Annotated in this window: 111 protein-coding genes, 3 tRNA genes and 9 pseudogenes (2 of these 123 cut by a window edge); 64 read left to right on the plus strand and 59 right to left on the minus strand. The window is 57.0% G+C overall.

Annotated features, from left to right (window positions below; genetic code table 11):
* Together fabD and guaB are read right to left on the minus strand one after the other, a co-directional pair.
* A protein-coding gene (fabD, locus tag A7P97_RS06150) for an ACP S-malonyltransferase (protein ID WP_067530805.1) crosses the window boundary here: on the minus strand, positions 1-819 show its 5' portion. Its footprint begins 108 nt before the window's first position; only the first 819 of its 927 coding nucleotides appear in the window; it begins with the start codon at positions 817-819; its stop codon lies beyond the left edge, outside the window.
* Between the two features lie 99 nt (positions 820-918).
* Entirely contained in the window at positions 919-2,385 is a 1,467-nt protein-coding gene (guaB, locus tag A7P97_RS06155; protein ID WP_067530806.1) for an IMP dehydrogenase, read from the minus strand.
* A gap of 169 nt (positions 2,386-2,554) precedes the next feature.
* Here guaB and A7P97_RS06160 point away from each other — a divergent pair, with 169 nt between their 5' ends.
* From A7P97_RS06160 to pepN, 7 genes are all read left to right on the plus strand, one after another.
* Positions 2,555-3,022: a hypothetical protein gene (locus A7P97_RS06160; RefSeq protein ID WP_067447099.1), complete on the plus strand. Its 468-nt coding sequence runs from the start codon at positions 2,555-2,557 to the stop codon at positions 3,020-3,022.
* A gap of 71 nt (positions 3,023-3,093) precedes the next feature.
* Positions 3,094-4,920, plus strand: a complete 1,827-nt coding sequence (uvrC, locus tag A7P97_RS06165; RefSeq protein WP_067530807.1) for an excinuclease ABC subunit UvrC — start codon at positions 3,094-3,096, stop codon at positions 4,918-4,920.
* An 11-nt stretch (positions 4,921-4,931) separates the two neighbouring features.
* Complete coding sequence (gene pgsA / locus A7P97_RS06170) at positions 4,932-5,522, plus strand: CDP-diacylglycerol--glycerol-3-phosphate 3-phosphatidyltransferase (protein ID WP_067530808.1); 591 nt, start codon at positions 4,932-4,934, stop codon at positions 5,520-5,522.
* A 309-nt stretch (positions 5,523-5,831) separates the two neighbouring features.
* Complete coding sequence (locus A7P97_RS10430) at positions 5,832-6,005, plus strand: hypothetical protein (RefSeq protein ID WP_185737514.1); 174 nt, start codon at positions 5,832-5,834, stop codon at positions 6,003-6,005.
* An 82-nt stretch (positions 6,006-6,087) separates the two neighbouring features.
* On the plus strand, positions 6,088-7,341 hold the full coding sequence (locus tag A7P97_RS06180) for a uroporphyrinogen-III C-methyltransferase (RefSeq protein ID WP_067530810.1): 1,254 nt from the start codon (positions 6,088-6,090) through the stop codon (positions 7,339-7,341).
* Positions 7,338-8,558: a heme biosynthesis HemY N-terminal domain-containing protein gene (locus A7P97_RS06185; protein ID WP_067530811.1), complete on the plus strand. Its 1,221-nt coding sequence runs from the start codon at positions 7,338-7,340 to the stop codon at positions 8,556-8,558. The genes A7P97_RS06180 and A7P97_RS06185 overlap by 4 nt, the downstream gene beginning before the upstream one ends.
* Before the next feature lie 219 nt (positions 8,559-8,777).
* Entirely contained in the window at positions 8,778-11,447 is a 2,670-nt protein-coding gene (gene pepN / locus A7P97_RS06190; protein ID WP_067530812.1) for an aminopeptidase N, read from the plus strand.
* A gap of 302 nt (positions 11,448-11,749) precedes the next feature.
* Here the strand turns inward: pepN and A7P97_RS06195 are convergent, their stop codons facing one another.
* On the minus strand, positions 11,750-12,880 hold the full coding sequence (locus A7P97_RS06195; protein WP_067530813.1) for an anhydro-N-acetylmuramic acid kinase: 1,131 nt from the start codon (positions 12,878-12,880) through the stop codon (positions 11,750-11,752).
* 163 nt (positions 12,881-13,043) lie between these two features.
* Between A7P97_RS06195 and argH the strand changes: the two genes are divergently transcribed.
* The 6 genes from argH (at position 13,044) to A7P97_RS06225 (ending at position 18,845) form a co-directional block, all read left to right on the plus strand.
* The gene (argH, locus tag A7P97_RS06200; protein ID WP_067530814.1) at positions 13,044-14,432 is read left to right on the plus strand and encodes an argininosuccinate lyase; all 1,389 of its coding nucleotides are present in this window, start codon (positions 13,044-13,046) and stop codon (positions 14,430-14,432) included.
* 148 nt (positions 14,433-14,580) lie between these two features.
* Positions 14,581-14,742, plus strand: a complete 162-nt coding sequence (locus A7P97_RS06205) for a DUF2788 domain-containing protein (RefSeq protein ID WP_369799520.1) — start codon at positions 14,581-14,583, stop codon at positions 14,740-14,742.
* Positions 14,743-15,015: 273 nt separating this feature from the next.
* Complete coding sequence (gene trxA / locus A7P97_RS06210; protein WP_003823052.1) at positions 15,016-15,342, plus strand: thioredoxin TrxA; 327 nt, start codon at positions 15,016-15,018, stop codon at positions 15,340-15,342.
* A 253-nt stretch (positions 15,343-15,595) separates the two neighbouring features.
* Entirely contained in the window at positions 15,596-16,855 is a 1,260-nt protein-coding gene (rho, locus tag A7P97_RS06215; protein WP_067447115.1) for a transcription termination factor Rho, read from the plus strand.
* A gap of 174 nt (positions 16,856-17,029) precedes the next feature.
* The gene (cysE, locus tag A7P97_RS06220; protein WP_067530816.1) at positions 17,030-17,824 is read left to right on the plus strand and encodes a serine O-acetyltransferase; all 795 of its coding nucleotides are present in this window, start codon (positions 17,030-17,032) and stop codon (positions 17,822-17,824) included.
* A gap of 133 nt (positions 17,825-17,957) precedes the next feature.
* Positions 17,958-18,845 (plus strand): lipid A biosynthesis lauroyl acyltransferase, encoded by an 888-nt coding sequence (locus A7P97_RS06225; protein WP_067530817.1) that lies wholly within the window; start codon positions 17,958-17,960, stop codon positions 18,843-18,845.
* Between the two features lie 111 nt (positions 18,846-18,956).
* On the opposite strand, the gene A7P97_RS06230 is transcribed toward A7P97_RS06225, so the two are convergent.
* The 4 genes from A7P97_RS06230 to A7P97_RS06250 all read right to left on the minus strand — a co-directional run bounded on the left by A7P97_RS06230 (position 18,957) and on the right by A7P97_RS06250 (position 22,442).
* Entirely contained in the window at positions 18,957-19,604 is a 648-nt protein-coding gene (locus A7P97_RS06230) for a DUF4189 domain-containing protein (protein ID WP_067530818.1), read from the minus strand.
* Between the two features lie 167 nt (positions 19,605-19,771).
* Positions 19,772-20,392 carry a phosphoribosylglycinamide formyltransferase gene (gene purN / locus A7P97_RS06235; protein WP_067530819.1) on the minus strand — a complete coding sequence of 207 codons (621 nt, stop codon included), beginning with the start codon at positions 20,390-20,392 and terminating at the stop codon, positions 19,772-19,774.
* 639 nt (positions 20,393-21,031) lie between these two features.
* Positions 21,032-21,847: a glutamate racemase gene (murI, locus tag A7P97_RS06245; RefSeq protein ID WP_003821951.1), complete on the minus strand. Its 816-nt coding sequence runs from the start codon at positions 21,845-21,847 to the stop codon at positions 21,032-21,034.
* Positions 21,848-21,962: 115 nt separating this feature from the next.
* Positions 21,963-22,442 (minus strand): FxsA family protein, encoded by a 480-nt coding sequence (locus A7P97_RS06250; protein WP_067530821.1) that lies wholly within the window; start codon positions 22,440-22,442, stop codon positions 21,963-21,965.
* A 190-nt stretch (positions 22,443-22,632) separates the two neighbouring features.
* Here A7P97_RS06250 and A7P97_RS06255 point away from each other — a divergent pair, with 190 nt between their 5' ends.
* On the plus strand, positions 22,633-23,040 hold the full coding sequence (locus A7P97_RS06255) for a nuclear transport factor 2 family protein (RefSeq protein WP_067531016.1): 408 nt from the start codon (positions 22,633-22,635) through the stop codon (positions 23,038-23,040).
* A gap of 301 nt (positions 23,041-23,341) precedes the next feature.
* Complete coding sequence (locus A7P97_RS06260) at positions 23,342-24,004, plus strand: M23 family metallopeptidase (protein WP_067530822.1); 663 nt, start codon at positions 23,342-23,344, stop codon at positions 24,002-24,004.
* 66 nt (positions 24,005-24,070) lie between these two features.
* Here A7P97_RS06260 and A7P97_RS06265 read toward each other — a convergent pair whose 3' ends face one another.
* Together A7P97_RS06265 and A7P97_RS06270 are read right to left on the minus strand one after the other, a co-directional pair.
* Positions 24,071-24,664, minus strand: coding sequence for a glutathione S-transferase family protein (locus A7P97_RS06265; RefSeq protein WP_067530823.1), 594 nt, complete (start codon positions 24,662-24,664; stop codon positions 24,071-24,073).
* A 119-nt stretch (positions 24,665-24,783) separates the two neighbouring features.
* Complete coding sequence (locus A7P97_RS06270; RefSeq protein WP_067530824.1) at positions 24,784-25,494, minus strand: YafY family protein; 711 nt, start codon at positions 25,492-25,494, stop codon at positions 24,784-24,786.
* 209 nt (positions 25,495-25,703) lie between these two features.
* Here A7P97_RS06270 and gloA point away from each other — a divergent pair, with 209 nt between their 5' ends.
* Positions 25,704-26,099 (plus strand): lactoylglutathione lyase, encoded by a 396-nt coding sequence (gloA, locus tag A7P97_RS06275; RefSeq protein ID WP_067531017.1) that lies wholly within the window; start codon positions 25,704-25,706, stop codon positions 26,097-26,099.
* A gap of 244 nt (positions 26,100-26,343) precedes the next feature.
* On the opposite strand, the gene radA is transcribed toward gloA, so the two are convergent.
* The gene (radA, locus tag A7P97_RS06280; RefSeq protein WP_067530825.1) at positions 26,344-27,723 is read right to left on the minus strand and encodes a DNA repair protein RadA; all 1,380 of its coding nucleotides are present in this window, start codon (positions 27,721-27,723) and stop codon (positions 26,344-26,346) included.
* Between the two features lie 69 nt (positions 27,724-27,792).
* Positions 27,793-28,404: a class I SAM-dependent methyltransferase gene (locus tag A7P97_RS06285; protein ID WP_067530826.1), complete on the minus strand. Its 612-nt coding sequence runs from the start codon at positions 28,402-28,404 to the stop codon at positions 27,793-27,795.
* A 341-nt stretch (positions 28,405-28,745) separates the two neighbouring features.
* Here A7P97_RS06285 and A7P97_RS06290 point away from each other — a divergent pair, with 341 nt between their 5' ends.
* Together A7P97_RS06290 and A7P97_RS06295 are read left to right on the plus strand one after the other, a co-directional pair.
* A complete protein-coding gene (locus tag A7P97_RS06290; protein WP_067530827.1) occupies positions 28,746-29,972 on the plus strand; it encodes an aspartate kinase in 1,227 nt (408 codons plus the stop codon).
* A gap of 539 nt (positions 29,973-30,511) precedes the next feature.
* The gene (locus tag A7P97_RS06295) at positions 30,512-30,991 is read left to right on the plus strand and encodes a peptidylprolyl isomerase (protein ID WP_067530828.1); all 480 of its coding nucleotides are present in this window, start codon (positions 30,512-30,514) and stop codon (positions 30,989-30,991) included.
* A 285-nt stretch (positions 30,992-31,276) separates the two neighbouring features.
* Here the strand turns inward: A7P97_RS06295 and gap are convergent, their stop codons facing one another.
* A complete protein-coding gene (gene gap / locus A7P97_RS06300) occupies positions 31,277-32,305 on the minus strand; it encodes a type I glyceraldehyde-3-phosphate dehydrogenase (protein ID WP_067447143.1) in 1,029 nt (342 codons plus the stop codon).
* A 196-nt stretch (positions 32,306-32,501) separates the two neighbouring features.
* Here gap and asd point away from each other — a divergent pair, with 196 nt between their 5' ends.
* A complete protein-coding gene (gene asd, locus A7P97_RS06305; RefSeq protein ID WP_067530829.1) occupies positions 32,502-33,620 on the plus strand; it encodes an aspartate-semialdehyde dehydrogenase in 1,119 nt (372 codons plus the stop codon).
* Between the two features lie 436 nt (positions 33,621-34,056).
* On the opposite strand, the gene glmS is transcribed toward asd, so the two are convergent.
* Both glmS and A7P97_RS06315 read right to left on the minus strand, forming a co-directional pair.
* Entirely contained in the window at positions 34,057-35,898 is a 1,842-nt protein-coding gene (glmS, locus tag A7P97_RS06310) for a glutamine--fructose-6-phosphate transaminase (isomerizing) (protein ID WP_067530830.1), read from the minus strand.
* A gap of 112 nt (positions 35,899-36,010) precedes the next feature.
* Complete coding sequence (locus tag A7P97_RS06315; RefSeq protein WP_082887619.1) at positions 36,011-36,490, minus strand: NemA protein; 480 nt, start codon at positions 36,488-36,490, stop codon at positions 36,011-36,013.
* A gap of 97 nt (positions 36,491-36,587) precedes the next feature.
* Between A7P97_RS06315 and ruvA the strand changes: the two genes are divergently transcribed.
* From ruvA to A7P97_RS06330, 3 genes are all read left to right on the plus strand, one after another.
* Positions 36,588-37,169: a Holliday junction branch migration protein RuvA gene (gene ruvA / locus A7P97_RS06320; RefSeq protein ID WP_067530831.1), complete on the plus strand. Its 582-nt coding sequence runs from the start codon at positions 36,588-36,590 to the stop codon at positions 37,167-37,169.
* Positions 37,170-37,334: 165 nt separating this feature from the next.
* Entirely contained in the window at positions 37,335-37,949 is a 615-nt protein-coding gene (gene nadD / locus A7P97_RS06325; RefSeq protein WP_067530832.1) for a nicotinate (nicotinamide) nucleotide adenylyltransferase, read from the plus strand.
* A 131-nt stretch (positions 37,950-38,080) separates the two neighbouring features.
* The gene (locus A7P97_RS06330; RefSeq protein ID WP_067530833.1) at positions 38,081-39,490 is read left to right on the plus strand and encodes a leucyl aminopeptidase; all 1,410 of its coding nucleotides are present in this window, start codon (positions 38,081-38,083) and stop codon (positions 39,488-39,490) included.
* Positions 39,491-39,681: 191 nt separating this feature from the next.
* Here A7P97_RS06330 and A7P97_RS06335 read toward each other — a convergent pair whose 3' ends face one another.
* A complete protein-coding gene (locus A7P97_RS06335) occupies positions 39,682-40,056 on the minus strand; it encodes a hypothetical protein (RefSeq protein ID WP_067530834.1) in 375 nt (124 codons plus the stop codon).
* A 150-nt stretch (positions 40,057-40,206) separates the two neighbouring features.
* Between A7P97_RS06335 and A7P97_RS06340 the strand changes: the two genes are divergently transcribed.
* The gene (locus A7P97_RS06340; RefSeq protein ID WP_067530835.1) at positions 40,207-40,572 is read left to right on the plus strand and encodes a hypothetical protein; all 366 of its coding nucleotides are present in this window, start codon (positions 40,207-40,209) and stop codon (positions 40,570-40,572) included.
* Between the two features lie 386 nt (positions 40,573-40,958).
* On the opposite strand, the gene A7P97_RS06345 is transcribed toward A7P97_RS06340, so the two are convergent.
* The 7 genes and pseudogenes from A7P97_RS06345 to A7P97_RS06365 form a co-directional block, all read right to left on the minus strand.
* On the minus strand, positions 40,959-42,296 hold the full coding sequence (locus tag A7P97_RS06345) for an NCS2 family permease (protein ID WP_067530836.1): 1,338 nt from the start codon (positions 42,294-42,296) through the stop codon (positions 40,959-40,961).
* Between the two features lie 168 nt (positions 42,297-42,464).
* Positions 42,465-43,955 (minus strand): subtype B tannase, encoded by a 1,491-nt coding sequence (locus tag A7P97_RS06350; RefSeq protein ID WP_067530837.1) that lies wholly within the window; start codon positions 43,953-43,955, stop codon positions 42,465-42,467.
* Between the two features lie 138 nt (positions 43,956-44,093).
* On the minus strand, positions 44,094-45,419 hold the full coding sequence (gene miaB, locus A7P97_RS06355) for a tRNA (N6-isopentenyl adenosine(37)-C2)-methylthiotransferase MiaB (protein WP_067530838.1): 1,326 nt from the start codon (positions 45,417-45,419) through the stop codon (positions 44,094-44,096).
* 92 nt (positions 45,420-45,511) lie between these two features.
* Entirely contained in the window at positions 45,512-45,670 is a 159-nt protein-coding gene (locus A7P97_RS10735; RefSeq protein WP_231865664.1) for a DUF2818 family protein, read from the minus strand.
* A 57-nt stretch (positions 45,671-45,727) separates the two neighbouring features.
* Positions 45,728-45,847: pseudogene (locus A7P97_RS09725) on the minus strand (NADH-quinone oxidoreductase subunit C); the annotation flags it as partial.
* Positions 45,841-46,055, minus strand: a pseudogene (locus tag A7P97_RS11055) (NADH-quinone oxidoreductase subunit B); the annotation flags it as partial. The pseudogenes A7P97_RS11055 and A7P97_RS09725, both read right to left, overlap by 7 nt.
* A complete protein-coding gene (locus tag A7P97_RS06365) occupies positions 45,962-46,354 on the minus strand; it encodes an NADH-quinone oxidoreductase subunit A (protein ID WP_067530840.1) in 393 nt (130 codons plus the stop codon). The gene A7P97_RS06365 and the pseudogene A7P97_RS11055, both read right to left, overlap by 94 nt.
* Before the next feature lie 414 nt (positions 46,355-46,768).
* Here A7P97_RS06365 and mgtE point away from each other — a divergent pair, with 414 nt between their 5' ends.
* A complete protein-coding gene (gene mgtE / locus A7P97_RS06370) occupies positions 46,769-48,190 on the plus strand; it encodes a magnesium transporter (RefSeq protein WP_067530841.1) in 1,422 nt (473 codons plus the stop codon).
* Positions 48,191-48,475: 285 nt separating this feature from the next.
* Here the strand turns inward: mgtE and A7P97_RS09730 are convergent.
* From A7P97_RS09730 to A7P97_RS06400, 6 genes and pseudogenes are all read right to left on the minus strand, one after another.
* Positions 48,476-48,877, minus strand: a pseudogene (locus tag A7P97_RS09730) (DUF1841 family protein).
* Positions 48,878-48,896: 19 nt separating this feature from the next.
* A complete protein-coding gene (locus tag A7P97_RS06380) occupies positions 48,897-49,469 on the minus strand; it encodes an RDD family protein (protein WP_067530842.1) in 573 nt (190 codons plus the stop codon).
* An 88-nt stretch (positions 49,470-49,557) separates the two neighbouring features.
* Positions 49,558-50,082, minus strand: a complete 525-nt coding sequence (locus A7P97_RS06385; RefSeq protein WP_067530843.1) for a DUF3465 domain-containing protein — start codon at positions 50,080-50,082, stop codon at positions 49,558-49,560.
* A gap of 117 nt (positions 50,083-50,199) precedes the next feature.
* Positions 50,200-51,417, minus strand: coding sequence for a uracil-xanthine permease family protein (locus A7P97_RS06390; RefSeq protein ID WP_067530844.1), 1,218 nt, complete (start codon positions 51,415-51,417; stop codon positions 50,200-50,202).
* Positions 51,418-51,749: 332 nt separating this feature from the next.
* Positions 51,750-52,247 (minus strand): YbhB/YbcL family Raf kinase inhibitor-like protein, encoded by a 498-nt coding sequence (locus A7P97_RS06395; RefSeq protein WP_067530845.1) that lies wholly within the window; start codon positions 52,245-52,247, stop codon positions 51,750-51,752.
* 280 nt (positions 52,248-52,527) lie between these two features.
* Positions 52,528-53,487: a beta-ketoacyl-ACP synthase III gene (locus A7P97_RS06400; protein ID WP_067530846.1), complete on the minus strand. Its 960-nt coding sequence runs from the start codon at positions 53,485-53,487 to the stop codon at positions 52,528-52,530.
* A 215-nt stretch (positions 53,488-53,702) separates the two neighbouring features.
* On the opposite strand from A7P97_RS06400, the gene cysK reads away from it, so the two are divergent.
* The 4 genes from cysK to aspA all read left to right on the plus strand — a co-directional run bounded on the left by cysK (position 53,703) and on the right by aspA (position 58,317).
* Positions 53,703-54,641 carry a cysteine synthase A gene (cysK, locus tag A7P97_RS06405; protein WP_067530847.1) on the plus strand — a complete coding sequence of 313 codons (939 nt, stop codon included), beginning with the start codon at positions 53,703-53,705 and terminating at the stop codon, positions 54,639-54,641.
* 161 nt (positions 54,642-54,802) lie between these two features.
* The gene (locus tag A7P97_RS06410; protein WP_067524867.1) at positions 54,803-55,264 is read left to right on the plus strand and encodes a prokaryotic membrane lipolipid attachment site family protein; all 462 of its coding nucleotides are present in this window, start codon (positions 54,803-54,805) and stop codon (positions 55,262-55,264) included.
* A gap of 482 nt (positions 55,265-55,746) precedes the next feature.
* Positions 55,747-56,685, plus strand: a complete 939-nt coding sequence (gene pip, locus A7P97_RS06415) for a prolyl aminopeptidase (protein ID WP_067530848.1) — start codon at positions 55,747-55,749, stop codon at positions 56,683-56,685.
* Positions 56,686-56,919: 234 nt separating this feature from the next.
* Positions 56,920-58,317 (plus strand): aspartate ammonia-lyase, encoded by a 1,398-nt coding sequence (gene aspA / locus A7P97_RS06420; protein ID WP_067530849.1) that lies wholly within the window; start codon positions 56,920-56,922, stop codon positions 58,315-58,317.
* 254 nt (positions 58,318-58,571) lie between these two features.
* On the opposite strand, the gene A7P97_RS06425 is transcribed toward aspA, so the two are convergent.
* The 3 genes from A7P97_RS06425 to A7P97_RS06435 all read right to left on the minus strand — a co-directional run bounded on the left by A7P97_RS06425 (position 58,572) and on the right by A7P97_RS06435 (position 60,150).
* Entirely contained in the window at positions 58,572-58,892 is a 321-nt protein-coding gene (locus tag A7P97_RS06425) for an endonuclease/exonuclease/phosphatase family protein (RefSeq protein WP_231865665.1), read from the minus strand.
* A gap of 312 nt (positions 58,893-59,204) precedes the next feature.
* Positions 59,205-59,420 carry a 50S ribosomal protein L31 gene (rpmE, locus tag A7P97_RS06430; protein WP_067530850.1) on the minus strand — a complete coding sequence of 72 codons (216 nt, stop codon included), beginning with the start codon at positions 59,418-59,420 and terminating at the stop codon, positions 59,205-59,207.
* Positions 59,421-59,550: 130 nt separating this feature from the next.
* Positions 59,551-60,150, minus strand: coding sequence for a dual specificity protein phosphatase family protein (locus A7P97_RS06435; RefSeq protein ID WP_231865666.1), 600 nt, complete (start codon positions 60,148-60,150; stop codon positions 59,551-59,553).
* Positions 60,151-60,359: 209 nt separating this feature from the next.
* Here A7P97_RS06435 and dusB point away from each other — a divergent pair, with 209 nt between their 5' ends.
* The 5 genes from dusB to A7P97_RS06460 all read left to right on the plus strand — a co-directional run bounded on the left by dusB (position 60,360) and on the right by A7P97_RS06460 (position 63,345).
* Entirely contained in the window at positions 60,360-61,364 is a 1,005-nt protein-coding gene (gene dusB, locus A7P97_RS06440) for a tRNA dihydrouridine synthase DusB (RefSeq protein WP_067530851.1), read from the plus strand.
* Positions 61,365-61,466: 102 nt separating this feature from the next.
* Positions 61,467-61,706, plus strand: coding sequence for a Fis family transcriptional regulator (locus A7P97_RS06445; RefSeq protein ID WP_067530852.1), 240 nt, complete (start codon positions 61,467-61,469; stop codon positions 61,704-61,706).
* A gap of 64 nt (positions 61,707-61,770) precedes the next feature.
* Positions 61,771-62,259, plus strand: a complete 489-nt coding sequence (gene purE / locus A7P97_RS06450) for a 5-(carboxyamino)imidazole ribonucleotide mutase (protein ID WP_067530853.1) — start codon at positions 61,771-61,773, stop codon at positions 62,257-62,259.
* 256 nt (positions 62,260-62,515) lie between these two features.
* Positions 62,516-62,998 carry a ProQ/FINO family protein gene (locus A7P97_RS06455; protein WP_067530854.1) on the plus strand — a complete coding sequence of 161 codons (483 nt, stop codon included), beginning with the start codon at positions 62,516-62,518 and terminating at the stop codon, positions 62,996-62,998.
* Positions 62,999-63,156: 158 nt separating this feature from the next.
* Positions 63,157-63,345, plus strand: a complete 189-nt coding sequence (locus tag A7P97_RS06460; RefSeq protein WP_067530855.1) for a hypothetical protein — start codon at positions 63,157-63,159, stop codon at positions 63,343-63,345.
* 146 nt (positions 63,346-63,491) lie between these two features.
* Here the strand turns inward: A7P97_RS06460 and A7P97_RS10740 are convergent, their stop codons facing one another.
* From A7P97_RS10740 to A7P97_RS06545, 18 genes and pseudogenes are all read right to left on the minus strand, one after another.
* The gene (locus A7P97_RS10740; RefSeq protein WP_231865667.1) at positions 63,492-64,286 is read right to left on the minus strand and encodes a hypothetical protein; all 795 of its coding nucleotides are present in this window, start codon (positions 64,284-64,286) and stop codon (positions 63,492-63,494) included.
* 123 nt (positions 64,287-64,409) lie between these two features.
* Positions 64,410-64,802, minus strand: coding sequence for a hypothetical protein (locus A7P97_RS10745; RefSeq protein WP_231865668.1), 393 nt, complete (start codon positions 64,800-64,802; stop codon positions 64,410-64,412).
* Positions 64,803-64,948: 146 nt separating this feature from the next.
* Positions 64,949-65,812 (minus strand): acetyl-CoA carboxylase, carboxyltransferase subunit beta, encoded by an 864-nt coding sequence (gene accD, locus A7P97_RS06470; RefSeq protein WP_067530856.1) that lies wholly within the window; start codon positions 65,810-65,812, stop codon positions 64,949-64,951.
* Between the two features lie 136 nt (positions 65,813-65,948).
* Positions 65,949-66,089 (minus strand): hypothetical protein, encoded by a 141-nt coding sequence (locus tag A7P97_RS10440; RefSeq protein WP_197474178.1) that lies wholly within the window; start codon positions 66,087-66,089, stop codon positions 65,949-65,951.
* A gap of 96 nt (positions 66,090-66,185) precedes the next feature.
* Complete coding sequence (locus A7P97_RS06480) at positions 66,186-66,392, minus strand: hypothetical protein (RefSeq protein ID WP_067530857.1); 207 nt, start codon at positions 66,390-66,392, stop codon at positions 66,186-66,188.
* 123 nt (positions 66,393-66,515) lie between these two features.
* Positions 66,516-66,719, minus strand: coding sequence for a hypothetical protein (locus A7P97_RS06485; protein ID WP_067530858.1), 204 nt, complete (start codon positions 66,717-66,719; stop codon positions 66,516-66,518).
* A gap of 33 nt (positions 66,720-66,752) precedes the next feature.
* Positions 66,753-67,531 (minus strand): annotated as a pseudogene (trpA, locus tag A7P97_RS06490) (tryptophan synthase subunit alpha).
* A 57-nt stretch (positions 67,532-67,588) separates the two neighbouring features.
* Complete coding sequence (locus A7P97_RS06495) at positions 67,589-68,944, minus strand: PFL family protein (protein WP_067530859.1); 1,356 nt, start codon at positions 68,942-68,944, stop codon at positions 67,589-67,591.
* A 190-nt stretch (positions 68,945-69,134) separates the two neighbouring features.
* A complete protein-coding gene (locus A7P97_RS06500) occupies positions 69,135-69,425 on the minus strand; it encodes an ACT domain-containing protein (protein WP_185737512.1) in 291 nt (96 codons plus the stop codon).
* 97 nt (positions 69,426-69,522) lie between these two features.
* A complete protein-coding gene (locus A7P97_RS06505) occupies positions 69,523-70,293 on the minus strand; it encodes a PhnD/SsuA/transferrin family substrate-binding protein (protein ID WP_067530860.1) in 771 nt (256 codons plus the stop codon).
* Between the two features lie 400 nt (positions 70,294-70,693).
* Positions 70,694-70,769 (minus strand) — tRNA-Ala (locus tag A7P97_RS06510).
* A 4-nt stretch (positions 70,770-70,773) separates the two neighbouring features.
* A tRNA-Met gene (locus A7P97_RS06515) sits at positions 70,774-70,850 on the minus strand.
* Positions 70,851-71,011: 161 nt separating this feature from the next.
* The gene (gene dksA / locus A7P97_RS06520) at positions 71,012-71,428 is read right to left on the minus strand and encodes an RNA polymerase-binding protein DksA (RefSeq protein ID WP_067442509.1); all 417 of its coding nucleotides are present in this window, start codon (positions 71,426-71,428) and stop codon (positions 71,012-71,014) included.
* A 91-nt stretch (positions 71,429-71,519) separates the two neighbouring features.
* Positions 71,520-72,080 carry a YggT family protein gene (locus A7P97_RS06525; RefSeq protein WP_067530861.1) on the minus strand — a complete coding sequence of 187 codons (561 nt, stop codon included), beginning with the start codon at positions 72,078-72,080 and terminating at the stop codon, positions 71,520-71,522.
* 6 nt (positions 72,081-72,086) lie between these two features.
* Entirely contained in the window at positions 72,087-72,881 is a 795-nt protein-coding gene (proC, locus tag A7P97_RS06530; RefSeq protein WP_067530862.1) for a pyrroline-5-carboxylate reductase, read from the minus strand.
* A gap of 72 nt (positions 72,882-72,953) precedes the next feature.
* A complete protein-coding gene (locus tag A7P97_RS06535; RefSeq protein ID WP_067531024.1) occupies positions 72,954-73,652 on the minus strand; it encodes a YggS family pyridoxal phosphate-dependent enzyme in 699 nt (232 codons plus the stop codon).
* A gap of 2 nt (positions 73,653-73,654) precedes the next feature.
* The gene (gene nadE, locus A7P97_RS06540) at positions 73,655-74,455 is read right to left on the minus strand and encodes an NAD(+) synthase (RefSeq protein ID WP_067530863.1); all 801 of its coding nucleotides are present in this window, start codon (positions 74,453-74,455) and stop codon (positions 73,655-73,657) included.
* Positions 74,456-74,464: 9 nt separating this feature from the next.
* On the minus strand, positions 74,465-74,845 hold the full coding sequence (locus tag A7P97_RS06545; RefSeq protein ID WP_156497489.1) for a hypothetical protein: 381 nt from the start codon (positions 74,843-74,845) through the stop codon (positions 74,465-74,467).
* A gap of 158 nt (positions 74,846-75,003) precedes the next feature.
* Here A7P97_RS06545 and A7P97_RS06550 point away from each other — a divergent pair.
* The 5 genes and pseudogenes from A7P97_RS06550 to ubiE all read left to right on the plus strand — a co-directional run.
* Positions 75,004-75,450 (plus strand): annotated as a pseudogene (locus A7P97_RS06550) (GNAT family N-acetyltransferase); the annotation flags it as partial.
* Positions 75,451-75,564: 114 nt separating this feature from the next.
* The gene (locus A7P97_RS06555; RefSeq protein WP_067531026.1) at positions 75,565-75,960 is read left to right on the plus strand and encodes a gamma-butyrobetaine hydroxylase-like domain-containing protein; all 396 of its coding nucleotides are present in this window, start codon (positions 75,565-75,567) and stop codon (positions 75,958-75,960) included.
* Complete coding sequence (locus tag A7P97_RS06560) at positions 75,948-76,322, plus strand: hypothetical protein (protein ID WP_067530865.1); 375 nt, start codon at positions 75,948-75,950, stop codon at positions 76,320-76,322. The genes A7P97_RS06555 and A7P97_RS06560 overlap by 13 nt, the downstream gene beginning before the upstream one ends.
* 29 nt (positions 76,323-76,351) lie before the next feature.
* On the plus strand, positions 76,352-76,708 hold the full coding sequence (locus A7P97_RS06565; RefSeq protein ID WP_067527888.1) for a hypothetical protein: 357 nt from the start codon (positions 76,352-76,354) through the stop codon (positions 76,706-76,708).
* Positions 76,709-76,738: 30 nt separating this feature from the next.
* Entirely contained in the window at positions 76,739-77,476 is a 738-nt protein-coding gene (gene ubiE, locus A7P97_RS06570; RefSeq protein ID WP_064086886.1) for a bifunctional demethylmenaquinone methyltransferase/2-methoxy-6-polyprenyl-1,4-benzoquinol methylase UbiE, read from the plus strand.
* Between the two features lie 145 nt (positions 77,477-77,621).
* Here ubiE and A7P97_RS06575 read toward each other — a convergent pair.
* Positions 77,622-77,708: transfer RNA gene (locus A7P97_RS06575), tRNA-Leu, on the minus strand.
* Between the two features lie 92 nt (positions 77,709-77,800).
* Here A7P97_RS06575 and rnr point away from each other — a divergent pair.
* Positions 77,801-80,113 carry a ribonuclease R gene (gene rnr / locus A7P97_RS06580; RefSeq protein ID WP_067530866.1) on the plus strand — a complete coding sequence of 771 codons (2,313 nt, stop codon included), beginning with the start codon at positions 77,801-77,803 and terminating at the stop codon, positions 80,111-80,113.
* Between the two features lie 388 nt (positions 80,114-80,501).
* Here the strand turns inward: rnr and efeB are convergent, their stop codons facing one another.
* The 4 genes from efeB to A7P97_RS06600 form a co-directional block, all read right to left on the minus strand.
* The gene (gene efeB, locus A7P97_RS06585) at positions 80,502-81,797 is read right to left on the minus strand and encodes an iron uptake transporter deferrochelatase/peroxidase subunit (protein WP_067530867.1); all 1,296 of its coding nucleotides are present in this window, start codon (positions 81,795-81,797) and stop codon (positions 80,502-80,504) included.
* A gap of 145 nt (positions 81,798-81,942) precedes the next feature.
* On the minus strand, positions 81,943-83,127 hold the full coding sequence (gene efeO / locus A7P97_RS06590) for an iron uptake system protein EfeO (protein WP_067530868.1): 1,185 nt from the start codon (positions 83,125-83,127) through the stop codon (positions 81,943-81,945).
* A 24-nt stretch (positions 83,128-83,151) separates the two neighbouring features.
* Positions 83,152-84,006: an iron uptake transporter permease EfeU gene (gene efeU / locus A7P97_RS06595; RefSeq protein WP_067530869.1), complete on the minus strand. Its 855-nt coding sequence runs from the start codon at positions 84,004-84,006 to the stop codon at positions 83,152-83,154.
* Positions 84,007-84,191: 185 nt separating this feature from the next.
* On the minus strand, positions 84,192-84,620 hold the full coding sequence (locus tag A7P97_RS06600; RefSeq protein ID WP_082887621.1) for a hypothetical protein: 429 nt from the start codon (positions 84,618-84,620) through the stop codon (positions 84,192-84,194).
* Positions 84,621-84,728: 108 nt separating this feature from the next.
* On the opposite strand from A7P97_RS06600, the gene prmB reads away from it, so the two are divergent.
* Entirely contained in the window at positions 84,729-85,628 is a 900-nt protein-coding gene (prmB, locus tag A7P97_RS06605) for a 50S ribosomal protein L3 N(5)-glutamine methyltransferase (RefSeq protein ID WP_067530870.1), read from the plus strand.
* Positions 85,629-85,717: 89 nt separating this feature from the next.
* Here the strand turns inward: prmB and recD are convergent, their stop codons facing one another.
* Positions 85,718-87,484 carry an exodeoxyribonuclease V subunit alpha gene (recD, locus tag A7P97_RS06610; protein ID WP_156497490.1) on the minus strand — a complete coding sequence of 589 codons (1,767 nt, stop codon included), beginning with the start codon at positions 87,482-87,484 and terminating at the stop codon, positions 85,718-85,720.
* 347 nt (positions 87,485-87,831) lie between these two features.
* On the opposite strand from recD, the pseudogene A7P97_RS06615 reads away from it, so the two are divergent.
* The 11 genes and pseudogenes from A7P97_RS06615 (at position 87,832) to mutL (ending at position 95,873) form a co-directional block, all read left to right on the plus strand.
* A pseudogene (locus tag A7P97_RS06615) lies at positions 87,832-88,747 on the plus strand (aconitase family protein).
* A 166-nt stretch (positions 88,748-88,913) separates the two neighbouring features.
* Positions 88,914-89,321: a hypothetical protein gene (locus A7P97_RS06620; protein WP_067530872.1), complete on the plus strand. Its 408-nt coding sequence runs from the start codon at positions 88,914-88,916 to the stop codon at positions 89,319-89,321.
* Between the two features lie 213 nt (positions 89,322-89,534).
* Positions 89,535-89,723 carry a hypothetical protein gene (locus tag A7P97_RS06625; protein WP_067530873.1) on the plus strand — a complete coding sequence of 63 codons (189 nt, stop codon included), beginning with the start codon at positions 89,535-89,537 and terminating at the stop codon, positions 89,721-89,723.
* A gap of 172 nt (positions 89,724-89,895) precedes the next feature.
* Positions 89,896-90,126, plus strand: coding sequence for a hypothetical protein (locus tag A7P97_RS06630; protein WP_067530874.1), 231 nt, complete (start codon positions 89,896-89,898; stop codon positions 90,124-90,126).
* 96 nt (positions 90,127-90,222) lie between these two features.
* Positions 90,223-90,552 (plus strand): hypothetical protein, encoded by a 330-nt coding sequence (locus tag A7P97_RS06635; protein WP_067444503.1) that lies wholly within the window; start codon positions 90,223-90,225, stop codon positions 90,550-90,552.
* A gap of 52 nt (positions 90,553-90,604) precedes the next feature.
* A pseudogene (locus A7P97_RS11060) lies at positions 90,605-90,975 on the plus strand (TIGR02328 family protein).
* Positions 90,976-91,070: 95 nt separating this feature from the next.
* Positions 91,071-91,475: pseudogene (locus A7P97_RS10880) on the plus strand (DUF2625 family protein); the annotation flags it as partial.
* A complete protein-coding gene (locus A7P97_RS10885) occupies positions 91,453-91,749 on the plus strand; it encodes a DUF2625 family protein (RefSeq protein WP_255361614.1) in 297 nt (98 codons plus the stop codon). The pseudogene A7P97_RS10880 and the gene A7P97_RS10885, both read left to right, overlap by 23 nt.
* 184 nt (positions 91,750-91,933) lie before the next feature.
* Positions 91,934-92,275, plus strand: a complete 342-nt coding sequence (locus A7P97_RS06650; protein WP_067530875.1) for a zinc ribbon domain-containing protein YjdM — start codon at positions 91,934-91,936, stop codon at positions 92,273-92,275.
* A gap of 557 nt (positions 92,276-92,832) precedes the next feature.
* Positions 92,833-93,936 carry a chorismate synthase gene (aroC, locus tag A7P97_RS06655; RefSeq protein ID WP_067530876.1) on the plus strand — a complete coding sequence of 368 codons (1,104 nt, stop codon included), beginning with the start codon at positions 92,833-92,835 and terminating at the stop codon, positions 93,934-93,936.
* 56 nt (positions 93,937-93,992) lie between these two features.
* Positions 93,993-95,873, plus strand: coding sequence for a DNA mismatch repair endonuclease MutL (mutL, locus tag A7P97_RS06660; protein ID WP_067530877.1), 1,881 nt, complete (start codon positions 93,993-93,995; stop codon positions 95,871-95,873).
* 72 nt (positions 95,874-95,945) lie between these two features.
* Here mutL and sucD read toward each other — a convergent pair whose 3' ends face one another.
* Together sucD and sucC are read right to left on the minus strand one after the other, a co-directional pair.
* The gene (gene sucD, locus A7P97_RS06665) at positions 95,946-96,836 is read right to left on the minus strand and encodes a succinate--CoA ligase subunit alpha (RefSeq protein WP_067530878.1); all 891 of its coding nucleotides are present in this window, start codon (positions 96,834-96,836) and stop codon (positions 95,946-95,948) included.
* Between the two features lie 10 nt (positions 96,837-96,846).
* On the minus strand, positions 96,847-98,013 hold the full coding sequence (gene sucC / locus A7P97_RS06670; RefSeq protein WP_067530879.1) for an ADP-forming succinate--CoA ligase subunit beta: 1,167 nt from the start codon (positions 98,011-98,013) through the stop codon (positions 96,847-96,849).
* Between the two features lie 365 nt (positions 98,014-98,378).
* On the opposite strand from sucC, the gene A7P97_RS06675 reads away from it, so the two are divergent.
* From A7P97_RS06675 to A7P97_RS06695, 5 genes are all read left to right on the plus strand, one after another.
* Positions 98,379-99,104 (plus strand): SPOR domain-containing protein, encoded by a 726-nt coding sequence (locus A7P97_RS06675; protein WP_067530880.1) that lies wholly within the window; start codon positions 98,379-98,381, stop codon positions 99,102-99,104.
* A 38-nt stretch (positions 99,105-99,142) separates the two neighbouring features.
* Entirely contained in the window at positions 99,143-99,811 is a 669-nt protein-coding gene (locus A7P97_RS06680) for a thioredoxin domain-containing protein (protein WP_067530881.1), read from the plus strand.
* Between the two features lie 85 nt (positions 99,812-99,896).
* Positions 99,897-100,718 (plus strand): undecaprenyl-diphosphate phosphatase, encoded by an 822-nt coding sequence (locus A7P97_RS06685; RefSeq protein ID WP_067527906.1) that lies wholly within the window; start codon positions 99,897-99,899, stop codon positions 100,716-100,718.
* Between the two features lie 94 nt (positions 100,719-100,812).
* Positions 100,813-101,724, plus strand: a complete 912-nt coding sequence (locus tag A7P97_RS06690) for an alpha/beta hydrolase (RefSeq protein WP_231865670.1) — start codon at positions 100,813-100,815, stop codon at positions 101,722-101,724.
* Between the two features lie 522 nt (positions 101,725-102,246).
* Positions 102,247-103,440, plus strand: a complete 1,194-nt coding sequence (locus A7P97_RS06695; RefSeq protein WP_067530883.1) for an amino acid aminotransferase — start codon at positions 102,247-102,249, stop codon at positions 103,438-103,440.
* A gap of 244 nt (positions 103,441-103,684) precedes the next feature.
* On the opposite strand, the gene A7P97_RS10155 is transcribed toward A7P97_RS06695, so the two are convergent.
* Positions 103,685-103,825: a hypothetical protein gene (locus A7P97_RS10155; protein WP_156497491.1), complete on the minus strand. Its 141-nt coding sequence runs from the start codon at positions 103,823-103,825 to the stop codon at positions 103,685-103,687.
* Positions 103,826-104,112: 287 nt separating this feature from the next.
* Between A7P97_RS10155 and A7P97_RS06700 the strand changes: the two genes are divergently transcribed.
* From A7P97_RS06700 to dapC, 6 genes are all read left to right on the plus strand, one after another.
* Positions 104,113-104,517, plus strand: a complete 405-nt coding sequence (locus A7P97_RS06700; RefSeq protein ID WP_231865671.1) for a DUF488 domain-containing protein — start codon at positions 104,113-104,115, stop codon at positions 104,515-104,517.
* Positions 104,518-104,674: 157 nt separating this feature from the next.
* The gene (gene rfbC, locus A7P97_RS06705) at positions 104,675-105,229 is read left to right on the plus strand and encodes a dTDP-4-dehydrorhamnose 3,5-epimerase (protein ID WP_067530884.1); all 555 of its coding nucleotides are present in this window, start codon (positions 104,675-104,677) and stop codon (positions 105,227-105,229) included.
* A gap of 4 nt (positions 105,230-105,233) precedes the next feature.
* Positions 105,234-105,791, plus strand: a complete 558-nt coding sequence (gene gmhB / locus A7P97_RS06710) for a D-glycero-beta-D-manno-heptose 1,7-bisphosphate 7-phosphatase (protein ID WP_067530885.1) — start codon at positions 105,234-105,236, stop codon at positions 105,789-105,791.
* Entirely contained in the window at positions 105,791-106,558 is a 768-nt protein-coding gene (locus A7P97_RS06715) for a 1-acyl-sn-glycerol-3-phosphate acyltransferase (RefSeq protein ID WP_067530886.1), read from the plus strand. The genes gmhB and A7P97_RS06715 overlap by 1 nt, the downstream gene beginning before the upstream one ends.
* Positions 106,555-106,764 (plus strand): hypothetical protein, encoded by a 210-nt coding sequence (locus tag A7P97_RS06720; RefSeq protein WP_067530887.1) that lies wholly within the window; start codon positions 106,555-106,557, stop codon positions 106,762-106,764. The genes A7P97_RS06715 and A7P97_RS06720 overlap by 4 nt, the downstream gene beginning before the upstream one ends.
* Before the next feature lie 340 nt (positions 106,765-107,104).
* Positions 107,105-108,316: a succinyldiaminopimelate transaminase gene (dapC, locus tag A7P97_RS06725; protein WP_067530888.1), complete on the plus strand. Its 1,212-nt coding sequence runs from the start codon at positions 107,105-107,107 to the stop codon at positions 108,314-108,316.
* A gap of 453 nt (positions 108,317-108,769) precedes the next feature.
* On the opposite strand, the gene A7P97_RS06730 is transcribed toward dapC, so the two are convergent.
* Positions 108,770-109,027, minus strand: coding sequence for a hypothetical protein (locus A7P97_RS06730; protein WP_067530889.1), 258 nt, complete (start codon positions 109,025-109,027; stop codon positions 108,770-108,772).
* A gap of 650 nt (positions 109,028-109,677) precedes the next feature.
* On the opposite strand from A7P97_RS06730, the gene tsaD reads away from it, so the two are divergent.
* Together tsaD and A7P97_RS06740 are read left to right on the plus strand one after the other, a co-directional pair.
* Positions 109,678-110,724, plus strand: a complete 1,047-nt coding sequence (gene tsaD / locus A7P97_RS06735; protein ID WP_067530890.1) for a tRNA (adenosine(37)-N6)-threonylcarbamoyltransferase complex transferase subunit TsaD — start codon at positions 109,678-109,680, stop codon at positions 110,722-110,724.
* 371 nt (positions 110,725-111,095) lie between these two features.
* Positions 111,096-111,233, plus strand: a pseudogene (locus A7P97_RS06740) (bile acid:sodium symporter family protein); its annotated part runs 183 nt beyond the window's last position; the annotation flags it as partial.

Genomic DNA, 111,233 nt, shown 5'->3' on the forward strand with positions numbered 1-111,233 from the left:
GCACTCGGCGGATTCGGTAATGCCTTCGCGCACGAGGAGCGCCACGGTTTCCGTCCAGCGCACCGGGCTGTACAGCTGGCGCACCAGCGCGTCTTTGATTTGTGCGGGATCGGTGTAGGAGGCCACGTCCACGTTGTTGATCACGCGGATTTGCGGCGCGTTCAATGCCACGTTTTGCAGGGCGGCGGCCAGCTTTTCGGCGGCAGGCTTCATCAGGCTGCAATGAGAGGGAACCGATACGGGCAGCGGCAGGGCACGTTTGGCACCGGCTTCTTTGGCCGCGGCCATAGCGCGTTCCACCGCAGCGGCATCGCCCGCAATCACCACTTGGCCGGGCGAATTGAAGTTCACCGCCTCGGCCACCTGCCCTTGCGCGGCGGCGGCGCAGATTTGGCGCACGACATCGTCTTCCAGCCCCAAAATGGCGGCCATCGCGCCCTGCCCTTGCGGCACGGCCGACTGCATCAGCTCGGCACGCAGGCGCACCAGGCGCACGGCATCGGCAAAATCCAGGCTGCCTGCGGCCACCAGCGCGCTGTATTCGCCCAGGCTGTGCCCGGCCACGGCGGCGGGGGTTTTGCCGCCCGCTTCGAGGTAGGCGCGGTAGGTGGCCACACCTGCGGCGAGCATCAAGGGCTGGGTGTTGACGGTTTGGCCGATGAGCGCGGCATCTTCGCCGTTCATCATCGCCCACAAATCCTCGCCCAGCGCGGCGGAAGCCTGCTCAAAGGTTTGGCGCACAACGGGCACGCCGTCGAAACCGGCCATCATGTTCAAGCTCTGCGAGCCTTGGCCGGGGAAGAAAAAGGCAAAAGACATGGGGTTTCCTTCTGTATTAAGAATGTTGCTTTGGAAGCGTACAGGCTACCTGAAAGTATCGGTTTTAAAGTTTCAGGTAGCCTTTATCCAAAAGCCTAATCAGCGCCAGTGGTAGTTCGGAGCTTCTTTGGTAATCTGCACGTCGTGCACGTGCGATTCGCTCATGCCCGCAGCGGTGATTTCCACAAACTCGGCCTTTTCATGCATTTCGGCAATATTGGCGCAGCCCAAATAGCCCATGCTGGAGCGCAGGCCGCCTACCAGCTGGTGGATGATGTTCACAATCGGGCCTTTATACGGCACGCGGCCTTCGATGCCCTCGGGCACGTATTTATCTGCGCTGTCTTGTTTGTCTTGGAAATAGCGGTCGGACGAGCCTTGGCTCATTGCGCCCAGCGAGCCCATGCCGCGATAGGATTTGTAGGAGCGGCCTTGATAGAGCTCGATTTCGCCCGGTGCTTCGTCTGTGCCGGCAAACATGCCGCCCAGCATCACGGTGGAGGCGCCGGCAGCCAAGGCTTTGGCCACGTCGCCGGAGAAGCGGATGCCGCCGTCGGCAATCAGCGGCACGCCGGTGCCTTTGAGCGCCTCGGCCACGTTGTGAATCGCCGTCAGCTGCGGCACGCCCACGCCGGCCACGATGCGGGTGGTGCAAATCGAGCCCGGGCCGATACCCACTTTCACTGCATCTGCCCCGGCAGCCACCAAATCGTGGGCCGCCTGTGCGGTGGCGATATTGCCGCCGATGACTTGCACTTGCGGGAAGTGTGCCTTCACCCAACGCACCCGATCCAAAACGCCTTGGCTGTGGCCGTGTGCGGTGTCCACCACAATCACGTCCACCCCGGCAGCCACCAGGGCGGCTACGCGTTCGTCGGTTTCTGCGCCCACGCCCACTGCAGCGCCCACGCGCAAGCGGCCGTCTTGGTCTTTGTTGGCATGGGGGAATTCGGTGGTTTTCAAAATATCGCGCACCGTGATCAGGCCTTTGAGCTCGTCTTGGGCGTTCACAACCAAAACGCGCTCGACCTTATGCTGATGCATCAGTTCGCGCGCGTCTTCAATGCTGGTGCCTTCGGGCACGGTAACCAATTCGGCCCGGGGCGTCATGATGGCGGACACCGGTTGGTCGAGGCGGGTTTCAAAGCGCAAATCTCTATTGGTTACTAAGCCCACCAGTTTGCCGTCTTGCACCACCGGCAGGCCGGACATCTGCCGCTTGCGCTGTGCGCGCATTTCCAACAGCTGGCCAACCAACATTTCCGGCACAATCGTAATCGGATCTTTCACCACGCCGCTTTCGTGCCGTTTCACCTTGGCCACTGCTTCGGCTTGGCGTTTAATGCTCATATTCTTATGAATAATGCCGATGCCGCCCTCTTGTGCCATAGAAATGGCCAATCGCGCCTCGGTAACGGTGTCCATGGCGGCGGAAATCAAGGGCATGTTGAGGGAAATATTGCGGGTAAGGCGGGTTTGCAGCGAGACGTGCTTGGGCAGCACTTGGGAATGAGCGGGAACAAGCAATACATCATCAAAGGTGTAGGCTTTTTTAACGATTCGCATGATTAAAACCTTCTTGTCGGTTGCTAATAATGCGGCCGTATTGTAGCAAATTTGCCGGCATTTAGTAAGCAAAACAGCACAAACCGGCCTCAGGCATGACAGCAGGCCACCAGTTGAAGTACAATGGAAACTGATTGTGTAACTATGACTCAACGGGAAGACCGCTCAAATGAATAAAAAATTAACCTTGCTGGCCGCCTGCGCCGCAACCATGTTGTTTTCAGGTAGCCTGATGGCAGAGGACGTGTACCAATGGAATGGCCGCAGCCCCACCTATTCCGATGTGCCGAAAAACCTCATTCCCGCCACCAGCAACATTGTGAATGTGCGCACCCAAACCTCGCGTCCCGCCGCTGCCCCTGCCGGCCACCAACAAAACCAGCTACCACAGGTGCAGAACAACAACGGTGAAATCTCCGCTGCCGATTTACAGGCCATGGCCAACCAGAAACAGCTTGAAGAAAACAAAGCTATTGAGGATGCCAACCGCAAAGTGCGCGAAGAAAATGAGGCCGCCCGTGCCAGCGCCTGCAGCACTGCCAAAATCAACCTGCAACACGCGCAAACTGCCCGCATCCAAAACCGCGAGCAGCTCATCCAGCAATATCAGAGCAACGTAAATCAATTCTGCAACTAACGGCGCTCCAGCCGGTTTGATTCAGCCGGCCGTCCGGTCTTGCCGTTTCACTTTCCAGCAAACCTTCGGCCATGTCTGATTTCGACCCGCATGCCATTATCAGCAACCTGCCCAACCTGCCCGGCGTTTACCGCTTTTCGAATAAGGATGGGCAGGTTTTGTATGTTGGCAAAGCCGTCAACCTCAAACGCCGCGTGGGCAGCTATTTTCAAAAAAATGACTTATCCCCGCGCATTGCCCTGATGGTACGGCAGATTGCCCACATCGAAATCACGGTAACCCGCTCCGAAACCGAAGCGCTGATTCTCGAAAACAACTTCATTAAGGCCTTGTCGCCGAAATACAATATCCTGTTTCGCGACGACAAGTCCTACCCCTACCTCATGCTCACCGGCCACAACTTCCCGCAAATGGCCTACTACCGCGGCAGCCTGAAGAAAACCAACCAATACTTCGGCCCCTACCCCAATAGCTACGCCGTACGCGACAGCATTCAAATTTTGCAGAAAGTTTTTCTGCTGCGCACCTGCGAAGACAGTGTGTTCGAACACCGCGACCGCCCCTGCCTGCTCTACCAAATCAAGCGTTGCTCTGCCCCCTGCGTCGGCCACATTTCGCAGGAAGACTACCGCACCAGCGTGGAAGAAGCCGCCACCTTCCTCAACGGCAAAGCCGACCGCCTGCTGCAAAGCCTCACCACCAAAATGCAGCAGGCTGCCGAAACGCTCGACTTCGAACACGCCGCCCGCTACCGCGACCAAATCCAAGCCCTAGGCAAAATCCAGAGCCAGCAATTTATCGACAGCAACAATCCCAACGCCGCCTACAACATCGATATTCTCGCCCTCGCCACCGAGCAGGGCGGCATCTGTATCCACTGGGTCAGCATCCGCAACGGCCAGCGCGTGGGTGAAAAAAGCTTTTTCCCCGACAGCCGCCACTCTGCCCCCGAAGAAGCCGCCGCCTATGGTGAAGCCTTCGCTGCACAGCATTATCTCGGCCGCGACAAACCCGACATTATCATCAGCAACTTCAGGCTACCTGAAAACCTGCAAACTGCCCTAATCGAAGAGCACGGCAAACAAATCCGCTTTATTGCCAAAACCAGCGGCGAGCGGCGCGTGTGGCTGCAAATGGCCGAACAAAACGCCCTGCTCGCCCTGCGCCAGAAACAGCAACAAAACCAAAACCAAGAACAACGCGTCCAAGCCCTGGCCGAACTGCTGCAACTGCCCACCGCCGAGCTTAACCGCATCGAATGCTTCGACATCAGCCACACCCAAGGCGAAGCCACTGTCGCCTCCTGCGTAGTATATGAAAACCAAAGCATGCGCCCCGACCAATACCGCCGCTACAACATCAAAACCGCCAAAGCCGGCGACGACTATGCCGCCATGCACGAAGTGCTCACCCGCCGCTACGGCAAACTGGCCGAAGGCAACGAAGAAGACGGCAAATGGCCCGACCTGGTGCTGATCGACGGCGGCAAAGGCCAGGTGGCCATGGCGCAGCAAGTATGGCAGGATTTAGGCATCCGCCTGCCCATGGTCGGCATTGCCAAAGGCCCCGAGCGCAAAGCCGGCCTCGAAGAGCTGATTATTCCGCACTTGGGCACCACCACCCAGCTCCCGCCGCACCACCCCGCCCTGCACCTTTTGCAAACCGTGCGCGACGAGTCCCACCGCTTTGCCATCACCGGCCACCGCCGCAAACGTGTCAAAGCCCGCGTTACCTCCTCGCTGGCCGAAATCCCCGGCGTGGGAGACAAGCGCCGCCGCAACCTGCTCACCCGCTTCGGCGGCCTGCGCGGTATCCAAGCCGCCAGTATCGACGACTTGGCCCAAACCGAAGGTATCAGCCGCACCTTGGCTGAAAAAATCTATGAAGCCCTACACTGAAAGACCGCAACATGCCCTGGAACATCCCCATCCTGCTTACCTGGTCGCGCATCCTCATGATTCCGCTGTTTACCGCCCTTTTCTACCTGCCCGCCTCCTGGCGCGTGGGTATCCAAACCGTAAACACCTGCGCTGCCGCATTATTCGTGCTCGCTGCCGTGACCGACTGGTTCGACGGCTACCTCGCCCGCAAATGGAAGCAAACCTCCGACTTCGGCGCCTTCCTCGACCCCGTGGCCGACAAACTCATGGTGGCCGTCGCCCTCATCCTCCTCGTCCGTCTCGACCGCACCTGGGCCATCTGCGCCATCATTATCATCGGCCGCGAAATCACCATCTCCGCCCTGCGCGAATGGATGGCGCAGCTGGGCAAACGCAACAGCGTGGCCGTGGCCGCCATCGGCAAATTCAAAACCGCCGCCCAAATGGCCGCCATCACCCTGCTGCTGCTGCAAAGCTGGCCCGCCCTCGGACTCGACTTCATCTGGCTGGGCAACACCCTCATGTTCGTCGCCTGCGTGCTCACCCTGTGGTCGATGTTCTACTACCTCAAAATGGCTTCCAGAGAATTCAAACAGCCCCGCCCGCCCAAAGCTATCTAACAGCGCAAACTTCAACGAGGTAAAAACAAACACAGCAAAACAGAACGCGCAGATAATATTTAAATATTTTTAAACATTCGAGAAGCGTATCATCTTGTTACCCTAACCACCGATGCTCTCAATATCATCAATCTTCCCTTGTTCTGCATCGGCAAAACATGAAGGTTGGATTTTTATGATTTTCAGGTAACCTGTACCAACATCTACCAACGCTTGCCGCTTGCTCCTGATTGGGCGCTATTTGCTGCTGCGCAGCCTACCGCCGCATGAATTACCTCTGCCGAACAAGTGCGCCCGCTGTTCGCCGTCATGCCCGCAAGCCTAACCCAGCGGCTGCAATCCTTGCTATACTTCGCCCATCATCCGCGCATTGCCGAGGCACTGAGCCAAGCCGGCGCGGCACGCATCCGCCTGCTCAGTTCGGCTGCAGAGTTGGAAAACGCTTTAATTGCCGAACGGCAACACCTCACTCAGGCTACCTGAAAATTGAAATTCCAATGTGTGCAAACGCCGCACCGGCTTTCAGGTAGCCTCACAACCGATTGAATACTATGAAAGGAATAGCATGAGCCAACCGGAAAACGAATCCGTACCCGCCGTACAGCCTCCCGCTCCCGCCCCGGCCAGCCCTGTCGCGCCGGTGGTTGTTAAATCCGGCGGTAAAGGTTTGGGCGCGTTTGCCCTCGTGCTGGCCGTGCTCGGCCTGGGTGCCAGCGGCTTTTTGTTTGTGCAGGGGCAAAACCTGCTCAAACGCCAGGAAATCCAGTTCGATCAAAAAATCAATCAGGCTGCCTTGGGCGAATCGCAAAACGCCGCCCTGTTAGCCGATGCCAGCCGCAAGCTGCAAGACAACGAAGCCCTAATCAAGCAGCTGCAAAGCGATATGCAAACCCAGCAGGCCGAAGCCGCCGCCAACAACCGCGCCCTGCAAGAGCTGCTGAAAACCCGTAGCGACTGGGTGGTGGACGAAGCCGAAGCCGCGCTCAATCTGGCCGGGCAGCAGTTGGTGATTGCCGACAACGTGCCCGCCGCCGTGTCCGTGCTCGAAGGGCTGGATGCCCGTTTGGCACGTTTCGAGCAGCCGCAGCTGCTGCCTTTGAAACAGGCCGTTAGCGCCGACTTGGCCAAACTGCGCCAGCGCCCCTTCACCGACACCGCCAACGCCGCGCTGCGCTTGAGCCGTCTGGAAGCCGCCGTAGGCGCACTGCCGCTCTTGGCCGATTCCAGCCTGCGCCCGCCGCAGGCCGCCGCGCCCGCTGCCGCCTCGCCGAATGATCCGTGGTGGCGCCAAGCCTGGAACCGCACCCTCGGCGGCCTCAAAGGCATGGTGGAAATCCGCCGCCTCAATAGCACCGATGCGCTCCTGATGTCGCCCGAACAGGCATTTTATGTGCGCGAAAATCTGCGCCTTCACCTGCTCTCCGCCCGCGTGGCTCTGATGCAGCGCCAAAACGATATTTACCAAAACGACCTGGCCGCCTCGGAAAACGCCGTGCGCCAATACTTTGACGCCGCCACTCCCGCCGCCCAATCCTGGCTGCGCGAAATCGCCCAGCTCAAAGCCATTCAGCCAGGTAGCGGCAACGTGGGCGACAGCCTCTCTGCCAGCCTGAAAGCCATCGCCGCCTATCACCAGCAGCGCCAAGGCGAAATCCTCGGCCAGCCTGAAGCCGCTTCCGAAGCCGCTGCTTCGCAGCCTGCCGCGCCCGTTTCCGTGCCCGCGCCCGCACCGGCCAGCCAACCCACACCGGCAGCCCCCGCCCCCGCGCTTCCGGCGCCGGCTCAGGCTTCCGCCGCTCACAAGGGAATTGAATCATGAAAGGCCTGATTTGGATTATCGTGCTGTTTGCCGCCGCAGTCGGCCTCACCATTGCCGCGCAGCATTACAGCGGCAACGTGTATATCGTTATCGATCAAACCCAAACCCAGATTGCGGTAAACCTGCATTTATTTGTGGGCGCCATGATCGTGTTCGTGGTACTGCTCTACCTGCTGCTGCGCCTGATTAACGGCATCATCAACATTCCCGGCCGCGTGCGCCGCTTCGGCCGCAGCCGCCAGGCGCATCATGCCGAAACCGCGCTCAACAAAGCCGGCCTCGCCTACTTTGAAGGCAAATTCCAACACGCCGAGCAAGAAGCCGCCAAAGTGCTGGGAAACAAAGAAGCCGGTCACAACCGCACCCTCGCCCTGATGCTCGCCGTGCACAGCGCCGACCAAATGGGCGACGATGCCAAGCGTGAAGGCTACCTGAAAGAAATCGCCCAGCTGCCGCATAAAGCCCAACTCTCGCGCCACCTGCTCGAAGCCGAATCCGCGCTCAACCGGCAAGATTATCCCGCCGCCGAGGCCGCCCTGGCCGCTGCTGCCGCCATCAACCCCAAGCTCACCCGCCTGGTGCGCCTGCAGCTGCGCTATATGTTCGAGCAAAATAGTCCCTTGGAAGTGCTCGACCGCGTGGCCAAACTGGAAAAGGCTTCCGCCCTCAACGCCGCCGAAGCCGCCCAATACCGCGAATGGGCTTGGCGCGAACTCCTCGCCCTCGCCGCCGACTATCCCGCCCTCAAAGCCTGCCTCGGCCGCATTCCCAAAGAAATGCAGGAAGGCGAACTCTGCGCCCCGATCGCCGAAAAAATGCTGCAAATCGGCCAGTATCCCCGTGTGGTGAAATGGGTAAAAGCCCACTATCCCAAGCATCGTAATGCCCAGCTCCTGCCGCCCATGATTGAAGCCGCCCGCTACCTGAGCCCGCGCGAACAGCAGAAAATCATGGATACCGTGGAAGGCTGGCTGCACGACGCCTCGCAAGACGCCTCCCTGCTGCTGCACCTCGGCCAAATGGCCTACGCCAAACAACTGTGGGGCAAAGCCCAAGGCTACCTCGAAGCCAGCCTGCAAGCCCAAGCCACCCCGCAGGCACGCCTGGTGCTGGCCAAAGTGTTCGACGAAATGGACAAACCCGAGCAGGCCGAGCAGCAACGCCAGCTGGTGCTGACCGAAATCACTCCGGAAGACGACGAAACCGCCGCCGAATAAAGGCATATGGCAAAAAGGCTACCTGAAAACAGTCATGGCTGACTTTCAGGTAGCCTTTATATTGTTTCATCCTCTTTCAGCAGCCCGAGATCTTTGCCGCATCAGGCTACCTGAAAACGATGTTTCGGCGCAGCCGAAGCTGAGTTTCTGCGAAGCTAAAACCCAGCCCCGTTTTGCGCTAAAATACCTGCTTTCCATTCTTCCACAAGGCCGCCCGTCATGCCCCAGCAAACCGCACACTACCTCAAAGACTACCGCGCCCCCGAATACCTCGTGCCGCACATCCGCCTGAATTTCGACGTGTATGACGACCATACCGCCGTTACCGCCGAACTTTCCATCCAGCCCCAGCCCGATGCCGGCGGCACATTGGTGCTGCAAGGCTCGGCCGAGCTGGTTTTCCTCGAGCTCAACGGCCAAAGGCTACCTGAAACCGCCTACACTTTAGAAAACAACACCCTATCCATCCCGCACGTCCCCGCCCAGCCCTTCAAGCTGAGCGTAGCCACCCGCCTTTATCCGCACCACAACAAATCCCTGATGGGGCTCTACGCCAGCGGCGGCAACCTCTACACCCAATGCGAGCCGGAAGGCTTCCGCAAAATCACCTACCACCCCGACCGCCCAGACGTGATGGGCATCTACACCACCCGCATCAGTGCCGACCGCACCCGCTTCCCCGTGCTGCTTTCCAACGGCAACCGCACCGGCCACGGCACGCTGCCAGACAACCGCCACTGGGCCGAATGGCACGACCCCTTCGCCAAACCCAGCTACCTGTTCGCCCTCGTGGCCGGCGATTTGGTGTGCACCCGCGACAGCTTCACCACGAAAAGCGGCCGCCAAGTGGCGCTCGAATTCTTCACCCGCGCCGAAGATGCGGGCAAAGTGCGCTTCGGCATCGAATCGCTCAAACACGCCATGCGCTGGGACGAAACCCGTTTCGGCCTCGAATACGACTTGGATATTTTCATGGTGGTGGCCGTGGGCGACTTCAACATGGGCGCGATGGAAAACAAAGGCTTGAACATTTTTAACACCGCCTGCGTGCTGGCCGACAGCCGCACCGCCACCGACGCCGATTTCGAGCGTGTGGAAGGCGTGATCGCCCACGAATACTTCCACAACTGGACCGGCAACCGCGTTACCTGCCGCGACTGGTTCCAGCTCTCGCTCAAAGAAGGCCTCACCGTATTCCGCGACCAAGAATTCTCCGCCGACCGCGCCAGCCGCGAAGTTCGCCGGATTGAAAACGTATCCTTCCTGCGCGCCCACCAGTTCCCCGAAGACGCCGGCCCTACCGCCCACCCCGTGCGCCCCGCCAGCTATGTGGAAATGAACAATTTCTACACCCTCACCGTGTATGAAAAAGGCGCGGAAGTGGTGCGCATGTATCACACCTTCTTGGGCGAAGAGGGCTTCCAGAAAGGCATGAAGCTTTATTTCCAGCGCCACGACGGCCAAGCCGTTACCTGCGACGACTTCCGCGCCGCCATGGCCGATGCCAACGGCTTTGATTTCGGGCAATTCGCCCTGTGGTACAGCCAGGCCGGCACGCCGGTGCTGGATGTTTCAGGTAGCCTGCAAACCGGCAACCGCTTCGTGCTGAACATCCGCCAAAGCATACCGCCCACTCCCGATATGGCCGCCAAACAGCCGATGATGATTCCGCTCAAAATCGCCCTGTTCAGCGCCGACGAAGACACCTTCGGCCAGCCCGTCCCCTTCAGGCTACCTGAAAACGGACACACGCAAACCGAAGCCGTGCTCACCCTGCGCCGGGCCGAAGAAAGCGTTGCCCTGCAATTTGAAGGCAACTATCAACAAGTCGTCCCCTCCCTGCTGCGCGGTTTCTCCGCCCCGGTAAACCTGAACTACGCCTACAGCGAGCACGAACTCTCCGTGCTGCTCGCCTGCGACAGCGACCCCTTCGCCCGCTGGGAAGCCGCGCAAACCCTCTACCGCCGCGCCATCGCTGCCAACGAAGCCGCCCTGCTTTCAGGTAGCCCCCTGCCCGAACACCGCGCCCTGCTGCAAGCCATCGACTACGTTTTGCGTGCCGACATCGGCGCCGCCTTCCAAGCCGCCCTGCTCGCCATTCCCAACGAAGCCGAACTCTGGATAGGCCGCCGAAACGTCGATCCGCTCATCGTCCACCGCGCCCGAGAAGCCCTGCTCGATTTGATCGCCGCACACTTTGCCGACCAATTTGCCGCCCTCAACGCCGAAGCCCGCCGCCTGGAAGAAGAGCAATCCGGCCTCGCCGAGCCTTACGAATACCATCCGCAGCAGGCCGGCTGGCGCGCCCTGCGCAACGCCTGCCGCGCCTTCATCCTGCGCGCCCACCCCGGGCACATCGATCAAGTGGCCGCCAACTACAGTCAAATGGCACACAACATGACCCACGAATGGGGCATCCTCAGCGCCATCAACCACAACGAGCGCCCCGAGCGCAACCGCCTGCTCGAACAGTTCGCCGCCAAATTCCACAGTGACGACCTTGTGATGTGCAAATACTTCAGCCTGATTGCCGCCAGCCACCGCACCGACACCCCCGCGCAAGTGGCCGCCTCACTCGAACACCCCGCCTTCAGCCTAGAAAACCCCAACAAAACCCGCTCCCTGCTCGGCAGCTTCAGCCGCAACGTGCCGCACTTCCACGCCGCAGACGGCAGCGGCTACGCCTTCCTCGCCAGCCAAATCGGGCGCATCGACCGCTTCAACCCCCAAATCGCCGCCCGCCTCGCCCAAGCCTTCAACATCTGCGCCCAGCTCGAACCGCAGCGCCGCAGCCTGATGCGCGCCGAGCTGCAAAAACTCGCCGCAAACCCCGCCCTCTCCAAAGACAGCGGCGAAATCATCGGCAAGATTTTGCAGGCTTCCGCATAGGAGGGAGACAACAAAAGGCTGCCTGAAACACCGTGTAGCAAAGTTTCTGCGAAGCTAAAATTTCAGGTAGCCTTTGAACACAAATGCGTGGGTAGCAGATGCCCAGCCTATAACAAACCCTCTCCACTTCTGCTAAAGCATGGCTACACTTGCCATATCGCTGCACAGCCGGCGGCTCACTACACGTATCGAAGTGTTAATCCGCTATAAACAAAAAGGCTACCTGAAATTTCAGGTAGCCTTTTAACTCAAGTAACTAGAAAACTAGGATCTGCCCTATCGGCAGCATGGTCTACACTGGCTCACGCGCAATGCCAAGCGCCGAGGATATAGGGCTGTTTCGCGCCGGTGGCGGCGTGGGGGTTGCCCGGCTCGCGGCACACGCGGCAGGCCGCGAGCCAGGCGAAGGCGGCAGCTTCCACCCATTGCGGCGGCAGGTTTAGCTCGTCGGTGGTGGCAGTGCGGATGCCGAGCGGGACGAGCCTATCGGAGAGCTCGGCCATCAGCACGGGGTTGAACACGCCGCCGCCGCAGGCAAACACTTCGCGCACGCCCGGGGCATGGGCGGCAATGGCGTCGGCGATGCTTTGTGCGGTGAGGGCGTTGAGGGTGCGCACGATATCGGCGGGGGCATAGCTGTTTTCTGGCAATAGCGCATTGGTTTCGCTGTTTTTCAGGTAGCCTTGCAGCCAATCGAGGGAAAACAAATCGCGGCCGGTGCTTTTCGGCGGGATACGGTGGAAATAAGGGTGTGCCAGCAGGGTTTGCAGCAACTCGGGAATCACGCGGCCGCTGCGGGCAAGGGTGCCGTCTCGGTCGCAGGCTTGGCCGAAATGGTGCTGCATATAGGCATCGGCCAGCATATTGCCGGGGCCGGTGTCGAAGCCGCTGGCATCGGCATGCGGTTGCAACACGCTGATGTTGGCGATGCCGCCAATATTGAGCACCACGTGGCCATACTCCGGGCTGCCGAACACGGCCTGATGGAAAGCGGGCACGAGCGGCGCGCCTTGGCCGCCGCCGGCCATGTCGCGGCGGCGGAAATCGCCGATGGTATCGATACCGGTGAGCTCGGCCAAGAGCGGCAGGTTGATGAGCTGCACGGTGTAGCCGTGTTCGGGCGCATGGCGCACGGTTTGGCCGTGCGCGCCGATGGCGGCAATATCGCGCGGGGCAAGCTTTTGCTGCGCCAGCAGGCCGTGCACGGCTTGAGCGTTGAGCGCGGCCAACTCTTGCGCGAGCACTTCGCTGCGGTGGATTTCGTTGCCACCGGGGTTTTGCAAATCCAGCAGGCGGCGGCGCAAATCATCGCCGTAGGGCACGGCAAAATGGCCGAGCGCGCCCTGCCAGCGCGTGCCGTCAAAAGCCGCCAGCACGGCATCTACGCCGTCCATACTGGTGCCGGACATCAGGCCGATATAGTATTGGGTCATGGTGCAAACTATGTGGGAAAGACGGCGGCATTATATAGCGAACGGCAGCTGTTTTCAGGTAGCCCCATTGGAGGATTAGACTATAATGCCCGTACTGCTTTCAGGTAGTCTTTAACGGTATGGAAGGCTACCTGAAAACCATTTGTCTATAAAGGAATCCCTCATGACCCACCAAAAAACCTGGTCCGGCCGTTTCAACGAGCCCGTGTCCGAACTCGTCAAACAATACACCGCCTCCATCAACTTCGACCAACGCCTCGCCCGCCACGACATCCAAGGCTCGCTCGCGCACGCGCAGATGCTGCACGAAGCAGGCGTGCTTTCCGCGCAGGATTTGGCCGACATCCGGCGCGGCATGGCCGAAATCCAAGCCGAAATCGAAGCAGGCAGCCTGCAATGGTCGCTGGATTTGGAAGACGTGCACATGAACATCGAACGCCGCCTCACCGACAAAATCGGCGACGCCGGCAAACGCCTGCACACCGGCCGCAGCCGCAACGACCAAGTCGCCACCGACATCCGCCTGTGGCTGCGCGACGAAATCTCCGCCATCCGCCGCCTGATTAAAGACTTGCAGGCTGCCCTGCTCGATTTGGCCGAGCAAAACGCCGCCACCGTCATGCCCGGCTTCACGCATTTACAGGTAGCCCAACCCGTCAGCTTCGGCCACCACCTGCTCGCTTATGTGGAAATGTTCGGCCGCGACGACGAACGCATGGCCGACTGCCGCCGCCGCACCAACCGCATGCCGCTGGGCGCCGCCGCACTGGCCGGCACCACCTTCCCCGTTCGCCGCGAAACCACCGCCGCGCTCCTAGGCTTCGAACAAATCTGCCAAAACTCGCTCGACGCCGTGTCCGACCGCGACTTCGCCATCGAATTCACCGCCGCCGCCTCGCTGGTGATGGTGCATTTGAGCCGCCTGTCCGAAGAACTGATTTTGTGGATGTCGCCCCGCTTCGGCTTCATCGACATTGCCGACCGCTTCTGCACCGGTTCGTCCATCATGCCGCAGAAGAAAAACCCCGACGTGCCCGAACTCGTGCGCGGCAAATCCGGCCGCGTCATCGGCCACCTCACCGGCCTGATTATGCTGATGAAATCCCAGCCGCTGGCGTATAACAAAGACAATCAGGAAGACAAAGAGCCGCTCTTCGACACCGTGAACACGCTCATCGACACCCTGCGGATTTACGCCGACATGATGCGCGGCATCACCGTGAAGCCCGAAGCCATGCGCGCCGCCGTGCTGCAAGGATTCGCCACCGCCACCGATTTGGCGGATTATCTGGTCAAAAAAGGCCTGCCCTTCCGTGACAGCCACGAAGCCGTCGCCCAAGCCGTGCGCCACGCCGAACAAGCAGGCTGCGGGCTGGAAGACCTGCCGTTGGACGTGCTGCAAGGCTTCAGCGCATTAATTGAAAACGACGTTTACCAAGTGCTCACCCCCGAAGGCAGCCTGAACGCCCGCAACCACTTGGGCGGCACCGCACCGGAGCAGGTGAAGTTTCAGGTAGCCCGCTGGCGCGAGATGTTAGAAGAAAATGTATAACGCCTATCTTTCAGGTAGCCTGTTGCCACCACCACTGCTTTGCACAAACTTTAGCGATATAATACGCCCTTCACACCATCTTAATTAATAAAGGAAACATCATGACCAAAGCCCCACTCTCCGCCTGGAAATAAAAATCGGCCTCAGCGTGCTGGTGATCTTCATCGGCTTCATCATTTGGGACTTGGGCAAAAAATCCAGTGCCAGCAAATTCAGCATGGCCATACCGTTTTTTGTGCTCGGCTTGGGCGTGATGGGCTTTTTGATGAAGGAAGTGTTGGTGAGTCTGATTTTGAAGCAACCTGTTTGAAAGGCTACCTGAAAACGAGGTTTCTAAAGGAAGCCGAGTTTCTGCGAAGCTAAACGAAATTTCTGCCAGAAGCTGAGTTTTTACGAAGAGAAAACGAAACTTCAACGAAGTTAAAACCACGGCTGCACATTTTCAGGTAGCCTCAATAACGCCATCTGTCGGCCATTGTTGTAAACTATAACTGCCATTGCCGATGCACTGCCGGTCTTGTTATTTTGCGGCGAAACCCGTATCTTGCCTACCATCCGAAATCCCTATCTGAAAGGAAAAAACATGAGCAACCAAATCATCCACACCTCCGATGCAGCCTTTGAAAAAGATGTATTGAAAGCCGAGCTGCCTGTATTGCTCGACTTCTGGGCTCCTTGGTGCGGCCCCTGCAAAATGATCGCCCCGATTCTGGACGACATCGCTGAAGAATTCCAAGGCAAGCTGCAAGTAGTGAAGATGAATATCGACGAAAACGAGCAAACCCCCGCCCAATTCGGCGTGCGTGGCATTCCCACCCTGATGGTGTTCAACGGCGGCCAGCGCGTGGCCACCAAAGTGGGCGCCCTGAGCAAAGGCCAGCTCACCGATTTCTTGAACGCTTCACTGTAATACTGCCCTATTCCGCCACCGCTGCTTCTTCCGGCGGTGGCTTTTCTTGACAAGCCCCACTCAATCCCCTAGAATACTACCATTTTGCGTCCGCCTCACTTTTGGTGCGCAGCCCCATTCTCCGGCTTACAACAGCCAAAACTCTTAAATCTTCCAAACCCATCCCCACACATATCCCCTATCCCTCCCCCATTATCTGAACCGCGCGTTCATTTAATCAATTTATCCATTATTCAACACAAAACACAATCTTATGCACGTTTCCGAACTACAAACCCAGCACATTTCCAAACTCCTGGAAATGGCCGAACAACACGGCATTGAAAACGCCAACCGCCTGCGCAAACAAGATTTGGTATTTTCCATCGTCCGCCATATGATGAAACAGGGCGAGAGCTTCAGCTGCTCCGGCACGCTCGAAATCCTGCCCGACGGCTTCGGCTTCTTGCGCAGCACCGATACTTCCTATTTGGCCAGCCCCGACGATATCTACGTTTCCCCCAACCAAATCCGCCGCTTCAACCTGCACACCGGCGACACCATCGAAGGCAGCGTGCGCGTGCCCAAAGATAACGAACGCTACTTCGCCCTCGTGCGCCTAGATAAAATCAACGGCGACGACCCCGAAGTGTGCAAACACAAAATCCTGTTTGAAAACCTCACCCCCCTCTTCCCCACCCGTCCGATTAAGCTCGAACGCGATATTAAGGCCGAAGAGAACATCACCGCCCGCGCCATCGATTTGGTTTCCCCCATCGGCATGGGTCAGCGCGCCCTTTTGGTGGCGCCGCCCAAAACCGGCAAAACCGTGATGCTGCAAAACATCGCCCACGCCATTACTGCCAACTATCCCGAAGTGGTACTGATTGTGCTGCTGATCGACGAGCGGCCCGAAGAAGTAACCGAAATGACCCGATCCGTGCGCGGCGAAGTGGTGGCCTCCACCTTCGACGAGCCCGCTGCCCGCCACGTTCAAGTGGCCGAAATGGTGATTGAAAAAGCCAAGCGCATGGTGGAGCACAAAAAAGACGTGGTGATCCTGCTCGATTCCATCACCCGCCTGGCGCGCGCCTACAACACCGTTGCCCCCGCCTCCGGCAAAATCCTCACCGGCGGTATGGACGCCAACGCCCTGCACCGCCCCAAACGCTTCTTCGGCGCCGCACGCAACATCGAAGAAGGCGGCTCGCTCACTATCATCGCCACCGCGCTGGTGGAAACCGGCAGCCGCATGGACGACGTGATTTTTGAAGAATTCAAGGGCACCGGCAACATGGAGCTGCACCTCGACCGCCGCATGGCCGAAAAACGCGTTTTCCCCGCCATCAACATCAACAAATCTGGCACCCGCCGCGAAGAAATGCTCGTTTCCAACGACCGCCTGCAACGCATGTGGCTGCTGCGCAAATTCCTCCACCCGATGGACGACCTCGAAGCCACCGAATTCCTGGTGGGCAAACTCAAAGACAGCAAAAACAACGACGAGTTTTTCGAGCTGATGCGCGGCAAATAAGCCCGCCGTATTTCAGGTAGCCTCTCAGGCTACCTGAAACCCATTCCGCATTCGCCCAAAAGCCAGCTATCGCCACTTCAAACAAAACAATACAAGGCGGCGAGCCGTAGGCAGTACAGCCAGTACGGCAAGGCGAGCCAATGCGGTAGTATTCTTGTTTTAAGCAACGATAAAATGACCACCCTCGACTACGCCGACAGCCGCACCCTGTGGCAAACCATCCTGGCCGAAACCGCCCAAGCCGCCCAAAGCGAACCTATGCTCGCCAGCTTCCTACACCAAACCGTGCTGCGCCACAGCAGCATCGACCGCGTGCTCGCCTTCCACCTTTCCAGCAAGCTCGCCAGCCCCGTGATGGACAGCCGCGCGCTCAATGAAATTTTCTTCCAGGCACTCGACAGCGACACCCGCATTTCCAAAGCCATGCAGGCCGACATCGTCGCCTACTACGAACGCGACCCCGCCTGCGACGCCTACTACCTGCCGCTGCTCTACTACAAAGGCTTCCACGCCGTGCAAGCCCACCGCATCAACCACTGGCTGTGGCAGCACGGCCGCAAAACCCTCGCCTACTTCCTGCAAAACCGCGCCTCCGAAGTGTTCGGCATCGACATCCACCCCGCCGCCCGTTTCGGCCACGGCATTATGGTCGATCACGGCACCGGCCTTGTAGTGGGCGAAACCGCCATTTTGGGCAACGACATCTCCATCCTGCACGGCGTTACCCTCGGCGGCTCCGGCAAAGAAGGCGGCGATCGTCACCCCAAAATCAGCGACGGCGTGATGATCGGTGCCAATGCCTCCATCCTCGGCAACATCCGCGTGAACGAATGCGCCAAAATCGGCGCCGGCAGCGTGGTGGTGCACGACGTGCCCGCCCACAGTACCGTAGTCGGCGTACCCGCCCGCGTAATCGGCCAAGGCAACGTGCGCCCCTCCGCCGATATGGATCAAAGCTTGGATTCATGATGGCAGATAAAGGCTACCTGAAAACAAACAGCACAGCTTTCTGCCCGGCCAACATGCCGGCAGATGATTTCAGGTAGCCCTTCCGCCTGCCCGCCGCTGTATAATCCCGCCACCCGCCCGATTGCACCCGCCCATGAAAGCCGCCTTTTTCTTTCTTTACCTCATCCAACTCCTGCCCTTCGCCGCCATCCAAAAGCTGGCCGACGCCATCGGCAGCCTCGCCTATTATGCCGTCGCCCCACGCCGCCGCATCGGCGAAATCAACCTGCGCCTGTGCTTCCCCGAATTGAGCGAACAACAGCAAAAAACCCTGCTCAAACGCCACTTCCGCCACATGGCCAAACTCATCCTCGAATACGGCCTCTATTGGTATGGCAGCGCCGAGCGGCTCAAATCCCTCGTCCACTACCAAGACAAACATCATCTCGACAACGAACTCGCCGCCGGGAATAAAGTCATCCTGCTTTATCCCCACTTCACCGCCTTCGAGCTCGCCGTGTATGCGCTCAACCAAGACGTGCCGCTCACCAGCATGTATTCCCACCAGAAAACCCCCGCGCTCGACCAGCAAATCCTGCGCGGCCGCCACCGCTACAACAACGTCTTCCTCATCGGCCGCACCGAAGGCCTGCGCGCCATCATCAAACACCTGCGCGCCGACCCCGCCCCCTTCCTCTACCTGCCCGACCAAGACTTCGGCCCCAAAGATTCCATCTTCGCCGATTTCTTCGGCATCCCCACCGCCACCATTGCCGGCCTCCCCCGCATCGCCGCCCTCACCCGGGCCAAAGTCGTGCCCGCCATCCCCACCCGCCAGCCCGACGGCCGCGTTACCCTGCGCTTCTACCCCGCCTGGGACAACTTTCCCAGCGAAGACGTGCAAGCCGACGTACAGCGCATGAACCACTTCATCGAAGAACGCGTGCGCGAACAGCCCGAGCAATACTTCTGGCTGCACAAACGCTTCAAAACCCGCCCCGCAGGCAGCCCCGATTTCTACGCCAAATCCGGCCGCGCCTAACAATATAGGCCGTTGGAAACCAATCTTCCAACGGCCTGTTTTCTGCCCATTCCAGCCCAAAGGCTACCTGAAAACATTTCAGGTAGCCTTTTCAGCCTCAAACGGCAGGTTTTAGCGCTGATTGTAAAGACTGTGGTCGTAGCCCACGCAGAAAGCCGTGCCTTCTGCACCCTTTCCGGTTTCGATTTCGGAATAAAAACAGCGGTCATCGCCTTCCCCGCGTGCCGCCGTACAGGCCTGTCTGGCTTTAACTGCGGCTCTCCTATCATCTCTGTCGATACCGACAAAGATATCCCGCCGGCTCTGCGGCCTGTCGGTGGCCGTAACCAGTACGGCACAACTATTGGCAAAGGTAGCCAAGATTTCACAACGGGATGAGCGGCAATTTTGCTGCACGGCCTCAATCGCCCGCTGTTCCAAACGGTAGCCGCCCGGCCAAAGCAGGCCTTTGTTTACCGGATCCCAGCCGATGGCCATCCAATACGGCGTGGCGCGGAAACGGGCGATACGTGCTTGCACCTCCGCCTCGCGCTGCTCCCAGGCGCGTATTTCGGCGGCGGTGGGGCCGCGGTTGATCGGCTGTTGCCGTACGGCATTGCGCTCGCGTTGTATCCGATCTGCTTCCGACTGCATGATGCCATTAAAGTTGTGCCATTGCTGCGAGCCAACCGGATAGGGGTTGGCATATGCCAAGCCCGCACTGCCCAATAGCACTGCCGCCAATACGCCCGCTGCCGTGTTCATCATGGTTTGCTTCATCTTGCCGCTCCTGTTTGGAAAGGGGGAATAAGGGTATTGCCGATGATCGGATCGTAACAAAAAACAAGATATTGTAAACATCTATCCCGCTGCTTGAAGGCTACCTGAAAAAGATAAACAAAACATTTTGATGTGGACAATATAAGTTGCCCCTGCTTGCCATACGCTCAATCTTGCCCGGTTCCGCCCGCGGTGCGCCGGTTGTGCACCCGTTTGCCGTGGATGCTCAGATTGCCGGCAGCGAAGTCGGCCACAGCTTGCGGCAGCAGTTGGTGCTCGATTTTCAGCACGCGTGCGGCCAGGGTGTCGGCGGTGTCGGAATCGTATACGGGTACGGCGCCTTGGGCGATGATGGGGCCGCAATCGAGCTTATCGGTTACGAAGTGCACGGTGCAGCCGGCGAGGCGGCAGCCTTCGTCGATGGCGCGTTGGTGGGTATGCAGGCCGGGGAAGGCGGGCAATAGGGAGGGATGGATGTTGATGATTTGATTGGCAAAGCGGCTGCAAAACTCGGGCGGGAGAATGCGCATATAGCCGGCAAGCAGCACGAGGTCAGGCGCATGGGCAGATACCATCTCGAGCATGGCTTGGTTGAAATCGGCGTGGCTGGGGTAGTCTTTGGGATTGAGGGCGGCGGTGCGGATGCCCTGCTCTGCCGCCCAGGCCAGGCCGGGGGCTTGTGGGTTGTCGGAGAGCACGGCGGCAATGTGCAGATTGGGGATATTGGCCTGCACCACGGCCTGCATATTGCTGCCGCGGCCGGAAATGAGGATGACGGTTTTGGTCATGGTGTAATCATTTGAAAAGTGGTGGGAATATTTTTCAGGTAGCCTCTTGTGTATGCAAATATCGTATAACCAACTAATAAAAAATAAAAATAACCTATTCTAAAGTCAGGAACGAAACATTTGGTGCAATCGGCTGGGCTGTGCCGCTCCCTGCTGGCGCAGCCGAACGGAGCGCGGTTTTTCGGGGGACAAGGGCTTGCATGCCCGAAGCGGCGTAGCCGCAAGTTGCAGCTAATCCAGTTTCTCTTTGCGCCCAAAAAACCGCGCGGAGTGAGGGAAGTTTGCGCAGCAAACCTGCAACCGCAGTCGCCTTTCTTTTGCTTCCTTTTCTTTGGCGAAACAAAGAAAACGAGGTCTCCGGAGGAGGACGAGTTTCTGCGGAGTAAAAACGGAACCTTCGTTAGAAGGGGTCGTTTTAACGAAGTTAAAACAAGACCTCTGCAAGAGGGCTTGTTTTTACGCAGCTAAACGGGTGCACCGCGCCGGCATGAGGCGCAAAGGGGAACAGGACACACATGGCAAAGGCTACCTGAAATCCAAAGCAGTTGCCTGAACCCAATTGATACCGTAAGATAATAGCTTGCACTTTTTCAGGTAGCCTGTGGTGTTACTCAGGCTACCTGAAAATATTTGAATATCTCAGCCCAGCCGCATCATTTCGATCTGCTCGAGGCTGCGGCCGAGGAAGCGTTCGCCGATGGTTTGGAAACGCAGGGGGATGTCGCTCACGTAGAAATGGTAGTCGGCTGGGGTTTGGCTGGGGTTGAGCAGGCCGGCTTCGGCGAGGGCGGCGGCGGTGGCTTCGGCGGTGGTGAGTGCGGAATCCACCAGCGCCAGATGCGGGGCTTCGCTTTGCAGCAGAGGTTTGAGCAGGGGGTAGTGGGTGCAGCCGAGCACGAGGGTGTCGATGTCTTCGGCGAGCAGCGGTTTGAGGTATTCGCGCACGGTAAGGCGGGTAACTTCGTGCTCGAGCCAGCCTTCTTCCACCAGCGGCACCAGCAGCGGGCAGGCTTGGGAGGGCACGCGCGCCTGCGGGTTTTGCGCGTGGATGGCGCGGGCGTAAGCGTTGGAATTGACGGTGGTGGAAGTGGCGATGATGCCGATGCGGCCGTTGCGGCTGGTGGCCAGCGCGGCTTGCGCACCGGCGGCAATCACGTCGAGCACGGGCATGCCGCCGGCGGTTTGCCGCACTTTGGCACCGGCCACGGCGGCGATGGTGTTGCAGGCAATCACCAGCGCTTTCACGTCGTGCTGCATTAAGAATTCAACGATTTGCGCGGTGTAGGTTTCGATGGTGCTGCGCGATTTCACGCCGTAGGGCACGCGGGCGGTGTCGCCGAAATAAACGATGTTTTCGTTGGGCAGCCGCTCCATCAGCGCGCGCACCACGGTGAGCCCGCCGACGCCGGAATCGAATACGCCGATGGGGCGCTGCGTGAGGCTGTTCGGTTTCATGTTGCTGGGTTTGCTGTTGCGGGAAAAGGCATATTGTACACGCGCGGCAGATAAGGGAAAGGCTACCTGAAATCTTTGTCTCGATTTTCAGGTAGCCTTTTGAGGCGAATCAGCCTTATTGCGGCGGCTGGTGATCATGCTGCTCCAGCAGGCGGGTTGCTTCACGCTCCTCTTGCGGGCGCACGGTTTCAAACTCGCCGTCGATGATGTCGCCATCCGCACCGTAGCCGGAAGATCGGTAGTTCTGCCCCGTTTGGTTTGGCCGCACCGCCGCCGGGCCGCCCTTAATCGGCAGCATCAGCAGCAAGGCCAAAGCGGTGGACACAAAACCGGGCGACATCAACAGCAGCGCCGCCACAATATAGCGCAGCGGCCATAGCAATTGGTAAAACGACACCTCGCCACGGTTATTAAACAGCGATCCGGCCAGCATCACCGAAGAAAAACCGAGGTTGCGCAGCATCACCATGCCGGCCATAAACGACAACACCATCAGCAAAAGCGTGGGCATCCCACCAAGCCGGTCGGCCACCATCACAATCGAAGCCGCTTCCGCCCCCACCAGCAGCAAGAGCCAAATTCCAAGGTAACGCATTGTTTTTTTCCTTTTCAAACAAAGAAATAATTTTAGCTTCGCAGAAACTCAACTTCAACCATGCCAAGGTATCGTTTTAACGAAATTTGCTTCGCTCATTTTAGCGAAATACGCTTCGCTTATTTTCAGGTAGCCTGTGGGCATCAGCAAGCGTAGCATTTGGTTTCCGCATCCAACACAAAAAAACATCATGACCGCCGAACAAATCTACCAGCAATGGCACGAAGCCGCCCAAAGCCGCAACACCGCCGCCCTGCTCGCCCTGTATCACGAAGCAGCCGAGCCCGAATCGCCGTTGGTGCCCATCATCCTTAATCAAAACAGCGGCGTGCTGCATGGCAAAGCCGAAATCGGCCGCTTCCTCGAAGAAGGCACCCGCCGCCGCCCCAACGAATTGGTGCGCTGGTATCGCAGCGGCCAATACCTTGCCAGCGGCGGCCTCCTTGTGTGGGAATACCCGCGCCAAACGCCCGAGGGCGAACAAATCGACATTTTAGAGCTGATGCAGCTCAAAGACGGCCTCATCTGGCGCCACCGTATCTACTGGGGCTGGTTCGGCACACAGATACTGATTCAATCGGCACTATCCAAAGCTTAAGCCTTAGGGCACAACGGCCATCCCTATATCTGCCCGCTGGGCGCAAAATCAAGCGGGCAGCAGCAAAGTTTACCGCCGTTTGCAGTTTGAAATCCGGCTACCTGAACTGAAGAAGCTAAAACATTAGTTTCAACGCAGTTTAGATATTAATTCAAGCAATCCAAATGTCCGCACGCCAACCATTCATTTCCTCCGCCCCGCCGCCCCGGCCGTTTTTACAGCAAGCCGCATCCTATAGTATGATAAAGGCATCCCTTTCATTTTTCAGGTAGCCCAGCTGCCCCATTACACGGAGCGCTTCATGAAATTCTCCCCCGCCTGCACCGCCCTCTTATGCACTGCCTTCCTGGCCGCCTGCGCCGGTACATCCTCCGGCGATCGATACTACCGCGTGCAGCGCGGCGACACGCTCTACCGCATCAGCCGACGCTTCAACCAGCCCGTCTCCCGCCTGATGGCCTGGAACAACCTGAAAAACCCTTCCCAGCTCGAAGTGGGCCAACGATTGCGCGTGGGCAGCGGCAACAACCGCAGCACATCCGCCAGCAATACCACCAACCGCACGGTAACGCGCACCCCAGCCGAACGCCCCAGCGCCGCACCCAGCAGCCTGCAATGGCCGGTGCGGGGCGAAATCATCACTCAGTTTAACGGCTCCTCCAGCAAAGGCATCGACATCGCCGGCAACACCGGCACCTCCGTGAAAGCCGCTGCCCCCGGCCGCGTGAGCTACGTGGGCGAAGGCATCCGCGGCTACGGCAAGCTCATCCTCATCAACCACACCGGCGGCATGCTCACCGCCTACGCGCACAACAGCCAAATCAGCGTGCGCGAAGGCCAGCAGGTATCTGCCGGGCAAACCATCGCCACCATGGGCAGCAGCGGCACCGACCGTGTGAAACTGCACTTCGAAGTGCGCGTAAACAACCGAGCCGTCAATCCGATGGATTACCTGCCGAAATAAACGTTTGACACATGAAAGGCTACCTGAAAGCGTACGCTTTCAGGTAGCCTTTTTCACATCTGCGCCCTACTCCTGAGCCGCCCGCGCTGCCGGCCGTTGCAGATGACGCTGCATATAGCTTGCAAACGGCTCAACGTTTGGCACCACTTGGGTGCGGAACATGCCCCAGGCCAAGAGGCCGCTCAAGTATAAATCGAGCGCGCTAAAGTGCTGACCCACGGCGTATTCGCGACCGTCGGCCAGCAGGGTTTGCAGGGTGTGCAACGCAGTATCGAAATCGCCATAGCCGATAGCGCGGCGTCGATCTTCGCTCTGCGGCACTTGCTGCCAACGGTCGAGAATGGCGTATTCAAGCTGCGTGCCAAACCACAGCCAGCGGTAGTATTGCCCGCGCTCCGGCGTGCCCGCGGCAGGGATCAGCCGTTTTTCGGTGAACAGCTCGGCCAGATAAGTGAGGATGGCGGGCAGCTCGGTAATCACTTGCCCGGCGTGCGCGATGGCGGGCACTTTGCCCATCGGATTGATGGCTAAATAGTCTGCCCCTTTGAGCTGCGGGTAATCCAGCGCCACGGTGTCGTAATCTGCGCCGCATTCGGCCAGCATCCAGCGCACATTGTTGCCGCGCGAAGGGTGCACGGTATAAAGGGTGATTTTGTTCATGATATTTCCTTTTAAAACAGTTGATTGTGTTTTCAGGTAGCCTGAAGTGCAGCCATGATACTCTATTGCTGTGTCAGTTTTTGTCAGCAGCCAAAGCTATAGCTGAAACGAAATCAACACTAGCGGCTCAAATCAAACGCGCTCAAATCCAGCCCTTCCTGCTGCCGCCAGCATTGCAGCAGCAGGCGGTGCGGCATGGGATAGGCCGCACCAATTTGGGCTTGCTTGATGCGGTCGCAGCGGAAATGGCGGAATGCCTGCCGCAATGTGCACCAGGCCGCCAACAGCCGCACTTCATCCAAATAGCCCAGCGCCACCGGCCACACCGTGCGCCTGCTGGCCTGCCCGCGCAAATCCGTATAGCCGAAGCTGAGCGCCGTTTCCTGCCGCAAAGCCTGCCGCACCAGCGCCAACACCTGTGCTTCGCCGCCCCCAGACGCCGTGCCGCCCATCGGATACACCGCATGCGCCGCCGCCTGCTCGGCCAAGCGCGTTGGCAACACCGCGTGCACCTTGCCCAGCACCGAGCGCGCTGCCTCGGCCATTTCGCCATCGGCATGCACCGCCGCCCAACGCATGCCCAGCATCAGCGCTTCCAGCTCGTTTTCACTAAACATCAGCGGCGGCAGATTGCAATCCTGCTGCAACACAAAGCCCACGCCTGCTTCCCCGCCAATCACCGCGCCCTGCCCGCGCAAGGTATCGATATCGCGATACACCGAGCGCACGCTGATGCCCAACTCCTGCGCCAACAGCCGCGCACTTTTCGGATGGCGGCTGGCACGCAGAAGCTGCAAGAGTTTGAGCAGGCGGTCGGTACGGCTGGACATGATGAATCTCCGGATGGTTTTTCAGGTAGCCTGACGGTTTGAATGGGAGGCTACCTGAAAATAATAGAGATGATACCGCGTTTGCAAACAATCGCGGCAAGAGGCTATATGAAATCAGGCTCCGTCATTTCAGGCAACCTCAAGCTCCGCAGCCCGCCGTGAACCTGCTACAATCCGCTTCCCTAGCCAACACCTACCAAGGACAAACCATGCGACTCCTCCACACCATGCTACGCGTCGGCAACCTCGGAGCCTCCCTCGCCTTCTACCAAGAAGTGCTTGGCATGAAACTTCTGCGCCGCAAAGACTACCCCGAAGGCCGCTTCACTCTTGCCTTCGTCGGCTACGGCAGCAAAGACGAGACTGCCGTGCTTGAACTTACCCACAACTGGGATACCGCAAGCTATGACCTCGGCAATGCCTACGGCCACATCGCCATCGAAGTGGAAGACGCCTACGCCGCCTGTGATGCCGTGCGCGCCAAAGGCGGCAAAGTGGTGCGCGAAGCCGGCCCGATGAAACACGGCAACACCGTTATCGCCTTCGTGGAAGACCCGGACGGCTACAAAATCGAATTCATCCAAAAACACGGCCGTGAAGATTAAGGCAATCGGCAAAATAATAAAGGCTACCTGAATTTTTCAGGTAGCCTTTTCAATGATCGGTTTCAGACGGCCGCAAAAACACCAAACATGCAGGCAACAATTGCCCATCCCATAGTAGATTCAATTAAATTTCAATACAAAGCAGCGAGCCGCAGACAGTACAGAAAGGAGGCAAGGCAAGACAACGCCGTATCGGAAGTTAAGTGAATCTGCTATATCTCTATTTTCTAGGCAGCCTGCTCCCTCACTCCGCCAAATCCCTGCACAACCTCACCGCCTCGTCCAGCCGTTCCACGCCGAAGATTTCCAGCCCGGCAAATTCTTTTTTGCTGCGCGGCAGGTTGGCTTTGGGCACGATGGCGCGTTTGAAGCCGAGTTTTTCCGCCTCTTTCAGCCGCTCCTGCCCGCGTGCCACGGGGCGCACTTCGCCGCTCAGGCCGACTTCGCCGAAGGCCACCATTTTTTCAGGCAGCGGCTTGTTGCGGAAGCTGGACACCATCGCCAAAATCACCGCCAAATCCGCCGCCGGCTCGCTGATTTTCACGCCGCCCACCGCGTTGATGAACACGTCTTGGTCGAAGCAGGCGATGCCGGCGTGGCGGTTGAGCACGGCCAAGAGCATGGCGAGGCGGTTTTGTTCGAGGCCGACGGTGAGCCGCTTGGGCGTGAAGCCGTGCGCGTCGTCCACCAGCGCTTGAATTTCCACCAGCAGCGGGCGGCTGCCTTCCTGCGTCACCAGCACGCACGAGCCGGCCACGTCGTCGCGGTAGCTGGCGAGGAAGATGGCGGAGGGGTTGGATACGCCTTTGAGGCCGTTTTCCAGCATGGCGAACACGCCCAGCTCGTTGGCCGCGCCGAAGCGGTTTTTGATGGCGCGAATCATGCGGTAGTTGGAATGCTGGTCGCCTTCAAAATACAGCACGGTATCCACCATATGCTCGAGCACGCGCGGGCCGGCAATCGCGCCGTCTTTGGTGACGTGGCCGACAAAAATCATGGCGATGCCCATCTGCTTAGCCATGCGGGTGAACTGGGCGGCGCACTCGCGCACCTGCGACACGGAGCCGGGCGCGGAGGTAATCTGGTCGGAATACATGGTTTGAATCGAGTCGATTACCACCACGGCGGGCTGGTACTGCTTCAAAGCAGCCTGCACCGCTTCCAAACGGATTTCCGCCAGCAGGTGCACGCCGTCCGCATCCAGCCCCAGCCGCTGCGCGCGCAGGGCGACCTGTTGCGCCGATTCCTCGCCCGACACATACAGCACTTTGCGTTTTTTCGCCATCAAGGCAACGGTTTGCAGCAGCAGCGTGGACTTGCCGATGCCCGGGTCGCCGCCCAGCAGAATCACCGCGCCGTCCACCAACCCGCCGCCGAGCACGCGGTCGAGTTCGCCCATGCCGGTGGGCTCGCGCGGCACTTCGGCGGCGGTTACTTTGGAGAGTTCCTGCACTTGCGAGGTGTCCGCCGCCCAAGACTGAAAGCGGGCATTTTTCGGCTCGGGCGCGGCCAGACCTTCCTGCAAGGTGTTCCACTCGCCGCAGTGCGGGCATTTGCCCTGCCACTTGGGCACGGTGCCGCCGCATTCTGTGCAGGTGTAGACGGTTTTGGGGGCTTTGGCCATAATATTGTTTTCCTTGTATCTTTTATTTTCAGGTAGCCTTTTAGCTATTGGATAAGGCTACCTGAAAGCTCAGCGGGTTTCTGCCAAGCTCAAATCTGTTTTGCCGAAATTCAGCGTGTAGTTGCGCTCGTTGCCGAATTGTTGCACGGGAGAGAAGCCGTATTGCTCGAGCAATTGGATAAGCTCGGTGCGGCTGAGTTTATCCGCATCTCCGGCGGCTTCGGAAATGGAAAGCAGCCCGTCTGGAGCGAGCAAGCGGTGGAATTCGGCGAGGTAGGCCGCTTGGTCGGCCACTTCGCCTAAAACGGTTACCAGTACGATGCGGTGAAACGAGCCTCTGGCAAAGAGAAAGCTGCTGCCGCTGCACAGGTGGTATTCGGCATTGGTAATATGGCGTTTTTCCAGCCGTTGCCGTGCCTTGGCCAGCATTTCGGGCTGAATGTCGGCCAACACCAAGCTGCCCTGCGGCACGGCACGAGCGAGTGCGGGGCTGAAATAGCCCGACCCGCAGCCCACTTCGAGAATTCGCTGTTGCGGCTGCAACTCGAGCCGGCGCACCAGCTCAGCGGGGGAAAGCGCCCAGTTGCGCAGGGGGATGAGCAGGGTGAAGGCGAGCTGGTGGGGGAAGAGCGCGCCTTTAGCAGTGAGGCCGTGCCAGATGGTTTTGAGGGTGCGGAGCATGGTAGTTTTTTTCAGGTAGCCTTGATGTGGGTTGGGGCTACCTGAAAATAGAGGCAGACAATTTGTTTTCAGGTAACCGTTTGCGTATTCGGGCAGACGGATTGTAGCAAACCCTTTGCGCGGCGGTTGGCTCAACAAGGGAAAAGTTCTGCCGCGAATACTGCCGTGCCCCTAGGTAATGGCACGGCTGCGGCGATGTGAGGCTTGTTTTTTTATGCCGAACTGGCAATAATGCCGCTCTGCCTGATATATCGGCAAACTGTCCACTTCCCAATTTTCGGCCAATCCGTTGCCATGTGTGATACGGATTGGCTTCAAAAGTAAAGAGAGTATTCAAGCAAATGGCTTTATTGGTACAGAAATATGGCGGGACTTCAGTAGGAAGCCCCGATCGCATTAAGAATGTGGCCAAACGCATTGCCCGTGCCCGTGCCGAAGGGCACGACGTGGTGGCGGTGGTGTCCGCCATGAGCGGCGAAACCAACCGCCTGGTGGCGTTGGCGCACGAAATCCAGGAGTTTCCCGACCCACGCGAAATGGATGTGGTATTGGCCACCGGCGAGCAGGTAACCATCGGCCTTTTGGCCATGGCACTGATGGAAATCGGCATTCCGGCCAAGAGCTACACCGGCTGGCAGGTGTTGGTGCAAACCGATAATTCCCACACCAAAGCCCGCATCGAATACATCGACGACAGCAAAATGCGTGCCGGTTTAGCGGCAGGCAAAGTAGTGATTGTGGCCGGTTTCCAAGGCGTAGACGCCGAAGGCAACATCACCACGCTGGGGCGCGGCGGTTCCGATACTTCCGCCGTGGCGCTGGCCGCCGCACTCAAAGCGGACGAATGCCAAATCTACACCGATGTGGACGGCGTTTACACTACCGACCCGCGCGTGGTGCCCGAAGCGCGGCGCATGAACACCGTATCATTTGAAGAAATGCTCGAATTGGCGAGCCTGGGCAGCAAAGTGCTGCAAATCCGCTCGGTAGAATTTGCCGGCAAATACAAAGTGCGCCTGCGCGTATTGAGCAGCCTCACCGATGGCGGCGAAGGCACCCTGATTACTTACGAGGAAGACCCCAACATGGAAAAAGCCATTGTATCCGGTATCGCATTCGACAAAAACCAAGCCCGCATCAACGTGCGCGGCGTTCCCGACAAGCCTGGTATCGCCTATCAGATTTTGGACACAATTTCCGCCGCCAATATTGAAGTGGACATGATTATCCAAAACGCCGGTGAAGAAGGCACCACCGATTTTTCCTTCACCATATCGCGCGGTGACTACCGCCACACGCTTGAGCTTTTGCAAAGTGTGCGGGAAAGTGTTGGCGCATCCGATATCCACGGCGACGACACCGTGTGCAAAGTTTCCATCGTCGGCATCGGCATGCGCTCGCACAGCGATGTGGCCGCCACAATATTCCGCACCCTGGCCGAGGAAAACATCAATATCCAACTGATTTCCACTTCCGAAATCAAAGTTTCCGTGTTGATCGACGAAAAATACCTCGAACTCGCCACCCGCGTGCTGCACAAAGCCTTCGGCCTCGACCGTCAGCAATAACCGCCCTACCCCGCAGCCCCTCCGGCACGGGGTATTTTTTTTACCTTGTAAAAACCAAATTTTCATTTTCAGGTAGCCTTTAGGAGGAGAGGCTACCTGAAAACACAACTAAAACGTGGCAAGAGTAAGTTGGCGTTGCTATGCCGACCTTTTATTTATCCGCCCTAGCCCGTATTCCGAGTAAAAAAATTTTATCTTTTTGTAAACTATCCATATTCACAAACCACTCTATCCCCGTCGCCACAAAGGCTACCTGAAAACCCTTCCGTTGTTTCCACACACCGCCAGCCAACCTACCCAAACACAACAAAACCTAAAATAAATCAACAGAAAACAACACCCCCAACCAAACCGCAATCCTCCACACCTAGGCCACCTCCGCCATTTAACCTCAACCGTTCCACCACTGCGTATACAAACAAACACAGAGTGTCGGCAAATTTCCTCCTACCACGCCCAAGCTACTGCCACATTGCCTAAACCTTGCAATGCAGTAAAATAGTATTTTCCTAACCGTCCCCAAGCAGGAAAGACTTGCCATGAACATCGAAAAAGACACCGTAGTAACTCTGCATTACGAAATGTTTGATACCAACAACCAGCTAATCGACAAAACAGAAGAGCCCATCGCCTACCTGCATGGCGGTTACGACGGCATTTTCCCGCTGGTGGAAGAAGCGTTGCACGGCAAGACCGTGGGTGAAGAAGTGGACGTAACCCTTTCCCCCGATGATGCATTCGGCGAGCAAGACCCCGAATTGGTGCGCCTTGAGCCGCTCAACGTCTTCCCCGTGGAAGTGGAAGTGGGCATGATGTTTGAAGCCGACGACCCCGAAACCGGTGACACCCTAGTTTACCGCGTAACCGACATTGCTGACGGCAAAGCCGTGGTGGATGGCAACCACTCGCTGGCCGGCATGAAACTGCGTTTTAAAGGCAAAGTAGCCGAAATCCGCCCCGCTACCGCCGAAGAACTCGCCCACGGCCATGCCCATGGTACACACGGCCATCACCACTAACTACCGTATTCGTACAAACAGGCGGGTTGCCACAAGTTGCCACAATAGGCAGCCCGCCTGTTTTTTCTTTCAAAGTTGGAGGCCGTAAACTTTAGCTTCGCAGAAACTCCGCTGTACTTCGTTTTAACTTCGTTGAAACCGCACTTTCAGGTAGCCTGAAATCTTTTAGGCTACCTGAAGCAAGCCAAACAAAATATTGGCATAGCAAAGCCGACCGATAACCAACATACCACACAAAAGGCTACCTGAAACCTTTCAGGTAGCCTTTCACATCACAAACAAGCATTACTCAAACGGGCGCACCGGCATCCCGAACATCGCGCGGGCGGTGTTCAGCATCTGGCAAGAGAAGCCCCATTCGTTGTCATACCAAGACAACACTTTCACCATATTGCCGTTGGAAACTTTAGTCAGCGTGCTGTCAAATACAGAAGCCTGGGTGGTGTGGTTGAAGTCGGAAGATACCAGCGGCAGGGTGTTGTAGCCCAGCACGCCTTTCAGATCGCCCTCACTGGCGGCTTTCACTAGTGCGTTGATTTCTTCCACGCTGGTATCGCGGCCGGCTTCAAAGGTTAAATCCACCAGCGAAACATTGATGGTGGGCACGCGTACGGCGAAGCCGTCGAGCTTGCCTTTGAGCTCGGGCAGCACCAAGCCCACGGCTTTGGCAGCGCCGGTTTTGGTAGGAATCATGTTTTCCACTGCGCTGCGGGCGCGACGCAGGTCTTTGTGGCACACGTCGGTGAGCACTTGGTCGTTGGTAAAAGCGTGGATGGTGGTCATCAAGCCTTTGGCAATGCCCATGCCATCGGCCAGCACTTTGGCCACGGGTGCCAGGCAGTTGGTAGTGCAGGAAGCATTGGATACAACGGTCATCCCGGGCGTGAGTACTTGGTGGTTCACACCGTATACGATGGTGGCGTCTACATCATCACCGCCAGGCGCGGAAATCAGCACTTTTTTCGCACCAGCTTTGATGTGTGCCGAGCTTTTCTCTTTGCTGGTAAAGGCACCGGTACACTCCAACACCAAATCCACACCCAGCTCTTTCCACGGCAGATCGGCCGGATCACGCTGAGACAAGAAGCGGATTTTGTCGCCGTTCACAATCAAATGGGTTTCGTTGTGCGACACCTCGGCGGCAAAGCGGCCGTACACTGTATCGAATTTGGTCAGGTGAACGTTGGTTTGTAAATCGCCACCGGTATTGATGGCGACGACTTCAAACTGGTCGCGCAAGCCGTATTCGTAAATAGCGCGCAACACTTGGCGGCCGATGCGGCCATAGCCGTTGATGGCAATCTTCAAACTCATATTTACACCTTTCGTAGGTTCTAAGAAAACCCCGCGCCAAACAGCCCGGGCAGACACAAAATAACGAATCGTATTATAGCGGCTTTGCTGGTGAAAACCCACCCCTCGCTGTTCTACCCCCCTTTACTTTTCCCCGCCGCAGGGTTAAAAAGGCAGTATCATTTCATTCACACTTCTTTACCGTCAAGGAACAGTTATGCAAAAAGTAGGATTTGTCGGCTGGCGCGGCATGGTCGGCTCAGTTTTGATGCAGCGTATGCGCGAAGAAAACGATTTCACCCACATCCCCGAAGCCTATTTCTTCACCACCTCCAACGTAGGCGGCAATGCCCCCGATTTCGGCCAGGCCACCAAAACCCTGCTTGATGCCAACAACCCCGCCGAACTGGCCAAAATGGACATCATCGTTACCTGCCAAGGCGGCGACTACACCAAATCCGTTTATCCCCAACTGCGCGAATCCGGCTGGAACGGCTACTGGATCGATGCCGCCTCCGCCCTGCGCATGAACGACGATGCTGTAATCGTGCTCGACCCGGTAAACCGCAACGTAATCGATGCTGCCCTGCAAAACGGCGTGAAAAACTACATCGGCGGCAACTGCACCGTTTCCCTGATGCTGATGGCCCTGGGTGGCTTGTTCCAAAATGGCCTGGTGGAGTGGGCTTCCAGCATGACCTACCAAGCCGCCTCCGGCGCAGGTGCCAAAAATATGCGTGAACTCATCAGCGGCATGGGCGCCATCCACAGCAAAGTGGCCGCCGAACTGGCCGACCCCGCCAGCGCCATCCTCGATATCGACCGCAAAGTATCCGACTTCCTGCGCTCGCCCGACTACCCCAAAGCCAACTTCGGCGTGCCGCTGGCCGGCAGCCTGATTCCGTGGATCGACATAGACTTAGGCAACGGCCAATCCAAAGAAGAATGGAAAGGCGACGTTGAAACCAACAAAATCCTCGGCGGCAGCCGCCCCACCATCGTGGAAGGCTTGTGCGTACGCATCGGCGCCATGCGCTGCCACAGCCAGGCCATCACCCTGAAGCTGAAACAGGATCTGCCCGTATCCGAAATCGAAAGCCTGCTCGCCGGCACCAACGATTGGGTGAAAGTTGTGCCCAACACCAAAGAAGCCAGTATGCACGAGCTCACCCCCGCCGCCGTTACCGGCACGCTCACCGTGCCCGTAGGCCGCATCCGCAAGCTCGCCATGGGCGGCGAATACATCAGCGCCTTCACCGTGGGCGACCAACTGCTCTGGGGCGCGGCCGAACCGATCCGCCGTATCCTGCACATCGTATTGGGCAATTTGGATTGATTGTTTCTCAACCTCAATCCGACAAACACAGGCTACCTGAAAATTTTCAGGTAGCCTGTTTGCTGCCCCCGCCATTTCGATCACAACAAATCAATCCTCCTCCCTGATTTACCAGCCTAACACTCCCCGTATTCCGCCTCATAAAACCTAACATTTCCAGCCTAGTTAGCCGTTGTTAGCGTCGTCTCACCACACACTAACACAAGCATTTTGCCACAGCATCAGCTACTGCCCAACGAACTACCCAGCCTCACCCCTCCATGCAACACGGCCTGTTAGATACATTGGCTCACTTTACCGTATTAGCTGTATTACCTGCGACCCATCGCCTTATCCGGATTTAACCTTAATCAGCGACACCTCATGTCTACCCCTCAAACCAAAGGCTACCTGAAAGCCCAAAACTTTCAGGTAGCCTTTTTTCATTCCAGCAACGCTACTCCACCGTTACCGATTTGGCCAGATTACGCGGTTTGTCCACATCCGTGCCGCGCACCAAGGCGGCGTGGTAGGCCAGAAGCTGCACGGGGATGGTGTGTACAATCGGCGAGAGCACGCCCACGTGGCGCGGAGTGCGGATGATGTGCACATTGGGGCTGGGCTGGAAGTTGCTGTCCAAATCGGTAAACACAAACAACTCGCCGCCGCGCGCGCCCACTTCCTGCATATTGGCTTTCACTTTATCCAGCAGGCTGTCGTTCGGCGCAATCACCACCACGGGCATATTCGCGTCCACCAGCGCCAAAGGGCCGTGTTTGAGCTCACCAGCGGGGTAGGCTTCGGCATGGATATAAGTGATTTCTTTGAGTTTCAGCGCGCCTTCCAAGGCCACGGGGTAGTGGATGCCGCGCCCTAAAAACAGGGCACTGTTTTTCTCGGCGAATTTTTGTGCCCAAGCGGCAATCTGCGGCTCGAGGTTGAGCGCATGTTGGATGCTGCCGGGCAGCTGGCGCAACTCTTCCATATAAGACTGTGCCTGCTGCTCAAATACATGTCCGCGCATTTTGCCCAAGGTAACCGCCAGCCCGAACAGCACCACCAGCTGGGTGGTAAAGGCTTTGGTGGAGGCTACGCCGATTTCCACGCCGGCGCGGGTGTAGAGCACCAGTTCGCTCTCGCGCGGCAGGGCGGATTCCATCACGTTGCACACGGAAAGGCTGTGCCTCTGCCCCAGTGCTTGTGCATATTTCAAGGCTTCCATGGTATCCAGCGTTTCGCCGGATTGGGATACGGTAATCACCAGCTGGTCGGGGCTGGCAATCACGTCGCGGTAGCGGTATTCGCTGGCGATTTCCACATCAGTCGGCACTCTGCCGATGGCTTCCAGCCAGTATTTGGCAGTGAGCGCGGCGTAGTAGGAAGTGCCGCAGGCCAAGATTTTGATGCTGCGGATGTGTTCAAACACTTCTCGCGCTTTGGCACCGAAGTTTTCCGGCTCGAAGCCGCCGCCGAGGAATACTTCGGCGGTATCGGCAATCGCCTTGGGCTGCTCGTTAATTTCCTTCTGCATGAAGTGGCTGTAAGGACCCAGCTCCAGTGAAGTAAGCGACAGCTCGGACACGCGCACTTCGCGTTTGGCTTCCTGCCCGCTGTGGTCGACGAGGCGGCGGATGCCTTCGCTGCCTAATTCGGCAATGTCGCCGTCTTGCAGATACACGATGCGGCGCGTGAAGGCCACTACGGCAGAAACATCTGATGCAGCAAAGGTTTCACCCTCGCCCAAGGCCACCAAGAGCGGGCAGCCCATGCGTGCCACCACCAATTCTGCCGGTTTATCCTGCGCCATCACGGCAATCGCATATGCGCCATGAAACCGTGCACAGGCAGCCTGCACGGCAGCAAACAGCTGGTGCCCGTTGGCGGTGTATTCGTAGTGTATGCTGTGGGCAATCACTTCGGTGTCGGTTTGCGATTCAAACACATAGCCCAAGCCTTGCAGGCGGGCGCGCTCTTCCTCGAAATTTTCGATGATGCCGTTGTGCACCACCGCAATCAGGCTACCTGAAATATGCGGATGCGCATTGGGCTCGGTTACGCCGCCGTGCGTCGCCCAGCGGGTGTGGCCGATGCCGATGTAGCCACATAAGCCGGCTGCCTTGGCCGCGTCTTCCATTTGCTGCACACGGCCCACACGGCGCACGCGCTCAATCATGCCCTGCTCCGTGCCTACCGCAATACCGGAAGAATCATAACCCCGATACTCCAACCGCTTCAGGCCGTCGGTAAGAAAATCCACCACATTCTGCTTGGCGCGCACCGCGCCCACAATACCGCACATTGCAAAGCCCTTCTATTATTTGGTTGCCAGCCGCCGAAGCGGCAAAAAATCGGGCAGATTATAGCAAACCAGGCTGCCATCCAGGCAGCCCGATTCGCCAATATTGCTTGTTTTAATACGAAGCCGACACCATCTTACCGTTCCTAAAATTCTGCTGATACAAAATATTGCCGTTGATGGCATAAGTGGTAAGCACCCCGTTTTGCGGATGGGCGCGGAAATCATACAGGCTCTCGCGGGTGAGCAGCATGGCATCGCTGCGCTTCTGCCCGCTCTCGTAAAAATCCTGCACCAAATAACCCCTGCCCTGGCGGCTCAGCAGCTGGCGGTAGTAGCCGCCCTTCACTTCGTTTGGCACCGCCTTGCCCTGCGCATCGAAATACGTGACCACCTGCTCCTCAATAATGCGTAAACCGCCCAAATCCTGCACATTGCTGCCATTATTCCGGCTGCCCACCGGAATACTCAAGCCCGTGCCCAAGCCAAGATGGCGGCCGGCAAAGCCCAAGCCCAGTAGCACATTGCTGCCCGAACAGCCGGCCAACAATGCAACGCAGGCGGCAGCCGCAAAATTCCGTTTTTTCATCATCATTCCCCCTTAAACCCAATCAAAATCAATGCCCGATTATAACCCGTTTGAATAAACCGATATAATGCCCCTCTTCCCATTTTTCAGGTAGCCTCATCCCATGATCAGCAAGCTCACCGGCAAACTCATCGAAGCCTTCCCCCCGCAAATCGTTATCGACGTAAACGGCGTTGCCTACGAAACCGACGTTTCCATGCAAACCTTCTACACCCTGCCCCCCGTTGGCGAAACCGTCTCGCTCTACACTCAGCTCATCGTGCGCGAAGATGCCCACCTCCTCTTCGGCTTCGGCAGCCGCAACGAACGCAACACCTTCCGCCAGCTCATCAAAGTGAGCGGCATCGGCACCAAAACCGCGCTCGGTATCCTCTCCGCCATGAGTGCCGACGAGCTTGCCGCCGCCATCGCCGCCGAAGACATCAAACGCCTCTCCTCCGCCCCCGGCATCGGCAAGAAAACCGCCGAACGCATGGTGCTCGAACTGCGCGGCAAACTCACCGCCTCCGGCAGTGCACAAGCCCAGACCGCCGCCCAGGCAGGCGACAGCAGCGAAGACATCGTCAGCACCCTGCTCGCCCTGGGCTACAACGAAAAAGAAGCCCGCGCCGCTGCCAAAGGCATCCCGCCCAGCACCGAAGTGGGCGAAGGCGTGCGCTTAGCCCTGAAAAACCTGCTGAAATAAACAGATAAAGGCTACCTGAAATTTAGCGAAACATTTTCAGGTAGCCCCTTTATGGCAAATTAACACACTGCCCAAACAAGGCGAGCCAATGCCATAGCAAAAGTTAAGCTAATTGGCGCCGCCCACCCAAAGGCTACCTGAAAACCACCGCAAAGGAACCCCACCATGCCCCGTATCGGCCTCTTCGGCGGCACCTTCGACCCCATCCATAACGGCCACCTGCACATCGCCCGCAGCTTTGCCGACGAGCTGGATTTAGAAAGCGTCATCCTCCTGCCCGCCGGCGACCCCTACCACAAAACCACCCCCCGCACCGCCGCCCACCACCGCCTAGCTATGGCCGAAATCGCCGCCCAAGCCGATTCCCGCCTCGCCGTGAGCGACTGCGACATCGTCCGCCAAAGCGCCACCTACACCCACGACACCGTACAAATCTTCCGCCAACACTTCCCCGCCGCCGAACTCTGGCTGCTCATCGGCATGGACAGCCTGCTGCAACTGCACACCTGGCACCGTTGGCAAAATCTCGTGCGCCAATGCCGTATTGCCACCGCCCCCCGCCCCGGCAGCAGCCTCGCCCAAGCTCCTGCCCAGCTGCAAACCTGGCTGGCCGAAACCCTACCTCAAGGCCGCCTGCACATCCTGCAAGCCGCCCCACTGCCCATCAGCTCCAGCCAAATCCGCCAACAGCTCGCCACCGGACACACCAGCCCCGACATCCCACCCGCCGTGCTCGGCTACATCCGGCAACACCAACTGTATTGCCATACCGGCGTATAACTTCAGGTAGCCTCTTTCGAAAGCAAAGGCTACCTGAAATTTTCTCCACACCGTTTTCAGGTAGCCTTTTCCCCGCGTCAAGCGATAAAATACCACCCGTTTTCCACCCTACTCAAGCTTCAAGGATCAACATGCAATTCCACCTCCACTCTACCTCCCTGTCCGCCGGCCAAGACGCCCGCCTGTTTTTGTGCACCGACTCCCCGGCCGATGAAACCGCCGCCCTGCTCTACGGCACGCTCACCGAAAGCGAACCTTTCACCGCCGCCCGCACTCCCGCTAACGGCGGCTTTGCCGACACCGCCGTGCTCAAGCTCGACAACACAGGGCGCGACACGCTGGCCAAAGCTTTCCGCCACGCCGCCGGCTGGGTGCAGAAACAGCCCGCGCTCGCCATTGACTTAAGCGCCTTCTCCGCCACCGAATTGGCCGATGCTCTCAATGTACTCACTACCGCGCTGGGCGAAGCCGTATACCGTTTCGACCGATTCAAAAAAACCGCCAAACCCGCTGCCTTGCAACAAGCCGATTTCTACGCTCCCGCAGCCGACCAATCCGCCCAAGATGCACTCGGCCGCGCCCAAGCCCTGCTGTACGGCATCAAGCTGTGCAAAGACCTCGGCAACACCGCCGGCAACATCTGCACACCCGCCTATTTGGCCGATACCGCTCGCGCCGAAGCTCAAGCCGCCGGAGCGGCTGCCAAAATCCTCGGTGCCGACTACATCCGCGAACACATGGGCTCGTTCTGGTCGGTAGCAAAAGGTAGTGCCCAAGAGCCGCGCTTAATCGAGCTTTCCTACTTCGGCGCGCCCGATAAAAACGCCGCGCCCGTCGTGCTGGTGGGCAAAGGCGTAACCTTCGACAGCGGCGGCATTTCCCTCAAGCCCGGTGCCGAAATGGACGAAATGAAATTCGATATGTGCGGCGCTGCCAGCGTAATCGGCACCTTCATTGCCGCCGCCCGCGCCAAACTACCCATCAACCTCATCGCCGTTGCCCCCGCCTGCGAAAACATGCCCGATGCCGCCGCCAACAAGCCCGGCGACATCGTAACCGCCATGGACGGCACCACCATCGAAATCCTCAACACCGATGCCGAAGGCCGCCTGATCCTGTGCGACGCCCTCACCTACGCCGCCCAATTCAAGCCCGCCGCCCTCATCGACGTGGCCACCCTCACCGGCGCCTGCGTGATTGCGCTGGGCAGCGCCGCCAGCGGCCTGGTGGCCAACAATCAGGAACTGGCTGACAGCCTGCTCGAAGCTGCCCGCCAAAGCGGCGACAAAGCCTGGCAGCTGCCCTTGTTTGAAGAATACAGTGAGCAGCTCAAATCCAACTTTGCCGACCTGCAAAATATCGGCGGCCGCCCCGCCGGCACCCTCACCGCCGCCGCCTTCCTCGCCCACTTCACCAAAGAGCAAACCTGGGCGCACCTCGACATCGCCGGCACTGCCTGGAAATCCGGCAAAGAAAAAGGCGCCACCGGCCGCCCCGTTCCGCTCTTATGGCAATACCTCTGCAACCTAGCCGGCGTGTAAAGCAGCAGCCATAAGTTTCAGGTAGCCTGCTGTGGCAAGAAGCAGGCTACCTGAAACCTAACTCCCACCAAACCAACCTTATCCTCAGTGCCGCCCATGCTGCACCTATCAGCGAAGCCCAACTCGGCGGCCACTGGCGCTGCATCACTGAATACCCCGACATCTACGCCACCGTTACCGACAGTCTCACCCTACGCCTCAACCACCACGCCGGCTGCATCGGCGACTATACCTTCCGCCGCTAAGGCCTCAACTTCGGTTCCCAACAAAGCGACAACGGCACCTAACTGTCCAACGACACTCCAACCTTCATCTGGAATAGCAGCCATGCCCGCCTGCAGCACGATGCTGCCATCCGCCAAACCATCGGCAACGATCCTGAGCTCCGCAACATAGAGCACCGCATCGCCATCATCCTCGATAGTGATCACCAGGACAAAACCATCACTCCGCACATCGACAGCCTTGACACCGACACCATGCTTCAAACCCAAATCGACGACCAAACCGGCAAAGAAATGACACAATGCCCCGGCCGCCGCCTGCCAAACTGAAGCGTTGCCCAAACCGGTAGGGTGGCTTCAATTCTCCCATGCCAGGAAAACACTAAACTCATTTATTTATACCCACTCTGTTTTATTTTCCATTTTTCAGGTAGTATCCCATCTTCGAAAGGCTACCTGAAATATAACTTCCTTCACAACTCAAGGATTTTCATGAAAAAACTACTTCCCATCCTACTTGCCCTCTCCGCCCTGCCCACTGCGCTCTATGCCGCACCGGCCGATGATGCCGCGCGTATTAGCACGCTAGAGCGGCGCATTGCCAGTTTGGAAGCGCGTATTGCCGTGCTGGAGCGCAATCAGTCTGCCCGCAACAGCGGCGTGCGCGAAGTCATCATTGAACACCGGGCAGGCCGCAATACTGCTTATGTGTGCAGCGTTACCCCGTTCCGCAAAACCTATGAGGCCACCAGCCACAATGAAGGCCTTGCCCGCGCCCAAGTCCGCCGCGCCTGCCAGGCTGAGCAAAATGCGATTTTCTGCACGGATTCGGATATTCAGTGCCGCCGTTATGATTGATTCAGACAGATGTGGCTATAGCCAATTAAATGACAATCGATACAAGGCGGCGAGCTGCAGGCAGTACAGCTAGTACGGCAAGATGAGCCAACGCGGTATTGGAAGTTAAGTTGATTGGCTATACAAGGCTATAAAAACAGGCTACCTGAAAGCATAGCTTCAACCAAGCTAGATCTTTCAGGTAGCTTCTTGACTATTAGCAAAATGTTTTCAGGTAGTCTTTCTATCCTGAACCGCAAACTTTCCATCAGCCATTTCAAGCCAGCGCACCCCAAACGGGCGCAAACCCACCAGCAGCGCCCCCGCATTCTCATTTCTGCCACACATACAAAAAGGCTACCTGAAATTTTTCAGGTAGCCTTTTCTCTCCAATATTCAAACCTGCCTTATGCGCCTAAGAACCAGAATTTCAATGCCCACAATACGGCTACACCCCACACCATCGGCGGTACATCGCGGGATCGGCCGCAGCACAGTTTCACCAAGGCATAGCTGATGAAGCCCATGGCGATACCGTCGGCAATCGAATAGGAAAACGGCATAAACACCATGGTGAGAAAGGCGGGTGCGGCTTCAGTCATGTCGTTCCAGTCGATTTCCGTGGCCGAGCGCATCATGTGGATGCCGATATACAACAGTGCCGGCGCGGTGGCGAAGGCGGGCACGGCTTCGGCCAGCGGTGAAAACCACAGGCAGGCGAGCATCAGCACGCCCACGGTAACGGCAGTAAGCCCGGTGCGGCCGCCCGCAGCCACGCCGGAGGCGCTTTCCACATAAGGCGTGGTAGAGGAAGTGCCCAGAGCCGCCCCAGCCACGATGGCCACGGAATCGGCAAACAGGGCTTTTTTCAAGCGCGGCAGCTTGCCGTTTTCCAACAGGCCGGCACGGTGCGCCACGCCCACCAGCGTGCCGGTGCTATCAAACAAATCCACTAGGAAAAATACGAAAATCACCGCAATCAGGCTACCTGAAAACAGATGGTTGAAATCCATCTGCATAAAGGTGGGCGCCATGCTGGGAATGGCCGACACCACGCGCTCGAAGCGGGTCAGCCCCAGTGGCACCGCCAGCAGGGTAACGCCCAAAATGCCGATGATAATGGCGCCGCGCACGCGGAAATAATCCAGCACCACGATGATGAAAAAGCCCAGCAGCGCCAAGAGCATCGGCCAATTCGGCGTATACACGCCCGGCTGCCCTTCTACCGGCAGGCGGAATTCGCCCATGTGCACCAGCGTGGCCTCATTACCCACCACCACGCCCGAGCCTTTGAGCGCAATCAGCGCCAAAAACAGGCCGATGCCGGCGGCAATCGCCATTTTCAGGCTCATCGGCAGCGCGTTCACCAGCATTTCGCGCACTTTCAAAAAGCTGAACAAAATAAAGATGATGCCGGATACAAACACCGCCGCCAGCGCCACCTGCCACGGCACGCCCATGCCTTTGACCACGCTGAAGGTGAAATAGGCATTCAGCCCCATACCGGGCGCCAGCGCAATCGGATAATTGGCCAATGCGCCCATAATCAGGCAGCCGATGGCGGCAGAAATACAGGTAGCCACAAATACCGCGCCGAAATCCATCCCCGCCTGCGACAGGGTGTGCGGATTCACCACGATGATGTAGCACATGGTGAGGAAGGTGGTGAGCCCTGCCATCAGCTCGGTGCGGATGGTGGTTTTGTTTTCGGAAAGTTTGAAATAACGGTCTAGAAAGGATTGCATGATATTTCGGGTTGGGTTGGGAAAAGTTGTTCGTTACGGTTCTACTACGCTCAGTATCTTTCAGGTAGCCTCATCTGTTTACCAGTTGGACACGATAAAAGGCTAGGCTATCTGAAAACAAAATGAAGACATGCTGTTACAAAACGGATTTTCAGGTAGCCTCTGTGGTTAGCCGCGCGGCCGGCGTACGGTTTTATCCATCCAATCAAACAGTTCGTCTAAGTCGTAATCGCCGCTGTGCGGTACGTCCCACGGCAATGCGAAGTCCACCCGTTTGCCGCTGTTTTGCAGCTTGGCGGTGAGGATGGCGGCTATGGCCAGCGAGGTATCGCTATCGGCCGTGCCAACGCGGATGCGCCAATGCTGTGGCGCGGTGTGGCGGCTAATGTAGTGCATCGGGTTCATCAGCTTCACCGTCTGCGGGTCGGCCAAGGTGGCTTGCGCATTGGCGCGGTGTTGGTAGGAGAAGGCGGTGAAGTGTTGTTTGTCGGTGGTGGCGGTGCCGAACAGTTGGTTTTCGCCACTGCTCAAATCCAACGCATCGAAAGCGGGCGGGGTTTTCTGGCGGCCGGTGGCGCGGACATAGGCGGCAAAGTCTACGGCACTCACTTTGCCGTTGCGGATAGTGAGCCAGTTGCGGCTGCTCGAGTCTTTACCTGCATCCAGCTGGCTTTGGGCGGAACGGCGCAGGAAGGAGGCAACATAGTTTTTAAAGCTGCCATTACCCTGCGCATCTAACCGCAGTGCCCGGCCTTGCGGATCACGCAGGCGCAGGCTGTTCACATAGGCTGGGAATTGGGCTTTAAGGCTACCTGAAATTTGGATTTGCTCGTTGGTGAGCGTACCGTTTACCAATTTGCGTTCAACATGGTAATCGATCATCGAAATATCCATTTTTTGGTAGTCATTCACACCATTAAACTGCCATTCATAGGCAGCATCGGCATGATCTAAAATGGAAATCGGGCAATAGGCGGAAACGGCGAAAATATGGTCTTTGGCCGGAGCGGCACCAAGTTGTTGCAGATAGGGCTCGTAGTCGGCCTGATTACCGCTGACACCGAGCAACACAGATAGGGCACCGCCCGCGCTGGTGCCGTTGGAGATGATTTTTTCGGCATCACCGGCCATCACCGCATCGTTGAAACGCAGGTAACGCACGGCTGCTTTCAAATCAACAATCGCGGCAGGCGCTTTGCCGGTGGCGGCGGTGCGGCCGCGCGCACCGGGCGAGGCCACCACATAGCCTCTGGCCAAAGCAACCTGCATGGCGTCAACCTGCCCTTCTTTGCTTGGGCCGAAACCACCCTTCCCCGGCACACCGGCTTTGGCCGGCATATAGCCGCCGATTTGATTGGGCAGGAAGATGGGCGCGGTTTGCGCGGTGTAGCCGTTGATGCTGCCACCGCCGAAATAGGCTTCAGGGATGTAGATATTGATGGTTTGATAAGCACTGTCGGCCGGATTAGCTACATACACGATATTTTCATAGGCACGATAGGCTATCGTTTGGCCGTTTACTACGGTGCTTTGGCGGGTGTAGGTTTGAGTGCGGAAATCGAGGCTATGTACTTGGCCGGCCTGCACGGTTTGCGCCATGCCGCTGCCGCAAGCCAACGCCAAGATACCGGCCAACAGGGTGGGTTTGAATTTCATCATGTCATCCCTTTCTACATGCTCGAAAAGCGTGATTGTACGCCTAAAATGCTAACAGGCTACCTGAAAACGAGTCTCCGAAAGATGACGGGTTTCTATGAAACTAAAATCTATGGATGCGTTTTTCAGGTAGCCTGTTGTTTACTCCACCAGCTCGCCGCGTAACGAGAAGGTGAAGGCTTCGGTGATTTTGATCTCTACCATTTGATTGATAAGCGACACATCGCCGGTAAAGTTCACCACGCGGTTGTTGGCGGTGCGGGCTTGGAGCTGGTCGGGATCTTTTTTGGAGATGCCTTCCACTAGGCAGCGCTGTACCGTGCTGAGCATGGTTTGGTTGATGCGGGCGGCTTCGGCCTCGATCACTTCGTTCAGCGCTTCAAGGCGGCGCACTTTTTCTTCGTGCGGCGTGTCGTCGGGCAGGTTGGCCGCGGGCGTGCCGGGGCGCGGGCTGTAAATGAAGACGAAGCTCAAATCGAAGGCGATGCCTTTCACCAGCTTCAGGGTTTGCTCGAACTCGCGCTCGGTTTCGCCGGGGAAGCCGACGATGAAGTCGCTGCTCAGACACAAGTCGGGGCGGATGGCGCGCAGTTTGCGGATGATGGATTTGTATTCCAAGGCGGTGTAGCCGCGCTTCATCGCGCTCAATACGCGGTCGGAACCGCTCTGAATCGGCAGGTGCAGGTGCGACACCAGCTTTGGCAGGTCGCGGTAGCATTCGATGATGGCATCGGAAAATTCGCGCGGGTGGCTGGTGGTAAAACGCATACGCTCGATACCGGGGATTTCGTGAATGATGCGCAGCAGGGTGGCGAAGTCGCAGATTTCGCCGTCTTCCATTTCGCCGCGATAGGCGTTGACGTTTTGTCCCAATAGGTTGATTTCTTTAACGCCTTGCTGGGCGAGGTTGGCAATTTCGGTCAGCACGTCGTTTAGCGGGCGGGAGAACTCTTCGCCGCGGGTGTAGGGGACGACGCAGAACGAGCAGTATTTGGAACAGCCTTCCATGATGGACACGAATGCTGCGCCGCCTTCGACGCGGGCGGGCGGCAGGTGGTCGAATTTTTCGATTTCGGGGAAGGAAATATCGACTTGCGACAGGCCGCTGGTTTCTTTATCCACAATCATTTTGGGCAGGCGGTGCAGCGTTTGCGGGCCGAACACCACGTCCACATAAGGCGCGCGCTCGATAATCGCCTCGCCTTCCTGCGACGCCACGCAGCCGGCCACGCCGATAATCACATTGGGATTGTCTTTTTTCAGATGTTTGACGCGGCCCAAGTCGGAAAACACTTTTTCCTGCGCTTTTTCGCGCACGGAACAGGTGTTAAACAGGATGATGTCCGCGCCGTCCGGCTCGTTCACTTGTTCGATGCCGCCGTTTTCTTCGGCGAGGACGGCGAGCATTTTTTCGCTGTCGTATTCGTTCATTTGGCAGCCGAAGGTGCGAATATAAACTTTTTTCATGATTTGTTCTTCTTTGGTGTCCCGTAATTGCGGGGCTGATGGTTTGCGGAGGCGGCATTATACGCAGTACGCCATGGGATGAAAAGGCGGAATTAAAACAAAATGATGTAGCATGATTTAAGGCTACCTGAACTCCTGCCAAATCGAAGGAGTTCAGGTAGCCTTTTGAGGCCAAACCAGCGCTGCATAACAAACGGCAGGTTGGCGCACACTAAGGCCACCAGCAACAGCAGATACATGGCCGCAGTCATCGCCCTGCCTAATGTCGGTTTAGAATGTTTTTAGTGCATAACGCGTCTTTCGATTTAATCGTAACGCATTTCGATATAACCGGAAATAGAAAAGCCTTTGCAGAAGGAGTGGCCAACGAAACCGTAGTTGGCAAGGATGTGGCACAAGTCGGGATGATTTTCGAAGACGATGCTGTACCGGCGTGTGTCATCTCCACCGCAGCAAGCCAAGCCGAAGGTTACCGGCCACAGCGAACCAATGCACACATAGTTGAGCACAGTATCCCCACTGGGGATGATGAACTCTTTAATTCAGAATGCATTCTGCTCCCATTCCAGTGCTCCTTTTTTCCACTCGTATACAAAACCCACACCGAGCACGACGATGAAGACAAACATCGACCAGAAGGCAAACTGCCCCGACTGAGCCAGCAAATCTTTGAACACCACTGCCCATGGAATCATAAATTCCGCTTCCAAATCGAACAGGATGAACAAAATCGCCATCAAGCAATAACGCACATCAAACTTCATGCGCACATTTTCAAACTCCTCAAAGCCGCATTCAAACGGCTGGTCTTTTTCAGCATGGTGGCGCCTGGTGCCCAGCAGGATACATGACACGCCAGCAATCAGACCAACTAAAATTAAAGATAAGTACGGAAAAATAGTTAGCCGACATAGATTGCACTCTGAAATATACATAAAAATACAGGTAAAACCATCTCATATTAGAACGAAATTCTTACCACATTCAAAGTAAGTAGGATAAAAAGTATAATGTTACTAATATAGTATATGATGATAATGATTTTTTATATTAGAATAACGCAAGCAAAAACCCTTTACCCTCCATACAGTTTTGATTTAAATCAATATCATAAGTTTGGCCATATAAAATGTATGGATATAGCGCATGATTTCCCTGCCGCAGGCTACCTGAAAGCAGTTTGTCGCCTCAGTGCAAAAACGTGTAGAATACGCCGATTTGCTATTGATGCCAGATTGGGGCGCCAAACTTATGGATCCTTCCGGTTCCCATCCGATTTTGTTTTCCCTTATTTATTCTTCCTGATTTCTCCCGTGCGCCATTACCGTGATGCACGGTAAGGAGTGCGCATGCCTACCCTACTGCCCTCTTCCGAACAACCGCAGATCGACACCGGCCGTATTCACGAACTGGCCGATGCCCTGCTGCCTGTGTCCAACACCATCCGGCCCGACAGCGTGCTGGATAATCCCTATCTCAACAGCTGCCTGGCCGAACTCATCGAAATTCTGCACGAGCTGCATCCGGCCGACATTGCCGCCGTACTCGAATCGCTGCCGCTGCAATCGCGCCTGTTGGTGTGGAAACTGGTGGAGCCGGAGAGCGACGGCACCATTCTGCTTGAAGTATCTGATGTCGTTCGCGAATCTCTGATTGAAAACATGGAGCGGCAGGAAATCCTGGCCGCCGTGGAAGACATGGACGTGGACGACTTGGCCGAGCTGGCCGACGACCTGCCGCGCCAAGTCGTGGCCGAAGCCCTGCAATCATTGGATGAAGACGAACGCGCCAAAGTACAGGCCTCCATGTCGTTTGCCGACGACCAAGTGGGCGCCATCATGGACTTCGAGCTGGTGAGCATCCGCGCCGATGTTACCTGCGAAGTGGTGATGCGCTACCTACGCCGCTTCGAGAGCCTGCCCGACCACACCGACAAAATCTTCGTGGTCGACGAAAACGACGTACTGCAAGGCGTATTGCCCATCCGCAAGCTCCTCGTGGCCGACCCCGACGAAATCGTCGAGCACATCATGGCACGCGATATTGTGCGTTTCCGCCCCGAAGACAATACCGAAGAAGCCGCACAGGCGTTTGAGCGTTACGACTTGGTAACCGCGCCCGTGACCGATGCCGATGGCAAACTCATCGGCCGCCTGACCGTGGACGAAATGGTGGACGTAATCCGTGAAGAAACCGAAGCCGATATGTTGAACATGGCCGGTTTGCAGGAGGACGAAGACCTGTTCGCCCCCGTGCTTGATTCCGTGAAAAACCGCTGGATGTGGCTAGCCATCAACCTCTGCACTGCCTTCCTCGCCAGCCGTGTGATTGGCGCATTCGAAGGCAGCATTGCCCAAATCGTCGCCCTGGCTGCGCTAATGCCGATTGTGGCCGGCATCGGCGGCAACTCCGGCAACCAAACCATCACCATGATTGTGCGTGCCATGGCCATGGGACAGCTTTCAGGCAGCCAGGCGCTGCACCTGTTGCGCAAAGAAGTGGGTGTGGCGCTGATCAACGGCGTGATTTGGGGCGGCGTGATGGGCGTGGTGGCCTGGCTGCTGTATAAAAACATCGGCATCGGCCTGGTGATGGTAGCCGCCATGACGCTAAACCTGCTGCTCGCCGCCACCGTGGGCGTGCTGATTCCGGTGATCATGGATAAACTCGGCCGCGATCCGGCACTAGGCAGCTCGGTGCTGATTACCGCCGTTACCGACTCCGGCGGCTTCCTGATTTTCCTCGGGCTGGCTACAATCTTTTTACTTTGACACCAGGTTCAATTTTTCAGGTAGCCTTTTCCTACCACACAAAGGCTACCTGAAAAATTGAGCGAAAGAATCCTTATAATAGCTGCAACAATTATGTTTTATACAAGGCGGTAGTCCGTAGGCAGTACTAAGTAGTACGGCTAGACGAACCAACAACGACGCATGAAGAAGTAAGTATTTTAGTTATCCTCCACCATACGGCTATAGCCACCTCAATTAAAAAAGGCTACCTGAAAACCCCTCGGCGCTTTCAGGTAGCCTTTCTCTTTAACTCAATACAACTGGCTAATGCCCCGTTTCCATCTTTGCCACCTCATGCGGATTAAGGCGGGCATGGTCTTCCTGCCCCAAGCCAACCAGTTGGCGCAGGCGGGTCATATAGAGGTTCACATCCAGCCCTTGCCCGTTGCGCTGCGCGCTCCAGATGGTTTTTCGGCCAGCGCGTCCATCATATCGTGTCCGGCACGCATCCAGTCGCCGGCATAACGGCCTTGCAGCCTGTGGTGTATGGTGCGGATGCCGAGCGGCTGGTCGATATCGCTCTACTCCTGTATCGAAAGGTGCAGCGACAGGAGTAGAAATGGGCTGGGTTCACCCTGCTCCAACGTCCAGTTGCAGCGAGGCAAGGCATTGCCGCCATACGTCGGCAAAAAAGCGGCGTACGTCGTGTGTGTTTACATCATACATTTCAGCTAGCCTTTGGCGCCTAATCGCGGATAACCAAGGTTTTGGCCAACATATCCTGCCCAGTGCGGCGGTTGCCGTCTTCCATAAACATCATAAGGATGCAGGCAGCGGCCACCACCAAGGATAGCATGCCACCGATAAGCGGGATGAATTTCAGCAAGATGGCCAACGGCAGCAGAATGACGGCTTCGCGCAATAGAAGGTATTGCACCAAGCTGGGCTCGCTGCCATCTTCGCTAATCACGCGAATGCCCATAATGCGTTTGCCCAAGCTCTGCCCGCTATTGGCCATCAACATGGCCTGCCCGATCACATAGGCAAGCATTGCGCCATAGCCGATGAGGACAGGGTTGCCGAAATTGCTGCCAAATAGGCTGCCGACTAGGCCAACAATAAAGCCGACACCGATGGTAAACAGCAGCAGCATCAACAGGTTCAATGCTGCTGCAGCTATCCGCCGCCACGGCGCCGCCAGCTCTACATTGATACCGTCTTCGTCAAACGGTTCGTCTTCCAAAACGGCGGAACGGAAAACTTGTTTGATCTCTTCGCCTATCTGACTATTGAAGTTTGGTTTACGAAAATCCCGCATAATTTTTCCTTTCTGATTAGTCTGACGGTTTGCTTACGGGGCTACCTGAAAACCTGTCTCCTGCTGTTTTCAGGTAGCCTGAATGCTGCTACTGATACCGTTGACCATTATGCTCCAACCAGCCATCTGCATGACGGCCGGCCGGGTCATGATGTGTCCAGTGGATCACGCCGCCTTGGGCGTTGTATTCGTATTCGCCGGAAAAGCCCACCGTATCGCCGCGCTGCAAACGCGGAATGCGCGGCGCGAGGTCGATATTGTGCGCCACCAATACGGTTTGGCCGTTGGAGAGCTTCATGATGAAACGCTGGTGGCGCGAGCCTTGGGTGTCGTCGGGCAGAGTGCGGTGCACTTTGCCGCTGCCGCTCACCTGTACATCGCTGCGCTGCTCGGCAAAGGCTTGGGCGATAAGTTCGGTGCCGTCTGTAACATCCGGCTCGGCAGTAGGTTGGGCAGTGTTTTGGTGTGGCGTGTGCGCCTGCTCGACTACGGCGGTTTTCGGCTGTGCCGCGCCCTGCTCCGGCTTGGATTTAGGATGTTCGGCAAAGTGGAAATAGGCGGCCATGCCGAGCAACACCAAGAGCCACAGCCATTTGTTTTGTTTCTTATCCATTGTTGTTTGGATTGGTTGGCGGGCTACCTGAAAATTTGCGCTTATAGAAGCTGCGTTTTAGCTTCGCAGAAACTCCGCTTCCTTCGGAAACTCCGTTTTCAGGTAGCCTCAAACAGGTTAATCGTCATGCCGCACATCGGGTAAGAGCAGGCTCAGGAGAATCGCCAGCAGCGCGCACAAGCCCACACCGGCAAAGCTGAAACTGCCCAACTTCATTTCCATGCCGCCCACGCCCACGGTGAGCACCGAGCTCACAATCACCAGGTTTTTCGGCTGCATCAGATTTACCTGCGCGTCGATCAGCGTTTTCAGCCCCAGCGAAGCAATCGTGCCGAACAGCAGAATCATCACCCCGCCCATCACCGGCAGCGGAATCGAAGCCAGGAAAGCATTGAATTTGCCGAAAAATGCCATGCAGATGGCGAAGATGGCCGCCCAAGTCATGATGGCCGGATTGCTGTTTTTGGTGAGCATCACTGCGCCCGTTACCTCGCCGTAAGTGGTTACCGGCGGGCCGCCGATCAAGCCGGCCACGCACACGCCCAGGCCGTCGCCGGCCAGCGTTCTGTGCAGCCCCGGCTCGGCGGCATAATCCTTGCCGGTTACCTTGCCGATGGCCATGATGCCGCCGATATGCTCAATCGCCGGCGCAATCGCCACCGGCAGCATAAACAGCGCGGCCTGCCAATTCACCTGCGGCGAATGGAAATGCGGCACGGCAAACCACGGCGCGGCCGCAATCGGCGCGGTATCCACCATACCCATGGCCAAGGCCATCAAATAGCCCGCCGCCACCCCGATTAAAATCGGCACCAGTTTCATCATCTTACTGCCGAACACCGCCACCATCACGGTTACTGCAAAGGTAAAACCAGAGAGCAGCAGCGAATAGGTGTAATCCAACACCTGATTGCCGCCGGCCTGGCCCATCGCCATGCTGCTGGCTACCACCGCCACCGAAAGCCCGATCACCATAATCACCGGCCCGATCACCACCGGCGGCAGCAATCGGCTAACCATCGGCAACCCGAAATACTTAATCAGCGCGGCAAACACAAAATACATAAAGCCCGCCGCAAACAGCCCGAACATCGTGCCGCCCATGCCCCATTCCTGCATGGCATAGATAATCGGCGCGATAAACGCAAACGACGAACCCAGAAAAATCGGCACCTTGCGGCCGGTCAGCGCCTGAAACAGCAGCGTACCGATGCCCGCGCCCAACAGCGCCATCGCCGGGTTCAACCCTGTGAGCAGCGGCACCAGCACCATTGCACCGAAGGCCACAAACAAAATCTGCGCACCCGCCACTGCGGTTTTAAAAGATTGGAACATGTCTCCTCCTCGAAAAATTCAGTCGGCAAAACGGACTGGATTATACCCGAGAGCCTGTGCGTCCGCATCGCTTGGGCTACCTGAAAATATGAAAATCCGGCCGATGTAAAACCACTCCGGCAAAAGGGAAGGCAAGACAATGCTGCTGTAACCCAAGCCAAGTCAATCCGCCATATAGTTTTCAGGTAGCCTGCCATGCTATTTGGAGGCTACCTGAAACAGGTAGGAACACACTGCGTCCCTACACGCAGGCATACAAAAGGCTACCTGAAACTTTTAGCTGCGCAGCAACGGCGTTGCATTTTCAGGTAGCCTTTGTTTACCGCTTCATTTCACACATCATAAGTGCCCACTGCATAGGCTTCGGCCAGGATATGCCCGCGCATGGCGAAGTGCAGGTCGTTGTAGCGGAAACCTTGCGGCAGGTTGAGCTTGGTGTCGAGCGCATACACAAACAATTCATAGCGGTGGCGGCAGTTGGGCGGTGCCATGCCGCCATAAGCGGAGGCTTCTTCCAAATCGAGCTGCCCCAGCACGCTGGCCCAGCTGTTGGCGCCCTGCACATAATCTTGAGCCGTTTGGCTGTCGTTTTCCGGCACGGAGGTGCGGGTGAGGTCGGCAATCAGCCAGTGCACCCATACGAATCCACTGGCGGTAATCGCATCTTTATCTTCCAACACCATGGCGAAAGACTGGGTTTCGGGCGGGGCATCGCTGATTTCAAACGGGATGGAATACGTGGGCATGCCATTGGGGCTAAATTGGCTGCCGCGTTTGCCGAAGCGGTCGGCGAATGCGCCGTTTTGGATGGCGGAAGTGCTGACTTTCATGGTGTTCTCCTGTGGTTGGACCAGCTAATTATAACCGCAAATTAAAGTACATATCACAGACTCACCAGCCAGCAAGGATTTCAGCCAGCCTTAATTGTACCGGAGGCTAGCTGCAAACCAGTAGCAGTAGGTTTTATCTCCGTTTCAATCGCTTGTGCTGATCAAATAATAATGTCGATATTGGGTATGAATGCCCTGCTTATGCTTGCCGATACCCACGCAAAAGGCTACCTGAAACTTTCAGGTAGCCTTTCTTGGTGCCTAACAGGCAGCTGCAAGCCTAATATTTTACCAGTACCGCGCCCCAGGCGAAGCCACCGCCGATGCCTTCCAAAAGCAGGGTGTGGCCGCGTTGGATGCTGCCGTGGCACACGCCCCAGTCGAGGGCGAGGGGAATAGAGGCAGCGGAGGTGTTGCCGTGATCCTGCACGGTGAGCACCACTTTTTCCATACCGAGTTTGAGATGTTTGGCAGTGCTTTCCAGAATGCGGTAGTTGGCCTGGTGCGGCACCAGCCAATCGATTTGCTCGGGGATGAGGCCGGCTTCGGCAATCACGTCTTCGGCCACTTTGGCCAGCGCTTTCACGGCGAATTTAAACACGCCGGGGCCATCCATCTGCAAAAACGGTGTGCCGCAAACGGCGCCGTTGGCAATCTGGCCGGGAGTTTGCAGCAGGTGGCCGTAGCTGCCATCGGCCAAGAGTTTGCTGTGCAGGATACCGGGCTCGTCGGATGCGCCGAGCACCACGGCGCCGGCGCCGTCGCCAAACAGCACGCAGGTGCGCCGATCGGTCCAGTCCATGATGCGGCTGAACACGTCGGCACCGATTACCAAGGCTTTTTTGGCCATGCCGCTTTTGATGTAGGCGTTGGCGGTGGTGATGGCATACATAAAGCCGGCACACACGGCCTGCACGTCGAACGCAGGACAGCCGCTGATGCCGAGCTTCTGCTGCACGATGGTGGCGGTGGCGGGGAACTGCATATCGGGTGTGGAGGTGGCCACGATGATTAGGTCAACTTCGGCGGATTCCGCACCTGTGGCTTCCAGCGCTTTGCGGGCTGCGGCCACGGCCAGGTCGCTGCATTTTTCGTTGTCGGCGGCGATATGGCGGGTTTTGATGCCGGTGCGGGTGGTAATCCACTCGTCCGAGGTGTCCACGATTTTGGCGAGGTCGTCGTTGCTGAGCGTTTTGGCCGGCAGGTAGCTGCCGGTGCCGAGGATTTTGGCGTAGGTCATGAGTGTGTCGCTTTAGGGTTAATCTACTGCTGGGAAACGGCGTATTCTAAAGATTTCCGCCGGGTTTGTCTCATGATTTATCCAAACTTCATGCGAAATACCGCCGTTGCATATGCCTTTTTAATATAAAGATACAAAAACAAATTATTTGTTTGTGTGCCGCTTTGCAATTATCATGCACCCCGTATCCAATCCACACTTCACAGGAGCCCCTAATGAACAATATCGCCAACAACATCGTTGATTTAATCGGCAACACCCCGCTGGTTTACCTCAACCGCCTCACCGAAGGCCTGCCCGGCAAAGTAGCTGCCAAGCTGGAATACTTCAACCCAGGCAGCAGCGTGAAAGACCGCATCGCCATCTCCATGATCCGCGCCGCCGAAGCAGCCGGCCAAATCAAACCCGACACCATTATTGTGGAAGCCACCAGCGGCAACACCGGTATCGGCCTGGCCATGGTGTGCGCCGCCTTGGGCTATAAACTGGTCATCACCATGCCGGAAACCATGAGCAAGGAGCGCAAAATACTGCTACGCGCCTACGGCGCCGAGCTCATCCTTACCCCCGGCGCAGAAGGTATGCCCGGCGCCATCGCCCGAGCCCAAGCACTGGTGAACGCCCACCCCGGCCAGTACTTTATGCCGCGCCAGTTCGACAACCCCGCTAACCCCGAAATCCACCGCCGTACCACTGCCGAAGAAGTGTGGCGCGACACCGACGGCCAAGTTGATATTTTCGTTTCCGGCGTGGGTACTGGTGGTACGCTCACCGGCGTGGGCGAAGTGCTGAAAAAACATAAACCCTCGCTGCAGGCCTATGCAGTTGAGCCTGCCGCTTCCCCCGTATTGAGCGGTGGTGAAAAAGGCCCGCACCCGATTCAGGGCTTAGGCGCAGGTTTCGTGCCGCAAACCCTGAACACCAAAATCTACGATGGTGTGATTACCGTGGCCAACCAAGCCGCCTTCGATACCGCCCACGATGCCGCCGCCAAAGAAGGCCTCTTGGTGGGCATCTCTTCCGGCGCCGCCATCTGGGCTGCCTTGGAGCTGGCGAAAAAACCGGAAAACAAAGACAAACTCATCGTGGTGCTGCTGCCTTCCAACGGTGAGCGCTATCTTTCCACCCCGCTGTTTGAAGACCTCGCCTCCTAAGGCAAGCCTACTGTGAAAAGCCGCATTGCTGCGGCTTTTCTCGTATTTCACACCTGCCGGCTTGTTGCAAATTTGTCTGCAAAACAGCCAAAAACTTGCCGTGCCGCCAAATTTCCCCTATAGTTAGCTGCATCAATGGAACTGTTATCTTAAGTCAAAAAATGAAAAGATATATCCCAATCCTCCTCGTTGTCGGCCTGCTCAGCGGCTGCAACCTTCTCTCCTCCCCAAACAGCACACGCCAAAACACACAGGCCTCACCACGCTACACCCTAGCCGCCAATCATTGGGGCGATGTGGCTAAAATCCGTAACGAAGCCACCCGTTTGGGCTACGAAGTAAACAAAGGCCGTATAACCAAAACCCAGGCCGCACAGCAACTCAACCGCTTCCGCATCAACTTAGTCGGCCGCAACAGCGTGGACGACAGCATGTATGAAATCTACTTGCGCTCTGCCGTACAAAGCCAACAAGGCCGCATCACGCCCGAGCAATCTAAAATCTTCGTGCGCAACGCCCTGCAAGGCTGGCAGCAACGTTGGCCCAATATGCAAAACCGCCCGGCCAACCCCGCGTTCACCAACTTCCTGATGGAAGTGATGAATATGCAGCCGCTGAAATAAACAAGCCGCACGAATCGGCAAATGTTATCTGAAAGTTTTAGCTCTGCAGAAACTCTGCTGCGCTGCGTTTTCAGGTAGCCTTTTATTTTGTTTCTTCAATATTGCCGAAGCACATTTTTCATATAGTTATAGAGTCCCTAATTAACTAACATAAGGCAGTGAGTCGCAGACAGTACAAGAGTACAACAAAGCGAATTAACCCCGTAGCAGTTGGTTAAGGGTTTCACTATACATAAATAAAGCTGCTTAAACCACACACAGCGCACAACCCTCGTCTCTATTTGATTTTCCAGCACAATTATCAGTCTATTAAACCACCTTGATACAACAAATCTTTACTAAATTTCAAAGGTAAACGAAATGGTGTATCATTCTCCCTATGATATACCTAAAACCATTTATAACAAATGGCGCATAGATATCGATGAGCATCTGTTAGGCAATACCGACATCTATCAAAATTTTGAATTAAGGAGAAGTTTATGTATCCGATTCAAGAACCACTCCGCAGCGGCATGTTGCCTGTATCTGAGCTCCACACAATCTACTGGGAGGAAAGCGGTAATCCCGCAGGCATCCCTGTTATCTTCCTGCACGGTGGCCCCGGCGCTGGATCTAGTCCGGCTTGCCGGGGTTTTTTCAATCCGGAAAAATACCGTGTCATCATCATCGACCAACGCGGCAGCGGCAAATCCACCCCTTATGCCGAAACCCGCGAAAACACTACTTGGGACCTGGTGGAAGATATTGAAAAAGTAAGAAAAATTCTTGGCATTGAGAGCTGGCTGGTATTCGGCGGCTCATGGGGAAGCACCCTTTCCCTAGCCTATGCCGAAACCTATCCCGACCGTGTATGCGGCTTGGTTTTGCGCGGTATTTTCCTCTGCCGCCAAATTGAAATTAATTGGCTGAGCGAAGAAGGCGGCGTGAGCATGATTTATCCCGAGCAATGGCAACGCTATTTAGCCGCCGTGCCGCCGGAGCAACGTGCCGGTTCGTTGGTAGAGGCTTATTATTGGATGCTTAATTCTCCCGATCCGGCTGTATATCTGCCCGCCGCCAAGGCCTGGGCAGATTGGGAAAGCTGGCTGATTTGGTTCGATCCCAAACCGGTGGATGAAGACCCGCAAGCCTCTTTGGCCATCACCCGCCTAGAAAACCACTATTTCGTACACCAAGGCTGGTTGCAGGGCGACAAATCCATCTTGGCCAACGCCCACAAAATCCGGCATATCCCCACCATCATCGTACAAGGACGCTACGACCTCTGCACACCCACCCGCAGTGCATGGGATTTGAAGCAGGCACTGCCGCAGGCTGATTTGCGTATTATCCAAAGCGGCCACTACGCCCAAAACCCTGCCATCGCCGATGCCCTAGTGCAGGCCACCGATGAATTTGCCGAACGGCTCGGCACTTGATTTACGCTGTTGAGCACATGCGATGAGGCTACCTGAAAACCGTTTTGCTGTTTCAAGTAGCCTCTTTGATTTAACGCCAATCATGCCCAGCAACGAACTGCTATCATTTTGCTGGCAATGAATACTAATCAACACTTTCCCAACATAGTGCAGCAAGCTATCAGCAATCTTTAGGCTACCGCTGCCGCCAGTCTGCATTAACCACCCTACCCCCCACTCAAAGGATATCCAAACATGACAACCCGCACCGAACACGACCTCCTAGGCGAACGTGAAATCCCTGCAGCCGCCTATTGGGGCATCCACACTCTGCGCGCAGTGGAAAACTTCCAAATCTCTGGGCAGAAAATTTCCGACGTGCCCCAGTTTGTACGCAGCATGGTGATGGTGAAAAAAGCCGCAGCCCAGGCCAACGGCGAGCTGGGCGCACTCAAGCCCGAAATCGCCGCCGCCGTTGCCCAAGCCTGCGATGAGGTGCTGATTAAAGGCCGCTGCCTCGACCAGTTCCCATCCGACGTATTCCAAGGCGGCGCCGGCACTTCGGTGAACATGAACACCAATGAAGTGATCGCCAACCTCGCCTTGGAAGCCTTAGGCCACGCCAAAGGCCGCTACGACATCGTCAACCCCATGGATCATGTGAACGCCAGCCAATCCACCAACGACGCCTACCCCACCGGCTTCCGGCTGGCCGTGTACACCAGCATTGGCGAACTGCTGGGCAAACTGGCACACCTGAAAGACACCTTTGCTGCTAAAGCTGATGAATTCAAAGACATACTAAAAATGGGCCGCACCCAGCTGCAAGATGCCGTGCCCATGACTGCCGGCCAAGAATTCCAATCCTTCCAAGTGCTGCTGGCAGAAGAGGAAACCAACCTCGAACGCACCCGCCAACTGCTGCTGGAAGTGAACCTCGGCGCCACCGCCATCGGCACAGGCATCAATACGCCGCAAGGCTATGCGCCGCTGGCCGTGAAAAAACTCTCCGAAATCAGCGGCCTGCCCTGCAAGCTCACCGAAAACCTGATTGAAGCCACCTCCGACTGCGGCGCCTATGTGATGGTGCACGGCGCCCTGAAGCGCACCGCCGTAAAGCTCTCCAAAATCTGCAACGACCTGCGCCTGCTCTCCTCCGGCCCGCGTGCCGGCCTGAAGGAAATCAACCTGCCGGAAATGCAGGCCGGCTCATCGATTATGCCCGCCAAGGTGAATCCCGTGATTCCCGAAGTGGTGAACCAAGTTTGTTTCAAAGTAATTGGCAACGACACCGCCATCACCTTTGCCGCCGAAGCCGGCCAGCTCCAGCTCAACGTGATGGAGCCGGTTATCGCGCAATCCATGTTTGAAAGCATCTCGCTTTTAGGCAACGCCGCCGTTACGCTGGCCGACAAATGCGTGCGCGGCATCACGGTAAACCGCGAAATCTGCGAACGCCACGTCTTCAACTCCATCGGCCTGGTAACCTATCTCAACCCCTATATCGGTCACGAAAATGGCGACTTGGTAGGCAGAATCTGCACCCAAACCGGCAAAACCGTGCGCGAAGTGGTGCTGGAGCGCCAGCTCTTGAGCGAAGCGGAGCTCGACCGGATTCTGTCACCACAGAATTTGGCCAATCCGCGTTTGTGAGCTTAAATTGAAAAAGAGAAAGGCTACCTGAAAACCGATTACTGGTTTTCAGGTAGCCTTTCCAGTTGAAGCACATTTTTTCATACAAGGCGGCGAACCGCAAACAGTACAAATAGTACGGCAAGGCAAGTAACCCTGTAGGAAGTGGAGTGCTTTTGCTACTACTCACCACTACTATTTCGGTACGACTACAGCAAAGAGGGGCAGGTGGTCGGAGAGTTGTTGCCAGAGCAACCCCTGGTGGCTTACTGCGTTTAATACGGTAACATCCTATCCCTGCCGGGTGGTTGAATTTCGCAATGCAGTACGCCGCGTTGTTCGAGCCGGTTTACCGATACGTTTAGATTAGTGCGCATCTGCAGCGGTAGGCGGCTGAGGATGGCGTTGCCGTGGTGGCGGCCGGCATAGGTGGCGTTTTGGCCGTAGCTGCAGGCGAAAGCGAGCTGCCGGCCGATCACTTCGCCGTGTGGCTCGGCAGGAAATTCGGGCACGTTCTGCTGCCGTTTGTGGTGTACGCCCTGCACTTCCTGCAAAAACAGGATGTCGGTATCGAGATGTTGCAGGGCATCGACCATTTGCGGCAGTTATAGCCGCCGATTTAGTGGCGACATACCTTTGTGGATATTGTAGGTGGTGATGGAAACGGCGCGGCTCATGGTGTGGCGTGGCAAAGAAATTCAATGCTGTTTTTCAGGTAGCATCTTATGTGCCAACCTGCAATACTCTGCTAAATATGGCCTGTCTATGCCATTTTCCAACTGCTTCAGTCAAAACTTTTCATTTCTGTTGTATGCAGCCTGCTTGGCATCCGCTTCCTGCCATCCTTCCCTATTCCGGGCAAAACAAAAGGCTGCCATTCGGCAGCCTCGGGGAAACACGATAGCAAATTAGCGTTTGAACATATTGCCGTATTTCTGATTGAATTTGTCCACACGGCCGGCGCTATCCACGATCTTCTGTTTACCAGTGTAGAACGGGTGGCACTCGGAGCAAACTTCAATGTTGAATTCGGTTTTGCCCATGGCAGATTTAGTGGTGAATTTGTTGCCGCAAGAGCAGGTAACATTGACTTCGTGGTAGTTAGGATGAATTTCAGGTTTCATGGTTTTTCCTTTTAAAAGCGGGTATAGGGAATTTGCCTATACTACAGACAAGCGGCAGATTGTACTTAAAAACGTCCATTAAGGCAATAGGCTGCGCGCATATTAGGCTACCTGAAAACTTATTTTTCGGCTATTTAGGCTGCGAACGCAACTGCTGCAAATGCGTCCGCACTTGGCGCACGTTCTCTTCGGTAAACAAATCCTCGATATTGCGCCAGATGCTGTGGAAACCGTAGGGGCCGTGGCGCATTTCATTTTTGGCTTGCTCCACCGTCCAGCCCTGGTAGATGATGCGGTACATGCCGGCAATCAGGCCGGTGCGGTCGGCGCCGTGGTAACAATGAATCAACACCGGCCCTTCAGCCTGCTGCCGCTCAATCAAATATAGCGTTTCGGCCACCTGTTTCGGCGTAATCCGCCAAGTGAGCAACGGGCGGTTGAACAGCGCGATGCCCCGGTCGGCCAACACTTTGCGGTCGCCGCTACGGTTAAAGTAGCGCAGATTCACCACGCTTTTCACGTTCAAAGATTGCAACAGCGCCACATCTTCCGCCACCGGCTGCTCGCTGCGGTAGAGTTTGTCGTCCACCCGATACAGATTGGCCGCCTTGCTTACCTGCTCCGCCCAAGCCGGTTGCCCGGGCGGCGGCGTTTGCACTTGTGCCTGCGGCTGTGCACAGGCGCTCAGCATAAGTGCCAGCAACAGCCCACCCAAACAGGTTTTATTCATTTTTGCTCCCATTGCGTAATCTCTTTATTTAATTCTGTAACACGCTATTCAAATGAAACTTTCAGGTAGCCTTCTTCGCAATCGCAGGCTACCTGAAAAACAATAACGGCACGCATTGTAAATAAGCATGCCCGTTCCGACAACCGCCGCCGCACTTGGAGGCTTTGTCTAAAAAATGTACAATTCCCAATTTACAGCAGTTCAGCTTTATGCAAATCGGCCCCTACACTGTTTCCCCTGCCGTGGCGCTCGCGCCGATGGCCGGCATCACCGACAAACCGTTCCGCATGCTGACACGGCAATTCGGTGCCGGATGGACGGTGGGCGAAATGATCAGCAGCAACCCCGATCTGCAAAACACGCGCAAAACCCTCAGCCGCATCGACCGTAGCGGCGAAAGCGGTGTGATTGCCGTGCAGATTGCCGGCAGCAACCCGGCTCAAATGGCCGATGCCGCCCGCTACAACGTAGCGCAGGGCGCGCAGCTTATCGACATCAATATGGGCTGCCCGGCCAAGAAAGTATGCCAGGTGCAGACCGGCAGTGCCCTGCTGCAAAACGAGCCATTGGTGGCCGAAATTTTACATGCCGTGGTGCGCGCGGTGGATGTGCCGGTTACGCTCAAAACAAGGCTGGGCTGGCACGACGAGCACAAAAACATCCTCACCGTTGCCCGCATGGCCGAAGACGCCGGCATTGCCGCCATCGCCATCCACGGCCGCACCCGCACTCAAATGTATCGCGGCCAAGCCGAATACGGCCTGATTGCCGAAGCCAAACGCCGCCTGAGCATTCCCGTGTTGGTAAACGGCGATATCGACAGCCCGCAGAAAGCCGCGCGCGTATTGGCTGAAACCGGCGCCGACGGCGTGATGATCGGCCGCGCCGCCCAGGGTCGGCCTTGGCTGTTTCGCGATGTGGCGCACTACCTCGCGCACGGCAGTCTGCCGCCGCCGCTGCCTTTTCAGGTAGCCTCCGAAGCCCTGCTCGGCCATATCCGTGCTATGTACGGCTTCTACGGCGAAGTGGCCGGCATGCGCATCGCCCGCAAACACATCGGCTGGTATCTGGCCGACCTGCCAGAGGGCGAAGCCGAGCGCCGCCGCCTCAACGCGCTGGAGAGTGCCGAAGCACAATACAACGGGCTGGCCGCCTTTTTGGCCGCGCAGTCCGGGCAAAACGAATACTGGCCCTGCCCCTGGCGGCAGGCCTGAAACACCGCAAACCGCACCAAGGGAAACTAGCGGCGCCCAATGCCGCATCACACACCGGTTTGCCGCCCCGTTTTTACACCACAATAATAAAAGGAGAGCAAAATGCTCCATCAGAACAGCCATATCACTACTTGCATCGAAAACAGCCTGCAACAATACTTTACCGATCTCGACGGCCAACCGGCACACGACGTGTATCAGATGGTGTTACAGCAAGTAGAACTGCCGCTTTTGCGCTGCGTGATGGCACATTGCGAAGGCAACCAATCCAAAGCGGCCCAAGTGCTCGGCCTAAACCGCAACACCCTGCGCAAAAAGCTCAGCGCCCACGGCCTGATTTAGCCGCCGCGCTATGACCAATATTTTTCAGGTAGCCTCTTACTCCAAAACCACAAGGAACACCTAAATGACCAAAATCGGCATCATCATGGGCAGCAACAGCGATTGGGCCGTGATGCAGCACGCCGCCGCCATACTCAAACAATTCGGTATCGCCTACGAAACCCGCGTGGTTTCCGCCCACCGCACGCCCGACTTGATGTTTGAATACGCCGAAACCGCCCGCGAGCGCGGCCTGCAGGCCATTATTGCCGGCGCCGGCGGTGCCGCCCACCTGCCCGGCATGGTGGCCGCCAAAACCACCCTGCCCGTGCTCGGCGTGCCCGTGCCCAGCAAATATTTGCGCGGTGAAGACTCCCTGCTCTCCATCGTGCAGATGCCCAAAGGTATTCCCGTGGCCACCTTCGCCATCGGCGAAGCCGGTGCTGCCAATGCCGCCCTCTTTGCCGCCGCCCTGCTTGCCAACCATGATGCCGCCATCGCACAAAAACTTGCCGATTTCCGCGAAACCCAGCGCCAAACCGTGCTGGCAATGGAACTGCCTGAAGCCGAATAACTAAAACCCTGATTGCCTAGCCCGTTTGGCCGTGTACTGACTGTGCTTATACAACTCGCTACCTAACATGAAAGAAAAAGCTTCAGCTGCAAAATCCACGCTATTCAGGCTACCTGAAAACAACACCCGCCGTCCGGCAAAATAGCAATTATTGCCGGACAAAGCCGCACAAACTGGCAAAAACATAAGGATTGTTCGCCAAAACTGCCAAGCTGTGCCACAATCCACCCACTACCCCACTAACCGAGAACCTGCCATGACACAAGAAACCGCCTTGGGAGCCGCCCTCAAATCTGCCGTGCAGACCATGAGCAAGAAGAAGCAAACCGATCTGATTGCCGACCACATCTACGGCAAATACGACGTATTCAAACGCTTCAAACCCCTGGCCTTGGGCATCGACAAAGACCTCGTTGCCGCCCTGCCCCAATACGACCCCGCCCTGATCGCCCGCGTGCTTTCCAACCACTGCCGCCGCCCGCGCTACCTCAAATCGCTGGCACGCGGCGGTAAGCGCTTCGATTTGAACAACCGCTTCAAAGGCGAAGTCAGCCCCGAAGAGCAGGCCATCGCCCAGCAACACCCCGCCGTGCAGGAAATGCTTGCCCGCCAAGCCGCCAAGCAGGCCGAACAACAAGCGGCCGAGGCTGAAGCCGCCGTTGCCGAACAGCCCGCCGAAGCCGCAGCGGAAACTGCTGCTTCCGCCGCAGAAGTTCCTACCACCCCTGCAGCCGAATAAATCTGCTGTCAATAAGGGCTACCTGAAATTTCAGCTTCGCTTTCAGGTAGCCTTCTTCCTGCTCAAACAACCACCCAACCTTACCTGCCTCCACTTTTTCAGGTAACCTCAAATTCCAATCCCCCCATAAGGAAAAAGGCCTGCGTGAAATCAACGGCATGCCCGGCTATGAAAAAATCAGCCGCTGGGACAATAATCACTACCAGCTCGCTTGGGAGTGCGAAAGCGACCGCCTCCTCGTGATGATGCCCTTCGGCACCGAAACCTTCGAAGGCACCAAACGAAGCCAGCAGGAAGTCCTCGCCATTTGGGACACCATCCTGCCCACCCTCAAACCGGTGGAATAATCCGGCAGCCCAAACAAAAGGCTACCTGAAACGGTTTTTCTATTTCAGGTAGCCTTGATTTATCTGGTGTGCCACGGCTATTGCCACCTTCCTTGGCGCAGGCAAATTCATCCAACGGCAGCTGTCTTTTTCAGGCCGGCCAAACCCTATCTTCCCGCATCCAAGTTAAACGGAATCGGATCGGGGATTTTGTTCAAATTGTAAACATCGAAGTCGATAATCCGCTCTTCCCCGTTCCATCGCAATTTGCGCGACGGGGAAGAATGTTCGGCCAAAACCTTATCCAAGGCGGCGCGGCGCTGGCCGGCGGGCAGGCGGTATAAGGCCAGGGCTGCGTTAAAAGCACGCTGCTGCATGGCGGTGTCTTGCAGGCGGGGAACATAGGCATCAAACAAAGGCATGGTCTGCTCAATATTCCGGCAGCCTACGCTGTTGCTCAGGCATGCCCATTTCCGGGCAAACGTTTTGGCAGGCGGCGGCCACTGCGCTTTTTGGTCTGCCCGCAAAACGGCGGCGGCGGGTTTGCAGAAAGCGGCATAATGCGGCGCAGCCATGGCCAAACTGTGCGTCGCATCGAAACGCGGCAAGGCCAACAGCGCGAAATCGGCGGCGGCATCGCTTTGTTCTTCGCCCAAAGCCATCAATTCCCGCCATTCCTGCACCTGCATCATCTGCCATCCTTTGCCTTCCAGTTTTCGGGACAGGTCGGCAGCCAGGTGGAATTCGTCCTGCATAGCCAAACAGAGGCTTTGCTCCCGCTCGGACAACACCTCGAACATGCCGCCGCATTCGGCGGGCAGGCGGTTGGCCCATTCAGGCTTTTCATACAGTATTTGCGCCGCCAGGCCGGTGTTGCGGCAGACACGCCGCCAAGCTTCGTTTTCCCTGCCTTGCGCCCAATCCAGCGCGGCTACGGTATGGCTGCGAATGGCGATACTCAAATACGGCAGCCTTATACTGCCCAAATCTTCTTTATCGTTCGGCCAGTCGTGCGGGGCGAAGGTGTCGTAATCGGCCAGATTATCTACATTGGCAAACAGTTCGGCATGTTTTGCCGCCTCGGTTCAGTATTTCGGCAGGTTCGCGCGGATTTCGGCCAGGTATTCCTCCGCCGTGCCGTTGAATTTCAAGATGTCGTCGGATGGCGATAGGTATTTGGCCGCCAACTCCGGATATTTCACCGAAGCATCGTTATCGTATTGAATTACTTTGCCGAAGCGGCACATCAAATCGGCGCGTTCGTCATCGCTGGCGGTGCGGTATTCCAGCAGCCACAGCGCGTCTATGCCGTTTTTCACGGACGGCGGCGGCGCGGGCGGGGCGGCCAGCAAGGCCAGGTCGGCTTCGGCGGCACGGATTTCGCGCTGTTTCAGCCATTCGTATACGGCATACAGGAAGGCAACGGCAGCCAGAATCAGGATGACCACACGCAGCGGACGTTTCAATAGGCGTTTCATTCGGTTTCCTCGGCACACAACGGATGGGATTATATCGGAGGCAGGCGGCTTGAGAGGCTACCTGAAAACGGCTTTTCGTTTCAGGTAGCCTCCCAAAACGGCAAAACAGGCCGGATTGCTCCGGCCTGTTTCCATTCGTATCCCAACTAAGCCGCCACCGGCTGGTTGCGCAGCAGGCGGATGAGTTTGGCGATGCGTGCTTTCATTTCGCGGCGGTCCACAATCTGATCGATGGCGCCTTTCTCCAGCAAAAACTCGGCGCGCTGGAAGCCTTCGGGCAGTTTTTCGTGCACAGTCTGCTCGATCACGCGCGGGCCGGCAAAGCCCACCAGCGCGTTCGGCTCGGCCAGCACCACGTCGCCCAAAAAGGCGAAGCTGGCGGAAACGCCACCCATGGTCGGGTCGGTGAGCACGGAAATAAAGGGCAGCTGCTTGTCGCTCAACAGGTGCAGCACGGCGCTGGTTTTGGTCATCTGCATCAGCGAGCTCAGGCCTTCCTGCATCCGCGCCCCACCGGAAGCGGCCACGCAGATAAAGGCGCAGCCGTTTTCCACCGCCGCGCGCACGCCGCGCACGAAGCGTTCGCCCACCACCGAGCCCATCGAGCCGCCGATAAAGCGGAATTCAAACGCCGCCGCCGCCACGGGCAGCCCGTCTATTTCGCCCTTCATCACCACCAAGGCATCGTTCTCGCCGGTGGCTTTGCGCGCCGCGCTGAGGCGGTCGGGATATTTTTTGCTGTCTTTGAATTTCAGGATATCGGTGGGCTTCACCTCAGCGCCGATTTCTTCGCGGCCTGCTTCGTCTAACAGCAGATCCAGCCGCTCGCGGGCGCTGAGCGGGTTGTGGTGGTTGCACTTGGGGCAAACTTGATGATTCTGTTCCAAATCGGAGGCATACAGCACTTCGGAACAAGCCGGGCATTTGCGCCACAGGCCTTCCGGCACGCCGGATTTACCGCTGTCTTCGCGTTTGATTTTCGGGGGGAGGATTTTGTCGAGCCAACTCATGATTTACTCCATTTGCTCCTAATTAGGCTTGCTTTGCCGCTCGGGGCAACAGCCGGGCGGGATAGTAGCCAATAGCGGCGGTTTAGGCAAGTTTTGTAAAGACCGCAAGGATTTTGCTCGGCTGCGGGCGGCGGTTTTACAGGCAAATCGGGCGGTAGGCCAAACAGGCATCCACCACTTCTTCCGCCGTGGGCGCGTAATCCGCCGGGCCGCCGCTGCGGGCGTTCCAACCTTCGGGATAGAAAAAAAAGGCTGCTGCCTTCGGGATGGGGGACATTGCGGTCGAACTCTGCCATCAAGCCGTCCAACACATCATCGTCTTCTTCCGCCAAGATGCGTTGCCCTAAGCCGATTAATTCGTTCCGCGTCATTTTCAGGTAACCTCAAAGGCAGACAGCAGGCGCAGCCAGCGCTCTTGCCGCACATAATGGCAACCTTCGCTCTCACGGTATACCGACAGGTTTTCCAAGTCGATATGAAGCCCTGGCAGCCGTTTCAGGCAGCGGGCGAGGGCGGGGTCGAGGATGGTCTGGCGCCGGGCTAGCCGTTGGGCGAAGCGGTATTTTTCGTATTGCGCCACTTCGGCGGCAGGGATGGGGCGGTTGCCCCACGAATCGCCCGGCCACGGGCTTTCGGCGGCATCCAGCGGCAGGCAGATGCCTGAACCGGCAACACATTGGAACAGGATAGCCGTATCGGGGCGCTACAACACGGGGTTGTAGAGCGAAAGCAGCAATTTTGCCCCGCCCGCGCCTGCGGGCGGCCAGCATGCCCAATATTTGCCCCATGCCGTGCCGTTCAGGTAGATATCGGCGCTGCTGATGCCTGCGGGCTGGCAATCGTTGCCGAAATCGGGGCAGATTTCCCAACGCAGGCTGTCCAAAGCAATATCTGTATCCGCAACCATGGCTTCGTTGTCTGGCTTGGTTTTCAGGTAGCCTCAAACGGCTTCTTTCAGGCTTTTCACCAGCTTGCCTGCGGCTTCGGCTTCGCGGCCGGGGTTGGCTTCGATTTCTTTCACAATGCGGCTGCCGATCACCACGCCGTCGGCCACGGCGGCGATTTGCCGCGCGCTCTCGGCATCGGAAATGCCGAAGCCTACGCAAATCGGCAGCGGCACATGGCGGCGCAGCACGGCCACTTTTTCCGCCACTTCGGCGGTGTTCAGGCTGGCCGAGCCAGTAACGCCTTTGAGCGATACGTAATACACGAAGCTGGAAGCCAGCTTGGCAATTTCGACCATCCGCTCCTCGCCAGTAGTGGGGGCGATCAGGAAAATGGTATCGAGCCCGGCGGCTTTGAGCGCGTTATGCAGCGGGGCCACGGTTTCAATCGGGCTATCCACTGTGAGCACGCCGTCTACGCCAGCTTCTTTGGCGGCACGTGCGAATGGCGCATAGCCCATTTTGTGAATCGGGTTCAGGTAGCCCATCAGCACCATGGACGTGCTTTGGTTGCTTTGACAGAAACAGCACACGGTTTCCAATACATCTTTCAGAGCGACTCCGTTTGGCATGGCAGCGCCGTTACGCTGGATGGTGGGGCCGTCCAACATCGGGGCAGGAAACGGCACGCCAGCTCGATAATATCCGCGCCATTGGCGGCCAGGCTGCGCATCAGCTCCAGTGTGGTTTCAAAGTTTGGGTCGCTGGCGGTGATGTAGGCAACCAAGGCTTTATGTGTATCGTTTTTTTGAAAGACTTGTTTGATTCTACCAATGATTTCATCCATATCTAAGGCTGCCTGAAAACCAAATAAAGGTTTCAGGTAGCTGGTTTAATTCTTCAACGACTGCACTGGCGCGGGGATGCGGCCGCCGCGCGCGATGAAGTCCGCACACGAGCCCGCCTTGACCGGCATGATCGGCGCATAGCCGAGCAGGCCGCCGAATTCGACGCGTTCGCCCACGCCTTTGCCCGGTACGGGGATGATGCGCACGGCGGTGGTTTTGCTGTTGATCATGCCGATGGCGGCTTCGTCGGCGATGATACCCGCAATGGTCGCCGCCGGGGTGTCGCCCGGCACGGCGACCATGTCGAGGCCAACGGAGCACACTGCCGTCATCGCTTCGAGTTTGTCCAGGGTGAGGACGCCGCTGGCAGCGGCAGCAATCATGCCTTCGTCTTCGGAGACGGGGATGAAGGCGCCGCTCAGGCCGCCGACGGCGGATGAGGCCATCATCCCGCCTTTTTTCACTGCGTCGTTTAACAGGGCAAGGGCGGCGGTGGTGCCGTGTGTGCCACAGACGCTGAGGCCCATCGCTTCGAGAATGCGGGCGACGCTGTCACCGACGTCAGGGGTGGGCGCGAGCGAGAGGTCAAGAATGCCGAAGGGGATGCCGAGGAGCCGCGCCGCTTCCTGACCGATGAGTTCGCCGACGCGGGTAATTTTGAAGGCGGTTTTTTTGACGATTTCGGCGATTTCGGTGAGGTTCTTGCCGTCGCAGTGTTGCAGCGCCGCTTGCACCACGCCCGGCCCGGAGACGCCGACGTTGATGACGGCGTCCGCTTCGCCTGCGCCGTGGAAGGCGCCCGCCATGAAGGGGTTGTCTTCGACGGCGTTGCAGAAGACGACGATTTTGGCGCAGCCAAAGCCTTCCGGGGTGATGGCGGCGGTGTGCTTGATGGTGTCCGCTGCGAGCTTGACCGCGTCCATGTTGATACCGGCGCGGGTGCTGCCGATGTTGATGGAGGCGCAGACGATGTCGGTCATGCGCATCGCTTCCGGGATGCTGGCGATCAGGACGCGGTCGGCAGGCGAGAGGCCTTTGTGTACCAGGGCGGAGAAGCCGCCGATGAAGGATACGCCGATGGCTTTAGCCGCCTTGTCCAGCGTCTCTGCCACGCTCACATAGCTGTCCGCCCCGGTCGCGGCGGCAATTTGCGCGATCGGCGTGACGGCAATACGCTGGTTGACGATGGGCACGCCGTATTTGGCGGAGAGTGCTGTGGCAGTCGTGACCAGGTCTTTGCCGACGCGGGTGATTTTGTTGTAGATGTTGCGGTTAAGCTGTTCCAGGTCAGGACTGATGCAGTCGTGCAGGTCGATGCCGATGGTGATGGTGCGCACATCAAAGTTTTGCTCGGACACCATGCGGATGGTTTCTAAGATTTCGGTAAAGTGAAGGGACATTTTCAGGTAGCCTTCATATTGTTGGGTTAAATTTTGAATTTAACATACATATTTCTATGGGTTCCCTCAACACTTTTACGCATCTGGTATGCGAATATCTCTGGGTATTTCCTCACTTCAGGCTACCTGAAACATATTCCCTGCCTAAAATACTGTAATCGCGGCGAAGAGCTTTCAGGTAGCCTGCAAATTAAATCCGGTGCATAGCGTTGAACAACGCTTCGTTTTGCATGCGAATATCCAAGCCCAGCTTCTCACCGGCTTGGGCAAACACGCTCAGCATTTCTTCGCGGCTTTGCGGGCAGCGGCTGGTGTCCATCAGGATAATCATGGTGAAATATTCGCCCATGAGCTGCTGGCTGATATTGAGAATGTTGATTTGGTGTTCGGCCAAGAGTTTGGATACGTCGTAAACGATGCCGATACGGTCTTTGCCGATAATGGTGAGTATGGAATGGGGGGTGGGCTGGAGCATAGTCATTCAATTTCCGTGTGAAAATTTGAGGCCTTTGCGAAGTGCCGCTCTGCGGTGTATTCGCAAAGGCCTCTAGGATATAAGCATAAAACAGTGGCCGTGCTCAATCATCCTGTTTGCCGTTTTCTTCGGCATCAGCCACCATCTGTTCGGCAGCTTCTTGGGTGAGGGTGGCGAAACCGGCAGGCAAATCCAATGCTTCCAACGTGGTTTTGCCGATGGGTTTGTCGGCCATCTCGGCAAATGCCTGCCACAGGGCTTCTTGCTGCTCGGCAAAATCGGGATGCAACACCACCATATGCGTTACGGCGGCAAAACTGCTTTCCTGCAACACGCGCAGCTGCTCAAGCGTACGCTTGCTCATGTGGGCATAGGTACTGGCTAGGAAGAAGCCGGCCTGTGCTTGGCCTCTAATCAGGGCAGAGGCTGCCTGGGGAAAGGTAGCGGCTTCTTCAATTTTAAGCTGTTCCACATCCAACCCGGCCTGTTTCAACAAACGCAGGCCAAGGCAGCGGATATCGGGATTGGGGCCGGTTTTGATCAACGCATCAGCCGGCAGGTCTTCCATTTTTTGATATTCCGATTCGGCGGAGACGGCCACCACGGCTTCATCAAACTTATCTTTCAGGCACACCAATGGCAAATAGCCTTTTTCTTTGATCAGTGCCACGGCATCAAAGGCGTTGGCATAGAGCATATCCATTTTGCCGCCCTCAGCCAATTCCTGTATTTCTTCAGCATTAGCAGGCAGATGCAAATGGATGGAGAGTTCGGTTTCGCGCTGTAAATGGCTGCTGAGCAGATACCAATGGCTGAAGTGGTCTGGCAGGTAGTCCGGCGCCATCACAAAATTGATTCCAACTTGTTGTATCATAATACGTTTTCCTTATTTTTTGTTGGGCAATCCCTGTATTCGCAACAAAGAGGAAGTGTGCTTGTGTTTCGAAATTAAATTGAGGCTACCTGAAAACTTAGAAATTCAAACATCAACCGCATTCCAAGCGCCCTACTCCTGCCTGTCCCAAAACGGCAGGGGCGAAAAGAGTCATTATTGTTCTAATGTAATTATCTTACCACCTTTACCTGCGATAAAAAACCACCTATATAGGTGATTTTTTGTCTGGGATGGATTCGGGGGAAGCAGCATCAGGCAAGGGTTTGCTGCCAATATTGATTCTCCTCCACCACATCAAGTGTGTATACCCAACACCATACGGCAAAGGCTACCTGAAAATGCAAAAAGAGCCGGCTGTTTTAGCCGACTCTTTGAAATTTGGTGGAGGTAAGCGGGATCGAACCGCTGACCTCTTGCATGCCATGCAAGCGCTCTACCAACTGAGCTATACCCCCAATTTGGTGGCGAATCAGGGACTCGAACCCCGGACACAAGGATTATGATTCCTCTGCTCTAACCAGCTGAGCTAATTCGCCGCTCATTCAGAAAACGAGTATTATACGGCTTTCTTAAATTCTGTCAAACCCCAAAAAACACACTTTTTTGCTATAGTTTGATTTATATGGATAACTATTTTTCATACTGCTTTTCAAAACTCAAACAAGCCGGTATTTCACTCGCCAGCCCATTTGATGTATCAACCCGCAAACTGTTTCTTCATGCGCTCACGCCGCTCCTGCGCTTCCACCGACAAAGTGGCAGTAGGACGGGCGAGCAAGCGCTTGAGGCCGATGGGCTCGCCGGTATCGACGCAATAGCCATATTCACCTTCATCAATCTGACGCAGCGAAGCCTGAATTTTGTTCAACAATTTACGCTCACGGTCGCGGGTGCGCAACTCCAGCGCATATTCTTCTTCCTGCGTGGCACGATCAGCCGGGTCGGGGGCAGCTTCATGGTTTTGCAGATGGCCAGTAGTGTCGGCCGCCTTTTGAATCAGCTCGTCTTGCAGCTTAACCAACAACTCACGGAAAAAAGCCAGCTGATCAGCATTCATATACTCCTCTTCCGGGCCTTTCCAGTTGATGATGTCTTGCTCGGTTAGTTTTGCCATGAGTTATCCTTTTTGTGAAATTCTACCAACCGCCCTTCCCGCAAGCGGCTGCTTCTTTTGTAAAAGGACGAAATATAAAACAGCCGACCGCTTATGGCAAGAGCAAAAAATTCAAATGCATGATAATCGCCGGCAAACCCCAGCCAATCCAGCCCCACAATAAAAGCGCCAACAGGCTACCTGAAAAATCCCAGCGACCGATACGCAAAAAGGCAAATGGGCGGCACAGCGGCTCATACACGCGGCTGAGCACCACCACCAGCGGCGAATACGCCTGCGATAAAAACAGCACCATGCGCCACAACAAACCGCCCAGCAACACATAAGCTGCCGAACGCGTAAGGACAAGCGCAGCGAGCAACACATCTGCCGCTACTATCGGCCAGCCAAACATCCCCGCCGGCAGATTGAGTAGTGACAACAACAAATACAACGCTACATACAGCAGCCAAGCCGCCAAAATACAGGCGCTGTCCAAACCGCCCAAGGGCGGCAACAGGCGGCGCAGCGGCTTCACCAGCCAGTCGCTGCTGCGGCAGCAAAACTGCGCCAGCGGGTGCATATAATTCAAACGACCGTATTGCAGCAGGCAGCGCGCCAATAGGAGCATGGCCAGCGCATCGGCGAGCAGGGCGACAAATTGATTAAACATACCGCCCTATTCCGCCAACTGCTCGGCCAATTCCTGCGAACGCGCCACACAGGCGGCCACGCCCGCGCCAATCGCTTCAGCCACACCGTGCGCCTCAAAGCTTTGCAGCGCAGCATAAGTGGTGCCACCTTTGGAAGTAACTTTTTGCCGCAAATCGGAAAACTCTTCTCCGCCCTGCCCAGCCAGCCGCACCGCACCTTGGAAGGTGGCCAAACTGAGCTGCCGTGCTTCTTCCACATTGAAACCCTGCTGCCTTGCGGCGTTTTGCAGCGCTTCAAGCAGGTAGAACACATAGGCCGGACCGCTGCCGCTAATACCGGTGATGCGGTGCAGACCGTCTTCACTATCCAGCCACAGAGTTTGCCCGCTGGCGCGCATGATGCGGTCGGCCAATTCCCGGTCGGCAGCGGATGCGCCGCTGTCGGCAAACAAGCCGGCCACGCCCTGCCCCACTTGCGCCGGTGTGTTCGGCATAATGCGTACGATGCGGCGCGTGCCGCCCAACCAGCGGCTCAAAGCCGCGCACGGCAGCCCAGCGGCAATCGACAACACCAGCGCGCCGCCTGTTTGTATATTTTGCAGCGCCGCCTGCATATCTTGCGGCTTCACCGCCAGCACCAACACGTCGCCCTCCTTCAGCGGCGGCAGCTCTGCAGCAGTGGCGATGCCGTATTGCTGCGCAAGCGTGGCCAGCTTGTCGGCACTGTAGTCGATGGCACAGATATCGAAACCGCCAGCGCGGCTCATGCCGGCAATAATGGCAGAGGCCATATTGCCTGCGCCGAGAAAATAGATGGTCATGATGTTTCCTTATGTGGTGGTTTGAAAGTTTCAGGTACCCTTCCCTAACCGGCAAAAGGCTACCTGAATCCTTTATTCGCCATAATCCCGCTGACCGAAAATGACGCTGCCGATGCGCACATGGGTGGCGCCACAGGCGACGGCGGTCTCCAAATCGTCCGACATGCCCATGGAGAGCACGTCCACGTCCAGCCCCTGCGCCTGCAGAAATTGCAGCAATTCGTTCATGCGGCCAAACTGCTGGCGCAACTCTTCTTCGCTGCTGCCCAGCCGCGCCACGCACATCAGGCCGCGCAGTTTCAGCCTGGGCAAAGAGGCTACCTGAAAAGCCAGTTCGCGCAGCGTTTCCTCTTGCGGCGGCACGCCGTGTTTTACGTCTTCGCCGCCAATGTTCACTTCAATCAGCACTTGCAGCGGCGGCATAGTTTCCGGCCGCTGATCGCTCAGGCGGCGGGCGATTTTTTCGCGGTCGACGGTGTGCACCCAATGGGCGTGTTCGGCGGCGATGCGGCTTTTGTTGGATTGGATATGGCCGATGATGTGCCAGCAGATGTCGGGAATATCGGCCAGCTCGCTGCTTTTCTCTTCAAATTCCTGCAGATAGTTTTCGCCGAAATCGCGCTGCGCACTTTTCTGGCACAACAGGCGCACGTCGGCGGCGGGAAAGGTTTTGCTCACCGCAATCAGTTCAGGCTCGGGGCGGCCTGCCGCTTCGGCGGCAGCCCAAATACGGGCGCGCACGGCGTGCAGGTTCATGGTCAGCACTCTCATCATCATTTTTCCTTTTCATCAAATAATTCGCCGGGAATTTTGCACATGGGGATAGGCTGGATTTTGTGCAGCGTGGCGCGGTGCAGGCGTTGGTAAATCTCGAACACTTCGCGCTCGCGGCCGGCAAATTCTTCGGCGCGGCGGCCGGCTTCGCTTTGCGCCATCGCCCATTCCAGCTCGGGATAGCTCGCGCCCATCTGCTGTTCGTCGGTACGCTCTTCGTCCCACAGCCCATCGGTGGGTGCGGCCTGGCGGATGGCGGGCAGCACCGCCAAGGCTTCGGCCAAGGTATATACCTGGGTTTTGAGCAAATCGCCGATGGGACTTAAATCCACGCCGCCGTCGCCGTATTTGGTGAAAAAGCCCACGCCGAAATCTTCCACCTTATTGCCCGTGCCCGCCACCAGCAGGCCGTTGATTTGGCTGTAGTAATACAGCGCGGCCATACGCAGGCGGGAGCGGGTGTTGGCCATGGCCAGGTTTTTATTGACGGCGGCGGTATCAGCCACACTGCGCTCGAACTGCTCGAAAGTGGGCGTTAAATCCAGCGTTTGGCTGCGCACGTTGATAAAACGGCGCTGCAAGTCGGCGATGTGTTCGTTGGCCCGCTGCAACTGATCGGCCTGTTGGCGGATGGGCAGCACCACGCACAACACGTCCAGCCCGCTGTGCGCACACAGGGCAGACACCACGGCGGAATCCACCCCGCCGGAAATGCCAACCACAAAACCTTTCGCGCCCGCGCGCACGGCATAATCGGCCAGCCAGCGGCTGATGTGTCGGATAACGACTTGGGTTTGCATCATGTTTTCCTATTTTGATGAGCCGCCAACGCATAATTCATCGGCGGCCTGTTGAATATAAACGCTCAATGAAGCCAAGCCGGCTTCATCTGCAATCTTTGCATTCTCTTCCAAATAATAATACCGCCCCAGCGAATCGCTCACATCCACCCTGCTTTGCAAAGTTGCCCGGTTTAGTTCCATTTCGAGCACCACTTCATCGTTATCGCTATTTTTCAGGTAGCCTTCCCGCAGCAGCAGGCTGAGCAGAATCCTAATCACACTCGGGCGAACAAAAATATCCGCATCACTTTTCAGCACCCGAACATCGGCCGAAAGCTCGTCGCGCCATTTGATGATATGTGCCAACAATTCTATCTCGCTCATTTGCCATCCTTCGCTCAGTTGCACGGCAGCGGGTAATATATCGCCAATCCGCCCAAAAGCCAAATACCAAGCCCAGCCCGGCAATCTGCTAAAATTCCGCAGAGGCTACCTGAAAATCGAAGCCTCAGTGTAACAACAATGAACACCGCAGCTTTCTGCACCGCTCAAACCGAAAGCAAGCAATGGAAACCCTCCGCACCGCCCGCCTTATCCTCCGCCCATGGACACTCGCCGACGCTGCCGCGCTCTACGCGCAAGCCCAAAACCCTAAGATAGGCGCAATGTGCGGCTGGCTTCCGCACAAAAGCGTGGCAGAAAGCCGGGAAATTATCGAACATATCCTGCTTAAGCCCCATTCCTTCGTCATCTGTCTGGCCGACAATCAACTCATCGGCAGCATCGGCCTCCTCTTCCCAAACGACAGCAATTTGCCACTGGCCGCAGGCGAAGCCGAAATAGGCTATTGGCTGGGCGAAAGCTTCTGGGACAAAGGCTATGCCACCGAAGCCCTGCAAGCCATGACTGCCTATTCTTTTGAAGAACTAAGGCTAACCCGCCTCTTAGCCGGCGCTTATCAAGAAAACACCCCTTCACAAAAAGTGCTGGAAAAATGCGGCTTCCGCCACTGGCAAACTATAGAGCACTTTTTTTCCAAGCTCACCGGCGAAACCCACACCGCCCTGCTATACGCATTAGCCGCCCCCCATTTTCAGGTAGCCTCTATCACACAGCAAAGGAACCCCATGTCTCGACAACCCCCGCAACAAATCCGCCTGCAAGCTGGCCGCCAAGGCCTCGTATTGGTTTACCCTGATGCCGAATACACCCTGCCCGCCGAATACCTGCGCGTGTATTCCCCCAGTGCCGAAGTGCGCGGCCACGGGCAGGCCAAACTGCAAACCGGCAAAGCCGGCATCAGCATCACCGACCTGCAGCCCGCCGGCAACTACGCCCTCAAAATCACCTTCTCCGACGGCCACGACAGCGGCCTCTACAGCTGGGGCTACCTGTATGAATTGGCAAGCGGATACGCTACAATGTGGCCCGATTACCTGCGCCGCCTTGAAGAAGCCGGCGCTTCCCGAGAACCTGCCGAACAAACCCTTGCTATCCCGAAAGGAAAAAAATGTCCGCATTAAGCCGCACCCTCCCCGCCCTCATCGCCGCCTCTGTTTTGCTGCTGGCCGGCTGCGATAAAGTTGCCGACAAAGTTGCCGACAACGCCGCCGGGCAAATCGACGACCAAAAAGCCCGCAGCGAATTCGTTACCAACTGCGCCAAATCTGCCGTCGAATCCTCCAAAGGCTCAATCAACAACGCAGTAGCCACCAAACTGTGCGGTTGCACCTACGACCAAGCCGCCTCCACCTACAGCAACTCCGAAGAGTGGAAGAAAGACCTCATCCGCTACGGCCTGAACCAAAACAATAAAGAGCTGGAAGCCAAAATCCAAGCCACCATGACCACCTGTATCGACCGTTTCTCCAAAGGTCAGCTGTAACCCTTCTGCAGGCTACCTGAAAGCACTTTATGTCCACCAAACCCGCCCTGTTCGTCCTCAGCTTCTTGCTCCTGGCCGGCTGCGACTTTATTGCCAATAAAGCCGCCAGCAACGTAACCGAGCAAGAAGCCAAAGACGGCTTTATCGAAGGCTGTGTCAAAGGCGCACTCGATCCGCAAGCCTTCAAACGCCAATTGAGCCAAGCAGAAGCCTCCAAGCTCTGCCATTGCGCCTACGACACCGCTTCCGCCCAATACACCGACCGCGAAAAGTGGAAACGCGACCTGATTCGTGCCGGCCTGTCCCCCAACGATCAAAACCAGGAAATCTTCCAAAAACTGGTGGCCGGCCTGCAAAGCTGCGCCACCAGCCAAAACCTGATGTAACCCGCCTAAAGGCTACCTGAAAGCACCATAATGACCGACAAGCAAACCCATTTCGGCTACCGCACCGTAAACGAAAGCGAAAAAGCCGCCAAAGTGGCCGAAGTATTCCATTCTGTCGCCAAAAAATACGACATCATGAACGACGTGATGTCCGGCGGCCTGCACCGCGTGTGGAAACACTTCACCCTCACCACCGCCCGCGTGCCCAAAGGCGGCAAAGTGCTCGACATTGCCGGCGGCACGGGCGACCTCTCACGCGGCTGGGCCAAACGTGTGGGCAAAGACGGCGAAGTCTGGCTCACCGATATCAACTCCTCCATGCTCGGCGTGGGCCGCGACCGCCTGCTCAACGAAGGCCTGCTCCTGCCCGTGGCCGTATGCGATGCCGAAAAACTCCCCTTCCCGGATAACTATTTCGACCTCGTTTCCGTATCCTTCGGCCTGCGCAACATGACGCACAAAGACGCCGCCCTCAAAGAAATGCACCGCGTGCTCAAGCCAGGCGGCACACTCTTGGTGCTGGAGTTTTCCAAAGTGGCCAAGCCTCTTGCTCCGGCCTACGACCTCTATTCCTTCAAGCTCCTGCCGCTGATGGGCAAACTCATCGCCAAAGATGCCGACAGCTATCAATACCTGGCCGAATCCATCCGCATGCATCCCGACCAGGAAACCCTCAAACAAATGATGCTCGACGCCGGCTTCGACAGCGTGGACTACCACAACATGAGTGCCGGCATAGTGGCTCTGCATAAGGGTGTGAAATTCTGATTGCCGCTCGCAGGTTGTAAAATAAAAGGCTGCCTGAAAACGAAAAATATTTCAGGTAGCCTCTTGATACAAAATTCACTCAACAAACAATAAAAAATCCTGCATGGCTCATTCATACCATGCAGGATTAACTATTCATTATCTTTGGTGCCCAGAAGAAGACTCGAACTTCCACACCCGTGAGGATACCAGCACCTGAAGCTGGCGCGTCTACCAATTCCGCCACCTGGGCTTTGCTTTAATCGAACTTTGCGGTAAAGAGCATTGCTCTTTATGCAAGAAGAGCGCATTATAGCGCCAATTTCCCACTTGTCAACATAATATATGAAGAAGAAAACCTCGCTCCGCCTGCAAGACCCTTATCTGCAACGGGAAACGCAACGCTACGAACACCCCCTGCCCAGCCGTGAATGGATTACCGAAATGCTGGAAGACCGGGGCGTGCCGCTGAAAACCGAATCTTTAGCCATCCTGCTCGATATTGCCGAGCACGAAATGCCCTTTTTCGAACGCCGCCTGACTGCGATGGTGCGCGACGGGCAAATCCTCATCAACCGGCGCGGCATGGTGTGTGCCGCCGAAAAACTCGCGCTGGTGAAATGCCGGGTTGAAGCGCATAAAGACGGCTTCGGCTTTGCCGTGCCGCTCACGCCCGATGGCCAGGGCGACTTTGTGCTGCCCGCCCGCCAAATGCGCGGCCTGATGCACGGCGACACGGTAACCGTGCGCCCGGCCGGCACCGATCGGCGCGGCCGCCGCGAAGGCCAGGTGCTCGATGTGATTGAACGCGCGCAGAAAACCGTAGTTGGCCGGCTCATGATAGAGCGCGGCATCGCCATGCTCTCGCCCGAAGACAGCCGCCTGCCCGATAGCATCCTGCTCGAACCCGATTCGGTGGGAAAAGCCAAGCCCGGCCAAGTGGTGGTGGCCCAAATCGATGCCTACCCCGACGCGCACCGCCCCGCCGTGGCCAGCGTGGTGGAAGTGTTGGGCAACTATGCCGACAGCGGCATGGAGATCGAAATTGCCGTGCGCCAGCACCACCTGCCGCACCAATTCTCCGCCGCCTGCGAAAAAGCCGCCGCGAAAATCCCTTCCGCCGTGCGCAAAACCGACCTGAAAGGCCGTGAAGACCTGCGCGACCTACCACTGGTAACGATAGACGGCGAAAGCTCGCGCGATTTCGACGATGCCGTATATGCCGAAAAACAAGGCCGCAATTTCCGCCTGGTGGTGGCCATTGCCGACGTGAGCCACTATGTAAAGCCCAAAGACGCAATTGATGCCGACGCGCTGGATCGCGCCACCAGCGTGTATTTCCCGCGCCGCGTGATTCCCATGCTGCCCGAAAGCCTCTCTAACGGCATCTGTTCGCTCAATCCCGATGTGGATCGGTTGTGCATGGTGTGCGACATGGTGTTCACCTACGCCGGCAATCTTAAATCCTACCGCTTCTACCCCGCCGTAATGCGCTCCCATGCCCGCCTCACCTACACCCAAGTGTGGGACTGGATTCAAAACGGCAGCGACAACCCGCTCAAACCGCACATCGATACCCTCTACAAGCTCTATCAAATCCTGCTCAAAAAACGCCACCAGCGCGGTGCGATGGAATTTGAAACCACCGAAACCGAGATGATTTTCGACAAGCAGGGCAAAATCAAACGCATCGTGCCCGTGGTGCGCAACGAAGCCCATCGCCTGATTGAAGAATGCATGCTCGCCGCCAACGTGTGTGCCGCCGAATTTCTGCTGAAACACCAGCATCCCGCCCTATTCCGCAACCACGCCGGCCCCACCCCGGAAAAGCTTGCCACCCTGCGCGAGCAGCTCGGCCTGCTCGGCCTCAGCCTCGGCGGCGGCGAACAGCCCTCCCCGCTGGATTACGCGGTGCTCTTCGCCCAAACCGCCGAGCGCCCCGACCGTGAGCTGATTCAAGTGATGCTCCTGCGCTCCATGCAGCAGGCCGTGTACGAGCCCGACAACAGCGGCCACTTCGGCCTCGCCTACCCCGCCTACACCCACTTCACCTCCCCCATCCGCCGCTACCCCGACCTCCTCGTGCACCGCGCCATCAAAGCCGCACTTTCAGGTAGCCGCTACAATCCCGCCGAAAACTGGAGCGCGCTGGGCATCCACAGCTCCCAATGCGAGCGCCGTGCCGACGAAGCCAGCCGCGACGTGGAAAACTGGCTCAAAACCTACTACATGCAAGATAAAGTGGGCGAAGTATTCAGCGGCACAGTCAGCGGCATGGCCGGCTTCGGCCTGTTCGTCACCCTCGACGACATCCACATTGAAGGCCTCGTCCACATCAGCGAATTGGGTGAAGACTACTTCAACTACCGCGCCGAAACCATGAGCATCGAAGGCGAACGCAGCGGCCTCCGTTTCAGCATGGGCGACAAAGTTGTGGTTCAGGTAGCCCGTGCCGACTTGGATACCCGCAAAATCGACCTTATGCTCATCAGCGGCGGCAGCCTGCCCGGCAAAGGCAAAAAACCTGCCGCCAAAAACAAGGCCAAAGCCCCCGCTGCTCCGGCTAAGAAAACCCGCAGCCGCAAAAACAGCCAGCCGGCTCAGGCCGCCCAGCCCAAAGCCAAACGCAAGCCCCGCACCCGCAAAAAAAGTGGCTGAGCTTTGAAAGAGGCTACCTGAAAACAAACAGGCTACCTGAAAGCGGACTTCCACTTTCAGGTAGCCTTTTCGGCCTGATATAGCAAGCCAAATTAACTTTTAATACAAGGCGGTGTGAGCCGCAGGCAGTACAGAAGCACGGCACGGAGAACCAACGCTGTAGCGAAAGTTAAGTTGGTTTGCTCTAGATGGAACATTACTTCAGCACAGCTAAGGCTACCTGAACAAGATAAAACCCGTTTGTACAAACAGACGGGTTTCATTTTTCAGGTAGCCTCAAATATTTAGTGGCCATATCGGAATGTGGACGGCTTATCCGCTTTCTTGTATCGCTGCAAACCAGGCTCAAGCCAACATCGTTTTGCGGACAAGCTATCCATACCTTCAATCACACCAGCACATTGGCCAGCAAGCTCTGCCCGAGGTAGCTGCCCTGCTCCGCGCCGGGCAGGGTAAAGAAGTAGCCGCCGCCAAAGGGGCTGATGTATTCCTCCAAAGGCTCGAAGTCGAGCAGTTTCTGCACAAAGATGAAGCCATCATCGAGGTTGGCCTGGTAGCAGATGAAGATGAGGCCGACATCGAGCTGACCGGATTTGGCTAGGCCGCGCGAATAGTCGAAGGGGCGGCGGTAGAGCAGATGGCGTTTCATGAATTCGGGATCGCGGGTATTGGCAAGCCGCATATGGCTGTCGGTGGGGAGGGTTTTGCCTTCGGGGTCGGAGGCATAGTTGGGAATATCGCTTTCGTTTTTCATACCCAGCGGGGCGCCGCTGTATTTTTCGCGGCCGAAAATGGTTTGCTGCTCTTGCAACGGGGTTCTATCCCAAAATTCTACGAAATGGCGGATGAGGCGCACGGCTTGGTAGCTGCCGTTTTTGGCCCAAGCCGGCTCGTCGTGGCTGTTTTCGGCCACGCCGCTCCACAATACGGCATCGGCGGTTTCTAGCTTGGACACATCGGGATTGCCGGAGCCGTCGCGGAAACCTAACAGGTTGCGAGCAGCCAGCGCGCCTGGCTCGGCTTTGGGCAGGAAGCCGTCGATGCTCCAGCGGATAACGGCAAATTGGGCAGTGTTTTTGATGAGGTCGCGCAAGGCATTTTGGCAGGTTTCGGGGCTGAAGGCGCAGATTTGGATGCTGATGTCGCCGTCGCACCATTCGCGCTGTAGTTTGTCGTTGGGGAAATCTTTCATTTCCTGCAGGTGTTTTGGCTTGTGCGGGGCAAGGCCGAAACGTTCGTCAAACAGGCTGTTGCCCACGCTGAGCGTGATGGTGAGGCCGTCGGGTTTGATAACTTTGCCGAGAATACCGCTGCCTTGCGGGGGAAGTTTGGGATCGCCATCTTGCAATTCGCCGCCTTTAGTGAGGAAATCGGCGCGGGCGGTAATGGCGCGGAAGAGGTGTTCGAGCTCTTTGGGGGTTTTGGCCAGTACGTCGAAGGCGGCCATGATGGCGAATTGTTGGTGGGGCGTGGTGATGCCAGCTTGGTGTGTGCCGTAGAAGGGGAAGCTTTGGTCGGAATGGTGCTCGGTGCTACCACCACTGTTTTGCGCCGCGCCGCCTTCGGTACTTTGACCATTGCTGTTCAGGCCGCAAGCGGCTAGCCCGGCGGCAGCGGCGCCAACGGCGAATCCTTTGAAGAGATTGCGCTTGGACGGGGATTGGGGGTGTTCGTTGTGGCTCATGTTTTTCTCCTGCCGGGATTGGGAATGGGTTGCTTGGCGGTATGTGCTGTTTCCAGGAGTGATTAAATTTTCAGGTAGCCTCTATGCTGAATACAGGCCTACCTGAAATCTTTCATCCAACTAAATCAAACACGATGGCCCGCATTTAGTTCAAACCGAGAATACCGCGCAATTTGGCCAAATCTTCGGCCAAGGCGTTAATCGGTGCCTGCAGGTTTTTACGGTCGGTTTCGCCGAGTTTGTCGTAGGGCTGGAAGCCTTTTTCGGTGCGGTATTTGGCGAGGATGTCGGTTACCTGTTTGAAGTTGGCATCGGTTTTATCCAACAGGGCTTGGTCTTTCTCGGCAATCATCGGGCGGAACAGCTCGATGATTTTCTGTGCGCCCTCTATGTTGGCTTGGAAATCGCTCAGGTCGGTGCGGCTGTAGCGGTCTTCCTCACCGCTGATTTTGCTGTTGGCCACTTCTTCAATCAACACGGCGGCACCGCCCACCACTTTGCTCGGCGGGAAGGTGAGGATGTCGATTTCCTGTTTCAGTTTCTGCACGTCGGTCAGGAGTTTGTCGGCCACGGGCTCCATGCCTTTGGTGGTGTTCAGCGTCCACAGGGTGTGTTCGATGCGGTGGAAGCCGCCGAAGCCCGGGTCTTGTTCTTTGTCTTTGAAGTCGTCGGCGCGTGCGTCGATGGCGGGGTCGAGCTCGTTAAACAATTCGGCAATCGGCTCGATGCGCTCGTAGTGGGTGCGTACGTCGGCAAACATGGCTTTGGCATCTTCGGTGCGGCCGGCTTTCACGGCTTCTACGAAAGCAGTGGTTTTGGTAACCAACTGGGCGGCTTCGTTTTGCACGTAAACTTTATAGTCGGCCAAAGGCTGAGCGAGTTTTTCCATGTTGGCTTCACCGGCCGCCTCTTTGAAGCCGCTATCGGTTACCACCAGCTTGCCGCGCGGGTTGTTCAAAAGGCCACAGGTCATTTCGTATTCGCCCGGCAGCAGGGTAACGGTCATTTTGTCGCTCAGGCTGGGTGCGATGTTTTCGCGCTCATCCACCACCATCACGCCCTTGAGAATTTCCCACTCCAGCTTGCGGGCGCTGTTGTTTTTGATGTTGAACACCACCTGGCCGCTTGGCACGGTGAGCTCCATCGGGTCGCAGGCGTGGTCGTTTACCGCAATGTTGAAGCTGCCGTCGGCATTGGCAGTGGCGGCTGCGCCGGAAGCAGCAGAGGCGCCGGAAGCGGGCGCAGCAGGCTGTTCGGCGGCGGGCGGCTGACAGGCAGCCAAGCCGATGGCGGCCAACACGGCCAAGGCGGTAAGATTCAGTTGCTTCATAATTTAACCTTTCAAATACAAAAACTAGCTAGTTTGGGAAGATACGGCAGCCGGCTTGCTGCCGCGCAAAAACAAAAACAACACGGGAATCAGATAAGCGAAATAGAGAATAAAATCAGACAGCACCGGATGGTCGGTATAGCCGAAGAAACCGCCGAGCAGCACGCCCAGCGGGCTGTCTTCATGCAAAACATGCGACCAATCCAGCGGCGTGTGCAAAGACCAATCAAACGGATTCACCTGCCACACATTCCACACACCCGCCTCATGCAGCGCACGGAACGCTCCGGAAGTAAGGCCGGCGGCCACAAAAATCAGGAAAACTCCCGTCCAGCGGAAAAAACGCGCCAGGTTGATGCGCACCCCGCCCTGATAAATCAGCCAGCCCACCACGGCCGAAGCGGCCAGCCCCAAGACTGCGCCCAGCGGCATAGCCGCCGTTTGGCTTTGGTTGAACACCGCCAGCAGGAAAAACACGCTCTCCATGCCTTCGCGCGCCACCGCCAAAAAAGCCATACCCACCAGCGCCCAGCCATGCCCGTTTCCGCGGTTGAGCGCATCGCTCACCGACTGCTGCAAATGCTGCTTTATCGACTTGGCCGCCTTCTGCATCCACAGCACCATATAAGTGAGCATCGCCACGGCCACCAAGCCGATCACGCCCACCACAAATTCCTGCTGTCTCTGCGGAATCTCGCCTGTCTTCTTATAAATAAACCAACCGACAGACAGGCACATCGCCGCCGCCAGCACCACGCCCAGCCACACTTTTGGCATCATATGCCGATAGCCGCCCTGCTTTAAAAAGCCGGCCACAATGCCCACAATCAGAGCCGCCTCGATGCCTTCGCGCAGCATAATCAAAAAAGCAATCAGCATCGCCGGCCGCTCCTTACAAAATTCATATCCAGTTGATTATATCCTTGCAGAAAAGCAAAATGCAAACAATTTCTAATTAGATTAAATGAATGTTTACTTATAAATTAATCATATGATTACCAATAAAAAATCGGCTTCCAAAAATCTATTGGAAACCGAATATAACCAAACTGATAAAAACCGCCCTACCACCAATACGGATAATACGGCCGATACATCATCCACTCCAACTCACGCCGCCGCTCGCGCCGTTCCAACATTTCCAGCTGCTGCCGATACACCAAATTCTCCCAAGCCATCCGATAACAAGCCTGAAAAGACGGCTCCGCAACCCGACGCCGATATTCACGCTGCAACTTAGGTTTCTCAGCATCCGCCACCCCCAAGTAATCCTCCTGCTGCAAAGCCAACAGCTCAGCCGTGCGCCGATCGCACTGCGCCGCCAGTGCCACCGCCGTCTGCCTCATCTCCCGCTCCCTTGCCGCCTCATAGGCCGCACGCTGCTGCGGCGTCATCGCACAACCCGCCAGCAGCAGGCCGGCAACGACTACCTGAAAAAGTTTAGCCAACATCACATCCTCCTTAAACCAATGTTTAAACAATAAATTAATCATACACTATTCCATGGCCGCCACAAACTGCCCCGCCAAATTTTCAGGTAGCCTGCCCCACCAATCCGTTATAATCCCACCCCCTCACCATTTCACAAACACCCAAACACCATGTTTGCCAAAGCCCGCCAACACCTACGCACCCCGCGCGACCTCCTGCGCTTTTGCACCAGCCGCTTCAACCAAGCCCACCTCAGCTTCGGCCACGGCAGCGACAACGCCCACGACGAAGCCGCCTACCTCATCCTCCACACCCTGCACCTCCCGCTCGACACCCTCGAGCCATATCTCGACGCCGTCCTCCTGCCCCAAGAAATCGACGCCGTGCTCAACCTAGCCGAACGCCGCGTAAACGAACGCCTCCCCATGGCCTATCTCACCCGCCAAGCCTGGCAGGGCAACTTCGAATTTTATGTGGACGAGCGCGTGCTCATCCCCCGCTCCTTCATCTACGAACAACTCGGCGAGCCCATCGCCCCATGGACAGGCGACAGCAACCATATCCACCACGTGCTCGACCTCTGCACCGGCAGCGGCTGCCTCGCCATCCAAGCCGCCTGCCATTACCCCGAAGCCCAAGTCGACGCCGCCGACCTCAGCCCCGAAGCCCTCGCCGTGGCCGCCATCAACGTGGCAAACTACGGTCTTGAAGAGCGCGTCCGCCTGATTCAAAGCGATCTCTTCGCCAACCTTTCCGGCACTTACGACCTCATTATCTCCAACCCCCCTTATGTAAACGCCGAAAGCGTCGCCGCCCTGCCCGCCGAATACCTGCACGAGCCGGAAATGGCACTCGGCAGTGGCGAAGACGGCCTCGACGCCACCCGCCAAATCCTCCAACACGCCCCCCGCTTCCTCAATCCGCACGGCGTATTGCTGGTGGAAATCGGCCACAACCGCGAAGCCCTCGAAGCCGCCTTCCCCCAGCTCCCCTTCTTCTGGCCCGAACAAAGCGACGGCGGCAGCAGCGTTTTCCTACTCACCCGCGAGCAATTATTGGGCGAAGAGTAGGCAAAGCTGCCTGATCCTATCCGTTGCGAAAGGCTACCTGAAAGCTCCAATCCATTTTCAGGTAGCCTTTCCCCTCCCGACACGCATCGTTAAGCTGCAAAACGCAAGGCCTCGCCCAAACCGGTGCGGCGGTGGTTTTTACGTTGCACGGCAGCGGTGAGGGCGCTCATTTGGCCGGCGTAGCCGAAGCGGCGGCGGGCGCGGGTGATGGCGGTGTAGAGCAGGGTGCGGTCGAACAGGGCGGAGTCGGCCTCGTCGCCCAAGAGCCACACTTCCTGGTATTCCGAGCCTTGGCTTTTGTGCACGGTCATGGCGAAGGCGGTATCGTGGGCGGGCAGGCGGCTGAGCGATATGGCGCGGAAGCCGCCGGCATCGGGGAAAAACGCAGCCAGCCCGTCACCGTGCGGCAGCACGATGCCGATGTCGCCGTTAAACACGTTCACGGCATAATCGTTTTCCGCCACCATCAGCACCTGCCCGGCAAACCAGCCCTGTTCCGCCGCCCTGCCCTGCGCGGCCAGGAGCTTGCGGTATTCGCGGTTAAACTCCGCCGCTTGGCTGCGTCGTGCGGCCAGCACCACCAACTGCTGCTGGGCGGAAAAGCAGGCCGCCGCGCCGCCGCTGCTTACCGCCTGCCAGTAGGCCTCGTGTTGTTTGGCAAAGTGCCGCGCCAAGGCGGCGGGGGTTTCAGGTAGCCTGAATAGGTCGTCGGTGAAGCGGGCAAACGCGGCTTCGGCGGCGGCAGCCTCCCCGTTCACCACGGCCTGCGCCAATGCGCCCACGCCGCGCTGCGGATCGAAACGGTGGCTGTATTCCAACCGCACCACGTTGCCGGCCAAGGGCGGCGGGTTATCCCGCACTTCAAACGGCACGCCTTCGGGCAGCCACTCGGCCAACTGGGCAGCTTCTTTAGCCGTGAGCACGGTGGGCTGCGCCAGCACGGGCAGCACAGTACCGATGCCCACTGGCGGCAGTTGATTTTCATCGCCCAACAAAATCAGGCGGCCATGCTCGGGAATGGCGCACAATAATTGGTGCAGCAGCGGCAAATCCAGCATGGAAGCCTCGTCGGCCACCACAATATCAAAGGGCAGCGGCTGCTCACGGTTAAATTTCGAATAGCCGACTGCTGGGTTCAGCTTCAGCAACCGGTGGACAGTTTGTCCTTCCAACACTGTCAAATGCTGCAGCACCTGTTCGCTACCCACCTTAAAGCTACTTAACGCACGATGCAGCGAACGGGTCATGTGGGCGGCAGCCTTGCCGGTGGGAGCGGTGAGCGCGATGCGCGGCATCTCGGCCGCATCGGCACACAGCAGCGCCAACAGTTTGGCCACCGTTGTGGTTTTGCCCGTGCCCGGCCCGCCGGTTACCAGCATCAGCGGCTGCAACACCGCCAGCGCGGCAGCCAAACGCTGCTCGTTATGCCCGGCATCGGGAAACCATTCGCGCAAACGCTGCCGCAGCCCGGCATTTTCAGGTAGCCTTACCCGATTGTGGGCAATCCGCTGCAATTCGGCGGCCACGCTGCGCTCCAGCGCAAACAGCCTGCCGCTAAACAGCCGCCGCCCGCGCAACACCAAAGGCGTGAACGCGCCGCCATCGCCCACCATCGGTGCGGCCTGCCGCAACGCATCCGCCTCTTGCAGCGCAAGCGTGATGTAGCTGTGGCCGCCCTCTTGCGCGGCAAACAGTTCGTCCAACAATGGCAGCGCCGGCTCGGCGGCCTGAGGCGCCAAACGCTGCAACACTTCGGCAGCAGCTTGGGCGGCGGGGTAACGGTATTCGGTCATGGCGGATTCTTTCAGGTAGCCTACGGGTGGCACAGGCGGCCAATGAGTGGTAAAACCAAGCATGAATTATAAGCGTTGGACACATGCGTTCCAACCTTGAAATTGCTTGTATCGGGGTACGGATGTCCCCATGCACCAAAGAACAGATACTACACTTCAGACTACCTGAAAATCGTTTTTGCCCTGCGGGAATACGGACTGGTACGCCCACGCCCCATTAGCTTGCTATTCTCATTCAAGATAATTTGGCTAAAGCCACGTTTCAGGTAACTTCCCACCTACTTATCAGACAAAATGTACACAAAATTAAAACTGTCGCATTCTTAAGGTAATCTTTATCTTTATTTTCTTGCAATTTTTAGACATTCTGTGCATTATTCATCTTAAAACTACATCAAGGAATTGACCAAATTAACGCACAACCCCTCTACGACAAACTTTGGAACAGCCATATTGTCCACAAATCGGAAGCCTGTACCGTCCTCCTCTTATCGACAGCCACCTCGTTCACGAAGCAACCAGCCCGCAGGCTTTTAAAGGCCTGAAAATAGCCGGACGCAAGCTGTGGCGCATCGACAGCGTGGTCTCCACCGCCAACCACAACACGCCCACCGACTATTGGGACGAAGGCATTAAAGACCCAATTCCCAAACTGCAAGTAAACACTTTGGACAAAAACATCAAAGAAGGCTTGGTGGCCGTGGGCCAAACCACAATCGATTATTTGCAAGGCCGAAAATTCTCCCCCAAAGGCGCGGATTAGGACAAAGCTGTTGCCTACTGGCGCAAGCCGCAGGTAACGTGGGGCACGTCGCCCGAAATGACACTGGGCGTGAACGGCAAAGTGCCGAATCCTGCCGACAAAGCCGACGCAGTGAAACGCGCAGGCATGGAGCACGCCTTAGAATACATGGGCTTGGCCGCCGGCACGCCACTGAACGGAATCCCCGTGGATGTGGTGTTTATCGGCTCGTGCACCAACAGCCGCACCGAAGATTTGCGCGAAGCCGCCGCTGTGGCCAAAGGCCGCAAAAAGGCAGATAACGTGAACCGCGTACTGGTCATGCCCGGCTACGGCTTGGTGAAAGAGCAGGCCGAAGTCGAAGGCTTGGACAAAATCCTCACCGACACGGGCTTCGAATAGCGCGAACCAGGCTGCTCGATGTGCCTTGTCATGAATGCCGACCGCCTCGCCCCGCAAGAACGCTGCCCCCCACCTCCAACCGCAATTTTAAAGGATGGCAGGGCAACAGCGGCAGAACGCACCTTGTCAGCCCAGCAATGGCGGCGGCCGGGCATTTTGTAGATGTACGCCAACTGGCTTGATGATTTTAAACTCCTAATTGAAGCTGCATTTTCAGGTAGCCTCCAGCCTCGTTAAAAAGCTACCTGAAAACGATGTCTTGGCAGAGCCAAGGCTGAGTTTCTGCAAAGCTAAAACGAAGTTAAAATATCCCACTCCCAGCCACACCGAATAATTGATTGGAAACCCATGAAACCTCTCTTCAAAACCACTCTCCTCCTCACCACCCTTTGCCCTACCCTAGCCACCGCCGAGCCTATCGCCTCGCCCACACCAGAGCAGTGCCGCACCGTGCTGAGCGAATTTGCCATGTTTGAAGCCTTCATCGCCGCCTGCCCGCGCATTGCCCGCGCCGAAATCGACACGCGCACCCGCCTAAACAACGTTTACGAAGGCTTTGCCCGCTACGGCGAATGCGGCAAACAGATTGAAAGCGAACCCATCGCCTCCATGCTGAGCGAACACCCAGCCATCCGCCTGCTCGGCCAAGACGGAAAACGCCGTCCCAGCAGAGCCGAAACAGACGCCTTCTGCCGCCGCCACCGCTCCGATCTCACCCGCATCGTGCTCAAATACAACCCCGGCCACAACCGTTAAGTCGGCTCCAGATCTACAAAGACTACCTGAAAACGCCATCTTTGCGGAACCAAAGCCGGGCCTGCAAAACTAAAAAGCCGGTTTTAACGAAGCATAAAGTAAAATCCGATAAATTCCAGCTAAATCAGCCGTCATACCCGCCATTTTAGCCGATAATGAAACCGTACAAACCAATCGTGCATCTTTCAATTCTTCACATAAGGAGCTGAAAACATGAAACACTTTCTCATAATCTCCATCACCGCTATCGGCCTTTCCGCCTGTTCCAGCACTTGGCACGGCATAAAAGAAGACACCGCCAACAACATCGACCACACTCGCGAAGCCGTGCGCAAAGGCAGTAACGCTGTTGGCCGCGGCATTTCCCACGTGGGTGAGAAAATCGAAAACGCTACCGAATAAGCCCGCCACCCGGCAGATCCGAACACCTGCCGGCATTTAGAAATAAACAATACAAACAGAAGGCTAAATTCTCAGATACCCTCCAAACAAACCACTGAAAATACCGCCATGAAAGCCTTCACCCAGCTCACCGGCCTCGTTGTCCCGCTCGACCGCAATAATGTGGACGCCGATGCCATCATCCCCAAACAATTCTCAAATCCATCAAACACAGCAGCTTCAGCTAAACTGTTTTGATGAATGGCATTATTTAAACTATGGCAAGCTCAGCATAAACAACAACCGCAAACACTACCTGCTCAACAGCCTCGACGAAATCAGGCTCACCCTGCAACACGCCAACCAAATCCGCACCTTTGAAGCACAGCGCCACCAAAGCCAACCCTGGCTGATTAACGGCTAAACCAAAGGCTACCTGAAACGAGCCATGCGAGCTTCTACGAACCTAAAACCTTTTTTCAAGTAGCCCCCATCCTTCCCAACCTAAATAGAGAACGTTATGAAACCAACACTCCTTCTCACCACCCTGTTGCCCCTCCTTGTCCTAAGCGCTCAAGCCGAGCCCATCAGCAACAAAGACCAAGCCGTAGCCCGCGTGTCTGCCTCCGTTGCCCGCCACCGGCTAACCAGTCTGAAGCCCGAATGTCTGTTGTTCATCACCACTGAAACTGCTAACAGCTACACTGTGGACGTGCACGAAAACCACAACGCCAGCTGCGGCGGCGACCCACACTCCGCCCCACGCCTGTTCGGCTATGAAGTAGACAAAGCCAGCGGCCGTATGCAAATTGACGACCCCGCGAGCGGCGAAACCCGCCCAATCGACTAAACCTTTGCAGGCTACCTGAAAACCGCTTTCCTTTTTCAGGTAGCCTTTATCCATGCACCCGTGGCACCAAGCTCTTATCCCCCGATTTCCCCGCGCCCAGCTGCTCGGCCAACACTGCGAATGCGCCGCTCCGCGCGGCAGCGGCTGGGGCAGACCGCATACCAGTGAACTACGTCTTCGTTCACAGCCCCTATCTGTTCTACGCCTATTACATCCTCATCAAGGACGAAATGCAGCGGCACGGTTACCGCACCGGCCTGGCGCGGTACAGCAAGAATTATCGCGGCAACACCCGCCCGTCATATTCCAACTTAGCCGAAAACCGTGGGCAGCCCGATTCACCCCGAGCGCGATGATGATTACCTTGCCAAATGCGTGGAGAACTTGTGCAGCAAGGGTATAGTCATCCAAACAGCTGCTTAACGCTTAATCCACCCATTTTTAGCTTCGCAAAAACTCTGCTCTTGCTCATTTTAGCTTCGCAGAAACTCGCTTCGCTCATTTTCAGGTAGCCTCACATGAAAACATTAGCCGACCTCATCAATACCGCCGATCCCGCCTGGCCGCTGATTCAAGAGTGGCTTGACGAAGCCGCCAATCCGGTGGAAATCCTGCCGCGCGACCCGGCCGCCGCAGAAGCCGAACTCGTGAAAACCCAAGTAACCACCCGTTCCGTGATGGGCGCGGTGGTATATGAAACCGGCGGCATCCTCATCAACCACGGCTGGCTGCGCATCCTAGGCTCGGGCAGCCCCTGCCTGCCGCGCGGCCTCGGCAGTTGGAATCTTGGCCGCACCCAAGCCGAACTCGCCGCACCCGCGCCCTATTATCTGATTGCAGACGATGCCTCCGGCGGCTACTTCGCCCTCAATGGCGGTGGATTGGACGGCACGCCCGGCAATGTGTTCTACCTCCCGCCCGACACCCTCGAATGGGAAGACTGCGAACTGGGCTACACCGACTTCCTCAACTGGGCATTTAGCGGCGATTTTGGCCCTGTTCTACGAAAACGTGCGCTGGGCAGGCTGGCAGGAAGAAGTCACCGCATTGGGCGGCGACAGCGTTTACCACTTCTTCCCGCCGCTGTGGACGGAAGAAGGTGCAGATATTGAACAAACCAGCCGCCGCGTTATCCCCATTGCCGAACACTACGCCGCCACGCTGGAAACCCAACGGCAGCTTACCGAGCATAGCTAAAGCACTTATTTCTCCAGTACCACGTTGGCTCACCTTGCCATACATGTATACTGTCTTCGGTTCACCGCTTTGTATGAAAAATAATTGCTTTATCCATATAATCCACACCTTCTACAAAACTGTCTGGAAACAGTTTCAGGCTTTCAGGTAGCCTCACAACTATTTCAAACCACAAGGAAAACGAATGACTACCCTCCCGCCCTGCCCGCAATGCCAATCCGAATACACCTATGAAGACGGCGCCAACCTCGTTTGCCCGGAATGCGCCCACGAATGGTCGGACCAGGCCGATGCCGCCGCCGAAGCAGACGACGCCCTCAGCGCAGTTGATGCCCACGGCACACCGCTGGCCAACGGCGACAGCGTGGTGCTGCTCAAAGACCTGAAAGTGAAAGGCAGCTCGCTGGTGCTTAAGCAAGGCACCAAAGTGAAAAACATCCGCCTGCAGGAAGGCGACCACGACATCGCCTGCAAAGTAAACGGCACCGCGCTCAACCTCAAATCCGAATTTGTGAAAAAGGCTTAGGCTGCCGAATAGCCAAAGGCTACCTGAACATAGATTTCTCAGCTCTTCCGAAACTTGGCAGAAACGATATGTTATTTATCAATCGTGGAATGAGTTTCCAGCAATTGGTAAAATTTCAGGTAGCCTTCCTTCTTCCCGTTCTATTCACCTTTGCGCCTCATGCCGGCGTGGGGGTACTCGTTTAGCTGCATAAAAACAAGCCCTCTTGCAGAGGTCTTGTTTTAACTTCGTTAAAGAAAGGAAGCAAAGAAAATCGAATGCGGGCACAGGTTTGGCTCCGCCAAATTGCCCTCACTCCGCGCGGTTTTTCGGGCGGGCTCGCAACTTGCGGCTGCACCGCTTCGAACATGCAAGCCCTTATTCCCCGAAAAACCGCGTTCCGTTCGGCTGCGCCAGCAGAGGGGTGGCAAGTTCAATAGGTTGATGGATATCTCCCTTTTTGGGATTTGTATATGAGGAAGACTACCTGAAAATGATTTTTCAGGTAGCCTTCAATCCACCCGCTGCCTTTGTGCTAAACTCGCCCGCATCTTTTCAATCTTTTGATCTCCACCATCATGCCCGGCAATTCCTTCGGACAACTCTTCCGCATCACCACCTTCGGCGAAAGCCACGGCGCAGGCATCGGCTGTATCATCGATGGCTGCCCGCCCGGCCTGCCGCTTGCCGAAGCCGACATCCAGCCCGACCTCGACCGCCGCCGCCCCGGCACCAGCCGCCACGTTACCCAGCGGCGCGAAGCCGACCAAGTGGAAATCCTCTCCGGCGTGTTTGAAGGGCGCACCACCGGCACGCCCATCGCCCTCTTCATCCGCAACACCGACCAACGCAGCCGCGACTACGGCAACATCGCCCAACAATTCCGCCCCGGCCATGCCGACTACACCTATTGGCACAAATACGGCATCCGCGACTATCGCGGCGGCGGTAGGAGTTCTGCCCGCGAAACCGCCGCCCGCGTGGCCGCCGGTGCCGTGGCTAAAAAATGGCTGCGCGAGCAGTTCGGCACCGAAATCGTCTGCTGGGTGAGCCAGGTGGGTGAACTCGAAATCGCATTTGAAGGCGAAGAATTGATCGGCCAAAACCCCTTCTTTGCCGCCAACCAAAGCCAAATTGCCGACTTGGAAAACTACATGGATTCCGTGCGCAAATCCTTAGACAGCGTGGGTGCGAAGCTGCATATTGAAGCGCGCAACGTCCCCGTCGGCCTCGGCGAACCCGTGTTTGACCGGCTGGACGCCGACATCGCCCACGCCCTGATGGGCATCAACGCCGTGAAAGCTGTATCCGTCGGCGACGGCTTTAACGTGGTGTGCCAACGCGGCAGCCAACACGGCGACGAGCTCACGCCGCAAGGCTTCGCCAGCAACCATGCCGGCGGCATCCTCGGCGGCATTTCCACCGGCCAAACCATCCGCGCCGACTTCGCCGTGAAGCCCACCAGCTCCATCGCCACGCCGCGCCGCAGCATCGACATCCACGGCCAGCCCGTGATGCTCGAAACCCACGGCCGCCACGACCCCTGCGTCGGCCTGCGCGCCGCCCCCATCGCCGAAGCCATGCTCGCCCTCGTGCTTGCCGACCACGCCCTGCGCCACCGCGCGCAAAACGCCGATGTGCGCGTGATCACGCCCGATATCGCCAAACTGCAAAACGGTTGAAGGCTACCTGAAAAATACATCCCGCCTTTTCAGGTAGCCCAACCCCGAGACCCATCATGCTCCGTATCCATGCCCTGCCCGACCACCTTGTGAACCAAATCGCCGCCGGCGAAGTGGTGGAACGCCCCGCCGCCGCGCTCAAAGAAATCATCGAAAACAGCATCGATGCCAGTGCCACCCGCATCCAAGTCGAGCTTGCCGGCGGCGGCATCCGCCTCATCCGCGTGGCCGACAACGGCAGCGGCATCCATGCCGACGACCTCCCGCTCGCCCTCTCCCGCCACGCCACCAGCAAAATCGCCTCGCTGCAAGATTTGGAACACGTGCGCAGCATGGGTTTTCGCGGCGAAGGGCTGGCCAGCATCGCCTCCGTATCCCGCCTCACCCTCACCAGCCGCCAGGAAGGCAGTCCCGCCGCCCGCCAAGTGCGCGCCCGCGACGGGCAAATCGAGCCTGCCGCCGCTGCCGCCCACCCCGTGGGCACCAGCGTGGAAGTGGCCGACCTCTTCTTCAACACCCCCGCCCGGCGCAAATTCCTCAAATCCGAAAACACCGAATATGCTCACTGCGCCACCGTATTCGACCGCCTCGCCCTGGCCAACCCGCACATTGCCTTCGAGCTTGTCCACAACGGCAAAACCACCGCCAAATACCCCGCCCAAAGCCAAAACGAGCGCATCGCCGCCGTACTGGGCCCGGATTTTCAGGCCGCCTCCCTGCCCATCGACAGCGGCAACGGCATCCTCCGTTTGCACGGCCTCATCGCCAAACCCACCTTCGCCCAAGGCCGCAGCAGCCAACAATACTGTTTTGTAAACAACCGCTTCGTACGCGACAAAGTGATGCTGCACGCCGCCAAACAGGCCTACCGCGATGTGTTGCACCAGCAAATCACCCCCGCCTTCGTGCTGTTCCTCGAGCTGCCACCCGAAATGGTGGACGTAAACGTGCACCCCACCAAAACCGAAATCCGCTTCCGCGACAGCCAGGCCGTGCACCAGCTCGTGTTCCACACCCTGAACAAAGCGCTGGCCGATACCCGCGCCGACCAAACCGACAGCGTGAGTAACGCCGGCAGCCTGCTGCAACACATCCACAGCCAAAGGCTACCTGAAAGCGGGCAAGGCGAGTTTTCAGGTAGCCCGAGCGCCCGCACCCCCGTTGCTTATAGTCCCGCCCGCGCCCCGCAGCAGCAACGCCTCACCCTGCAAGAGCGCCGCGCCGCCTGGCAAACCTATGCCGAACTCTACAAACACAGCGGCAGCGAAGACCCCGAGCTTGCCGCCCTCGAGCAAAGCCGCTTCGCCCCCAGCGCAGAAGCCGCCCGGCTACCTGAAACCCATGCCGAAGAACACCCGCTCGGTTTCGCCATCGCCCAGCTGCTCGGCATTTATATCCTCGCCCAAGCCGAAAACAGCCTGCTCTTAATCGACATGCACGCCGCCGCCGAGCGCGTGAACTACGAAAAAATGAAAGCCCAGCGCCAAAGCCACGGCAGCCTGCACAGCCAGCAGCTGCTCATCCCCGTGAGCTTCGAAGCCGGCCACGAAGAAATGGCCGCCCTGGCCGAACACGCCGATTTGCTGCGCCAATACGGCCTCGACTGCTCCGCCGTGGGCAGCCGCACCATCGCCGTACGCGCCGTGCCGCAGATGCTGGGCAAAGCCGATATTCCCGAGCTCGCCCGCAGCATGTTGCAAGAAGCCGCCCACACCGGCAGCATCCGCACCGTGGAAGAGCGCGAAAACCGCATCCTCAGCACCATGGCCTGCCACGGCTCCGTGCGCGCCGGCCGACGCCTCACCCTGCCCGAAATGAACGCCCTGCTGCGCGACATGGAAAACACCCCCCGCAGCAACCAATGCAACCACGGCCGCCCCACCTGGGTAAAACTCACCCTCGCCGACCTCGACGCCCTGTTCCTGCGCGGGCAATAGGCAGCCTGCCCATGCAGCAGACTAAAGGCTACCTGAAACCTTCAGGTAGCCTTATCAGCTAATCAAACTGGCTTATGCCAAGCCTTTGGCTTTCAGCACTTCCAGCATGGTGCTGCCCAATTCGGCCGGGCTGCGGGTGTAGGCCACGCCGGCTTTTTCGAAGGCGCGGAATTTCTCTTCCGCCGTGCCTTTACCGCTGGAAATGATGGCACCGGCATGGCCCATGCGTTTGCCTTTGGGCGCGGTGACGCCGGCAATGTAGCCCACCACCGGTTTGGACACGTTCGACTGAATGAGCTCGGCCGCTTCTTCTTCGGCCGTGCCGCCGATTTCGCCAATCAGGATGATGGCTTCGGTTTGCGGGTCGGCTTCAAACAGTTTCAGCGCGTCGATTTGGTTCATGCCCGGAATCGGGTCGCCGCCGATGCCGATGCAGGTGGATTGGCCGAGGCCGAGCTTGGTGGTTTGCGCCACAGCTTCATAAGTGAGCGTGCCGGAGCGGGAGATGATGCCGATTTTGCCGGGCCGGTGGATGTGGCCGGGCATGATGCCGATTTTGCATTCGCCGGGGGTAATCACGCCGGGGCAGTTCGGGCCCACCAGGCGGGTGCCGTTGCCGTTGGTTTCGAGATAACGTTTGGCTTTGAGCATGTCCAGCGTGGGCACGCCTTCGGTAATCACCACCACCAGTTTCACGCCGGAATCCACGGCTTCTACGATGGAATCGAGCACGAAGGGCGCGGGCACATAAATCACGGAGGCATCGGCGCCGGTTTCGCGCACGGCTTCGTTCATGGTGTTGAACACGGGTAGGCCCAGATGGGTTTGGCCGCCTTTACCGGGGGTAACGCCGCCCACCACTTTGGTGCCGTAGGCAATCGCTTGTTCGGAGTGGAAAGTACCGTTCTTACCGGTAAAACCCTGTACCAATACTTTGGTGTCTTTATTAATCAATACGCTCATTCTGTTCTCCTTAGGCGTTTACGGCGGCAACAATTTTCTCGGCGGCGTCGTTCAGGCCGTCGGCGGAAGTGGGTTTCAGGCCGGATTCGTTCAGAATCTTCGCGCCCAATTCAGCGTTGTTGCCTTCGAGGCGCACCACCACGGGCACGGTTACGTTCACTTCTTTCACAGCGGCCACAATGGCTTCGGCAATCATATCGCAGCGCACGATACCGCCGAAAATGTTAATCAGCACGCCTTTCACGGATTTGTCTTCCAAAATCAGCTTGAAGGCTTCCACCACGCGTTCTTTGGTGGCGCCGCCACCCACGTCGAGGAAGTTGGCCGGCTGGCCGCCTTTGAGCTTGATGATGTCCATGGTGGCCATCGCCAAGCCGGCACCGTTCACCATACAGCCGATATTGCCTTCCAGCGCCACATAGTTCAGATCAAATTCGGAGGCTTTCAGCTCGCGCTCGTTTTCTTGCGATTTGTCGCGCAGCTCAGCGATTTTCGGCAGGCGGTACAAAGCATTGCCGTCGATGCCCACTTTGCCGTCCACGCAGGCCAGGCTGCCGTCTTCACGCACGGCCAATGGGTTGATTTCAAACAGGGCGAAATCGTTTTCGATGAAAGCTTGGTAGGCACCGGTCATCAGCTTCACAAACTGGCCGACTTGTTTGTCTTTCAAGCCCAGCTTGAAGGCCACTTCGCGGGCTTGGCAGGGCTGCAGGCCCACCAGCGGGTCGACAACCACTTTGAAGATTTTTTCCGGGGTTTCCTCAGCCACCTTTTCAATTTCCACACCACCTTCGGTGGAAGCCATAAACACCACGCGGCGGGCGGCACGATCCACCACCGCGCCCAGATAGAGCTCGGTTTGCACCGGATATATATCTTCACACACCAACACGCTGTTTACCGGCTGGCCGTTGGCATCGGTTTGATAAGTAATCAGATTGGTACCGATTAAGCTTTCGGCCACCTGTTTGGCCTCATCGCGGCTTTTCACCACTTTCACGCCGCCTGCCTTGCCGCGTCCGCCGGCGTGCACTTGGGCTTTAATCACAGCAAATTTGCCGCCCAATTTGTCGTAGGCGGCGGCAGCTTCTTCGCCGTTGGCGGCCAAAATCCCGCCCTGAACTGGCAAACCATAGCCCGCAAGCAGCTCTTTTGCTTGATATTCATGTAGATTCATCAAAGTTCCCTCAGTTAGGTTAAACACAGTTTGCCACCGAGAAAGCAGCAAGGCTCGAATTCAAGACCAGCTTTGATAATGCAGGGCGCAGTATAGACGAAACCCGCAGGCAACATCAGCGCAATTTGGTTAGAACAAGTAAATGGGAGATGCATAAACGGCAGTATGGCTACGGCTATGGCCTAGCTACTGTGGGCGTGGAACGCAAAGATGCTGCATAGACGAAGCAGTTTTTCAGGTAGCCTTTCCCTGTGCCCCCAGGCTATCTGAAACCGCCCGTCTACCTGAAAGAACATGTAAAAAGCTTCCGCCGCAGCAAACGGTTTTGATAAAATGCGGCACCTTTTTAGCAATCCATTTTCCCAATGCAAACCAAACCCCATGGTAAAGGCCTTTCCGGCTTTATATTCGGCCTACTGCTTGCCACCCTCATCATCGGCGTGGTTTTATATTTCCTCAACAACACGCCCTCCGGCATCAAACAGCCTGAAGCGCCGAAAACCGAAATCCAACCCGAAATCCTCACCCCGCGCCAAGAACACCAGCCAGAACATCGCCCGAGCGACACCACCGCCGGCTCCGACAGCGGCCACTATACCCTGCCTCCTGGCGACATCACCGACAAACCACCCGTGGCTGCCTCCGTGCCGCAGCAGGCCAGCACCCCTGCACAACGCCCGGAAGACAAGCCCGCACAGGAAGACAAAACCGTGCAAACCAAACCGCGCGATCCACAGCGCAAGCCTGAGCCGGAAGCCAAACCCACACCTGAACAGATTTTGGAAAGTGGCAATGTGGAGCGTGCCCGCGAGCAAGCCCGCCGCCAACGTCGTGAAGCCGAAGCGCACAACAGCGGCAACGGCCACTACATCGTACAGATGGGTTCCTACAACAACCCGCAAGCTGCCGATACCCAGCGTGCCAAACTCGCCATGCTCGGCGTAAACGCCCGCGTAGCCAGCAGCAAACGCAGCGACGGCCAAACCGTTTACCGTATCCAAAGCAGCCGCCTCAGCCATGCCGAAGCCCAAGCCCTCAGCGACAAACTGCGCGGCAACGGCATCGACACCCTCACCCGCCAAGCCGACTGATCAGCACTTCATCAACCCCACATTAACGAAGGATTAAAATGAAACTGAAAGCCCTACTTCTCTCTGCACTCGCCATATTTACCGTTACCGCCGCCCAAGCCAAAGCCGTGGAAGACACGGACTACATAGTACGCAGCAACGTGATCAAGCCTGTGCAGCCCAATAAAATCGAAGTAACCGAATTCTTCGGCTATTTCTGTATCCATTGCCAACACCTTGAAGCAACTATCGAACAGCAAAGCAGACGCTTCGCCTCCGACACCGTATTGCGTCAAGAGCACGTAGTGTGGCAGCCAGCACACCAAACCCTCGCCCGCCTGGCCGCCGCCGTGAAATCCACCGGCCTTTCCCGCCAAGCCAACCAAGCCATTTTCAAAGCACTGATGGACGGCACCGTAACCGACGAAACCGGCCTGAAAGCCTGGATTCAGCAGCAGCCATACGGCAGCCGCCTGCTTGCCGCCTATAACAGCCCGCAGGCCGCCGCCGCCGCCCAAACCATGCAGCAAAACACCATCACCTACAACATCACCAAAACCCCGGTTATCGTAGTGGGCGGAAAATACGAGCTGACCAACTCCCAAAACATGGCTGTGTTGCAAGAGCTGATTGAAAAAGTACGTGCCGAACGCAACATGCCTGCCCCCGCCCCGCGCACCGTAGTGCGCAGCCGCGGCGCAGCCATCGCCGGCCAGGCCAACCGCTAATGCGGCACAAAGATTTTCAGGTAGCCCGTACTCCAATACAGGCTACCTGAAAAGCATTCATCCCATGTTTTTAAGAGTTTAACCAATGAGCCTGCTCCTCGCCTTCAAAGCCCTCATTCTCGGCATCATCGAAGGCCTCACCGAATTTCTGCCCATTTCCAGCACCGGCCACCTGATTGTAGCCGGCAGCCTCATCGGCTTCGATGCCGAAAGCCACGCCGTATTCCACATCGCCATCCAGCTCGGCGCCATCCTTGCTGTGGTGTATGAGTACCGTACCCGCTTCACCCATGTGCTCACCCATATCGGCAAAGACCGGCTTGCCAACCGCTTCGTACTCAACCTGGCCATCGCCTTCATCCCTGCCGCTGCCATCGGCCTGCTGCTCAACGACTTCATCGAAAAAGTGCTGTTCAACCCCGTGAGCGTAGCTGCGGCGCTGGTGGTGGGCGGCTTTTTGATTTTGTGGATTGAAAAACGGCAAAGCCGCGTACCGCCGAAAGTACGCAGCGTGGACGATATGCGCCCGCGCGATGCGCTGGCCGTGGGCCTATTCCAAATTTTAGCCCTGATTCCCGGCACTTCCCGCTCCGGCAGCACCATCATGGGCGGCATGGTATGGGGGCTCGACCGTAAAACCGCCACCGAATTTTCCTTCTTCCTCGCCGTGCCGATTATGGTGGCCGCCTCCGGCTACAGCATCCTGAAGCACCTCAGCGCATTCAGCGCACAGGATTTCGGCCTTATCGCCCTCGGCTTTGCTGCTGCCTTCGCCTCCGGCCTCATCGCCGTAAAAGCCCTGCTATGCTTTGTTTCCAGCAAAAACTTCGTGCCCTTTGCCTACTACCGCATCATCTTCGGCGGCATCATCCTGCTCACCTGGCTGTGCGGCTGGGTGAATTGGTAGAATATCCAATCAGGCAAGGTTACCTGAAACGGGCAAATTTATCTTTATCAGGTAGCCTCAACCCAGAAACAATAAAGGCTACCTGAAACAAGCAATGCGGGTTTCAGCAAAGCAAAAACGGCAACGCTATTTTTCAGGTAGCCTCAGCTCCCAAAGTCTGCCCCCCACACTAACCATGAAATACAAATCCATCTTTTTGGGCCTAGCCGCCCTCCTCGCTATCCTGTTCGGCCTTTCCTCCTGCGCCAAACAGGCCTTTTATTATCCCGACCATACCGACTACGGCTCGCCCGCCCAATCCGGCCTGCCATACGAAGACGTCTCCTTCCAAAGTGCCGACGGCACACGCCTGCACGGCTGGTTTGTGCCGGCACGCGGCGTGGCCGATGCCAAGCAAGCCCGCGCTACCATCATCCATTTCCACGGCAACGCGCAAAACCTCACCGCCCACTGGCAGGCCGTGAAATGGCTGCCCGAACACGGTTACAACGTTTTCCTTTTCGACTATCGCGGCTATGGCCAATCTGCAGGCGAGCCCAGCCCCGAAGGCCTGTTTGCCGACAGCAACGCCGCGCTGGATTATGTGCGCAGCCGCCCCGATGTAAACCGAGAGCGCCTGCTCGTGTTCGGCCAGAGCTTAGGCGGCACCAACGCCATTGCCGTGGTGGGCGCAGGCAACAAAGCCGGCGTGCGCGCCGTGGCCATCGAATCCACCTTTTCTTCCTATTCCGCCATTGCCAACGACAAACTCCCCGGCGCCGGCATCCTGGTGGGCAACCGCTACAGCGCCTGCCGCTTCGTGGCACAAATCAGTCCCATCCCCCTGCTGCTGATGCACGGCACCGCCGACCAAGTGATCCCCGCCAAACACTCGCAAACCCTATTCGAGCTCGCCCAAGAGCCCAAACAGCTTATCCTTATCCCCAACGGCACCCACCTCGGCCTCTTCGGCATGGGCGGCTACGAAACGCAGCTGCTGGATTTCTTCAATCGGCACAGCGAATAAAGATTACCTAAAATCCCGTAGTTTAATTAATCAAACATCCTTTCTTTGCATTGAGTTACAACCAATCTATATGTAGGCTCGGCGAAACCACGCACAGAATATTTGTTATCAACAGTTGCGGCTGTGCTCTCTGCTGGCGCAGCCGAACGAAACACGGTTTTTCGGGAAACAAGGGCTTGCATGCCCGAAGCGGCGCAGCCGCAAGTTGCGAGCCCGCCCGAAAACCGTGTACAGTGAGGGAAGTTTGGCGAAGCCAAACCTGCGCCCGCAGTTGCCTTTCTTTGCTTCCTTTCTTTGGCGAAGCAAAGAAAGGAAGTACCCTGCGCCGGCATGAGGCGCAAGGGTGAACAGGATGCAGATGGAGAAGGCTACCTGAAAACATCTATTTCCCATTCTTCCCCACTTTTCAGGTAGCCCTTGCTGCCGAAATCAGCGTAAAATTGCCCCGGCATTACCCTTTCCATTTAATTGTTCCACCCGTTACCCGTTAATTGTTCCACCCGATAAAAAAGGAAGACACCCATGTTTCGGCACGTTGAGTTCTACCCCGGCGATCCCATCCTTGGCCTGATGGAAAAATACAACCAAGACCCGCGCAGCGAAAAGGTAAACCTCAGCGTGGGCGTTTATTACGACGGCGAAGGCCGTCTGCCCGTGCTCGAGTGCGTAAAAACCGTTGAACGTGCTCTCGCCGACAGCCCGCGCCCACGCGGCTATCTGCCCATGGAAGGCCTGGCCGCCTACCGCAGCGCCTGCCAAAACCTGCTGTTCGGCGCCGAGTACCCTGCCGTGAAAGAAGGCCGCATCGCCACCATCCAATCGCTCGGCGGCTCCGGCGCGCTGCGCGTGGGTGCCGACTTCATCCACGCATGGTTTCCACAGGCCAAGTGCTATGTGAGCAACCCCACCTGGGGCAACCACATCGGCATTTTTGAAGGCGCCGGCTTCGAAGTGGGCAAATATCCCTACTACGACCCCGCCACCATCGACGTGAAATTCGAAGAAATGAAAGCCTTCTTCCGCACGCTCAAGCAACACGACGTGGTGCTGCTGCACCCCTGCTGCCACAACCCCACCGGCGTAGATTTGAGCCGCAGCCAATGGAACGAAATCCTGCAAATCGTGAAAGAAGTCGGCCTCATCCCCTTCATGGACATCGCCTACCAAGGCTTCGCCGAAGACATGGAAAGCGACGTTTACGCCATCCGCCGCGCCGCCAAACTCGGCCTGCCCGTCTTCATAAGCAACTCCTTCTCCAAAAACCTCTCGCTCTACGGCGAACGCGTGGGCGGCCTCTCCGTGGTCTGCCCTAGCGCCGAAGAAGCCAAGCTCGTGCTCGGCCAGCTTAAATTCACCGTGCGCCGCATCTATTCCAGCCCTCCTTCCCACGGCGGCTTCGTGGTGGACGGCGTGATGAACAACGAAACCCTGTTCAAACAATGGGAAGGCGAAGTGTATGAAATGCGCGACCGCATCCGCGCCATGCGCCAAAAGCTGCAGGAAGTGCTCAGCGCCAAAGTGCCCGGCCGCGATTTCGGCTATTTCACCAAACAACGAGGCATGTTCAGCTTCACCGGCCTTTCACCCGAACAGGTAGAACGCCTGCAAAAAGAATTTGCCATTTATATGGTGAGCAACAGCCGCATGTGCGTGGCCGGCCTGAACGAGAAGAATATCGACTACGTGGCCAACGCCTTTGCCGAAGTGTTGAAATAAACATAGACAGGCTTGAATAAGAAGGCTACCTGAAAACGGTGTAGACCGATTTTCAGGTAGCCTTTTTCCCAACTGCCCAGTCTAACAGAGTGCGTAGATTGGGTTAGCCGCAAGCGTAACCCAACAAATAAAGTGTGGAATGTTGGGTTTCCCAAGCCAACCTACGCGCTCTACACCTCAACACAATTCAACCATCACACAAACTCAAAGCGCACATTCTCATACAGCGCGAAATGCTGCGGGTTCAGCCCCGCCATCGCCACCACACTTCCGCCCCTTGCTGCAATCTACCCCAATCTTCCACCCACACTGCGGCCAGCTGCACGCACCATCCCTGCCGCACCAGCCGCCGGATCACTTCCTGCAAATGCAGGGTTTCCCGCATGGGCGAACGTTCCAACATCTCCAGCGATGTAATTTCCGGCTCGCGAAAACCGTATTCGGCAAACGCACCGTCGCCATAACCCGTTGGCCGGCTGGAAACAGATGCCGTTGCCGTTTTGGGAAAACAAATCGTCCGGGCAGTCGGTGCTGAGTAATATGGTAAAGCACATGACCAACCATTTCTGATGGGAAATGGGCGTATGATAGCCGAAATTGTGAACACCAAGTGCTTTCAGGTAGCCCCAAGCTGCCCAAAGGCTACCTGAAAAATAGCGCAATACTCTTCAAATGACAATCCGCCCCGAAAGCCCTGCCATGCCCGCCATCCGCCGTATCTACGGCTACACGCCCTCTGCCGCCCCCGCCATTTTCTGCGACCGCCTCTACCCGCGCGGCATCCGCAAAGAAACCTTCGCCGCCGTACAGTGGCTCAAAGACATTGCCCCTTCCGCCGAGCTGCGCCACTGGTATCATATCGCGCCGCAAGAGCGTTTCCCCGAATTTGCCGCGCGCTACACCGAAGAGCTGCAAAGCGGCAGCGCCCATGCCGCACTGCTGGCGCTGAAAAAGCAGCTCGCCGCCGCGCCGGATACCGTGTTACTCACCGCCGTGCGCTGCCCGCAGCAGAGCCATCTTTCGGTGTTGGCCGAGGTGTTGGGCTGGGAAAAGGTGGATTGGGGCGAGGGCGCTTGAGGCGTTTGAACTGTTTTAACTTCGTTGAAGCTGCGCTTTAGCTGGGCAGAAACTCGCTTCGCTCGTGTTAACTGTGTTGAAGCTCGCGTTTTCAGGTAGCCTCAAACACTGCATTCTCGGTAAAATAGAGCTTTCAGCCCATTCAAACACGCACAGCATGAATATTTTCGACACCGCCCTGCCCGATGTGAAAATCATCGAGCCCGAAGCCCACGGCGACGAGCGCGGCTTCTTTATGGAAACCTTCCGCGACAACTGGTTTCGCGAGCACATCGGCCACCACACTTTCGTGCAGGAAAACCACTCCCGCTCCGAGCATGGCGTGCTGCGCGGCCTGCACTATCAAACCGTTTGCCCGCAAGGCAAGCTGGTGCGCGTGGTATCGGGCAGCGTGTTCGACGTGGCCGTGGATTTGCGCCGCTCCTCGCCCACTTTCGGCCATTGGGTGGGCGCAGTGCTTTCTGCCGAAAACCGCTATCAAATGTGGATTCCGCCCGGCTTCGCCCACGGCTTCTACACCACCGACAGCCACGCCGACATCGTGTATAAATGCACCAATTACTACCAGCCCGCCCACGAACACACCCTGTTCTGGCACGACCCCGCCGTGGGCATCGACTGGCCGCTGGCCGCCCCGCCGCTGCTTTCCGGCAAAGATGCCGCCGGCAGCCTGCTGGCACAGGCTGTATTATTTCGATTAAAGGCTACCTGAAACCATGAAACTCATCATCCTCGACCGCGACGGCGTGCTCAACCAAGACCGCGACGACTTTGTAAAATCCGAAGACGAATGGATTCCCCTGCCCGGCAGCATGGATGCCTTGGCCCTGTTTAAGCAGGCCGACTACACCGTCGTAATCGCCACCAACCAATCCGGCATCGGCCGCCGCTATTTTTCCATGCAAGACCTCAACGAAATGCACGAAAAAATGCACCGCCTGGCCAACGAAGCCGGCGGCAGCATCGACGGCATCTGGTTTTGCCCGCACACCGATGCCGACCACTGCTCCTGCCGCAAGCCCAAGCCTGGCATGGTGGAAGACATCCTCAACCGTTTCAACACCGACGCGCGCGGTGTCTACCTCGTGGGAGACAGCCTGCGCGATTTGCAGGCCATCGACGCCGTGGGCGGCCTGCCCGTGCTCGTGCTCACCGGCAAAGGCAAGAAAACCCTCGCCGCCGGCGGGCTACCTGAAAACACTCAGGTGTTCGACGATCTGCTTTCCTTCGCCTACTACCTCACTATCCAAACCGGCGACGAACAGGAGGCCTAATGTTCTCACTCTGGATACGCAACCTTGCCTACTGGCTGCTGATGGTCATCATCACGCCGCCCCTGTTCCTCTTGATGCTGCTCACCGCCCCCATCCCACGCGCCCTCCACACTCTCGCCACCCGCTGGGCGCTGATGCTGATGTGGCTTCTGGAAAACATCGTCGGACTGAAATACCGCGTGGAAGGTGCAGAAAACATCCCCCAAGGCCCCGCCATTATCTGCTGCAAACACCAATCTGGCTGGGAAACGCTGGCCACGCAGAAAATCTTCCCACCGCAAGTATTCGTAGCCAAGCGTGAGCTGTTCCGTATCCCCTTCTTCGGCTGGGGGCTCAAGCTCGCCGGCACCATCGGCATCGACCGGCGCAACCCCGGCAAAGCCTCCGCCCAAATCATCGAGCAGGGCAGCAAACGCAAAGCGCAAGGCTATTGGATTACCATTTTCCCCGAAGGTACGCGCATGCCGCCCGGCAGCAGAGGCCGCTATAAGAGTGGTGCCGCCCGTACTGCCCAGCTGCTGGAAATGGACATCGTGCCCGTTGCCCTCAACAGCGGCGAATTTTGGCCGAAAAACTCTTTCCTCAAACATCCCGGTGAAATCAGCGTCATCATTTGCCCGCCGATTAAACACGATCCCGGCAGCATCACCGAGCTCACCGCCGCCATTGAAGAAGCCATCGAAAGCCAAATGCCCCGCATCACCGGCCGCGGCCCCTGCTACGGCGGCGCCAAACTGAGCGGTGCACAAAAAGGCAGCACAACATGAAGCCGAAGATAGACGGCGATACCATCGGTGCCATCGTCTTTGCCCTGGCCTCCCTTCTCTTCGTGTGGCGTTACCTCGCCGCCGATTTGCGGCATAGTGAAATCCGCCCTATCTGGCGGCAGCTCATCATCGGCGGCGGCATTGCCATCATCATTGCCAGCCTGCTGATTATTTGGGTATTTTCGGCTAAAACCGCCCTTGGATAAGTTTTCAGGTAGCCTTGAAGGGCTACCTGAAAATATTTCCGTATACTCTACGGCAGGCTACACTTTGCGCTCACAAGCAGCAAAAGGCCATAGCAAGCCGAATTGACTTTCGATACCAGGCGGTGAGCCGCAGACAATACAGAAGTACGGCAAGGCGAACCAACGCAATAGCGAAAGTTAAGTTGGTTTGCTATAGCTGAAACCCGCCTACTGCGTTTTTAACTGCACTTTAGCTTCGCAGAAACTCGCTACTCCGTTGAAGCTCACGCTTTCAGGTAGCCTATCTCATGCCTGCCGATTACAATAGCCTTTTCCCCTGACAACAAAACACCAGCCCGCCATGAACCCACACCTATCCCAACTCCAGCCCTATCCCTTCGCCCGCCTGCGCGAAGCAATGCAAGGCGTGAGCGCGCCCGAGGGCGTTGTACCCGTGCCGCTGCAAATCGGCGAGCCCAAACACCCCGCTCCCGCCGTGATCACCAATGCGCTCACCGCCGCCCTGCCGCGCCTCGATGCCTATCCGCAAACCGCCGGCCTGCCCGAACTGCGCCGGGCCTGCGCCGGCTTCCTGCAACGCCGCTACGGCCTCACGCTCGATCCGGACAGCGAAATCCTGCCCGTATTGGGCAGCCGCGAAGCCCTGTTTTCCTTCGTACAGGCGGCGCTGGGCGGCAACGAGCAGGAAAAGCCCGTGGTGGTGTGCCCTAATCCGTTTTATCAGATTTACGAAGGCGCCGCGCTCCTGGCCGGGGCGGAAACCGTGTTTGCCAGCTGCCGCGCCCCACACTTTAAGCCCGATTGGGGCAGCATTCCCGAAGTCGTGTGGCAGCGCGTGAAACTGGTGTTCGTTTGCTCGCCGCACAACCCCTGCGGCAGCGTGATGCAGAAAGCCGACTGGGCAGAACTCTTTGAATTGCAAAACCGTTACGGCTTCATCATCGCTGCCGACGAATGCTATTCCGAAATCTATTTCGAAGGCGAACCGCCCGTCGGCTGCCTGCAAGCCGCTGCCGAATTGGGGCGCGGTTTCGACAACCTGGTGATGTTCACCAGCCTCTCCAAACGCTCCAACGTGCCCGGCCTGCGCTCCGGCTTTGTGGCCGGCGATATCGCGCTGCTAAAAGATTTCCTGCTCTACCGCACCTACCACGGCAGCGCCATGGGCATTCCCGTGCAGATGGCCAGTATCGCCGCCTGGAACGATGAAACGCATGTGCTGGAAAACCGACGCCTGTATCAGGAAAAATTCGCCCGTGTGCTGCCGATTCTGGCACAAGGTTTTGAGGTAACGCGGCCGGACGCCTCGTTCTATATTTGGCTGCAAGCGCCCGACAGCGACGATTTGGCCTTCGCCCGCATCCTGTGGCGAGAAGCTGCCATCCAAGTGTTGCCCGGCCGTTTTCTGGCGCGCGACACCGCGCAAGGCAACCCCGGCGCCGGCTATGTTCGTATTGCCCTAGTCGCCCCCGTGGCCGACTGCGTGGCTGCGGCGGAGAAGATTGTGGAAATCCGACAGTGTTGTTATCCACAGCATAAAGAGGCTACCTGAAAACCGTCCCTGCCATTAGCAACAAACTTTATCAACATAAATATAAAATGTAGACAAATAAGGATGCGGCTCGCTACGCTTGCCTTACCCTGCCGCGTCATCCATTCTTTGAGTTTTATAAAAAATCGCCCTTGGCCATCTCTATGACACAAGGGAATCTTTGCTTACATCAACATAGGCTAACCATCAAGAACTCACCTAATATACTGTTTAGATTAAGTTTTACTGATTACCCCGCTGCTGTGGAATAATATAGAGGCTACCTGAAATTTTAGCTTCACAAAAACCAGCGTTGCTCGTTCTCAGGTAGCCTTATCAATTAATAGTGGGATTCCTGAAACCTATTTGGGAAAACAAACCAAAGCCCAGCAGCCTCAAGAATCCCACCATAATAAAATAAAGCCCAGCAAATAAATGCAAGGCTTTATTTTATTTTTGTATCAAACTACCAAATTATTTGGCAGCACTGGTAGCTGCTTCAGAAGCCATCATAGCGGTTTCAGAAGCCATCATAGCAGCTTCAGAAGCCATTGCAGGTTCAGAAGCCATCATAGCAGCTTCAGAAGCCATTGCGGTTTCAGAAGCCATCATAGCAGCTTCAGAAGCCATTGCAGGTTCAGAAGCAGCAGAAGCAGCAGGAGCCGGGGCTTCACCACCACAAGCAGCTAGGAACAAAGACATCAGGGCAGCGGCCAATAAAGATTTTTTCATGTTGAATTACCTCTAACAAAGTTCAAGTTATAACTTAAAAATTCCCTATCTGCAGACCTCTAGCCGTCTCACAGATAAATTCCAATCAAGAATTACCGCGTATTATCCGCTGTTTGATGCCAGCTGGCAATTAAACTGCCTACTCTATTTGCCGCACGCAAGCATCTGCTACCAAAATTCTTCTCGTCCAACGCGCCGCACAAGCTGTATACTAATTAACGTATGCTATTCTGATAATAAGAATGCTCTAATCTTAACTAAGTAAAAATAATATATTTTTCATGCCAATACTAGTCAAAGCAACCCTCTAATATCTTTATTGCCATACCCATACCCCTGTCTGCAAACCATACCCAATTAACCAAAATTAACTTGTGCAAAAAAACAACAAGGTCTATCCCTGCCTACATTCGCTGCCATTTTTCCACATCATTTCATCAGAAGTGTATGTCAATCTGCCAATTCACATAAAATCCATTATCTGCCTGAGCGTATACCACCATAGCAAACCGATTTAGCTTTGGATATCAGGCAACAAGTTGCAGACAGAGACAGTACAAACAGTATGGTAAAGCGAAATAACGCTGTAGCAAAAGCCAAGTTGATTTGCTATAAAATACAGCCTTTGATTTTTCAGGTAGCCTTCTATCATGCTTGTTCTCGGCATCGAATCCTCCTGTGACGAAACCGGCGTGGCGCTCTACAGCACCGAACACGGCCTCATCGGCAACCAGCTGCACACCCAAATGGCCATGCATGCCGAATACGGCGGCGTGGTGCCCGAGCTGGCCAGCCGCGACCACATCCGCCGTCTCGTGCCGCTCACCCAAGCCTGCCTGCACGAAGCCGGCAAAAACTACGCCGACATCGATGCCGTCGCCTACACCCAAGGCCCCGGCCTTGGCGGCGCACTTCTGGCCGGCTGCGCCTATGCCAACGCACTCGCCTTTTCGCTGGGCAAACCCGTGATCCCCGTACACCACCTCGAAGGCCACCTGCTCTCCCCGCTGTTAGCCGAAGAGAAGCCCGACTTTCCCTTCGTTGCCCTGCTCGTATCCGGCGGCCACACCCAATTCATGGCCGTGCGCGGCATCGGGAACTACGAACTGCTCGGCGAAAGCGTGGACGACGCCGCCGGCGAAGCCTTCGATAAAACCGCCAAACTGCTCGGCCTGCCCTACCCCGGCGGCGCGAAACTTTCCGAGCTGGCCAAACTCGGCCGCCCCGATGCTTTCACCTTCCCCCGCCCCATGCTGCATTCGCGCGATTTGCAGATGAGCTTCTCCGGCCTCAAAACCGCCGTGCTCACTGCTGTGCAAAACGTGCGCGCCGAACACGGCGGCAGCCTGCCAGACTCCATCCGCAACGATATCTGCCGTGCCTTCCAAGATGCCGTGGTAGATGTGCTGCTGGCCAAATCACGCCAAGCCCTGCTGCACACCGACTACCGCACCCTCGTGGTGGCCGGCGGCGTGGGTGCCAACTGGAAACTGCGCGCCGAACTCGCCGCGCTGCAAGTGCGCCCCGACCCCAAAGCCAAGCCCGAAGCCGTACGCACCTATTTCCCGCCGTTACCTTTATGCACCGACAACGGCGCCATGATCGCCTTCGTCGGCGCCATGCACCTGCAACAAGCGCAGCCCGCCGCTGGCTTCAATGTGCGCCCACGCTGGCCGCTGGCGGAAATCGTGCGATAAAACACCGCATACCTATTTTCAGGTAGCCTTTGCCAAACGCACAGAGGCTACCTGAAAAACATCAAGGGCTGTTCCCTCAATACGAAACAACCTCTCAATTAACATACGCCCACATGGCTAATACCATTATTTTTTTATCTATACCGACAAGCCAATACACGTAAAACAAAAGACTTTAGCCATAACAAGCCGGCCTTCCAACTCTAAACACACCAGCACCGCCTTTACTCTTTTCAGCTAATTCTACCCCTTGTCCTCCAATTCCACTTTCCTGTATCTTTCGCCTTCTCTTCTCTGTTAAAAATTGCAAAAACCATCATGGCGGCTATAGAGATTCAGCCTCTTCATCGCCCCCTACATCCCCTGGCCCTATCGAAACCGGCCTGTTGATTTTCGGCGTGGTGGTGCTGCACAACGCCATCGGCTATGCCTTAGGCTTCCTCGCTGCCAAACTCTTCGGCCTGCCCTACGACGCACAAAAAACCCTCACCATCGAAGTCGGCATGCAA

It is taken from the genome of Eikenella sp. NML070372 (assembly GCF_001648415.1).
In the GTDB taxonomy this organism is placed as follows: domain Bacteria; phylum Pseudomonadota; class Gammaproteobacteria; order Burkholderiales; family Neisseriaceae; genus Eikenella; species Eikenella exigua.

What these genes read in the sequence shown, in the direction of transcription:
- aspA (WP_067530849.1), top strand. Translation starts at nt 56,920, where the DNA reads ATGACAACCCGCACCGAACACGACCTCCTAGGCGAACGTGAAATCCCT.
- A7P97_RS06330 (WP_067530833.1), top strand. Translation starts at nt 38,081, where the DNA reads ATGCAATTCCACCTCCACTCTACCTCCCTGTCCGCCGGCCAAGACGCC.
- A7P97_RS06265 (WP_067530823.1), bottom strand. Translation starts at nt 24,664, where the DNA reads ATGAACAAAATCACCCTTTATACCGTGCACCCTTCGCGCGGCAACAAT.
- A7P97_RS06225 (WP_067530817.1), top strand. Translation starts at nt 17,958, where the DNA reads ATGAAAGCCGCCTTTTTCTTTCTTTACCTCATCCAACTCCTGCCCTTC.
- cysK (WP_067530847.1), top strand. Translation starts at nt 53,703, where the DNA reads ATGAACAATATCGCCAACAACATCGTTGATTTAATCGGCAACACCCCG.
- A7P97_RS06260 (WP_067530822.1), top strand. Translation starts at nt 23,342, where the DNA reads ATGAAATTCTCCCCCGCCTGCACCGCCCTCTTATGCACTGCCTTCCTG.
- A7P97_RS06685 (WP_067527906.1), top strand. Translation starts at nt 99,897, where the DNA reads ATGAGCCTGCTCCTCGCCTTCAAAGCCCTCATTCTCGGCATCATCGAA.
- A7P97_RS06625 (WP_067530873.1), top strand. Translation starts at nt 89,535, where the DNA reads ATGAAACACTTTCTCATAATCTCCATCACCGCTATCGGCCTTTCCGCC.
- dapC (WP_067530888.1), top strand. Translation starts at nt 107,105, where the DNA reads ATGAACCCACACCTATCCCAACTCCAGCCCTATCCCTTCGCCCGCCTG.
- radA (WP_067530825.1), bottom strand. Translation starts at nt 27,723, where the DNA reads ATGGCCAAAGCCCCCAAAACCGTCTACACCTGCACAGAATGCGGCGGC.
- A7P97_RS06425 (WP_231865665.1), bottom strand. Translation starts at nt 58,892, where the DNA reads ATGGTCGATGCCCTGCAACATCTCGATACCGACATCCTGTTTTTGCAG.
- A7P97_RS10745 (WP_231865668.1), bottom strand. Translation starts at nt 64,802, where the DNA reads ATGAAACGCCTATTGAAACGTCCGCTGCGTGTGGTCATCCTGATTCTG.
- efeB (WP_067530867.1), bottom strand. Translation starts at nt 81,797, where the DNA reads ATGAGCCACAACGAACACCCCCAATCCCCGTCCAAGCGCAATCTCTTC.
- uvrC (WP_067530807.1), top strand. Translation starts at nt 3,094, where the DNA reads ATGTCTGATTTCGACCCGCATGCCATTATCAGCAACCTGCCCAACCTG.
- ruvA (WP_067530831.1), top strand. Translation starts at nt 36,588, where the DNA reads ATGATCAGCAAGCTCACCGGCAAACTCATCGAAGCCTTCCCCCCGCAA.
- A7P97_RS06675 (WP_067530880.1), top strand. Translation starts at nt 98,379, where the DNA reads ATGCAAACCAAACCCCATGGTAAAGGCCTTTCCGGCTTTATATTCGGC.
- dksA (WP_067442509.1), bottom strand. Translation starts at nt 71,428, where the DNA reads ATGGCAAAACTAACCGAGCAAGACATCATCAACTGGAAAGGCCCGGAA.
- A7P97_RS10430 (WP_185737514.1), top strand. Translation starts at nt 5,832, where the DNA reads ATGCCCGCAAGCCTAACCCAGCGGCTGCAATCCTTGCTATACTTCGCC.
- A7P97_RS06555 (WP_067531026.1), top strand. Translation starts at nt 75,565, where the DNA reads ATGTCTCGACAACCCCCGCAACAAATCCGCCTGCAAGCTGGCCGCCAA.
- A7P97_RS06435 (WP_231865666.1), bottom strand. Translation starts at nt 60,150, where the DNA reads ATGAATAAAACCTGTTTGGGTGGGCTGTTGCTGGCACTTATGCTGAGC.
- A7P97_RS06290 (WP_067530827.1), top strand. Translation starts at nt 28,746, where the DNA reads ATGGCTTTATTGGTACAGAAATATGGCGGGACTTCAGTAGGAAGCCCC.
- argH (WP_067530814.1), top strand. Translation starts at nt 13,044, where the DNA reads ATGACCCACCAAAAAACCTGGTCCGGCCGTTTCAACGAGCCCGTGTCC.
- sucC (WP_067530879.1), bottom strand. Translation starts at nt 98,013, where the DNA reads ATGAATCTACATGAATATCAAGCAAAAGAGCTGCTTGCGGGCTATGGT.
- guaB (WP_067530806.1), bottom strand. Translation starts at nt 2,385, where the DNA reads ATGCGAATCGTTAAAAAAGCCTACACCTTTGATGATGTATTGCTTGTT.
- asd (WP_067530829.1), top strand. Translation starts at nt 32,502, where the DNA reads ATGCAAAAAGTAGGATTTGTCGGCTGGCGCGGCATGGTCGGCTCAGTT.
- pgsA (WP_067530808.1), top strand. Translation starts at nt 4,932, where the DNA reads ATGCCCTGGAACATCCCCATCCTGCTTACCTGGTCGCGCATCCTCATG.
- rfbC (WP_067530884.1), top strand. Translation starts at nt 104,675, where the DNA reads ATGAATATTTTCGACACCGCCCTGCCCGATGTGAAAATCATCGAGCCC.
- efeU (WP_067530869.1), bottom strand. Translation starts at nt 84,006, where the DNA reads ATGCTGATTGCTTTTTTGATTATGCTGCGCGAAGGCATCGAGGCGGCT.
- A7P97_RS06185 (WP_067530811.1), top strand. Translation starts at nt 7,338, where the DNA reads ATGAAAGGCCTGATTTGGATTATCGTGCTGTTTGCCGCCGCAGTCGGC.
- A7P97_RS06715 (WP_067530886.1), top strand. Translation starts at nt 105,791, where the DNA reads ATGTTCTCACTCTGGATACGCAACCTTGCCTACTGGCTGCTGATGGTC.
- glmS (WP_067530830.1), bottom strand. Translation starts at nt 35,898, where the DNA reads ATGTGCGGTATTGTGGGCGCGGTGCGCGCCAAGCAGAATGTGGTGGAT.
- A7P97_RS06345 (WP_067530836.1), bottom strand. Translation starts at nt 42,296, where the DNA reads ATGCAATCCTTTCTAGACCGTTATTTCAAACTTTCCGAAAACAAAACC.
- mutL (WP_067530877.1), top strand. Translation starts at nt 93,993, where the DNA reads ATGCTCCGTATCCATGCCCTGCCCGACCACCTTGTGAACCAAATCGCC.
- proC (WP_067530862.1), bottom strand. Translation starts at nt 72,881, where the DNA reads ATGACCATCTATTTTCTCGGCGCAGGCAATATGGCCTCTGCCATTATT.
- A7P97_RS06620 (WP_067530872.1), top strand. Translation starts at nt 88,914, where the DNA reads ATGAAACCTCTCTTCAAAACCACTCTCCTCCTCACCACCCTTTGCCCT.
- A7P97_RS06380 (WP_067530842.1), bottom strand. Translation starts at nt 49,469, where the DNA reads ATGCGGGATTTTCGTAAACCAAACTTCAATAGTCAGATAGGCGAAGAG.
- A7P97_RS06350 (WP_067530837.1), bottom strand. Translation starts at nt 43,955, where the DNA reads ATGATGAAATTCAAACCCACCCTGTTGGCCGGTATCTTGGCGTTGGCT.
- A7P97_RS06340 (WP_067530835.1), top strand. Translation starts at nt 40,207, where the DNA reads ATGAAAAAACTACTTCCCATCCTACTTGCCCTCTCCGCCCTGCCCACT.
- A7P97_RS06365 (WP_067530840.1), bottom strand. Translation starts at nt 46,354, where the DNA reads ATGTATATTTCAGAGTGCAATCTATGTCGGCTAACTATTTTTCCGTAC.
- A7P97_RS06455 (WP_067530854.1), top strand. Translation starts at nt 62,516, where the DNA reads ATGACACAAGAAACCGCCTTGGGAGCCGCCCTCAAATCTGCCGTGCAG.
- miaB (WP_067530838.1), bottom strand. Translation starts at nt 45,419, where the DNA reads ATGAAAAAAGTTTATATTCGCACCTTCGGCTGCCAAATGAACGAATAC.
- A7P97_RS06295 (WP_067530828.1), top strand. Translation starts at nt 30,512, where the DNA reads ATGAACATCGAAAAAGACACCGTAGTAACTCTGCATTACGAAATGTTT.
- A7P97_RS06695 (WP_067530883.1), top strand. Translation starts at nt 102,247, where the DNA reads ATGTTTCGGCACGTTGAGTTCTACCCCGGCGATCCCATCCTTGGCCTG.
- A7P97_RS06385 (WP_067530843.1), bottom strand. Translation starts at nt 50,082, where the DNA reads ATGGATAAGAAACAAAACAAATGGCTGTGGCTCTTGGTGTTGCTCGGC.
- A7P97_RS06270 (WP_067530824.1), bottom strand. Translation starts at nt 25,494, where the DNA reads ATGTCCAGCCGTACCGACCGCCTGCTCAAACTCTTGCAGCTTCTGCGT.
- A7P97_RS06525 (WP_067530861.1), bottom strand. Translation starts at nt 72,080, where the DNA reads ATGTTTAATCAATTTGTCGCCCTGCTCGCCGATGCGCTGGCCATGCTC.
- A7P97_RS06160 (WP_067447099.1), top strand. Translation starts at nt 2,555, where the DNA reads ATGAATAAAAAATTAACCTTGCTGGCCGCCTGCGCCGCAACCATGTTG.
- A7P97_RS06485 (WP_067530858.1), bottom strand. Translation starts at nt 66,719, where the DNA reads ATGGTTGCGGATACAGATATTGCTTTGGACAGCCTGCGTTGGGAAATC.
- aroC (WP_067530876.1), top strand. Translation starts at nt 92,833, where the DNA reads ATGCCCGGCAATTCCTTCGGACAACTCTTCCGCATCACCACCTTCGGC.
- prmB (WP_067530870.1), top strand. Translation starts at nt 84,729, where the DNA reads ATGTTTGCCAAAGCCCGCCAACACCTACGCACCCCGCGCGACCTCCTG.
- purN (WP_067530819.1), bottom strand. Translation starts at nt 20,392, where the DNA reads ATGACCAAAACCGTCATCCTCATTTCCGGCCGCGGCAGCAATATGCAG.
- A7P97_RS06730 (WP_067530889.1), bottom strand. Translation starts at nt 109,027, where the DNA reads ATGAAAAAATCTTTATTGGCCGCTGCCCTGATGTCTTTGTTCCTAGCT.
- mgtE (WP_067530841.1), top strand. Translation starts at nt 46,769, where the DNA reads ATGCCTACCCTACTGCCCTCTTCCGAACAACCGCAGATCGACACCGGC.
- A7P97_RS06255 (WP_067531016.1), top strand. Translation starts at nt 22,633, where the DNA reads ATGACCGCCGAACAAATCTACCAGCAATGGCACGAAGCCGCCCAAAGC.
- A7P97_RS06400 (WP_067530846.1), bottom strand. Translation starts at nt 53,487, where the DNA reads ATGACCTACGCCAAAATCCTCGGCACCGGCAGCTACCTGCCGGCCAAA.
- A7P97_RS06395 (WP_067530845.1), bottom strand. Translation starts at nt 52,247, where the DNA reads ATGAAAGTCAGCACTTCCGCCATCCAAAACGGCGCATTCGCCGACCGC.
- purE (WP_067530853.1), top strand. Translation starts at nt 61,771, where the DNA reads ATGACCAAAATCGGCATCATCATGGGCAGCAACAGCGATTGGGCCGTG.
- A7P97_RS06315 (WP_082887619.1), bottom strand. Translation starts at nt 36,490, where the DNA reads ATGATGATGAAAAAACGGAATTTTGCGGCTGCCGCCTGCGTTGCATTG.
- pip (WP_067530848.1), top strand. Translation starts at nt 55,747, where the DNA reads ATGTATCCGATTCAAGAACCACTCCGCAGCGGCATGTTGCCTGTATCT.
- dusB (WP_067530851.1), top strand. Translation starts at nt 60,360, where the DNA reads ATGCAAATCGGCCCCTACACTGTTTCCCCTGCCGTGGCGCTCGCGCCG.
- A7P97_RS06460 (WP_067530855.1), top strand. Translation starts at nt 63,157, where the DNA reads ATGCCCGGCTATGAAAAAATCAGCCGCTGGGACAATAATCACTACCAG.
- A7P97_RS06230 (WP_067530818.1), bottom strand. Translation starts at nt 19,604, where the DNA reads ATGAAGCAAACCATGATGAACACGGCAGCGGGCGTATTGGCGGCAGTG.
- A7P97_RS06535 (WP_067531024.1), bottom strand. Translation starts at nt 73,652, where the DNA reads ATGAGAGTGCTGACCATGAACCTGCACGCCGTGCGCGCCCGTATTTGG.
- ubiE (WP_064086886.1), top strand. Translation starts at nt 76,739, where the DNA reads ATGACCGACAAGCAAACCCATTTCGGCTACCGCACCGTAAACGAAAGC.
- sucD (WP_067530878.1), bottom strand. Translation starts at nt 96,836, where the DNA reads ATGAGCGTATTGATTAATAAAGACACCAAAGTATTGGTACAGGGTTTT.
- rho (WP_067447115.1), top strand. Translation starts at nt 15,596, where the DNA reads ATGCACGTTTCCGAACTACAAACCCAGCACATTTCCAAACTCCTGGAA.
- A7P97_RS10155 (WP_156497491.1), bottom strand. Translation starts at nt 103,825, where the DNA reads ATGCGGGAAACCCTGCATTTGCAGGAAGTGATCCGGCGGCTGGTGCGG.
- A7P97_RS06700 (WP_231865671.1), top strand. Translation starts at nt 104,113, where the DNA reads ATGACAATCCGCCCCGAAAGCCCTGCCATGCCCGCCATCCGCCGTATC.
- pepN (WP_067530812.1), top strand. Translation starts at nt 8,778, where the DNA reads ATGCCCCAGCAAACCGCACACTACCTCAAAGACTACCGCGCCCCCGAA.
- nadD (WP_067530832.1), top strand. Translation starts at nt 37,335, where the DNA reads ATGCCCCGTATCGGCCTCTTCGGCGGCACCTTCGACCCCATCCATAAC.
- A7P97_RS06285 (WP_067530826.1), bottom strand. Translation starts at nt 28,404, where the DNA reads ATGCTCCGCACCCTCAAAACCATCTGGCACGGCCTCACTGCTAAAGGC.
- gloA (WP_067531017.1), top strand. Translation starts at nt 25,704, where the DNA reads ATGCGACTCCTCCACACCATGCTACGCGTCGGCAACCTCGGAGCCTCC.
- A7P97_RS06650 (WP_067530875.1), top strand. Translation starts at nt 91,934, where the DNA reads ATGACTACCCTCCCGCCCTGCCCGCAATGCCAATCCGAATACACCTAT.
- A7P97_RS06180 (WP_067530810.1), top strand. Translation starts at nt 6,088, where the DNA reads ATGAGCCAACCGGAAAACGAATCCGTACCCGCCGTACAGCCTCCCGCT.
- A7P97_RS06495 (WP_067530859.1), bottom strand. Translation starts at nt 68,944, where the DNA reads ATGTCCCTTCACTTTACCGAAATCTTAGAAACCATCCGCATGGTGTCC.
- A7P97_RS10885 (WP_255361614.1), top strand. Translation starts at nt 91,453, where the DNA reads ATGTGTTCTACCTCCCGCCCGACACCCTCGAATGGGAAGACTGCGAAC.
- A7P97_RS06445 (WP_067530852.1), top strand. Translation starts at nt 61,467, where the DNA reads ATGCTCCATCAGAACAGCCATATCACTACTTGCATCGAAAACAGCCTG.
- A7P97_RS06600 (WP_082887621.1), bottom strand. Translation starts at nt 84,620, where the DNA reads ATGATTAATTTATTGTTTAAACATTGGTTTAAGGAGGATGTGATGTTG.
- tsaD (WP_067530890.1), top strand. Translation starts at nt 109,678, where the DNA reads ATGCTTGTTCTCGGCATCGAATCCTCCTGTGACGAAACCGGCGTGGCG.
- gmhB (WP_067530885.1), top strand. Translation starts at nt 105,234, where the DNA reads ATGAAACTCATCATCCTCGACCGCGACGGCGTGCTCAACCAAGACCGC.
- A7P97_RS06390 (WP_067530844.1), bottom strand. Translation starts at nt 51,417, where the DNA reads ATGTTCCAATCTTTTAAAACCGCAGTGGCGGGTGCGCAGATTTTGTTT.
- A7P97_RS10735 (WP_231865664.1), bottom strand. Translation starts at nt 45,670, where the DNA reads ATGACTGCGGCCATGTATCTGCTGTTGCTGGTGGCCTTAGTGTGCGCC.
- cysE (WP_067530816.1), top strand. Translation starts at nt 17,030, where the DNA reads ATGACCACCCTCGACTACGCCGACAGCCGCACCCTGTGGCAAACCATC.
- A7P97_RS06635 (WP_067444503.1), top strand. Translation starts at nt 90,223, where the DNA reads ATGAAACCAACACTCCTTCTCACCACCCTGTTGCCCCTCCTTGTCCTA.
- A7P97_RS06630 (WP_067530874.1), top strand. Translation starts at nt 89,896, where the DNA reads ATGCCATCATCCCCAAACAATTCTCAAATCCATCAAACACAGCAGCTT.
- A7P97_RS06505 (WP_067530860.1), bottom strand. Translation starts at nt 70,293, where the DNA reads ATGATACAACAAGTTGGAATCAATTTTGTGATGGCGCCGGACTACCTG.
- A7P97_RS10440 (WP_197474178.1), bottom strand. Translation starts at nt 66,089, where the DNA reads ATGTCCCCCATCCCGAAGGCAGCAGCCTTTTTTTTCTATCCCGAAGGT.
- A7P97_RS06560 (WP_067530865.1), top strand. Translation starts at nt 75,948, where the DNA reads ATGTCCGCATTAAGCCGCACCCTCCCCGCCCTCATCGCCGCCTCTGTT.
- trxA (WP_003823052.1), top strand. Translation starts at nt 15,016, where the DNA reads ATGAGCAACCAAATCATCCACACCTCCGATGCAGCCTTTGAAAAAGAT.
- murI (WP_003821951.1), bottom strand. Translation starts at nt 21,847, where the DNA reads ATGAAACCGAACAGCCTCACGCAGCGCCCCATCGGCGTATTCGATTCC.
- accD (WP_067530856.1), bottom strand. Translation starts at nt 65,812, where the DNA reads ATGAGTTGGCTCGACAAAATCCTCCCCCCGAAAATCAAACGCGAAGAC.
- A7P97_RS06680 (WP_067530881.1), top strand. Translation starts at nt 99,143, where the DNA reads ATGAAACTGAAAGCCCTACTTCTCTCTGCACTCGCCATATTTACCGTT.
- A7P97_RS06690 (WP_231865670.1), top strand. Translation starts at nt 100,813, where the DNA reads ATGCGGGTTTCAGCAAAGCAAAAACGGCAACGCTATTTTTCAGGTAGC.
- rpmE (WP_067530850.1), bottom strand. Translation starts at nt 59,420, where the DNA reads ATGAAACCTGAAATTCATCCTAACTACCACGAAGTCAATGTTACCTGC.
- nadE (WP_067530863.1), bottom strand. Translation starts at nt 74,455, where the DNA reads ATGCAAACCCAAGTCGTTATCCGACACATCAGCCGCTGGCTGGCCGAT.
- rnr (WP_067530866.1), top strand. Translation starts at nt 77,801, where the DNA reads ATGAAGAAGAAAACCTCGCTCCGCCTGCAAGACCCTTATCTGCAACGG.
- recD (WP_156497490.1), bottom strand. Translation starts at nt 87,484, where the DNA reads ATGCTTGGTTTTACCACTCATTGGCCGCCTGTGCCACCCGTAGGCTAC.
- A7P97_RS06500 (WP_185737512.1), bottom strand. Translation starts at nt 69,425, where the DNA reads ATGACTATGCTCCAGCCCACCCCCCATTCCATACTCACCATTATCGGC.
- A7P97_RS06250 (WP_067530821.1), bottom strand. Translation starts at nt 22,442, where the DNA reads ATGCGTTACCTTGGAATTTGGCTCTTGCTGCTGGTGGGGGCGGAAGCG.
- A7P97_RS06410 (WP_067524867.1), top strand. Translation starts at nt 54,803, where the DNA reads ATGAAAAGATATATCCCAATCCTCCTCGTTGTCGGCCTGCTCAGCGGC.
- A7P97_RS06720 (WP_067530887.1), top strand. Translation starts at nt 106,555, where the DNA reads ATGAAGCCGAAGATAGACGGCGATACCATCGGTGCCATCGTCTTTGCC.
- A7P97_RS06195 (WP_067530813.1), bottom strand. Translation starts at nt 12,880, where the DNA reads ATGACCCAATACTATATCGGCCTGATGTCCGGCACCAGTATGGACGGC.
- efeO (WP_067530868.1), bottom strand. Translation starts at nt 83,127, where the DNA reads ATGAAGCAACTGAATCTTACCGCCTTGGCCGTGTTGGCCGCCATCGGC.
- gap (WP_067447143.1), bottom strand. Translation starts at nt 32,305, where the DNA reads ATGAGTTTGAAGATTGCCATCAACGGCTATGGCCGCATCGGCCGCCAA.
- A7P97_RS06565 (WP_067527888.1), top strand. Translation starts at nt 76,352, where the DNA reads ATGTCCACCAAACCCGCCCTGTTCGTCCTCAGCTTCTTGCTCCTGGCC.